General features: G+C 45.7%; 104 protein-coding genes and 2 tRNA genes (1 of these 106 running past the window's edge). 49 read left to right on the forward strand and 57 right to left on the reverse strand.

From position 1 onward, the window contains the following. The 3 genes from HY807_00065 to HY807_00075 form a co-directional block, all read right to left on the reverse strand. Positions 1 to 6,384: hypothetical protein (locus HY807_00065; GenBank protein MBI4824804.1), on the reverse strand; the 6,384-nt coding region annotated here is incomplete at its 3' end. A gap of 40 nt (positions 6,385 to 6,424) precedes the next feature. Next, positions 6,425 to 11,182: an InlB B-repeat-containing protein gene (locus tag HY807_00070; GenBank protein ID MBI4824805.1), complete on the reverse strand. Its 4,758-nt coding sequence runs from the start codon at positions 11,180 to 11,182 to the stop codon at positions 6,425 to 6,427. A 332-nt stretch (positions 11,183 to 11,514) separates the two neighbouring features. Then, a complete protein-coding gene (locus tag HY807_00075; GenBank protein ID MBI4824806.1) occupies positions 11,515 to 16,746 on the reverse strand; it encodes an InlB B-repeat-containing protein in 5,232 nt (1,743 codons plus the stop codon). 278 nt (positions 16,747 to 17,024) lie between these two features. Here HY807_00075 and uvrC point away from each other — a divergent pair, with 278 nt between their 5' ends. The 12 genes from uvrC (at position 17,025) to HY807_00135 (ending at position 28,463) form a co-directional block, all read left to right on the forward strand. Next, positions 17,025 to 18,848 (forward strand): excinuclease ABC subunit UvrC, encoded by a 1,824-nt coding sequence (gene uvrC / locus HY807_00080; GenBank protein ID MBI4824807.1) that lies wholly within the window; start codon positions 17,025 to 17,027, stop codon positions 18,846 to 18,848. A gap of 106 nt (positions 18,849 to 18,954) precedes the next feature. Then, the gene (locus HY807_00085; GenBank protein ID MBI4824808.1) at positions 18,955 to 19,746 is read left to right on the forward strand and encodes a hypothetical protein; all 792 of its coding nucleotides are present in this window, start codon (positions 18,955 to 18,957) and stop codon (positions 19,744 to 19,746) included. After that, on the forward strand, positions 19,746 to 20,174 hold the full coding sequence (locus HY807_00090) for a YkgJ family cysteine cluster protein (protein MBI4824809.1): 429 nt from the start codon (positions 19,746 to 19,748) through the stop codon (positions 20,172 to 20,174). Before HY807_00085 ends, HY807_00090 begins: the two co-directional genes overlap by 1 nt. Positions 20,175 to 20,183: 9 nt before the next feature. Continuing rightward, the gene (locus tag HY807_00095) at positions 20,184 to 20,669 is read left to right on the forward strand and encodes a hypothetical protein (protein MBI4824810.1); all 486 of its coding nucleotides are present in this window, start codon (positions 20,184 to 20,186) and stop codon (positions 20,667 to 20,669) included. Positions 20,670 to 20,701: 32 nt separating this feature from the next. Next, complete coding sequence (locus tag HY807_00100) at positions 20,702 to 21,139, forward strand: hypothetical protein (protein ID MBI4824811.1); 438 nt, start codon at positions 20,702 to 20,704, stop codon at positions 21,137 to 21,139. A 9-nt stretch (positions 21,140 to 21,148) separates the two neighbouring features. Then, complete coding sequence (locus HY807_00105; protein MBI4824812.1) at positions 21,149 to 22,762, forward strand: NAD(P)/FAD-dependent oxidoreductase; 1,614 nt, start codon at positions 21,149 to 21,151, stop codon at positions 22,760 to 22,762. Positions 22,763 to 22,902: 140 nt separating this feature from the next. Further along, on the forward strand, positions 22,903 to 24,480 hold the full coding sequence (locus tag HY807_00110) for a dehydrogenase (GenBank protein MBI4824813.1): 1,578 nt from the start codon (positions 22,903 to 22,905) through the stop codon (positions 24,478 to 24,480). 88 nt (positions 24,481 to 24,568) lie between these two features. Then, positions 24,569 to 24,928, forward strand: coding sequence for a hypothetical protein (locus HY807_00115; GenBank protein ID MBI4824814.1), 360 nt, complete (start codon positions 24,569 to 24,571; stop codon positions 24,926 to 24,928). A 260-nt stretch (positions 24,929 to 25,188) separates the two neighbouring features. After that, positions 25,189 to 25,416: a hypothetical protein gene (locus HY807_00120; GenBank protein ID MBI4824815.1), complete on the forward strand. Its 228-nt coding sequence runs from the start codon at positions 25,189 to 25,191 to the stop codon at positions 25,414 to 25,416. A gap of 39 nt (positions 25,417 to 25,455) precedes the next feature. Beyond that, positions 25,456 to 25,797 (forward strand): alkylphosphonate utilization protein, encoded by a 342-nt coding sequence (locus HY807_00125; protein ID MBI4824816.1) that lies wholly within the window; start codon positions 25,456 to 25,458, stop codon positions 25,795 to 25,797. Positions 25,798 to 25,882: 85 nt separating this feature from the next. Further along, entirely contained in the window at positions 25,883 to 26,485 is a 603-nt protein-coding gene (locus HY807_00130) for a LemA family protein (protein ID MBI4824817.1), read from the forward strand. A gap of 13 nt (positions 26,486 to 26,498) precedes the next feature. Beyond that, positions 26,499 to 28,463: a M48 family metallopeptidase gene (locus HY807_00135; GenBank protein ID MBI4824818.1), complete on the forward strand. Its 1,965-nt coding sequence runs from the start codon at positions 26,499 to 26,501 to the stop codon at positions 28,461 to 28,463. Positions 28,464 to 28,518: 55 nt separating this feature from the next. Here HY807_00135 and HY807_00140 read toward each other — a convergent pair whose 3' ends face one another. Beyond that, the gene (locus HY807_00140; protein MBI4824819.1) at positions 28,519 to 28,662 is read right to left on the reverse strand and encodes a hypothetical protein; all 144 of its coding nucleotides are present in this window, start codon (positions 28,660 to 28,662) and stop codon (positions 28,519 to 28,521) included. A gap of 260 nt (positions 28,663 to 28,922) precedes the next feature. Here HY807_00140 and HY807_00145 point away from each other — a divergent pair, with 260 nt between their 5' ends. From HY807_00145 to HY807_00165, 5 genes are all read left to right on the forward strand, one after another. After that, positions 28,923 to 29,447, forward strand: a complete 525-nt coding sequence (locus HY807_00145) for a hypothetical protein (GenBank protein ID MBI4824820.1) — start codon at positions 28,923 to 28,925, stop codon at positions 29,445 to 29,447. Positions 29,448 to 30,433: 986 nt separating this feature from the next. Further along, a complete protein-coding gene (locus HY807_00150; GenBank protein MBI4824821.1) occupies positions 30,434 to 30,640 on the forward strand; it encodes an AbrB/MazE/SpoVT family DNA-binding domain-containing protein in 207 nt (68 codons plus the stop codon). Further along, entirely contained in the window at positions 30,637 to 31,011 is a 375-nt protein-coding gene (locus HY807_00155) for a type II toxin-antitoxin system VapC family toxin (GenBank protein MBI4824822.1), read from the forward strand. Before HY807_00150 ends, HY807_00155 begins: the two co-directional genes overlap by 4 nt. A gap of 238 nt (positions 31,012 to 31,249) precedes the next feature. Next, entirely contained in the window at positions 31,250 to 31,624 is a 375-nt protein-coding gene (locus HY807_00160; GenBank protein MBI4824823.1) for a hypothetical protein, read from the forward strand. Continuing rightward, a complete protein-coding gene (locus tag HY807_00165; protein MBI4824824.1) occupies positions 31,593 to 32,060 on the forward strand; it encodes a hypothetical protein in 468 nt (155 codons plus the stop codon). The genes HY807_00160 and HY807_00165 overlap by 32 nt, the downstream gene beginning before the upstream one ends. A 34-nt stretch (positions 32,061 to 32,094) precedes the next feature. Here the strand turns inward: HY807_00165 and HY807_00170 are convergent, their stop codons facing one another. The 12 genes from HY807_00170 to HY807_00225 form a co-directional block, all read right to left on the reverse strand. Further along, positions 32,095 to 32,457: a hypothetical protein gene (locus HY807_00170; GenBank protein MBI4824825.1), complete on the reverse strand. Its 363-nt coding sequence runs from the start codon at positions 32,455 to 32,457 to the stop codon at positions 32,095 to 32,097. 35 nt (positions 32,458 to 32,492) lie between these two features. Next, positions 32,493 to 33,170 (reverse strand): DUF1016 domain-containing protein, encoded by a 678-nt coding sequence (locus HY807_00175; protein ID MBI4824826.1) that lies wholly within the window; start codon positions 33,168 to 33,170, stop codon positions 32,493 to 32,495. Positions 33,171 to 33,314: 144 nt separating this feature from the next. Beyond that, positions 33,315 to 35,783: a DNA internalization-related competence protein ComEC/Rec2 gene (locus HY807_00180; protein MBI4824827.1), complete on the reverse strand. Its 2,469-nt coding sequence runs from the start codon at positions 35,781 to 35,783 to the stop codon at positions 33,315 to 33,317. Then, on the reverse strand, positions 35,780 to 37,123 hold the full coding sequence (locus tag HY807_00185) for a phosphoglucosamine mutase (protein ID MBI4824828.1): 1,344 nt from the start codon (positions 37,121 to 37,123) through the stop codon (positions 35,780 to 35,782). The genes HY807_00180 and HY807_00185 overlap by 4 nt, the downstream gene beginning before the upstream one ends. A 32-nt stretch (positions 37,124 to 37,155) precedes the next feature. After that, positions 37,156 to 37,533 (reverse strand): hypothetical protein, encoded by a 378-nt coding sequence (locus tag HY807_00190; GenBank protein MBI4824829.1) that lies wholly within the window; start codon positions 37,531 to 37,533, stop codon positions 37,156 to 37,158. Continuing rightward, entirely contained in the window at positions 37,530 to 38,297 is a 768-nt protein-coding gene (locus tag HY807_00195) for a TIGR00159 family protein (protein ID MBI4824830.1), read from the reverse strand. Before HY807_00195 ends, HY807_00190 begins: the two co-directional genes overlap by 4 nt. Before the next feature lie 66 nt (positions 38,298 to 38,363). Then, on the reverse strand, positions 38,364 to 39,170 hold the full coding sequence (locus HY807_00200) for an energy transducer TonB (GenBank protein ID MBI4824831.1): 807 nt from the start codon (positions 39,168 to 39,170) through the stop codon (positions 38,364 to 38,366). Between the two features lie 115 nt (positions 39,171 to 39,285). Then, positions 39,286 to 39,741 (reverse strand): universal stress protein, encoded by a 456-nt coding sequence (locus tag HY807_00205; GenBank protein ID MBI4824832.1) that lies wholly within the window; start codon positions 39,739 to 39,741, stop codon positions 39,286 to 39,288. 64 nt (positions 39,742 to 39,805) lie between these two features. After that, the gene (locus HY807_00210; protein ID MBI4824833.1) at positions 39,806 to 40,567 is read right to left on the reverse strand and encodes a type III pantothenate kinase; all 762 of its coding nucleotides are present in this window, start codon (positions 40,565 to 40,567) and stop codon (positions 39,806 to 39,808) included. 17 nt (positions 40,568 to 40,584) lie between these two features. Then, positions 40,585 to 41,397 carry a biotin--[acetyl-CoA-carboxylase] ligase gene (locus HY807_00215; GenBank protein MBI4824834.1) on the reverse strand — a complete coding sequence of 271 codons (813 nt, stop codon included), beginning with the start codon at positions 41,395 to 41,397 and terminating at the stop codon, positions 40,585 to 40,587. Positions 41,398 to 41,399: 2 nt separating this feature from the next. Then, positions 41,400 to 42,026 carry an endonuclease III gene (gene nth, locus HY807_00220; GenBank protein ID MBI4824835.1) on the reverse strand — a complete coding sequence of 209 codons (627 nt, stop codon included), beginning with the start codon at positions 42,024 to 42,026 and terminating at the stop codon, positions 41,400 to 41,402. Between the two features lie 3 nt (positions 42,027 to 42,029). Beyond that, positions 42,030 to 42,644 (reverse strand): MBL fold metallo-hydrolase, encoded by a 615-nt coding sequence (locus HY807_00225; GenBank protein MBI4824836.1) that lies wholly within the window; start codon positions 42,642 to 42,644, stop codon positions 42,030 to 42,032. A 281-nt stretch (positions 42,645 to 42,925) separates the two neighbouring features. Between HY807_00225 and HY807_00230 the strand changes: the two genes are divergently transcribed. The 3 genes from HY807_00230 to HY807_00240 are packed head-to-tail and all read left to right on the forward strand — an operon-like array spanning position 42,926 to position 46,297. Next, positions 42,926 to 44,050, forward strand: a complete 1,125-nt coding sequence (locus tag HY807_00230) for a trypsin-like peptidase domain-containing protein (protein ID MBI4824837.1) — start codon at positions 42,926 to 42,928, stop codon at positions 44,048 to 44,050. 17 nt (positions 44,051 to 44,067) lie between these two features. Beyond that, entirely contained in the window at positions 44,068 to 44,781 is a 714-nt protein-coding gene (mqnB, locus tag HY807_00235; protein MBI4824838.1) for a futalosine hydrolase, read from the forward strand. A gap of 19 nt (positions 44,782 to 44,800) precedes the next feature. Then, positions 44,801 to 46,297, forward strand: coding sequence for a hypothetical protein (locus tag HY807_00240; protein MBI4824839.1), 1,497 nt, complete (start codon positions 44,801 to 44,803; stop codon positions 46,295 to 46,297). A gap of 19 nt (positions 46,298 to 46,316) precedes the next feature. Here the strand turns inward: HY807_00240 and moaA are convergent, their stop codons facing one another. From moaA to tolQ, 7 genes are all read right to left on the reverse strand, one after another. Then, complete coding sequence (gene moaA, locus HY807_00245; GenBank protein ID MBI4824840.1) at positions 46,317 to 47,294, reverse strand: GTP 3',8-cyclase MoaA; 978 nt, start codon at positions 47,292 to 47,294, stop codon at positions 46,317 to 46,319. 6 nt (positions 47,295 to 47,300) lie between these two features. Continuing rightward, complete coding sequence (gene ybgF, locus HY807_00250; GenBank protein MBI4824841.1) at positions 47,301 to 48,473, reverse strand: tol-pal system protein YbgF; 1,173 nt, start codon at positions 48,471 to 48,473, stop codon at positions 47,301 to 47,303. Further along, a complete protein-coding gene (gene pal, locus HY807_00255; protein ID MBI4824842.1) occupies positions 48,460 to 49,038 on the reverse strand; it encodes a peptidoglycan-associated lipoprotein Pal in 579 nt (192 codons plus the stop codon). The genes ybgF and pal overlap by 14 nt, the downstream gene beginning before the upstream one ends. Positions 49,039 to 49,116: 78 nt before the next feature. Then, entirely contained in the window at positions 49,117 to 50,334 is a 1,218-nt protein-coding gene (locus tag HY807_00260) for a PD40 domain-containing protein (GenBank protein ID MBI4824843.1), read from the reverse strand. 1 nt (position 50,335) lies between these two features. Continuing rightward, positions 50,336 to 51,046, reverse strand: coding sequence for a TonB C-terminal domain-containing protein (locus HY807_00265; protein MBI4824844.1), 711 nt, complete (start codon positions 51,044 to 51,046; stop codon positions 50,336 to 50,338). Between the two features lie 59 nt (positions 51,047 to 51,105). Continuing rightward, positions 51,106 to 51,498, reverse strand: a complete 393-nt coding sequence (gene tolR / locus HY807_00270) for a protein TolR (protein ID MBI4824845.1) — start codon at positions 51,496 to 51,498, stop codon at positions 51,106 to 51,108. Beyond that, positions 51,461 to 52,117, reverse strand: coding sequence for a protein TolQ (gene tolQ, locus HY807_00275; protein MBI4824846.1), 657 nt, complete (start codon positions 52,115 to 52,117; stop codon positions 51,461 to 51,463). The genes tolR and tolQ overlap by 38 nt, the downstream gene beginning before the upstream one ends. 237 nt (positions 52,118 to 52,354) lie before the next feature. Here tolQ and atpF (HY807_00280) point away from each other — a divergent pair, with 237 nt between their 5' ends. The 12 genes from atpF (HY807_00280) to HY807_00335 all read left to right on the forward strand — a co-directional run bounded on the left by atpF (HY807_00280) (position 52,355) and on the right by HY807_00335 (position 60,699). Next, positions 52,355 to 52,774 carry a F0F1 ATP synthase subunit B gene (gene atpF / locus HY807_00280; GenBank protein MBI4824847.1) on the forward strand — a complete coding sequence of 140 codons (420 nt, stop codon included), beginning with the start codon at positions 52,355 to 52,357 and terminating at the stop codon, positions 52,772 to 52,774. Positions 52,775 to 52,777: 3 nt separating this feature from the next. Beyond that, positions 52,778 to 53,398: a F0F1 ATP synthase subunit B gene (gene atpF / locus HY807_00285; protein MBI4824848.1), complete on the forward strand. Its 621-nt coding sequence runs from the start codon at positions 52,778 to 52,780 to the stop codon at positions 53,396 to 53,398. Continuing rightward, on the forward strand, positions 53,395 to 53,931 hold the full coding sequence (gene atpH / locus HY807_00290) for an ATP synthase F1 subunit delta (GenBank protein ID MBI4824849.1): 537 nt from the start codon (positions 53,395 to 53,397) through the stop codon (positions 53,929 to 53,931). The genes atpF (HY807_00285) and atpH overlap by 4 nt, the downstream gene beginning before the upstream one ends. A 31-nt stretch (positions 53,932 to 53,962) precedes the next feature. Further along, positions 53,963 to 55,480, forward strand: a complete 1,518-nt coding sequence (locus tag HY807_00295; GenBank protein ID MBI4824850.1) for a F0F1 ATP synthase subunit alpha — start codon at positions 53,963 to 53,965, stop codon at positions 55,478 to 55,480. Between the two features lie 16 nt (positions 55,481 to 55,496). Continuing rightward, the gene (gene atpG, locus HY807_00300; protein ID MBI4824851.1) at positions 55,497 to 56,360 is read left to right on the forward strand and encodes an ATP synthase F1 subunit gamma; all 864 of its coding nucleotides are present in this window, start codon (positions 55,497 to 55,499) and stop codon (positions 56,358 to 56,360) included. A gap of 114 nt (positions 56,361 to 56,474) precedes the next feature. Then, positions 56,475 to 57,890 carry a F0F1 ATP synthase subunit beta gene (atpD, locus tag HY807_00305; GenBank protein MBI4824852.1) on the forward strand — a complete coding sequence of 472 codons (1,416 nt, stop codon included), beginning with the start codon at positions 56,475 to 56,477 and terminating at the stop codon, positions 57,888 to 57,890. An 8-nt stretch (positions 57,891 to 57,898) separates the two neighbouring features. Continuing rightward, a complete protein-coding gene (locus HY807_00310; GenBank protein ID MBI4824853.1) occupies positions 57,899 to 58,312 on the forward strand; it encodes a F0F1 ATP synthase subunit epsilon in 414 nt (137 codons plus the stop codon). A 73-nt stretch (positions 58,313 to 58,385) separates the two neighbouring features. Next, positions 58,386 to 59,045, forward strand: a complete 660-nt coding sequence (locus HY807_00315; GenBank protein MBI4824854.1) for an HAD-IA family hydrolase — start codon at positions 58,386 to 58,388, stop codon at positions 59,043 to 59,045. Positions 59,046 to 59,050: 5 nt separating this feature from the next. Beyond that, on the forward strand, positions 59,051 to 59,776 hold the full coding sequence (locus HY807_00320; GenBank protein ID MBI4824855.1) for a tRNA1(Val) (adenine(37)-N6)-methyltransferase: 726 nt from the start codon (positions 59,051 to 59,053) through the stop codon (positions 59,774 to 59,776). A gap of 146 nt (positions 59,777 to 59,922) precedes the next feature. Then, positions 59,923 to 59,998: transfer RNA gene (locus HY807_00325), tRNA-Ala, on the forward strand. A gap of 44 nt (positions 59,999 to 60,042) precedes the next feature. Beyond that, the gene (locus tag HY807_00330; GenBank protein MBI4824856.1) at positions 60,043 to 60,288 is read left to right on the forward strand and encodes a GIY-YIG nuclease family protein; all 246 of its coding nucleotides are present in this window, start codon (positions 60,043 to 60,045) and stop codon (positions 60,286 to 60,288) included. A gap of 210 nt (positions 60,289 to 60,498) precedes the next feature. Next, entirely contained in the window at positions 60,499 to 60,699 is a 201-nt protein-coding gene (locus HY807_00335) for a heavy-metal-associated domain-containing protein (protein ID MBI4824857.1), read from the forward strand. 9 nt (positions 60,700 to 60,708) lie between these two features. Here the strand turns inward: HY807_00335 and HY807_00340 are convergent, their stop codons facing one another. The 13 genes from HY807_00340 to HY807_00400 all read right to left on the reverse strand — a co-directional run bounded on the left by HY807_00340 (position 60,709) and on the right by HY807_00400 (position 73,614). Continuing rightward, complete coding sequence (locus HY807_00340; protein ID MBI4824858.1) at positions 60,709 to 61,872, reverse strand: NAD(P)/FAD-dependent oxidoreductase; 1,164 nt, start codon at positions 61,870 to 61,872, stop codon at positions 60,709 to 60,711. A gap of 1 nt (position 61,873) precedes the next feature. Then, on the reverse strand, positions 61,874 to 63,181 hold the full coding sequence (locus HY807_00345) for a nucleoside transporter (protein MBI4824859.1): 1,308 nt from the start codon (positions 63,179 to 63,181) through the stop codon (positions 61,874 to 61,876). A gap of 35 nt (positions 63,182 to 63,216) precedes the next feature. Continuing rightward, positions 63,217 to 63,301: transfer RNA gene (locus HY807_00350), tRNA-Leu, on the reverse strand. Between the two features lie 128 nt (positions 63,302 to 63,429). Continuing rightward, positions 63,430 to 63,708: an antitoxin gene (locus HY807_00355; protein MBI4824860.1), complete on the reverse strand. Its 279-nt coding sequence runs from the start codon at positions 63,706 to 63,708 to the stop codon at positions 63,430 to 63,432. Then, positions 63,705 to 63,983 (reverse strand): toxin, encoded by a 279-nt coding sequence (locus HY807_00360; protein MBI4824861.1) that lies wholly within the window; start codon positions 63,981 to 63,983, stop codon positions 63,705 to 63,707. Before HY807_00360 ends, HY807_00355 begins: the two co-directional genes overlap by 4 nt. A gap of 98 nt (positions 63,984 to 64,081) precedes the next feature. Continuing rightward, positions 64,082 to 64,558 carry a hypothetical protein gene (locus tag HY807_00365; protein MBI4824862.1) on the reverse strand — a complete coding sequence of 159 codons (477 nt, stop codon included), beginning with the start codon at positions 64,556 to 64,558 and terminating at the stop codon, positions 64,082 to 64,084. Between the two features lie 32 nt (positions 64,559 to 64,590). Beyond that, entirely contained in the window at positions 64,591 to 65,850 is a 1,260-nt protein-coding gene (locus HY807_00370) for a hypothetical protein (protein MBI4824863.1), read from the reverse strand. Next, positions 65,850 to 66,806: a methyltransferase domain-containing protein gene (locus HY807_00375; GenBank protein ID MBI4824864.1), complete on the reverse strand. Its 957-nt coding sequence runs from the start codon at positions 66,804 to 66,806 to the stop codon at positions 65,850 to 65,852. The genes HY807_00370 and HY807_00375 overlap by 1 nt, the downstream gene beginning before the upstream one ends. A gap of 36 nt (positions 66,807 to 66,842) precedes the next feature. Further along, positions 66,843 to 67,361 (reverse strand): hypothetical protein, encoded by a 519-nt coding sequence (locus HY807_00380; protein ID MBI4824865.1) that lies wholly within the window; start codon positions 67,359 to 67,361, stop codon positions 66,843 to 66,845. A 184-nt stretch (positions 67,362 to 67,545) separates the two neighbouring features. Next, positions 67,546 to 67,743 (reverse strand): hypothetical protein, encoded by a 198-nt coding sequence (locus tag HY807_00385; protein ID MBI4824866.1) that lies wholly within the window; start codon positions 67,741 to 67,743, stop codon positions 67,546 to 67,548. Between the two features lie 225 nt (positions 67,744 to 67,968). Beyond that, a complete protein-coding gene (locus HY807_00390; protein ID MBI4824867.1) occupies positions 67,969 to 70,395 on the reverse strand; it encodes a hypothetical protein in 2,427 nt (808 codons plus the stop codon). After that, positions 70,392 to 70,949 (reverse strand): hypothetical protein, encoded by a 558-nt coding sequence (locus HY807_00395; protein MBI4824868.1) that lies wholly within the window; start codon positions 70,947 to 70,949, stop codon positions 70,392 to 70,394. The genes HY807_00390 and HY807_00395 overlap by 4 nt, the downstream gene beginning before the upstream one ends. 13 nt (positions 70,950 to 70,962) lie before the next feature. Next, positions 70,963 to 73,614 (reverse strand): carboxypeptidase regulatory-like domain-containing protein, encoded by a 2,652-nt coding sequence (locus HY807_00400; protein ID MBI4824869.1) that lies wholly within the window; start codon positions 73,612 to 73,614, stop codon positions 70,963 to 70,965. A gap of 204 nt (positions 73,615 to 73,818) precedes the next feature. Here HY807_00400 and msrA point away from each other — a divergent pair, with 204 nt between their 5' ends. Genes msrA through HY807_00415 form a run of 3 tightly spaced genes read left to right on the forward strand, consistent with a single transcriptional unit; the run spans position 73,819 to position 75,574 of the window. Continuing rightward, a complete protein-coding gene (gene msrA / locus HY807_00405; protein ID MBI4824870.1) occupies positions 73,819 to 74,907 on the forward strand; it encodes a peptide-methionine (S)-S-oxide reductase MsrA in 1,089 nt (362 codons plus the stop codon). 50 nt (positions 74,908 to 74,957) lie between these two features. After that, positions 74,958 to 75,236, forward strand: a complete 279-nt coding sequence (locus HY807_00410; protein MBI4824871.1) for a nucleotidyltransferase domain-containing protein — start codon at positions 74,958 to 74,960, stop codon at positions 75,234 to 75,236. Continuing rightward, positions 75,233 to 75,574, forward strand: coding sequence for a DUF86 domain-containing protein (locus HY807_00415; GenBank protein ID MBI4824872.1), 342 nt, complete (start codon positions 75,233 to 75,235; stop codon positions 75,572 to 75,574). Before HY807_00410 ends, HY807_00415 begins: the two co-directional genes overlap by 4 nt. A gap of 27 nt (positions 75,575 to 75,601) precedes the next feature. Here the strand turns inward: HY807_00415 and HY807_00420 are convergent, their stop codons facing one another. The 7 genes from HY807_00420 to HY807_00450 form a co-directional block, all read right to left on the reverse strand. Next, positions 75,602 to 76,018 carry a hypothetical protein gene (locus tag HY807_00420; protein ID MBI4824873.1) on the reverse strand — a complete coding sequence of 139 codons (417 nt, stop codon included), beginning with the start codon at positions 76,016 to 76,018 and terminating at the stop codon, positions 75,602 to 75,604. 35 nt (positions 76,019 to 76,053) lie between these two features. Next, positions 76,054 to 76,914, reverse strand: coding sequence for a DNA damage-inducible protein D (gene dinD, locus HY807_00425; GenBank protein MBI4824874.1), 861 nt, complete (start codon positions 76,912 to 76,914; stop codon positions 76,054 to 76,056). A gap of 57 nt (positions 76,915 to 76,971) precedes the next feature. Further along, positions 76,972 to 77,196: a CopG family transcriptional regulator gene (locus HY807_00430; protein ID MBI4824875.1), complete on the reverse strand. Its 225-nt coding sequence runs from the start codon at positions 77,194 to 77,196 to the stop codon at positions 76,972 to 76,974. Continuing rightward, on the reverse strand, positions 77,186 to 77,455 hold the full coding sequence (locus HY807_00435; GenBank protein MBI4824876.1) for a BrnT family toxin: 270 nt from the start codon (positions 77,453 to 77,455) through the stop codon (positions 77,186 to 77,188). Before HY807_00435 ends, HY807_00430 begins: the two co-directional genes overlap by 11 nt. Before the next feature lie 279 nt (positions 77,456 to 77,734). Further along, complete coding sequence (locus HY807_00440; protein ID MBI4824877.1) at positions 77,735 to 78,931, reverse strand: tetratricopeptide repeat protein; 1,197 nt, start codon at positions 78,929 to 78,931, stop codon at positions 77,735 to 77,737. A gap of 60 nt (positions 78,932 to 78,991) precedes the next feature. Further along, on the reverse strand, positions 78,992 to 79,489 hold the full coding sequence (locus tag HY807_00445) for a hypothetical protein (GenBank protein ID MBI4824878.1): 498 nt from the start codon (positions 79,487 to 79,489) through the stop codon (positions 78,992 to 78,994). 21 nt (positions 79,490 to 79,510) lie between these two features. Continuing rightward, positions 79,511 to 79,942 (reverse strand): hypothetical protein, encoded by a 432-nt coding sequence (locus HY807_00450; protein MBI4824879.1) that lies wholly within the window; start codon positions 79,940 to 79,942, stop codon positions 79,511 to 79,513. 145 nt (positions 79,943 to 80,087) lie between these two features. Here HY807_00450 and HY807_00455 point away from each other — a divergent pair, with 145 nt between their 5' ends. Next, the gene (locus HY807_00455; GenBank protein ID MBI4824880.1) at positions 80,088 to 81,308 is read left to right on the forward strand and encodes a PDZ domain-containing protein; all 1,221 of its coding nucleotides are present in this window, start codon (positions 80,088 to 80,090) and stop codon (positions 81,306 to 81,308) included. Positions 81,309 to 81,314: 6 nt separating this feature from the next. Here the strand turns inward: HY807_00455 and HY807_00460 are convergent, their stop codons facing one another. After that, on the reverse strand, positions 81,315 to 82,988 hold the full coding sequence (locus HY807_00460; GenBank protein MBI4824881.1) for a PAS domain S-box protein: 1,674 nt from the start codon (positions 82,986 to 82,988) through the stop codon (positions 81,315 to 81,317). A gap of 141 nt (positions 82,989 to 83,129) precedes the next feature. Between HY807_00460 and gatA the strand changes: the two genes are divergently transcribed. From gatA to gatB, 5 genes are all read left to right on the forward strand, one after another. Beyond that, complete coding sequence (gene gatA, locus HY807_00465; GenBank protein MBI4824882.1) at positions 83,130 to 84,584, forward strand: Asp-tRNA(Asn)/Glu-tRNA(Gln) amidotransferase subunit GatA; 1,455 nt, start codon at positions 83,130 to 83,132, stop codon at positions 84,582 to 84,584. A 285-nt stretch (positions 84,585 to 84,869) separates the two neighbouring features. Continuing rightward, positions 84,870 to 86,963, forward strand: coding sequence for a hypothetical protein (locus HY807_00470; protein ID MBI4824883.1), 2,094 nt, complete (start codon positions 84,870 to 84,872; stop codon positions 86,961 to 86,963). Positions 86,964 to 86,993: 30 nt separating this feature from the next. Continuing rightward, the gene (locus HY807_00475) at positions 86,994 to 87,311 is read left to right on the forward strand and encodes a nucleotidyltransferase domain-containing protein (protein ID MBI4824884.1); all 318 of its coding nucleotides are present in this window, start codon (positions 86,994 to 86,996) and stop codon (positions 87,309 to 87,311) included. Continuing rightward, entirely contained in the window at positions 87,298 to 87,702 is a 405-nt protein-coding gene (locus tag HY807_00480) for a HEPN domain-containing protein (protein ID MBI4824885.1), read from the forward strand. The genes HY807_00475 and HY807_00480 overlap by 14 nt, the downstream gene beginning before the upstream one ends. Before the next feature lie 15 nt (positions 87,703 to 87,717). Then, the gene (gatB, locus tag HY807_00485) at positions 87,718 to 89,148 is read left to right on the forward strand and encodes an Asp-tRNA(Asn)/Glu-tRNA(Gln) amidotransferase subunit GatB (GenBank protein ID MBI4824886.1); all 1,431 of its coding nucleotides are present in this window, start codon (positions 87,718 to 87,720) and stop codon (positions 89,146 to 89,148) included. Here the strand turns inward: gatB and HY807_00490 are convergent. The 6 genes from HY807_00490 to HY807_00515 are packed head-to-tail and all read right to left on the reverse strand — an operon-like array spanning position 89,145 to position 99,502. Beyond that, positions 89,145 to 91,232 (reverse strand): EAL domain-containing protein, encoded by a 2,088-nt coding sequence (locus HY807_00490; GenBank protein ID MBI4824887.1) that lies wholly within the window; start codon positions 91,230 to 91,232, stop codon positions 89,145 to 89,147. The genes gatB and HY807_00490 overlap by 4 nt on opposite strands. A gap of 44 nt (positions 91,233 to 91,276) precedes the next feature. Then, positions 91,277 to 93,526 carry a GAF domain-containing protein gene (locus tag HY807_00495; GenBank protein ID MBI4824888.1) on the reverse strand — a complete coding sequence of 750 codons (2,250 nt, stop codon included), beginning with the start codon at positions 93,524 to 93,526 and terminating at the stop codon, positions 91,277 to 91,279. Positions 93,527 to 93,582: 56 nt separating this feature from the next. Next, positions 93,583 to 94,503 (reverse strand): hypothetical protein, encoded by a 921-nt coding sequence (locus tag HY807_00500; GenBank protein MBI4824889.1) that lies wholly within the window; start codon positions 94,501 to 94,503, stop codon positions 93,583 to 93,585. A 15-nt stretch (positions 94,504 to 94,518) separates the two neighbouring features. Then, positions 94,519 to 96,579 (reverse strand): TonB-dependent receptor, encoded by a 2,061-nt coding sequence (locus tag HY807_00505; protein MBI4824890.1) that lies wholly within the window; start codon positions 96,577 to 96,579, stop codon positions 94,519 to 94,521. Between the two features lie 15 nt (positions 96,580 to 96,594). Next, entirely contained in the window at positions 96,595 to 98,691 is a 2,097-nt protein-coding gene (locus HY807_00510; GenBank protein ID MBI4824891.1) for a TonB-dependent receptor, read from the reverse strand. Between the two features lie 25 nt (positions 98,692 to 98,716). Continuing rightward, a complete protein-coding gene (locus HY807_00515; protein ID MBI4824892.1) occupies positions 98,717 to 99,502 on the reverse strand; it encodes a response regulator in 786 nt (261 codons plus the stop codon). 207 nt (positions 99,503 to 99,709) lie between these two features. Here HY807_00515 and HY807_00520 point away from each other — a divergent pair, with 207 nt between their 5' ends. From HY807_00520 to moaC, 3 genes are all read left to right on the forward strand, one after another. Then, the gene (locus HY807_00520; GenBank protein MBI4824893.1) at positions 99,710 to 100,909 is read left to right on the forward strand and encodes a DNA helicase UvrD; all 1,200 of its coding nucleotides are present in this window, start codon (positions 99,710 to 99,712) and stop codon (positions 100,907 to 100,909) included. A 133-nt stretch (positions 100,910 to 101,042) separates the two neighbouring features. Continuing rightward, positions 101,043 to 101,474 carry a C_GCAxxG_C_C family protein gene (locus tag HY807_00525; protein MBI4824894.1) on the forward strand — a complete coding sequence of 144 codons (432 nt, stop codon included), beginning with the start codon at positions 101,043 to 101,045 and terminating at the stop codon, positions 101,472 to 101,474. Further along, positions 101,475 to 101,951, forward strand: coding sequence for a cyclic pyranopterin monophosphate synthase MoaC (gene moaC, locus HY807_00530; GenBank protein MBI4824895.1), 477 nt, complete (start codon positions 101,475 to 101,477; stop codon positions 101,949 to 101,951). A 3-nt stretch (positions 101,952 to 101,954) separates the two neighbouring features. Here moaC and amrA read toward each other — a convergent pair whose 3' ends face one another. The 5 genes from amrA to HY807_00555 are packed head-to-tail and all read right to left on the reverse strand — an operon-like array spanning position 101,955 to position 107,048. Beyond that, the gene (amrA, locus tag HY807_00535; GenBank protein ID MBI4824896.1) at positions 101,955 to 102,461 is read right to left on the reverse strand and encodes an AmmeMemoRadiSam system protein A; all 507 of its coding nucleotides are present in this window, start codon (positions 102,459 to 102,461) and stop codon (positions 101,955 to 101,957) included. Beyond that, positions 102,461 to 103,435: a polyprenyl synthetase family protein gene (locus HY807_00540; protein MBI4824897.1), complete on the reverse strand. Its 975-nt coding sequence runs from the start codon at positions 103,433 to 103,435 to the stop codon at positions 102,461 to 102,463. The genes amrA and HY807_00540 overlap by 1 nt, the downstream gene beginning before the upstream one ends. A gap of 4 nt (positions 103,436 to 103,439) precedes the next feature. Beyond that, positions 103,440 to 104,501 carry an S-methyl-5-thioribose-1-phosphate isomerase gene (mtnA, locus tag HY807_00545; GenBank protein ID MBI4824898.1) on the reverse strand — a complete coding sequence of 354 codons (1,062 nt, stop codon included), beginning with the start codon at positions 104,499 to 104,501 and terminating at the stop codon, positions 103,440 to 103,442. Positions 104,502 to 104,556: 55 nt separating this feature from the next. Then, positions 104,557 to 105,753 carry an Nramp family divalent metal transporter gene (locus tag HY807_00550; GenBank protein ID MBI4824899.1) on the reverse strand — a complete coding sequence of 399 codons (1,197 nt, stop codon included), beginning with the start codon at positions 105,751 to 105,753 and terminating at the stop codon, positions 104,557 to 104,559. A 35-nt stretch (positions 105,754 to 105,788) separates the two neighbouring features. After that, complete coding sequence (locus tag HY807_00555; protein ID MBI4824900.1) at positions 105,789 to 107,048, reverse strand: magnesium transporter; 1,260 nt, start codon at positions 107,046 to 107,048, stop codon at positions 105,789 to 105,791. Between the two features lie 388 nt (positions 107,049 to 107,436). Here HY807_00555 and HY807_00560 point away from each other — a divergent pair, with 388 nt between their 5' ends. The 3 genes from HY807_00560 to HY807_00570 all read left to right on the forward strand — a co-directional run bounded on the left by HY807_00560 (position 107,437) and on the right by HY807_00570 (position 109,335). Further along, positions 107,437 to 108,366 (forward strand): DUF2971 domain-containing protein, encoded by a 930-nt coding sequence (locus tag HY807_00560; protein MBI4824901.1) that lies wholly within the window; start codon positions 107,437 to 107,439, stop codon positions 108,364 to 108,366. Between the two features lie 350 nt (positions 108,367 to 108,716). After that, positions 108,717 to 109,001, forward strand: a complete 285-nt coding sequence (locus HY807_00565) for a nucleotidyltransferase family protein (GenBank protein MBI4824902.1) — start codon at positions 108,717 to 108,719, stop codon at positions 108,999 to 109,001. Beyond that, positions 108,994 to 109,335, forward strand: a complete 342-nt coding sequence (locus HY807_00570; protein MBI4824903.1) for a DUF86 domain-containing protein — start codon at positions 108,994 to 108,996, stop codon at positions 109,333 to 109,335. Before HY807_00565 ends, HY807_00570 begins: the two co-directional genes overlap by 8 nt. Positions 109,336 to 109,345: 10 nt before the next feature. Here HY807_00570 and HY807_00575 read toward each other — a convergent pair whose 3' ends face one another. Continuing rightward, entirely contained in the window at positions 109,346 to 110,410 is a 1,065-nt protein-coding gene (locus tag HY807_00575) for an FAD:protein FMN transferase (GenBank protein MBI4824904.1), read from the reverse strand. Then, positions 110,407 to 112,923, reverse strand: a complete 2,517-nt coding sequence (gene uvrA / locus HY807_00580) for an excinuclease ABC subunit UvrA (GenBank protein MBI4824905.1) — start codon at positions 112,921 to 112,923, stop codon at positions 110,407 to 110,409. Before uvrA ends, HY807_00575 begins: the two co-directional genes overlap by 4 nt. A 154-nt stretch (positions 112,924 to 113,077) precedes the next feature. Between uvrA and HY807_00585 the strand changes: the two genes are divergently transcribed. Both HY807_00585 and HY807_00590 read left to right on the forward strand, forming a co-directional pair. Further along, positions 113,078 to 114,238: a methionine adenosyltransferase gene (locus tag HY807_00585; protein MBI4824906.1), complete on the forward strand. Its 1,161-nt coding sequence runs from the start codon at positions 113,078 to 113,080 to the stop codon at positions 114,236 to 114,238. Between the two features lie 19 nt (positions 114,239 to 114,257). After that, positions 114,258 to 115,343, forward strand: the 5' portion of a protein-coding gene (locus tag HY807_00590) for an adenosylhomocysteinase (protein ID MBI4824907.1). The gene runs 345 nt beyond the window's last position; the window shows 1,086 of its 1,431 coding nt (coding positions 1–1,086); it begins with the start codon at positions 114,258 to 114,260; its stop codon lies beyond the right edge, outside the window.

Raw genomic sequence — 115,343 nt, forward strand, 5'->3', positions numbered from 1 at the left:
CTGACAGTCAGGTATGCCGTCGTTATTGCCGTCAAAGTTCATATCGCTGCCGTCAGGCCCCTGCTCCTGTGTGTCGGCAACCCCGTCAGTGTCAAAGGGCGTATCAAAAAGAAGTACAGTTTCGCCGGTAAGGATACACGGCCTTCTCGACCAGTCGCTGTCAGGGCATAGCGTGGCGTCATACTCCCTGCTGTTGTATCTCTTTCTCACACCTATCATTGAATCAGGAGCGGATGTTATGTTTACCGTATCTCTGTTGCCCGTTTCAAGTATAAAGTCATACAGGCCGTTGCCTGTTATCGTATCGTTGTTGAATGTGAAGGTAGAGACTTCAGTGAGGTCAGCATCCGAGTTGATCGTCACTCCCCCTCCGTTAGATACGTTCGGGTATCCGCTGCATATATCCGGAGCTATGTTCCCTGTGATGGTGTTGCCCTGTGAATTGAATATTGTCTGCGCGTTGTAATACGGATTGCCCGGATCACGGGCATGCTCTGTCCCTATGTAGACACCTGCCCCTGCTGCCGCTTCGTTGCCGGATATGGTGTTGTTCAAAAGCGTGATGCTGTTTCTGCTGAAGCCGTTTGTTATGACTCCGATGCCTCCGGCATATGCAGGCCCGCCGAAGTCGTTATTCTGCACGAAACAGCCGTCAGTCTTGTTGTTCGTTATGGCGTTGTTCGATATGGTGGCTATGCTGCCGTTGTCATTCCCGTCGCTATAGAAGAATACACCTGCGCCGAACCTTGCCGTGTTGTCATGGATGTTGTTGCCATTTATTGTTGCGGTAATGGTCGTCCCCCATCCGTACGGCCTGAAGAGGATCGCACCGCTGTCATAGTCTGCATGGTTTCCGTATATCTCGTTATCAGTCAGTATCACCTCGATGTCTTCGTTTTGTGACATTACGACAAGCGCCCCGCCATCTGCGTAATCACCGGCCGCCAGGTTGTTTCTTAATATATTATTATGGAGTGTCAGCTTGATCCTGTTCTGCCTGCTGTCGTTGATTGCGTATATGCCTCCGCCGAAGCCTGATCGTCCGTTTTGAATAGTGATGCCTTGAATGGTAAGATCGAGGCCTGGTGTGGCGACCTGCGGGTTGATATGAAACACCCTGCCTGTATCGCTTCCGTCTATAACAGTAAGTGACGGGTCATCGCTTCTTGTCTCTGAATCAAAGTTCCACCCGCCTTCTAAGGTCAATGCCCCTCCATTAGGAACATTGAGCTGCTCAAAGTATGTCCCCTGTTCTATGAAGATAGAGTCACCGGGATGTGAGGCGTTTATAGCTGACTGTATGGCCTGATATTCATCAGGCACACAGCGGATAGAGGACGGGGTGCATACTGAAGGCAGTTCAACACATGTTGCTGAACAGCTCTTGTCAGCATTCATGGTAACTATCCCGTCAGCACAGTCAGCATCGCCGCTCCAGCCGGATATCAAATATCCCGCATTTGGTGCTGCGTTAAGTGTTACAGCAGTTCCTTCATCATATGCCTCTGAACAGTCTGCTCCGCAGTTGATGCCGGAAGGGGAGCTTGTAACAGTTCCGCATGCTGAAGTGACGGTCAATGTATGATTAGGCATAAATGCGGCGGTTACGGACTTATCTGTGGTCATGGCTACGATGCATGTGCCTGTGCCCGAACACCCGCTGCCGCTCCAGCCTGTGAATGCAGAGCCGGCCGAGGGCGTTGCTGTGAATGTGACAAAGGTCATATAGTTAAGTGTCTCAGTACAGTCGCCTCCGCAGTCAATGCCTGATGGTGAACTTGTAACTGTTCCGCTTCCTGTGCCGGTCTTGGTGACTGTTAAAGAGTAAGTGCTAAGTGGTGTAAATGTGGCTGATACAGATTTATTATCATCAATTAAAACCAGATATGTTTCGACGTTTGTGGAGTTGTTGGTAAGAGTTTTTATGCTGCCGGATCTTCTTGAACCTGGATTAACAAGGTTCTTGATGTTTTCCACCCAGCTTGTAATTTTATTTAAACCTGCACTTACAGGATTCCCGGTGTTCTCCACCCAGCCAGCAAATTTCCATCCCGGCTGCGGCACTGCTGTAAGTGTTACATATGTGTTGCCTGGAAATTGTTCATCGCAGTCACTTGAACATTGAATTTCCGGCAGCTCACCTGTCGCAGTATTATTGCCAACCATTTTCACGGAACCATTGCCAACTATCTCAACACTGAGGGCTTTTGCGAATATAGCTGTAACGATTTTGTCTGAATTCATTGTAATAATACAATTGCCTTTTCCGCTGCAATCGTCAAACCAACGATAAAAAAACCAGTCGTACCAGGGCTCAGCCCATAAAGTGACCACTGTACCTTCAGGATAATCCTCTTCACAATCACCAGCGCCACCGCCGCAATCGATTCCCTCTGGATCACTGATAACCTGGCCGACAACTCCGCGGTATATCTCAAGATGGTAATGCTTCTGCACTTCTGTGAATGTGGCGGTAGCATCAGTATAAGATGAAACAGTTATTATGCAATTGCCTGTGCCTGAACATCCCCCGCCTGACCAGCCATTGAATACAGACCACTTATCCGGAGTTGCCGTAAGTGTGATTGTTGTGCCGTTATTCACTGTTGCCGAACAATCGGAGCCGCAATAGATATCTCCTCCGCTGGCAATGACACCACTGCCGGTGCCGGTTATTTTGACATTTATAGTGCTCATGTCCTTAGAGGAGGAGTTAGTGGAATACTGAAGGTAATCGTATGGAAAAGCCTCATCCCCGCTATAAATAATATGTGCATTATTTGACGAATCAATATTTAATGAGGGGGGAGCAGAATAATAGCCATTAGTTCCGATCTCTTCCGCAACCCAATTTCCGGATAATGTAGAGGCGTACAACGGAACACTAAGGGATCCCACAACCCGATAGCCGGCAGCGTGAAAGCGGTTAAGTGAGTCTATTTTAATGGAACCCCACCACCCTGTAATGCCCGTAGTTTCTTTATGCCACGAGCCGGCGGAATAATACGCGTGGGTTAAAGCATTGGGTTGAGCAGTCCCGGTATAGTAAAAAATGTGCGGCGCATTAAAGGAATCAAGTAACATGAATATCTTCTTTATATTAAGTGTGCTTTCAATAGTAGATGCAGACCAGGTTCCTGATGAATTGGTTGCGTATGTTATGTCTCTCGAATTGTTTACTGAAGCGATGTGAACCTTGCCTAAGGCGTCTACTGCTAATGCTAATGACGTTAAATAATAGGTGCTGTCGCAGATAGTGTTTGTGTTTTCTTTAACTATCGCACCGTTTATCTCTGTAGCATAGACTAAGCAGTAAGGGTATTGTTTGGCAAAATAGAGTATATGCGGCTTATCTGAGGAGTCAATGACAAGCTGGCCGCCTTGATACTCGCCATTTAATGCTATATTTTTGTTAAGCCATCCCCCGGTAGAAGTTTTTTTAATATATCGAAGATCGTAAGATAGATCACTGACAAGAATGCCGGGGGTTTTTAATGAGTCCACTGCTATTACAGGAGCAATCGCGCCACCTCCCCCACCTAAATTTTTTAAACTCCAGGCTCCGGAGGCATTAGTCATATATTTAAGGGCAGGCAAGGGAGAATTTGCGTCGTCTATGTAAACGATGTGTAATTTGTCGGAGGAGTCTATAACACTCTGTGCATAGAAGTGAACTTTAACGCTCGCATCAAGGGTCTCTGTTCTCCAGACAGAGGGCGGAATGAATCTTGCGGTGACATTCTTGTCCTCGTTCATTTGAATACTGCATTCTCCTATATCGCTGCAAGCGCCTCCCCATCCGCTGAATAGCCATCCTGCAGATGGACTTGCCATCAGTTTTACCGTTGTCCCCTCAGCATAGCTCTGGGTACAATCACTGCCGCAATAAATTCCGTTAAAGTTCCAGGCAGCACCTTCTCCAACAGTGTTTACGGTGAGGGTGTGGAATATTTGTGTTGCCGATACAAATGTTGCCTTAACAGACTTTCCGGCATTCATTGTGACCTGACAAGTTCCTGTCCCGCTACAGCCGCTTCCTGACCAGCCTGTAAAAACATAACCTGCGCCGGGTAGGGCAGATAAAGCAACAACGGTGTTTACAGGATAAATCTCAGAACAGTCGGATCCGCAGTCTATGCCATTAGGAATGCTTTTTACAGAGCCTGTCCCTGCAATCCCCACACTCAGTAAATGGTCATTGGATGCCTGAGAAAGAAATGCATATTTTAAAGACATATAATTTCCGTCATAGTAACTTACGTGGATATTATCGGATGAATCCACTGCCATTGATGCTAACTTAAGATAAGACCCTATAATTTTGTCATCAACAACACCTGAAACCCATGCTCCTGTAACATTTGAAATATATTTGATTGACCCTTGTTGATACACAGTTCCATCCTGATATAGGATGTGAACATTATCAGATGGGTCAAGAACAATTTTAGGATGTCTTATATTATCGTTGCTGGATGATGTTTCGGGGAATGTCTCGCTTGTCCAGGCATCATTCTTTTTTACTGTATGCTGAAGGATTTTAGTGGTTATAGATGGAATTCCGCTCTTGAGGTAGACAAAATGAACATTATCATAAGAGTCGAGAGCCATGTCAAACCTGCCCTCATAGCTGTTTCCAACCTGTTCACTTACCCATTCGCCTACGGCATTAGTTATATGCATTATCATGAAGGTGCCGGACGTAGTGGAAATAAAGCCGATATGGACATTATCCAGGCTGTCAATAGCTATCTTGGAACTACCTGCTCCGGAATAAAGTATCTTATGCGTCCAGGCCCCGGTCGCATTTGTCACATAAGCCAGGCATTGAGGAGAGGAGGAAGCTGTGTATTTGCAACTATAGCTGATATGGACTTTGCCGGATGAGTCCAAAGCTATAGATGATTCCCCCGATATTTGTATGGCACTCTCTTTAATATCAACATTTTCAATCACCCATTTTCCATAAGCATTAGTTGCATATTTAGGGATTCTACTTCCTGAATCATAGTAACTGATGTGGACATAACCGTACCTGTCAACGGCAATTGAGGTTGCATCAGGAGAATAAACATGTGACAGGTTATCAATCACCTCTTTCCTCCATGTGCCGGAGGCATTTGAGGCATATGAAAGTTTGCCAAAAGTGGTATTTTTGCCGTCAGCAGAATTTATGTAACTGATATGAACATGTCCAGACGAATCAACAGCTATTGAATTACTGTTTCCGGAGCTGCTTCCGCTGTCAGCAAGCGAACCTGCCCAATTCCCGGAATGATTAGTAAGGTAGTTAAGTTTATTAGTTTCTCCGAACTTTGTTGAAACGTAAGCGGTGTGAACCTTGCCTGAGTTGTCAAGCGTCATTGAACATGAACCATATGGATTTATTGCGCCATTGGCAATAAGTTCAGTTGTCCAGGAACCGGAAGAATTGGTCACGTGTTTAATGGTTCCCGTATCCATTAATAAGAAATGGAGCTTGCCTGAAGGATCAAGACTGTTTCCTGATATATTTACACTGCTGGACTGGCCGGATAATGCATATTCCTTGATCCATGCCCCTGTCCGGTTGTTTGCGTAGACAAAATTTCTGGCCAAACCATCAGTTGTGTCAAGATATATAACGTGAGCCTTGTTTGAGCTGTCAATTGTGATTGACGGACTTCCAACATTGCCGCTGTTGTCTATGGTTGTAATATTCCAAAGGCCGGAGCTGTTAGTGGCATATTTCAGAATATCATCAATGTACATATCCAGATAAGCAATGTGTATCTTACCTGATGAATCAACTGCTATAGAACTCTGCCAGCCTGTCCTGCCGGTGTCAATGGTCTTGAAAACCCATGAGCCTGAGGCATTGGTTGCATACTTGAGATTTAAAGTGTATGAATGGTCACCGTTAATATCCACTGTGTCAATTGTCTCCCTATAGCTGATATGAGCTTTGCCTGCGGAATCGACAGCTATAGAAAGATCATTTCCCGATTTGACAACAGATTCTACTGTCCATGCACCGGATTTATTAGTTGCGTATAAAATCCCTGAGTCACGAGAGGGGAAAACGATGTGGAGATTGTCATCAGCATCCAGCGTAAAAGATATATCCATGGAAGAAGAGTATAGGCCTGCAACAGGATGGTCATAGATAGTTTCATAATGCCACTCATTGCCGTTGAAATAGGCATGATATAGACTATCTGCGCCATAAACAATATGAGGAATGCCATCACTGTCAACAGCGATTGCATGTTTGCTTATGTTCTGGAAAAATCTCGGGTCGTCTACAACTTCTGTTGTCCACGCTGCATCTGAGCGTTGCGGAAGAACAAATACCGCAGCCAACAAAAAGGCCAGAAGCATACTCTGTTTTATGAAATATTTCATTTTTGGTTAGCCTCCGGTAGAAGTTAAGTTTCAGTTCTTTTCATTTATCCTTTTTCCTGTTAAAAAAGATCATCATCGATATAAGACCGACGAATATAATTGATAACTTCGGATACTGCACACCATAAACCACCGGTGTAAGAGCGATCCTTGTGGTCACTCTTAATGAGTCATGCCTGCTGATGTAATCAGCTATCGGCGGGGAATTTTTGTAATAAAAACTTACAAATGCCTTTCCAATATAATTTGTCAAAAGATAACTATCCCTGAAATTCCTGAGAGCCATGACCTCAGGATCAAGATAGCTGCCGTATGCAGCTGTGGCTATGAAACATCCACCGCCGCCTCCGCCACCCGAACTGCTGCCGGATGATCCGCTGTCTGAACTTACACCCGGCCCGCCCTGATCTATTACTGTTCCATCAGCAATGAGGTCGTCATCACCCCTCTGGCCGTCAACAAAGTGTAACGTGATGATATTGCCGTTTATCTCAGCGCCTGTTGTGCCGTCATACATAAACTCATACCAGTGAGGTGAGGTGTTATCAGGTGTCGGGCCGTATTTGAAATATGTATTTACGTCAGCGCTCTCAATATATAAGGTCAATGTTGTAGCTCCGCCCGGTGTCAGGCCGATTATAGTGAAATCAAGGAAGCCGTATGGGAAGTCTGCGTCAGGCGCGTCATCTGGCGATGGATTGCCGTTTGCAGATACGTTGCTCAGAACTATCCCGTCAGGTGTTGCAAGTGTCACATAGTTTTGAGTATCAGCCGTGTAAAGAGACGCGACATTTCCCTGCTCAGAGTCAGGCGTGCCGTCATTGTTCCCGTCAAAGTTCGGATCGTTTGCGTCAGGCCCCTGTTCATTGATGTCAGGCACGCCGTCATCTTCATTGTCGAAATTAGACGGTGTCGCAAGGAATGCATGCCTTTCACCGTTATATGTTCCGTAACCTACGATCTGGCCTTTGTCATTTATTTCATATGCGTCTTCCAATCTCCATGGAGAACCCGCAGGCAAAAAGTAATTGAGCTTCTGCACCCCGTTGTCCTGGCTCCAGACAAATGCATGGTTCTCAAAAGGTATGCATGAACTGCTGCTTCCACTAACTACTATTTCTCCATCACCATTTATTATCCCACCACCAGATTCTAAACAAATACCATCCCCGGTGCTCGCCTGGCCGACTATCTGGCCGATATTATTCAGCCTCCTTATATTTAACGGCTCATTATCAAACAGGACTTCAATGCCAGCTGTTTTCTGCCACGCGAAACTGGTATAAGTTTGATTGGAACTAAAACTAAATATGGACCAGGAAGAAAAGTCATCCCCTACAACCAGGCCGTTATCATTTATATCTTTGGCATTGCTGCTGTTATAACCCTGTAAAGGCTCAAGGTCTGTCATGCCATTTATTTCATCCCACACATAAGCATGACCAGAAAGGTCATTTGCACAGATACAATCAGAGCAGTTAATAGGGCAATTGTACATTGAAGTGAAACCAACAATCTGGCCGGCCTCATTTATCGCCGCAGCTGAAGCTGTATAATTTCCTGCATAAAGAGGAAGCTCCCGCATCCCGTTTATCTCATTCCATATAAATGGATTACCCCATAGTCCGCCGCCTATATCCCCAACTACATGACCTGAATTATTGATGTCATTAGCGCTGCTGCTTACACCCGATGTGCCGATATCCTGCATCCCGTTTATCCTGTCCCATAAGAAAGCATGCCCTGTTGTGCCGCTTATTCTTGAATAACCAACCACCTGACCTGAATCATTAATAGCGTTTGCCTGACTGTATATAACACCAAGGTTCCCGAGATCCTGTATGCCGTTTGTCCTGTCCCATATAAAGGCATGACGCTTTCCGGTATCAGCGCTGTTGTATGATATCCCGACAACCTGCCCCAGCTTATTAACCCCATACGCCTCACTTCTGTTATCACCGGGCAATACGCCTATGTCGGTGATAACATATGATAGAGATGATGTGAAGGTTGCCGTAACATTTCTATCAGCATCCATTACTACTGCGCAATCGCCTGTTCCGGCGCAGTCTCCTGACCATCCGGCAAACTCCCATCCTGTTGCAGCCGCAGCAACCAGTGCAGCAGAATGACCTGCATTCATATCATATGTCTCACTGCAGTCAGCTCCGCAATCAATGCCAGCTTGAACGCTGGTAACTGTACCGCCCCCGACAACCTCAACATCAAGTGTTGCTATCTCAATAAAGATAGCTGTGACATGCCTGTCGGCATCCATTGATAACCCGCAAAAAGGGGTAATGGCGCCTGTGCAGTCACCGCTCCATCCGGCAAACTCCCATCCCGGGTCTGAAATGGCTGATAGAAATTCCAAGTTAATGCCGCCAACCTGACTGAAAATCTCACTGCAGTCATTGCCGCAATCTATTCCAGAACTTGTCACCCTTCCATTGCCGACAACATCAACAGAAAGAGTTACATCAGGCAGTTGTGTGAAATTGGCGGAGACAGACTTATTAGTGGTCATGGCTACGATGCATGTGCCTGTGCCGGAGCAACCGCTTCCGTTCCAGCCTGTGAATGCCGAGCCTGCCGCAGGTGTGGCTGTGAAAGTGACAAACGTCATATAGTTAAGCGTCTCAGAGCAGTCGTTTCCGCAGTTGATGCCAGAGGGGGAACTTGTCACAGTTCCGCTTCCTGTGCCTGATTTTGTGACTGTCAGATCATTTGTGTTAAGCGTAAATGCGGCGGTGACCGATTTTGCAGCGGTTATGCTGACAATGCATGTGCCTGTGCCTGAACATCCGCTCCCGCTCCAGCCCGTGAACGAAGAGCCTGTCAACGGCGTTGCCATGAGTGTGACAGATGTGCCGGAGTTAATAGTTTCAGTGCAGTCGCTTCCGCAGTCAATACCTGATGGGGAACTCGTAACCATGCCACTTCCTGTGCCTGTCTTTGTGACGGTTAAAGCATATATATTAGATCCGCAGGTGGCGGTGACAGACTTGTTAGCAGTCATATTCACCATGCATATACCTGTACCTGTGCATCCACTGCCGCTCCAGCCGGCAAAAGTTGAGCCTGTGTAAGGTGTGAAAGAGAGAGCTACTGTTGTGCCGTAATTATATGTTTGTGGACAGGTATAACCTGCAACAGCTACGCAAGCTTGGCCCTGATTACCCGGCGGATTGTACATTATTGTGCCGCATTGAGAAGAAAGGGTCAGAGTGTATGTGTTAAGTGCGAACGTGGCTGTGACAGATTTTGCAGCATTCATCGTGACAATGCATGTCCCTGTGCCGCTGCATCCGCCTCCGCTCCAGCCTGTGAATGAGTAACCCGTAGAAGTAGTTGCAGTGAGAGTTACCGCTGTGCCGTAATTGAAATTTTCAGGGCAAACAGCGTTCATGCCCGGAGAAGAGCTGCAGTTAATACCCGGCGGATTGCTTGTTATTGTACCTCCTGACGTAGTTTCAACGATCAGGCTATATGTGTTAAGTGCAAATGATGCTGTGACGGATTTATCCGAAGTCATGCTAATTACACATACGCCTGTGCCTGTACATCCTCCGCTCCAGCTTGTGAATGTAGAGCCTGTTGTCGGAGCTGCTACAAGGGTTACATTAGTACCGTTGGGAAATTGTCCGGAGCATGTTGTTGGGCCGCAAATTAAACCGGCAGGAGAACTTCCTACCGTTCCGCTTCCAGAGCCCGCGAGGTTAACTGAAAGAGTGTAAGTGTCCGCACTCTGCCATACAGACGGCCCGCCTGCAAGAGGATTATTTACCCATGGATCAGTGCAGAGAACTCCGGGATTGGTTATTGCAACATCCGCACAGTTCCAAGATTTGGAAGTACTGAAGGGGCCGTCACAATTATAATCACAGTACTCCAGACTGCCGTTATTTTGATGTATGGAAGAATCAGTAATAATCTTCTGGCCCGTACCTTCATCAAGCTTCCAATAGCTTAGCAGACCGGCGTTTCCCATTCCGCACTGACCTGTGCCTGGAACCAGTTCCGCAGTCTTGCAAGCAACAATATCAGCCATTGACCTCGCAGTGCCCCAGAAACGCAGATCATCAATAATAAGCTGGCTTTTAACATTGGGGCTTGGCATACTGGGTATCCCCCACAGAGCCGGCCCGATAGTCGGCGACCTTGCAATCATCTCATATGAATTTCCTAGCGATTCAAGCTGTCTACTTCCTACTGTCCCGCAATCTCCATAAACCCCATTAACATAAATATCCATATGAGGTGACTGTGCCCGGGCACCTATCGAACCCGCAGCAGTACAATCTGCGTGAGCATTAGGGCCGGTTGAATGATCCTCTTTAGTAAATACAGCTGCCATATGTGTCCATATGTTGGGTGCAGCTGCAGTTCCAGCAGGAGCCCTGACCATGTATGCTGTGGCTACGTCTGGGTACTTTACTGCAAAATTTGCTCTTCCTGATGCCCACCAGATATTAAAGCCTACAACGTCTTCTCCGCGGCCAAAAATATTGTGAATTCCAGGTGAATTATTTAATGCAGGGTATAAACCATATATCCAAGCTTCAATCGTAAACTCCATACCAGCCATGCTTGGGATACTTTGGCCAAGAGCCACATAGCCTACCTCAGGTGATGTCCCGGTATTTGGAGGGTTAATACTGAAGTCTGTTGCCCAATCCCCGTTGTCTACGGGTGCTGAAAAGGCGGGCAGGGAAAAGCCGAATAACAGCGCCAATGCGAAGATCGGCAGGATAAAACTCTTCATAAAGAACAGGGTAAATAACTTTTCTCTTTTCACAATGCTCTCCTTATATTTTTATGGTTATATATTTAATTAAACTCTTATAAGGCAGAATCCGTGCCATTATTGAGGCAAACAAAATTTACGCTAATAAATTAAAGGGATATGGAGCCATGCTCCGGCAAATCCCCTTAGGTCAAAGGATGCAAGGTTTCTTTACGGAATCTGGTAAAAAAAGTGCAACAGACTGTAATAAAGCAATTATTCTTAGTTGCAACCATTGTGTTGAAAGCAAGAATCCTTGCATCCCTTATCAGGCTCGTTCTTCTTCAAGCACTTACCCGGCGATTAAATGTAAGAAACACTTTCAGTCAATTCATTACTAACTATTATCTGCTTCTTCTCGTTGTGTAAAAAACTACCGATGCAATAAAAACAAAGAAGATCAACGCTGTCTTCGGATACTTCACCCCATAGACCACCGGAGTGAGAGCGATTCTTGTTGTAACCTTTAAGCCTTCATGCCTGCTGATATAATCAGCTATCGGCGGGGAATTCTTGTAATAGAAACTTACAAACGCATTGCCGATATAATTTGTCAAAAGATAGTTATCCCTGAACTTTCTCAGAACCATGACCTCAGGATCAAGATAACTGCCGTATGCAGCAGTGGCTATGAAACATCCTCCTCCGCTGCTGCCTCCACTACTACTACCTGTCTCCGGACTCGGTTCTTCTACCGGAACTGCCTCTGGAGTCTGTTCTACCCCAGGCCCTCCCTGGTCTATTATTGTTCCATCAGCAATGAGATCATCATCACCCTTTTGCCCGTCAACAAAATGAAGTGTAATAATATTGCCGTTTATCTCAGCGCCTGTTGTGCCGTCATACATAAACTCATACCAGTGAGCTGTATGGTTATCCGGTGTGGGGCCGTACTTGTAATATGTGAGAAGTGTCGGCCCGTCTGTGTAAATGGTCACAGTCACGCTTCCTGAGACATTATCAATCTTAAATTCAAAGAATCCGTACGGGAAGTCATGTGCGGGCGCATCAGCAGGTGAAGGGTTTTCAGTCACCTTAAGGTCTCTCAGCACTGTGCCGGCAGGAGATGCAAAGGTTACATATTTGTAAATATCCTTGTAAATATACAATGACTTGACATTGTCCTGCTGGCAATCAGAGACGCCGTCATTATTGCCGTCAAAGCCCAACGTGCGGATACCCTCTTTCTCTCTAAGAAGGTCTTTACCCGACATCTTTAAGCCCTGAACAAGACCCGGCGCTGTTGTGGCATGCATAAGGGTGGAGTAACATCCCATATTTTTCTTGTAGCTGATATGCACGTCATCGGATGAGTCAATCGCAATCGCCCCACCACCTCCCTGTCCCCAGACATCATCAACTACATCAACAAGCTCTGTGATCCATGAACCTGAGCTGTTTGTGCTATATAACAGATCTGTTTGATTAGTATGATAAATATGGCTATTGCCTGAAGAATCTAAAGCTATTGATGTAAACTGGCCGACGTTTTCATTGCTATCAACCACATTAATCACCCATGAGCCGGAGGTGTTTTTCGCATATTTCAAAATTTTTACCGAAGAACCTGTAACGTACCCCATATAACTAAAATGCACCTTATCCTGTGAATCAATTGCTATCGAGTTATAGGCGCCCGCAGTTACTTCGCTGTCCACTGTCTCTGTCACCCATGTACCAGATGCATTTGATGCATGCTTCAAACCTAACCGCGAGATGCTATAACCTATATGAATCTTATCCAGTGAATCAACAGCTATCGAGACGCTACCTGCTGAACCTGGCTCCTCCAATATCTCTGTCACCCATGAGCCGGTGGCATTCGTCATGTACTTTAAAGATCCCGGACTTTCATAATAAACCACATACGCGTTATCAAGCGAATCTATCGCAATAGCATTAGAGTATCCGGTATTTATATTACCATCCAGCGTCTCAGCAACCCATGAACCCGAGGCATTTGATGCATACTTGAGTGTTCTGCTGGAATAATTCTGGTAAGTGATATGTATCTTGCCTGATGAATCAATTGCCATTGAAGTGTCTGTCGACCAGGTTCCGAGATTACTGTCAACAGTCTCAACAATCCATGCACCTGAAGCGTTTGTCGCATACATAAGTTTCTCGCTCGGATATCCTTTGTAATAGCTGATATGCAGGCTGCCTGATGGATCAATAGCTATTGAATTGAAATCGCCAATGACTGTATCACTGTCAATAGGTTCTGTTATCCACTTGCCGATCGCCTCAAATGTCACAGGTATGGACTCGTCCTGGCTTATGGTCACAGCACAGCTTGACATCCCGCTGCAATGCCCGGCCCAGTCACTCACAAGCACCCATCCGTCAGCAGGTACAGCAGTAAGTGTGACTGTTGTGCCTTTTTCATAACGTTCGCTGCAGTCGCTGCCGCAGTTGATACCTGAGATATTGCTTGTTACAGTGCCATTGCCATTTTTAACCACTTCAAGGTTAGCATCTGTCCTGAGAGAAAAGTTGCCAGTAACATTTGTATCGCTATCCATCGTTACCACACATGTACTTGATGAACCGCTGCATGCCCCGCTCCAGCCAGTAAATATCCAGCCGGGATCATAAGTTGTTGTAGCTGTAAGTGTTACGGCAGTGCCCAGAGCATAAAGCCTGGAACAAGATACTGAACCGCAGTTTATTATTTGTGCAGGATTGGGATTAATATTAATACTGCCTGTGCCGCTTTGAGTGACAGTAAGTAACGCATGTGTATAGGTAAAATCGGCATTGACAGACTTATCTGTGGTCATGGCTACAATGCATGTGCCTGTGCCTGAGCATCCGCTTCCGCTCCAGCCCGTGAATGTCGTGCCTGTTGCAGGAGTTGCCGTGAAAGTGACAAACGTGAGGTAGTTTAGCGCCTCGGTACAGTCGCTTCCGCAATTGATGCCCGAAGGAGAGCTCGTTACTGTTCCGCTTCCGGTGCCTGTCTTACTGACCGTCAAATTATAAAGTGAAGAGGAAAGCGTAAATGTAGCAGTGACAGATTTTGCAGAAGTAATGGCTACAGTGCATGTGCCTGTGCCTGAACATCCGCTCCCGCTCCAGCCCGTGAATGTAGAGCCTGTTACAGGTACTGCTATGAGAGTGACAGATGTGCCTGAGCTGTATGTCTCTGAACAATCTGATCCGCAATTGATTCCAGATGGAGAACTCGTAACTGTTCCGCTTCCTGTGCCTGTCTTGCTGACGGTCAAATTATAAGATGAAGAGATAGATGAAAATGTAGCTGTAACAGATTTTGCAGAAGTCATGGCTAAAGTGCATGTGCCTGTGCCTGAACATCCGCTTCCGCTCCAGCCTGTGAATGTAAAGCCTGTTGCAGGAGTTGCTGTGAGAGTGACAGATGTGCCTGAGCTATATGTCTCTGAACAATCTGATCCACAGTTTATACCTGCTGGATTACTTGTAATACTGCCTGTGCCGTTTTTAGTGACAGTAAGAATTGGAATTTGAAGCTGGGTAAAATTGGCATAAACGACTTTGTCACTATTCATTGTTACGATACATGCCCCTGAACCGCTGCAGTTACCGCTCCAGCCTGTAAATGTAGCGCCTGTCATAGGCGTGGCTGTCAGCGTGACCGCTGTGACCTCAGCATAAAACTCAGAGCAGTCAGCCCCGCAGTCTATACCCGCAGGAACACTTGAAGTACTGCCACTGCCGTAATTTCTGACATTTAATACCGGGATGATCCCTCTGAACCTTACACTGACAGATTTAAATCCATCCATTGTGAGGATACAATCACCTGCGCCAAAGCCATCACAATCACCACCCCAACTAAATGTATAACCAGGATATGGAGTAACAGTTAAAGTAACCTCAGTGCCGTAAGGAAAACCCATACTACAGTCGCCCAGCGGGCAGTTAATACCTGAAGGAGTACTTGTCACTATGCCTTGAATATTATAAATAGAAATAGCAATCTCCTGAAGCTTAATGAAATTGGGAATAACGTTTGTATCGCCATTCATCGTAACGACACAATTACCCGAACCGCTGCATGCCCCGCTCCAATTGCTGAATGACCAACCGGCTTCAGGTGTGGCCATCAGGGTAACCGCTGTGCCCTGAGCATAAAACTCAGAGCAGTCAGCACCGCAGGCTATACCTGCAGGAGTGCTTGCAACACTGCCGAAGCGGTTTTTTGTGACACTGAGGTTCGGATTGATCCCGTTAAAATTGGCAGTAACGCTTATGTCACTATTCATCGTTACAATACATTCACCGGAACCGCTGCAGTCGCCGCTCCAGCCTGTGAATGCCCAGCCTGCACCCGGTGTGGCTGAAAGTGTTACTGTACTGCCTATAGCATAAAATCCATAGCAGTCAGAACCGCAGTCAATACCTGTAGGAGCGCTTGTTACGTTCCCTGTCCCTGTTCTGGTTACCGTCAAGGCAAAGCCGCTTCCACCGGACCTCTCATATGCTCCCATATCCGGCGAAGCGCCATTTACTCTGGGGTTGCCATCTATGTCAGTCAACGGCAATCCGGGTGCGCTGCTGCTGCCTTTATCTATTACAGGAGAACCGTTCTGCAGAGAATATATCCCATAGGTTGGATCGAGAAAGAGCGGGGCTATGTTATTAAGATTGCTCGGTTCAACAGGAGTAGGGACACAACCTGTGCTCCACTCAAAGTCATTGTTGTGGATGTTTGCTACGTTGACATATATATAAAGGTCATTACACTGATAATCAGCACTGTTGTTCCAGATAAGATTATTATAGATATCAGCTGTTCCTATGGTGCCGTAGTATTTGGCAATTTGTACCCCACCGCTTTCATAATCTGCGTAATTACCGGTTATCGTATTATTTATTAAAGTGACTTTTGAAATAGTTCCCCTTACTTCAGAAATGGATATTCCGCCGCCTTCATAACCAGAGGTGTTGTTGCTGATGATATTACTAATAACGTTTACAGTAGAGATAGTCCCAGAAATTAAGATCCCACCGGCATCATAACCAGAGGTATTACTGCTGATGATATTATTGATAACGTTTACAGTAATGATAGTCCCCAAGCCGCTGGAAATTAAGATCCCACCGCCATTATAACCAGCACTGTTATTTATAATTATATTGTTATTCAGAGTAACTGTATTCATACTCGTAGTATCACTAGAAATATACATACCTGCGCCGTCATCATTACCGTTCTGAACAGTAATCCCTTCCACTGTTAGGTCAGTGCTGTTGTTTTTGCCATATAATGTTAGAACTCTCCCGTTATTACCGCCGTCCAGCACTGTATTGGCAGGGCTAATCACCCTTGTGGCGCAGCCGGTGGTATAGCCGCCTTTTATAATAAGGTCATATGCTTCAGTAGAAGCAAATGTAAAATGACCTGCATAATACCCCTGAATGATCTGAACTGTATCGTCCTTACTGTTACTTTGAGCAGCGCTCAGAGCTGCCTGCAATTCTGCAGCAGTGCTTACACACACCACTTGTTCAACTGCATAGGATGTGTTTAACAACAGGCCAAAGAAAATAACAGCAGAAATAGTAACCATCCCTAAAAATTTCTTAAACATGACTCCTCCATAATTCGTTCTTAGTTATTAAATTTTGGTTAACATTGTTTATTTAAAAATGCATTCTAAATGCCTGAGCCATATTCACCGAACGTTCACACATATGATTATTAAAGAAAATTATAGTTTTATTGCCAGATTATTACAAGATAAATATTTGATTAGCATTTAGATAAGTTACTGGCTAATAATGATTATAAATTACCGCCATTGTCGGTTTGAAATTTCATAACCTGAGATGTAAATTTGCTTTTCCTGACATAGGTTATAATTAACCTATGGATTTCACAAACAAACTCCGTCAGGCCCCCACTTCTCCCGGCATCTATATAATGAAAGGGGCGAAGGAGAAGACGATCTATGTCGGAAAGGCGAAGAACCTCAGCAACAGGCTCAGGTCATACTTTCAGAAGTCCGCGGCGCTTGATAACCGCAAGGCTAAGATGGTCGAGGAGATCAGGGACTTTGAATATATCGTTACGGAGAACGAGATAGAGGCGCTTGCGCTTGAGGCAAACTTCATAAAGCAGTTCAAGCCGAAGTTCAACATAATCCTGCGCGACGACAAGAACTACCCGTACCTCAAGCTCACTTTGAACGAGACATGGCCGAGGCTCGAAGTCGTTAGAAAGATAGATAAGGACGGTTCGCTCTATTTCGGCCCGTATGTAGTTTCAGGAATTATGCGGGAGATGCTCAAGTTCATAGAGCACAGCTTTCCGATCAGGCCCTGCAGGTATAATCTTGATAAACCTATGAGGCCATGTGTCCAGCACCAGATGTCCAAATGCCTCGCGCCATGCGACAAGTCAAGGCGCTCAGACAAAGACCATGACCTTTATATGAAGACGGTGAATGAGGTGAAGTTCTTTCTCATGGGCGAGAAGAAGGAGCTCTTATCAAGCCTTCATCACAGGATGGCGTCCCTTTCCGGCGAGCAGAGGTATGAAGAGGCAGCGCAGGTCAGGGATACTTTGAGCAATATAGAAAGGGCATGGGAGTCGCAGCGCGTCATCGCACCGGAGCTTGGAGATATGGACGTCATCGGACTCTTCAAGGAAGATAACGAGGCGCTCGTCTTTATGCTCTTTATAAGGCACGGACAGGTCATAGGGCAGAAAGACTTCTTCCTGAAGAACACAGACGACATTGAGGAGGCCGAACTTATATCAAGCTTCATTGAGCAGTTCTATTCAAAGGAGTTAATCATCCCGCCGAGGATAGTCATTCCAATCAATGCTGACCTTAAGGTTGAGAAAGAGTGGCTTACTAATAAGAGGGGCAAAGCTGTCAGCCTCTCATACGCAAGAGGAGAGCACGAAAAGAAGGTGCTCAATATGGCAAATGAGAACGCACTATTTGCGCTTAGCAAACACAAAGACAGGAAGGTTGACACAACGCTTCTCTCTCTGAAAGAGCTTCTGAAATTAAAGAATCTCCCGCAAAGGATAGAGGCGGTCGATATATCAAACATCTCAGGCTCTGAGGCGGTCGGCGCTTTTGTGGTGTGGGAGGACGGCGAGTTTATCAAAGACGATTACAGGGCCTATAAGATAAGAACTGTGAAAGGCATCGATGACTTTGCGATGATGGAGGAAGTTATCAAAAGGCATATGAAGGCCTTTGCAGAAGAAGACAGAGAGATGCCGCAGCTTATACTTATTGACGGCGGCAAGGGACAGCTTAAGTCTGCGATGAACGCAATGAAAGAGCTTGACGTTTCTTTTGATATAGCCGCAATAGCAAAGGCAAAGACCGTTAAAGATAAACAGGAGCCGGACAGAATATTTTTGCCCGGCAGGAGAGACGCTATCCCATTAGACCCTTTCATGCCGTCAACTCATCTTCTTCAGAGAATACGCGATGAGGTTCACCGTTTTGTAATAACCTTTCATAAGAAACTCCGGACAAAGAGGACGCTCAGATCCCCGCTTGAAGATATAAAGGGCATCGGCAAGACAAGAAGGCTTGCGCTCCTGAGGCATTTCGGCGGCCTTGATGCGATAAGAAAGGCATCGGTTGAAGAGATAGCCGGGCTGAAGGGGATGAACAGGAAGATTGCGGAGCTGATAAAGACATCACTCAAACAATCCCCTCTTTGACAACCAACAGTAGGTGCTTTAAGCAAGAGGGGCAAGGGGAGATTTTACAATTTAAAAATCCCCCTCAATCCCCCTTTGTTTAAGTGGGAAGAAAACCCGACAAGATATGAATATAAACGAGCTGAGAAAGATAGGCAAAAGATTGATAACAGAGATACCGCCGCTTCTTGATGAACTCCGAAAGGGAGAACCCATCGGCAAAGGCGCGGGCGGTGACAAGACCTTTCCGATAGATAAAAAGGCAGAGGACATAATAATCGAAGAGGTTGAGAGATCAAATAAGCCGATAACAATTATATCTGAAGAGTGCGGGGTGAAAGAGATAAACGGCGGCGGGCAGAGGCTGCTCATCGACCCGATAGACGGAAGCAGGAACGCCATAAGCGGGGTTGCGCTATTTTCAACATCTATCGCGCTTGTCCAGGGCGACATGGTTGGAGAAACGTCCATCGGATACATCATAAACCTGACGAGCTGTGACGAGTACTGGGCGATAAAAGGTGAGGGAAGTTTTTTGAACAACCGGCAGATAAGCACACAGCAGGATGATGACATGAAGGCGATCGCCTATGAGACGCAGACTCCAAGAATTGATATACCAAAGATCATGCCTCTGATTTCGCTCTACAACAGGGCAAGATGCTTCGGCTCCACAGCTCTGGACATGGCGTTCCTCGCGCAGGGCGCATTGAGCACATTCATAATCCCGTACCCGACAAGGAGCTTTGATATGGCTGCCGGTTATCTTCTTGTAAAAGAGGCAGGCGGCGTCATAACAGGCCTTGATGGAAATGATATAGGCAAGACTGTCATCGGCGTAAACAGAACCACCCCGCTCCTTGTTTCCGCAAATATGAAACTGCATAATAAGGCGTTAGAAGCATTAAGAAATAAATAATGAGCAAGACAAGGAAAGCAAATAAAACATTCTACAAAGACGGAATCCGCTTTGAATGCCGGGGCTCGGGAAGATGCTGCACATCAAGGGGTGTCTATGGATTTATATATCTCAACCTTGAAGAGAGAAGGCGGCTTGCGGAGCATCTCGGAACCTCCACGCTTCAGTTCACAAAAAGATACTGTGACAAACTGCACGGCTATTTCCATCTCAAAGAGCCGGACAAAGACTGCCGTTTTCTTATAGATAAAAAGTGCACGGTCTATGAGGCGCGGCCGCTTCAGTGCAGAACATGGCCCTTCTGGCCTGAGAATATGAATGCCAAGGCATGGGAGAGTGAGGTAGCGCCGTTCTGCGCCGGGGTTGGAAAGGGAAGGCTTTATACTGCCGAAGAGATCAAAGAGATACTTGATAAACATAAGGAATAGATAATAACGATGAATATGGAAAGTTCACATGAATATATTAATGATTTTATATATCTTGTAATACGGCCTGATAAAAGCAGTGGCGAAAAGACGTTGCTTTATTGTTCGGGTGTTAATTACGACCGTTTTTATCCGATCACAAAAGGCCGCCACCGCGCCTGCGCAAACCCTGCAATGCGCGGGCTTCAGCTTACGAACCTGGAGATCAGCGCGCTCGCGATCTCAAAGGGCGCGACTCCAAAAGCGGTCAAAGAAAATCTCTGCACAGGAACCGCTCCGACAAAAGAGTTCTGGCATACAGAACGCCTGCTGATAGAGAATGCGCCTGAGTCACTGCCCGATGAGATGATAGAATACGGGGTCATCACGCTCATGAAGAAATTCATACATGCCATGCTGCTTGAGGATACCCCGCCTGATAAACTGCTCACACCTGATGAGCTTCAGGTTTTTCTTTATTCCATGTGCGATAAATACGGCACGCAGGGAAGATAAAATAAGAATATGCCAGACAAAAGGAGAAGGTCATGAAATTGCCGGAGTATATAACTGTTAAAGAAGTAAGAAGGGTCTGCAAAAAACTTGGTTTGAGAGACTGGTCAGCACTGACAGAGCCGAATATCACAAAAGCAGAAGCAGCAGTGATACTTAAAGCCGTTAACACTCAAAAGATGGATATCCCTCTTGAGGACTTCATGCAGGGATTGGAAGTCGAACTTGAACACGGCACGAGATATGAAGACGCGAATGTCACCAACAACCATCCTGTCATAACCGGGAAGATAGTTTTAGCACATCTTAAAGAGAGCATGGATTACTACAAAAGGATCGATGTCGCTGAGATAGAGGGCGACCTGTTGCAGGCTATCTTAGCCAAAGACATCAAGAAGATAGAATCTAAATATAAAAAGCTCATCAAAGCGCAAAAAGCGCTGAATCAGGCTGTTGCCAGACAGATGAAGTGAATTAAGACATTGTTAAGACTGACTGAACTCAAACTCCCGTTCGATCATCCTGTAGAAGAGCTAAGAGCTGCTATTATCAGGAGGCTCGGCATCTCTGATGCTGACCTTATTAACTACACTATCTTTCGGCGGGGCGTTGATGCGCGCAAACCGTACGCAATTTTATTCGTATATACGCTGGATATTGAAGTTCGCAATGAAGCAGTGGTGCTTGAGAGGTTCAATAAAGATCCGCATCTCAGGCAAGCTCCGGACATCAGTTATCATTTTGTCGCTCATGCTCCCAAGACACCCTCTTCACGTCCGGTCATAGTCGGCACAGGGCCCGCCGGGCTCTTCGCAGGGCTGATACTCGCGCAGTCAGGTTTTCGTCCGCTGATACTGGAGCGGGGCAAGGCAGTTCGCGAGCGCACTAAAGACACTTTTGAGCTTTGGCGCAAGGGCGTACTTCATCCGGAATCTAATGTGCAGTTTGGCGAAGGCGGGGCAGGGACATTCTCTGACGGCAAGCTGCATACACAGATCAGAGATCCGAAGCATTATGGCAGAAAAGTGTTAGAGGAATTCGTCAAGGCAGGCGCGCCTCCTGAGATACTTTATGTGAGCAAACCCCACATCGGCACATTCCGCCTCGTCGGGATAGTTGAGAAGATGCGGGCGACAATACAATCTCTGGGCGGCGAGATCCGCTTTGAGAGCCGTGTGGACGACATTAAGATCAAGGACGGACAGGTGAGTGGCGTGACACTGGCAGGTGGTGAAGATATCGCAACCGATCATCTCATACTCGCGATCGGGCACAGCGCGCGCGACACCTTTGAGATGATCCATAGAAATGGTATTTATATCGAGCCTAAACCTTTCTCTATCGGATTGCGTATCGAGCATCCGCAGTCGCTCATAGACCAAAACCGCCATGGCAAGAGCGTAAACAACCCTCTTCTCGGGGCAGCAGATTATAAACTGGTTTATCACGCAAGCAACGGCCGTTCGGTCTACACCTTCTGCATGTGCCCCGGAGGAAAGGTAGTTGCGGCAGCCTCTGAACCCGGTCGGGTTGTGACAAACGGCATGAGCCAATATTCGCGCAATGACAGCAACGCAAACAGCGCCATAGTTGTGGGCATCTCACCTGAGGACTATCCGGACGGCCCGCTTGGGGGTATGGAGTTTCAAAGGTTCTGGGAATCGCGCGCATTTGAACTTGGCGGAAGCAATTACCAGGCGCCTGCGCAACTTGTCGGTGATTTTCTGGCCTGCCTACCGGCAGGCAAACCTTCTACCAAATTAGGCACGGTGCAGCCCTCATACGCACCCGGTGTTCATCTCTGCGATCTAAACACAGCCCTGCCGGATTACGCTGTGGCTGCGATACGCGAGGCTTTGCCTGCATTCGCAAAACAGATCAAAGGATTTGATCTTGTAGATGCCGTGCTGACCGGGGTTGAGACGCGAACCTCTTCGCCGATACGTATCAAACGGAATGACGATGACCTGCAAAGCGTAAACACAAAAGGCTTATATCCCGCAGGAGAAGGCGCAGGTTATGCGGGCGGAATACTCTCTTCTGCCGTGGATGGGATCAAGGTTGCGGAGGCAGTTGCCTTGAGCATGATGGGCTGATTTCATTCGAACAAAACCTATGGCCGAACTTACAGAGCGTATATAATATTAAGATTTATTAGTGTCATTCTGGCTTGTCCAGAATCGTTCTAAAAAGATTCTGGACAAGCCAGAATGACAGATACATCAATGGAGACATTTTGGATCTAATAATAAGCAAACTGCGGATACACGTTGAGAAAGACGGGATAGATGAATACATAAAAGCCGCTTCAGAAAAACTTGGGCTAAGTAATGACAGCATAAGGCTCACTAAGATACTGAGCAAGTCACTTAACATAAGCAATAAAGAAGCATTCTACTATGAACTGTCAATTGTTGTAAGTCTTCCTGAAAGCTTCGACAACAAAGCAAACCTTCCCCTATACACTGAGAAGATAACGCCTCACAAAAACCCGATCACCACCAAAGAGAGGCCAATCATAATAGGCTTCGGCCCTGCAGGAATTTTCGCGGCTCTTGAGCTTATCGAACATGGGATAAAACCCTTGATATTTGAAAGAGGCAAAAAAATAGAAGATCGTTCAATTGATGTTCAGAGATTCATTAAAGAGCGGAAGCTTGACCATGAATCCAATATCCAGTTCGGCGAAGGCGGCGCAGGGTCATACTCTGACGGAAAGCTCTTTGCGAGGATAAAGAATTCGTATGCCGCAAACAAAGTACTGGATACATTTATTAAGTTCGGAGCGCCTGAAGAGATCGGCTACATCCGCAAGCCGCACCTTGGGACAGACGTCTTGTGCAGGATCGTGAAGAACATCAGGAACTATATTCTCGATAGAGGCGGTGAGATACACTATGGTTCAAAGATGACCAACCTGATCATTGCAGACGGCAGAGCATCAGGCGTTGTGATAAACGGTGGTACAGAATATCGTTCTTCAATGATATTCATTGCGCTCGGACATTCCGCACGTGATACATTTGAGATGATCTATGGAAAAGGTGTTGCCATGGAGCAGAAGCAGATATTCGTCGGCACAAGAATAGAGCACCCTGTTGAGATCATAAACCTCATGAGATATGAAGATAAATATAAGGACTATCCGAAGATCGGAGCCGCGCTTTATTCCCTTAACTACACCGACAAAAAAACAGGACGAGGTGTCTACACATTCTGCATGTGCCCCGGAGGCGAGGTGGTGAATGCTTCATCTGAAGACGGCATGCTGGTCGTGAACGGCATGAGCTACGCAAGCAGGTCATCGCAATTCTCAAATTCAGCTATCGTCGCAACGTGCCATACGAATGATTACGGATCAACCCATCCTTTGGCAGGCATTGAGTTCCAGAAAGCTATCGAGCGGAAGGCGTTTGATGCAGGAGGTCGAGATTGGAAAGTCCCTGCACAGAACCTGATAGATTTTCTGAACGGGAAGATATCTTCCAACCTGAATAAAAATTCCTACAAGATGGGCGCTGAACCTGTTCCCATGAATACGATTCTCCCGGGCTTCATCAACGAGGCGCTCTTGATCGCGTTCAATCACTGGAGAGAAGATTATCCGTTATTTGTCTCAGAACATGCAATATTGTTGGGCGCTGAAACAAGAACTTCCTCTCCTGTAAGAATTATGCGCAATGAAAAATATGAGTCAGTAAATATAAAGAACCTCTACCCTATCGGCGAAGGCGCAGGCTACGCAGGCGGCATAACGAGTTCAGCCGCTGATGCGATAAAGGCTGTGGAGTGCAGCTTGAAGGCATATTCATAGTTGTATTTGCTTACTCATACAACTATAATTTTCTTATTCCAGAAAATACGGGCGACAGTCTTTTAATTATCAGGCGAAGAATATCACCATGAAAGAATTTCTTGCGGCAGTATTTGGTCCCTCGGTTCAAGGTTTAGTACGCAGCCTCAGATTCTGCGCAGCGGCAGTTGCCCTGCATGGGATGCTCCTTTGGATCTCTACTGCAATTAAGTCTCTTTTCCCCGGCTTATTCGAACTGATAGGAGAAGTTTTTTTCTGGGTCATGGCGGTTCCTGCCTTGATCCTCAGCAGCCCCTTCACCTCTGTTCTTTGGAAGTTCGGGTTAATGAATGCCCCAGGATGGTTCGCATGGCCGAAGCCGATGGGCATTGCCCTCGCATATATGATATGGATTGCTGTTCTTATCGGCCTGGCTCAGGCAGTTCAACTGTGGATAAACAAAAATTAACTTGCCTGACGATGTGAGTTAAAGAGGCAGAGTTGTGCTTGTATTTTCCCATTCACACAACTATACTTTTCTTGTTACAAAAATACTAACAGCTGTCTAATAATTATTGGGCTAAGAAATCAAACATGAAACATTGGCTCATTTTTCGCTTGTCGGCAATGATCAGTATCTGTCTTGCATTGGTATCATTAGCGGGAGCAGAAACTCCTCCCGCCTGCGCTGTCCCAGGGCACGTGATCCGTTGGGAAGCAAGCTACTGTATGTTCCTTTCAGAGACAGACGACCTTGAGTTGGAATCTGTCCAGCAGTGTATGTCGCACTTCTCACTTCCGGGTTATGACGCCGGCATGAGTGAATGCGATCAGAAGACCTTACTGCGAAGAAAGCTCTGTGAACTGTTTATCGCAAGTCAATATTTCGAGGGTTCTCTTGAGGACTGTGAGAAATCCGAGAAAACAATTCCCACATTCGTGAGCAAAGATGATTAACGTTAAGAATACCGGCCAATCAAAAACAGGGGGTACAGTATGAGCAGTTTACCGAAATGTCCTAAATGCAGTTCAGAATACACTTACGAAGACGGAACTTTGTATGTCTGTCCGGAATGCGCACATGAATGGCCGCAAGATCCTATCGCAGAGAGCGCTGATGATAAACTTGTTGTTCATGATGCCTATGGAAATGTACTTCAAGACGGTGACGCCGTTACAGTGATCAAAGATCTGAAAGTAAAGGGGTCTTCATCGGTGGTCAAGGTCGGCACCAAAGTAAAAAGCATCCGCCTCGTCGAAGGCGACCATGATATCGACTGCAAGATCGACGGCATTGGAGCGATGAAGCTGAAATCAGAATTTGTAAAGAAGGCATAATGGTTAATGAATTGGTTTATAATGATCTACGCCGCCTGATATCAGAAAGCCGGCCTATATAAACATTTAAATGCATGGAGGTGTTATGGGAACAGCATCTATTATTTTGCTTATCATTGTGTCAGTCGTCGTACTTCTTGTAATTTATTGTATCGGCCTTTATAACAATCTGATCAAGTTAAGAAACATCTTTAAGAACGCCTTTGCGCAGATCGATGTTCAGCTTAAAAGGCGCTATGACCTGATACCGAATCTTGTAGAGACTGCCAAAGGATATCTGAAACATGAAAGAGAGACCCTCGAAGCTGTCATAGCCGCAAGAAACCAGGCAGCCTCTGCGTCACAAAAAGCCTCTGCTGATCCTGCTGACCCGAATGCCATAGCCGGACTGATGGGAGCTGAAAATATGCTGACCAGCACCCTGAACAAGCTCTTTGCGCTGGTTGAATCGTATCCTGACCTAAAGGCAAACCAGAACATGATGCAGTTGAGCGAAGAACTCACATCTACCGAGAACAAGATCTCATTTGCGCGTCAGGCCTTTAATGATGCAGTGATGCGGTTCAATACCGCCATAGAGGTCTTCCCTGCCGTGATGATTGCAAGTGCTTTCAACTTCATGCCCGCAACACTTCTTGAGATAGAGAAAACTGAGGAACGCCAGGCGCCAAAGGTCTCCTTCAGCTAACACTCCTGATGACATGAAGGATTTTTTCTACAGACAGGATGAGGCAAGAAAGAAGACTGCCAAGCTGATCATTCTCTTTGCGGCATCTATCCTCTTTACCGTCTTCTTCGTTTATATCGCCATAACAGCAGTCCATCAGTTCACATACTATCTTAAACATTATAAGAACATGAGTGATGCCCCGGTATTCTGGAGCACCATCAGGTTTATCACGGTCTCTATAATCACTACAGGCATAATTATCGGCGGGGCTATCTATAAGATAAAGGACCTGAAGAGCGGAGGCCGGAAGGTTGCCGAGATGCTTGGCGGCAGGCGTATAGTACACGGGTCAACAGACCTTATGGAAAAGAAGCTTATAAATGTCGTTGAGGAGATGGCAATAGCATCCGGCATCCCAGTGCCTGATATATATATTATGGATGACGAGGGAGGCATTAACGCCTTTGCATCAGGCTTCAATACTCAAGACGCTGTGATCTGTGTAACAAAAGGCAGCATCACCCTTCTGAGCCGCGACGAGCTTCAGGGAGTAATAGCCCACGAGTTCAGCCATATCTTCAATGGCGACACGCTGATCAATATCCGTTTGATCGGTTTACTGCACGGCATACTTTCCATCAGCTCACTCGGCGAATATATGCTTTCCAGAATCGGCAAAGGCAGCGGGTATCATTCTTATAGAGGCTCTCAGGGAGGCCTGGCCTTCTACGCGCTCGGCATAGCGCTATTTATAATAGGATACATAGGATTTTTTGTAAGCAAGATTATAAAGAGCGCTGTCTCCAGAGAGCGCGAGTATCTGGCAGACGCCTCTGCCGTTCAGTTCACCCGAAACCCGGAAGGCCTAGGCGGCGCGCTCAAAAAGATAGCCGGGCTCCGCCAAGGCTCAAGGATATATAGCCGCCAGGCATCACTTGCAAGCCATATGTACTTCAGTGACGGCCTTGACCAGAGTTTTTTAGCTCTTATGGCCACTCATCCTCCCATTGAAGAACGCATCCAGCGGATAGACCCGTATTTCAACGGAGTGCTGCCTGATATCAAACCTGTTCAAATCCCCAGGCCTGAACCTGTCAAAAAAGCCGAGCCTTTAATAGCGGTTCGGAAAGATGCGGTAAAAGAGGTTACCGGAGCTGCCGCCATTGCGATAATCTCAACTATGGGCGCCCCTATGAAGGAGCATGCTGATAAAGTAAAAGATATGCTCTCCGGCCTGCCTGAACCTGTAAAGGATGCGGCGCGTGACCCTCTCAGTGCGTGTGCCCTCATCTACCTTCTTCTTTCAGATGGGCAAAAAGGGATGAGTGAAAAACAGCTGCAGGCATTGCAAGCCTCAGAGTCAGAAGGCCTTCTGAATGAGGTAACAAGGCTGTCTGAATATTCCTCATCAATCACACCCGGAACCCGCCTGCCGCTTGTTGAGCTCGCGCTTCCAGCTTTAAGGAATCTTTCACCTGAACAATATCTTGTGTTTAAAGATAATGTCAGCCTCCTCACTACCGCTGACCAGAACATCAGTATTTTTGAGTTTATGCTAAAGCATCTTATTTTCCGTCACCTTGCTGCCTACTTTATAAGGACTAAGACAATGGCAGCACAGATTTATTCGGTCCGGGGCGTTTCAGCTGAATGCTCAATCGTTCTTTCCGTCTTGGCACGTTCAGGACATGATGACAACCAAAAAGCAGAAGCCGCCTTTAAAAAAGGCATTCAGACGCTTATACAGCCGGACGTTCAACTGAACTTTCTGCCAGTTGAAGAGTGTACATTCACCGGCCTTGATAATGCGCTCAACAAACTGGACACTACCAGTCCCCTGATAAAGAAGAAGCTGCTGGTCGCCTGCATTGAATGCATGACCTTTGATAAAACCATAAAGGTTGAAGAGTCTGAACTCTTCCGTGCAGTTGCTGATGCCCTTGGATGCCCGGTGCCGCCATGGTTATTGTTTCAGAAACGATATTCAAACTCATAACTCCCGACCGCCGCCACATTATGGCCTCACACATCAAGAGGAGGCCACATTACTTTCATTTACTGATTCTATTAAGGATATGAGCCTTTGCCTTCTCATGCTCAATGCCTTTGCCTTTATCGATCTGCTCCTCAGCTCTTTGAAGATCTTCAAGCAGCCTTTTAACCTGAAACTTCGGAACTACCTTTTTATTAAGCATAATTTGATTTGCCGTATATCATGGGTGTTTTAATATCCATGTTATACGGACGGCTGTATATGCTGGCTATTATGGGGTAAACACCGCCATTCTTCAAGATAAATCATTAACTACACCACTATATTTTGTGCTTGTGTTTTCTTATTCATACAACTATGATATTCATATTCCAGCAAATACGGACGGCAGTCTACTAATTGTTAGGCATCAACATATAGGCAATAACATATAGCCAATTATGGGAGTACAAGGCAAATAAAATGAGTGAGCAGACTGGATCAAATTCTGAAAGGGATACTTTGACACAATTGCAGTCTCTGTCGAATTCTAACAGAGGTATTACAATTGAAGAGATTGCCCCATTTCTTAAAAGTTTACCAGAGAACATATCAATGCCAGTATTGCATGCACTGATTAATTTAGGTTCAAATCAGGTAGGTATTTGGAAGTCTCAGTGGCTCTTCTCTTTTGCTAATTCACCAAATACTACGGCCAAAGCAGAGTCAGAGCGCTGGAGCAACGTGCGGGACAAATGGTTAGATTTGCTTTCGGAGCTGGCTCCTGATTTGAGAGAACTACTCCAGCGTCAAAATAAGTTAACTGAGTTTGGACACCATTTGACTAGGAGTCTAGATTACAACAAAACAAAACCCTTCAAAAGAATTACTTCGAGTATTTTATCGTATCTTTCAATGTTCATGGGTAAACTTGGATTCGACAAAATAGGAGAGAGACTATATGCGCGAGCACTGTTCCCTAAAGGCACAGTTGGCGGAAATTTATAAAATGCCTAACCATGCGCTGCAGATGAACGAGTACCACAGGACACTTTTTGGGGTAGCATTGTTATGAGGACTGCAAATCGGTTTGGACGCATGTTGTTATCTTACGGTGGTACTCGTCACTGAGCTTTACGTTATCCGTCTATAAAGTTATCGTTGGAGCGAGCGGCGGAGTTCCGAGATTTAAGAGCTGGTTGAGCTATCGATTTAAGAAGGTAGACGGAAGGGTTAGGATTTTATTCAAGCGGCTTTGCTGAGTAATTATAGAGTTGGAGTTAGATGGAGACCGCGCTTTTGAGAGGCTTTTTGCTGGAGTATAGCTGTTAAGTAATTATTACTGGTCTTTTGATTGATGACAGTTGATGGTTTTGAGGTAGAAGTCTTTACGGAGCAGTAAGCCGTTGTAAATTATTGGGTCCATCAGTTGTTGAGAGTTTCAGGTTAAGGCAAGGGGCATTTTAGTAATCGAGCAGTTGTAAAGAGCAAGGTTATTGATAGCCAATTTATTTAGTCATTCAGTAATTGAACGATGATAGATTAAAGAGCGGAAGTCTTTACGGGCAGCGAGCCGTTGTAACTTACAAGGCTTAAAAAAGTTCTGGACAAGAGCGGAGCAGATGCAATAGACTATTTGACAAAAGCACGGGGATAATCAAGCAGGGCTCACAGCAGACCATCAAAAAGCACAAACTCCCCAAGTTAAGACACAGGCAATAATAAAGACAATAAAGACAGAAGCTGAACGGATAACAAGGCGCTGCAGTGAAATCGAACCACAGGACACTTTTGGTGCGTGCGTTAGGTTTGAAGTCAGCAAATCAGTTTTTTGCAGTTTGATGAGATTCAGTGGCTCGATTCACTGAGCTTTACGTTCCCCTCACGGCATACCTGAATTGAACTCATAACTTCCGACCGCCGCCTTCTGCATTTTGACAAGATCATATCGATGATGATATCGTAATACTAAACATATCGATGGAGGTATTGGCATGCAATCAGTAACCGTATCACCAAAATATCAGGTCGTTATCCCAAAAACAGTACGGGAAGCATTGAATCTTCGTCCGGGCCAAAAAATGCAGATTGTCGAATATGCCGGGCGCATTGAACTTATACCGGAACGCGATATCAAAGAACTCCGTGGATTCCTTAAGGGCATCAATACGGAATTCAAACGGGAGAAGGACAGAGTATGAATATCGTAGATTCTTCCGGCTGGCTTGCGTATTTCGCGGACGAGCCTAATGCCAAGCATTTCCTTGCCCCGCTGAGTAATTCGGCTTTGCTTGTTGTGCCAACGGTAACGATATACGAGGTATTCAAGGTCATTCTTCGTGAGTCCGGCGAGAATGAAGCACTGCAGGCGGTGGTTGCTATGCAAAAAGGAACGGTTGTGGATCTGAATGCGCCATTGGCAATCGCCGCTTCAAAGCTGAGTTTGGAGCATAATCTTCCAATGGCAGACAGCATTATTCTCGCAACAGCGCAGGCATTCAAAGCCATCCTCTGGACTCAGGACTCAGATTTTAAAAAGATAAGCAATGTGAAGTATTTCCCCAAGAAATAATCTCGCCGCATCCTCTCGCGGCATACTCACATTAAACTCATAACTCCCGACTGCCGCCTTGTCCGCAATACCAACCTTCCACAATAGCTCGATCAGCTTTACCCTGAGGCCTGAAAGCCCCTTTTCCACTCTTCCGCCCTCTCAGGTGTCACTTCTTTTTAGCGCTTGATTGCAAAAAGAGATTATGCAAAACAGCAGCATTGCTATATGTACCATATTACGGTACACTATATTTATTATGAGAATATCTCTCGAAGTAATTAAAGATAAGTGCCGTCAGCAGAATATTACGCTCTCTGAACTGCTTAAACGGGCAGGAGTAAGCCGCAATGCGTTTTATTCATTGGCGCGTGAGGAGTTTGTTCTGCCTAAATCTATCCGGGCTGTTGCGAAGAGCCTGAATGTATCTCCTTCAGAATTTCTTACTGAAGATACCCCGGAGATGGAAAAGATGAAGCTTTTACTGAATAAAGTGGATGAGATAGCCGGGAAATACAAGAATATTGATAGGGACAATATCAGGCATACGTTATTATTAATGCGTGAACCGCCTATTGAATGTTTAAGGAGGGCCTTGACACGTGGCCGAAGACCTCATATTCACCAAAAGTGAAATTCGTTTTCTGCGCGAATTAGTCCGCTGCAAGGTTGACTTCATGATTATCGGACTGTCAGCGGCGGCTTTACAAAGTGCTCCGGTCGTTACTCAGAATATTGATCTTTGGTTTGCAGATTTAACCGACCCGCGCCTGACTAAAGCATTAAAAAAAGTAAAATCCATTTATATCCCTCCTATCGGAAACAACCCACCGATGTTCGCCGGAGACGATGCCGGGCTTTTTGACATTGTAACTCATGTGGATGGGTTAGGCGGATATGCCGAGATCAAGAAAAAGGCTATAAAAATAGCTTTGACTGATTTTAAAGTACAGGTACTGCCGCTTGAGTTGATCATTAAAAGCAAACAGGCAGCCGGCCGTTCCAAAGATAAACTCGTGCTGCCTGTGCTGAAGGATGTATTGAAGATAATTAAATCAGAAAAGAAATAATTCTGATCCTGTCATTGAACTCATACGTAACCCCTCACGGCATACTGACATTAAACTCATAACTCCCGACCGCCGCCTTGTCCGCGATACCAACCTTCCATAAAAGCTCAATAACTTTTGCCTTTGAAGCCTTGGGAACCATCACGATCAGCTTTGCACCGAGGCCTGAAAGCTTCTTCCACTCTTCCGCCTTCTCGGGAGTCACTGTCTTTTCTGTCTCAACCTGCATGATCGCAAGCACCATCCCGTGATTGCCGAGTATCAGATCAGGATACATACCCTTGAACTCGTTCTTCTCACCGCCCTCAAGATTTATCTTTACATCTGTGTAGCTCCTTGAGAGCTTCTGCCTGAGATATGATACAGCCCAGTCATGAAAGAGTTTGTCATTATCCATAGTCATTAACCTCACTTTGACGGATTTTTAAATTCTTAATTCTCCAACTCTGCCTCAATTTCCTCAATCGTAGGCAAATTGCCTTTCAGCTTCTTCGGTAAAGAACGGGTTAATTTTGTCTTCCACTCAGCTACGCCAATAGGTTTTTTAATATCACGCAAAGCATATTCGGCAAGAACCCTGTCTTTTGTAGCGCATAGAATAATCCCGATTGAAGGATTGTCTTCAGGGGCTTTCACAATATCATCGAGAGCCGACAGATAGAAGTTGATCTGCCGGTGATAAAGATCGTTTTCTATTTGCAGGACAAGAACATTCCGTGACCAACCGTTCTCTATGGTTTTCCGAATATACCATTCTCTTTCAGAAGAGTTTTTAACCTTGTCCAGCAGGGTAATATTGTGGTACCAGGTAATTTGTGCAAGCACCTCTTGCACAAATGCCTTATCCTTGTATAAAGCTGCAAAAGCACGCATATACTTTAGATTGCGCGGAGAAAAGCCAGACATATCGAAAAATTCACGTTTGAGGTCGGCAGCAAGGCGATCAATAACCTTTGCACCCCAGTTTTCCTTTGCCTGCCTTGTAAGAATTTCTTGTCCGATCTGCCAGTAAAGCAACACCAGTTCCCGGTTTACCGACAGCGCCGCTTTAAACTGAGCAGAACGTATCCGTTCTTTCAAAGCGCTCAACAGTTCCGCATACCCGGTCATTACCCGTTGTTTCAGAGCTTTATCAGGCCGCTTCTGTAATGTAGCGTCTTTTTGTTTCTCAATCTTCTTTTTCATATGGATGCCTAATTTTAATCAAACTGATTATAAACGGCAAGAAGAAAATATATAAGGACCCTGAAGACATTAGAGCAGAAGCATCAGGTTCCTCACCTCATCTTCCCAACTGCCAGCCTCTTTGAATTCACTATCCGAATATGTCGTTGCCTCATATCCTTCTTCGTTGAATGTAACAATTACCGCACCGTCTCTGTCAGTCCTTAATAACCTTGTCCCTGATTCAATGTATCTTCTGACCGTCTCTTCATGAGGATGATGGAAAGAGTTGTTTCTGCCGACGCTTGCAACTGCAAGCTCAGGCTTAACAGCATTGAGAAGCCCGATTGAGCTTGATGTCCTTCCTCCGTGATGCGGGACCTTGATGATATCACTTTTGAGCCATGCGCCAAGATGTGCGATATTATTTTCTGCTTCCTCCTCTATATCACCTGTAAATAGTACCGCCCCGCTGTCAGACTCTATCTTCAGCACCAACGACCCGCTGTTCTCATCTGAGAATTGCCCTCTTGGAGAGCCTGTATAAAAACCGGCATACGGATGAAGCACATAAATTTTATACCCCTTTCCTTCGAGAAGCTGGCCTCTCTTCAATGTCTTAACAATTATCTTTTTATCTTTGGCATTATCTATCAGGCCCGTTATCACATCTGATCCCCTGCCGCTTGTCCAGACTTCGCCTGCATCAAAGTTGTTGAGCAAACAAGAAATGCCGCCGTAATGGTCAGGATGAGTGTGGCTTATTACAAGGTAGTCTATCTTCCTTATTCCTTTAGACCACAAATAAGGCGCAACGACCATTCGGCCGGAATCAGGAGCAGTCGGCCCGCCGTCAATAAGCATAACTTTTCCATCCGGCAGTTCGATAAGAGAAGAGTCGCCCTGCCCTACATCCAGGAATGTTATCCTGAATCTGGCTTCAGACAAAAGAGGATTTAAGAGGTAAAAGGTTACAACAATAACGAGAGGGAAATATCTCCACCTCACACTGCTTTTAAGTAGAAATACACATGAAAGATAATAAAACATTATCATCAGGAACGACGGATTCGGAACGTGAATATTCGCATAAGGAATATTTGAAAAGATCTCCGTCAGATAGAGAGTAAAGCCGGTTGCAGTATTTAATAGCCAACTCAGCGGCAATGTTTGAAGATCAAACAGGAGAGATGCAAAACCCGTTAGAAATCCAAGCGGCAGTATTATGAAGCAGACGATAGGCGTAATGATCAGGTTTGTCAATGGTGATACCAGAGGGAACTGTTTAAAATATAACGCGATGAGAGGCGCTGTCCCCATGACAGCGGCGATGGTTATTAAGATTGACGACTTCAGGCTCTTCGCAAATTTATCAACGTAGAGAAATACTCTCTCTTTCTTCTCTGTTTTCTGACTATCTGTTGCCTGCTCTGTCTCTTCATTGTTTTCCATGATGAGCCCTAACGAAAGCACAGCGATGAATGAGAGCTGGAATGAAAGGCCAAAGAGTTCATCAGGTTGCCAAAGAAGTATAATGAACGCGGCGATAGAGAGCGAGTTTAGCCACTGCCCGCGCCTGCCGATCAAAAGCGCGAGCATATATATGAATGCCATGATAAAGGAACGGACAGCAGGAGCGCCTGCGCCTGCCAGCAGCATATAGAATACGAGCAGAGGCATCGTCACTATAACAGCCGCCTGAGTCGGCGTAATATATATGGTCATCGCCTTAAAGGCTTTATCAGGCAAAAATCCCGCTGACCTCTTCACAAACTGAAATATGAGAAAGGCGAGAAGGCCGAAGTGTGTGCCTGATATGCTCAGGAGATGCGTAAGCCCTGTGGAGCTGAAGTGGTCGAGCACATCCTGCCCCATCCCGCGCTTAAGCCCTGTGATTATCGCATTGTTAAATGACGCGTTATCATGCGAAAGGCTGGCATTGATAATGCCCCCGAGCCTCTGCCTCATTCTGCCTATCCATGAGAGAAAGCCTTTGCCTCTCCTGACAAGTTTAATTTCTTTGGTATAGCCCGTGCCTAATATACCGTCTTTCCTTGAGTTATATGAATATACACCGGGGTTGTGGAATACAGGGGGTTCTTTGGGTTTCGTAAAAGCCTTTACCACATCGCCGGTGAAGAGATATAAAGCACCCTCGCCCCTGGAGGGAGAGGGCAAGGGTGAGGGGGCTTTATTTATGATTGCCTTAATAATATAAAGCCTGACTTTTCCCATTATGGTTTTTCCGTTGATCGAGACATCATCTAAGGTGATGCGGAGATTATTATCAGATACTTCGGGAAGATCAACTATCGTGCCGCTGACAGATACATTATCCTGAGAGAACTTTATCTCAGGTATCGGGTCATAACGCAGTAATGAATAGAAGATACCGGAAAGAAAAAATAAAGCGGCGAGTAATATGGCCTTCTTATTATTACATCTGAGATAGAGACAACAGCCAGTTATTATAATTAAAGAATTAATTGTGAAAGGGAAGAACGGGAGGAAATGAAAATAGGCAATGCCTAAGATAAAGGCTGTTGCTGAAGATATCAACCCATCTCAGTCTTTATGACCTCTGCAACCTCCTCTGCTATTGTACGGATCTTCTTCATATCATCGCCCTCAACCATCACCCTGATCTTGGGGCCGGTTCCAGAAGGCCTTACCAGAATTCTGCCGCCCTTGAGCTTCTTCTCAGCCGCTTCAACAGCCTTAAGCACATTAGGGAACTTCTCTATCTTCTTTGCCTTCGGCACAGTGACATTTATAAGCACCTGAGGATAAATCGGCACTTGTGACGCAAGTTCTGAAAGAGACTTGCCGGTCTTTATCATAACGGCAAGCACCTGAAGGGCGCATATAGCGCCGTCACCGGTCGTGTTGTAGTCGAGAAATATTATGTGCCCGGACTGTTCTCCGCCGAGGTTATAACCGCCCTTTATCATCTCTTCAACAACATACCTGTCGCCTACCTGCGTCCTTATCAGGTCGATGCCTGATCTTTTCAGGTAAAGCTCAAAACCTAAATTGCTCATGACCGTGGCAACAACGAGGTTCTTCTTAAGCGTCCCTTCTTTCTTCATATCAAGGGCGCAGATCGCCAATATCTTGTCGCCGTCAACTATCTCTCCCTTTTCATCGCAGAGAATGACCCTGTCGCCGTCGCCGTCGTGTGAGATGCCTATATCAGCTTTGTGCTCAATGACCGCCTTCTGTATCACGTCAGGATATGTAGAGCCGCAGTCCGCATTTATATTAAGGCCGTCCGGCCTGTCATGGATCGCTATTACATGCGCTCCGAGTTCGCTCAGCACATGCGGGGTTATCTTGTAGGTTGCTCCATTGGCGCAGTCGACGACTACCTTCATGCCCTCGAGCGTCCTGCCCTTGGGAAAAGATGCCTTCACATATTCAATATACCTTCCTGACGCGTCATCCACCCTGTGCGCCTTGCCTATCCCGTCTCCCTCAGGCCTGATCTTCTTAAGCTCGTCTGAGAAGACCATCTCCTCTATCTCTCTTTCAACGCTGTCAGGGAGCTTGAAGCCGTCTGATGAGAAGAACTTTATCCCGTTATCATCATAGGGATTGTGTGAAGCTGATATGACTATACCCGCGTCCACCCTGAGGCTTCTTGCTACAAAGGCTATGCCGGGCGTGGGCATCGGGCCGACCAGGATAACATCCACTCCCATCGAACATATGCCTGATGTAAGCGCGCTCTCGATCATATAGCCTGAAAGCCTGGTGTCCTTGCCTATGAGTATCATGTCGCGGCCGTGCTTCTTCTTAAGGACATACGCAGCGGCGCGGCCGACCTCAAACGCTATCTCGCCGGTGATAGGAGGATGATTTGCCTTGCCCCTTATGCCGTCAGTTCCGAAAAGCTTCATCCTTTTTCTTCCTTCAGATTCCATGCGGCCTCCTAATTCCGTTCCTGAAGCATCAGGCTGACTGTCTGAGGAGAGATGCTGTTTACTTCAAGATGTCCCGGCAGTTTAACATTCTCTTCTGAAAACGTAAAAACATTCATGCCATTTTTAGATTTACTCATATTCAACTCAAGGGTGATGTCATTCTTTCCAAGCCCGTCAATGATCCTTTCATATCCTTCTATGCCTACACTTACCTTATCAGGCGAAACAGTTAACTCAAGCCCCGGCGGCATGTTAACAAACTGAATCGGCACCTGAACGACCGTCTCGATCTGGCTGCTCGTGATAACAAAGAACCAGAGGCCGACAGCAAAGACGAGCGATACCAGTTTCAGCCATATATTTGTAAAGAAGAATTCCTTTATCATCTCTTTTTAACCTTGGTCGTGCTGAAGCTCTCTGTAAGAAAATCCCTGAGCTTGCCTGAATCCATATTCTTCATTATCTTGCCTCCTATGGCAACAGAGATCGTCCCTGTCTCCTCGGACACTATTACCACAACAGCATCGGTCTCTTCCGTAAGCCCTATGCCGGCCCTGTGCCTTGTGCCGAAAGACTTTGAGAGTTTCGAGCTTAATGTCAGCGGCAGGAAGCACCCGGCGGATATAATGCGGTTGCCCCGTATGACCACCGCGCCGTCGTGAATGGGCGAAGATGTATGAAAGATGCTTAATAGGATCTCCTGCGAGACCTTTGCGTCAAGCTGCGTGCCTATCTCCATTATCTCGTCAAGGCTGTTCTCTCTTTCAATTACCATGAGCGCGCCCATCTCCCGGTTCGCAAGAGATATTGCCGCCTTCACTATCTCTTCACGCGACCTGAGCCCTTCCGCGCTTGAGAATGAAGGCAGGAACTTCGCCTTGCCCATATGCGCCAGCGCCTTCCTGATCTCAGGCTGGAAGAGTATGATGACCGCAAGGACGATCTGCGCCCAGAGCGTCTGGATTATCCAATCCATCGTATAGAGCTTGAGCCGGCCGGAGAAGAGGAATACGGCAAAGATGACCGACAGCCCTATAAGCATATGCGCTGCCCTGGTCCCCTTGATTATCAGAAGGAGACGGTAGAGTATCGCCGCTACAATAATAATATCAAGGATGTCCTGCCATTTTACGAGTTTCAGTATTTCCATAATTAGTGAATATTATAGCAGGTTTTTATTTTGAATTAAGGAAAATATCAGTCGCTAAACCTGCCGCTACCATACATAAGGGCCGCGCATGTCATAAATGAAATGGCCGTCGATCGTATAGTCATCTCCTTCCCAGTCCGGGGGCAATGGCCAAAAAGGGGATGCATCCTTCACAGCCTTCATTGCGGCATTATCAAGCTCGACATAACCTGACGGCCTTACTATCTCCATTTCACCAAGCGTGCCGTCTCTTTTTATAACAAATCTCATATTAAGGTCACCTGCCCTCCCGCGCTTTTTAGCTTCCTCGGGATACTGCCATATACCCTCTATCTTCTCTTTCAAAGACCTCATATAGCCCCTGAACTTGAGGTCTGAAGTGTCAAAAGAGATAACCTTTCTCTCTGAAGATACCCCCTCTCCGCGCTTCTCTATCTTTGCTCTGTCATAGAGCGAGGATTCACCCGCAAGATAGGGGCCTTTTTTCTCAGTTTTTGAAGAAGCGTCAGCAGCAGTTGTTTTGCTTTCAGCCCCTGAATCAGCCTTGTCAACGGCAGCTGATTCAGCAACATCCTCTGAGACCTTTTTTGAATCACCATCACCAAACATCGTCTCAGGCTTGACCGTAGGAATGTACTCGGAAGGTTTTTGTAATTTCAGCGGAGTCTCTTTCCTTGTCTTCTGTATTACACTCTGTGGAATTATGGTTTCAGGAAGGTCCCTGTCAGCCTTAGGCGGGGATACAATATCTACATTGAATACCTGCGTTATCCCCTTCTGTGTAAGGTATGTTTCAGATAATAAGGCAAGAAGGATGAGATGCGCTAAAACAGATATGGCTACAGATATTGCTAAATAACGATAAGGTTTCAATTCTAACGCCCGGTTTGAGCACTCCTTTTTCTCCGGCAATCTCGGCACAGAAGAAAAAGAAAGGCCTGTGAACCCATCATCGGCAAAAAGAGGATCTCACAGGCCTTCACTCTGGTTATAGTTCTCTGTGCTCGGGAACCCTTACGGTAAGCACCGGACATGGGGCCTTTCTTACGACCCTTTCCGCCGTGCTTCCAAAGAGCAGCCTGTCGAGGCCTGTCCTGCCGTATGTGCCCATAACGATCAGATCGATCTTTTCTTCAGCCGCAATTTTGAGCGTCTCCTCATGAGGGATGCCCTTGACGACCCTCTTTTCCACATTGGGCAGCGCCCTGACCTCCTCTATGCAGCAATTCTCGATCTCATCCATTGCCCACTTGTCCAGTTCCCTGTAAAGCTCATCCGCAGAGATATGCGGGACATGCGCATCCGTTGCTTTCATGACATCATAGATGACATGAAGGATATAAAGCTTGGCATTATACTGCTTTGCAAGATCCGCTGCGTAATGCAGCGCGTTGTCAGAGCCTTCAGAAAAATCCGTGGGGAAAAGAATACGTTCGATCTTCATACTTTACACCTCCTGAAATAAATTAATAATTAATGATAAAAATATATAAACAACAGTATCCGGATTATGAATTAAGGTCGTATATTGCCTTGAGCCCTTTAAATGTAAGGCCGGGGTCAATCCTGTTTTTTGACCTGATATACGGCGCTATCATATCAGCGCGCCCTCCGGTCACTATTACAGTATAATCCAAGCCGGTCTCTTTTTCTATATCTGCGATTATCCTGTCAACAGCCCCGGCATGTCCGATGATTATACCTGAAAGTATAGCATCAGTTGTGCTATCCCCCAAAATTTTTTCAGGGGCCTTGATATTTATCTCAGGCAGTTTTGATGTATTGCCGGCAAGCGCCTTTGCCGATATATCAATGCCGGGCATTATAACCCCGCCCGTAAATCCGCCCTCTTCAGTGACGACGCTGAATGTCGTTGCTGTCCCGAAGTCAACGACTATCTTGTTCCCTTTATAAAGCCTGTTGGCCGCCGCCGCATTGGCAAGCCTGTCAGAACCTACTCCCTCAGGATTTTTTATATGCAGTTTCAACCCTGTCATTTTCACATGATCGACAATCACCGGTTCAAGGTTGAATACCTTTCTGACGGCATCGGCCAGCAATGGAGTGACATCTGTAACAACTGAAGATATCACAGCCCCTTCAGGGTTGCCGGCTTTTTGCCGGGCAAAAAAGTCCTTCAGCATCCCGCATAATTCATCAGCCGTGCCCTGTCGCAAACTGACAGTGCTTAACCTTAAAATATCCATGACGCCTTCATCGTAAAAACAGGCCTTAATACTTGTATTCCCTGCGTCTATAAGTAAGAGCATAATTATAATGAAAGACTTTATTCCTTAATTTTTTTCAGCACTGTCACATCTCCGGCATTCACTATTTCATAACCGCCTGAAGGAAGTTTTATGATAAGCGCACCTGTATCATCAATATCCTCTGCGATCCCGGATATGACCTTATCATACATTTTGACAGAAACATTTTGCCCGAGGGTTGAGCTGAACTCGCGCCATTTTTGAAGCATGGAATCCTTACCGCCTGCAAGGACGGCCTTATACCATTTTTCGAGTTCAGCGAGTATCTTGCCGAAAAGTTCCACTCTGTCTATCGTTCTTCCGCACTCTTCGGACAGTGATGTTGAAAAAGGCTTAATATCTTCGGGGAAGATCGACGGATCCATGTTTACATTTATGCCGATGCCTACCGCAACAAATTTTATTTTATCATCATATGTCTTCATATCAAGAAGTATGCCCCCTGTCTTTCTGCCGTCAACAAGAAGGTCGTTAGGCCACTTTATCTCCGCATTCAGGCTGGTGAAGTTTCTGATCGCGGATACACATGCGACCGCAGCTGTCAATGTTAATAACGGCGCTTCAATGGCAGGGAAGCCGGGCTTCAGAAGCGCTGTGAAATAAAGGTTTACGCCGGGAGGAGATATCCAGTTACGACCCATCCTTCCCCTGCCTGCTGTTTGAGAATCAGCAACAACAATGATCCCTTCAGGTCTTTCGTTTTCTTCATCTATCTTCATCACAAGGTCATTCGTTGAGGCGGTTGAACTGACAAATATCACATCCCTTCCCAGTATATCTCCCTTAAATGCAGCCTTGATATCCTCTTCAAACGAATTCGCATATGTCATGTTTATAAAACCTTTTCCTTCCATTCACATTCATCAAACAGAATACATTGGGCGCAGACAGGCCTTCTTGCCTTGCAGGTCTCCCTGCCGTGAAGGATCAGCGCAAGATTAAGCGCTGTCAATTTATTCTTCGGGAACTGCTCTGCAAGCTCATATTCAACCTTCTCAGGATCATTGGAGTGCGCGATCCCCAGCCTGTTCGATACCCTCAAAACATGAGTGTCAACGGCGATGGCTTGTTTGCCGAATGCGCTTCCCAAAACCACATTGGCGGTTTTTCTTCCGACACCCGGCAGGGTGATCAGCTGCTCCATCGTCTCAGGCACCCTGCCGTCAAATTCTCCCATAATCTTTTTACAGCATTCTATGATACTCTTCGCCTTGTTCCTGTAAAAGCCGGTCGGCCTGATATCCTGCTCAAATCTCTTCAGGTCTGCAGAAGCATAATCCGAAGCAGACCTGTATTTTCTGAAGAGGGCCTTCGTAACTTCATTCACCCTTTTGTCAGTGCACTGGGCTGAGAGTATTGTTCCGATGAGGAGTTCCAGCGGAGTTTTAAAATCAAGCGACGTCTTGGGGTCAGGATATTTTTTTATTAAAAGCCTTGCTATCTTCTTCGCGTCAGCCACGTTCTATTCCGCCGGTAATATCCTGACTTCTATTCTGCCCTTCAGCCCCCGGGCAAATCTCTCTGCATCATCAATGCTGCCGACGACTGAACCATAGTGCATGGGAATGGCTACTTTTGGATTAATATCTATAGCTGCTTTAACAGCCTCTTCAGCAGTCATCACATATGTTCCCGATACCGGCAGCAGCGCTATATCAGCTTTAAACCCTTTCATCTCAGAAATATAGTCCGTATCGCCTGCTATATATATACTCTTGCCGTTCAGTGTGAAGATATACCCCACCCAGCTGTTTCCTTTCGGATGGAACTTCTTATTCGTGTTATACGCGGGCACAGCTTCAATGCTGATCCCTTCAACCGTAATCTTGTCACCGGGCTTAATGAACCTTACATCTCCGGAAAGCTTCGCCGCGCAGTCAGGTGTTGCTATTATTACAGTCTTCCTGCCTGAGACCTTCTCAACATCCGCGGCAGAACAGTGGTCACGATGCTCATGGGTAATCAGAATGATATCAGCCGTATCCTTCTTTTTTATCTGGAACGGGTCTGTGTATATCACCTTTTCCCCGACTATCTTAAACGTGTCATGCCCAAGCCAACGTATGTTATCTGTCATCTTATCGCCCTCCTCCCCGCCTGCATTGAGAGATGCGGAAGTTATGAATATGAATAAAAGCAGAATGTGGAAAATATCTCTTTTCTTCACGGCTTTCCTCTTAAAGATTAAAAGATTATATCACATAACATCCTGGATTATAATGGCTCAACAAGACATGCATGGACGATTTTTACATAAGATCATTTATATATAATTCATGATATCTATACATCGCATATGATATCCTATTATCAAATAAGCGATAAAATATTTTTGCTGAATTTATAATGGTGCCCTTAATGTTAAGACATGACCTGACGATAAGAAATATCTTAATTCTTATCATCTCCCTGTTGCTCTTTCCACACACCTCTCTTGCCGATGCCGGAAAGATATTCAAAGATAACAATGATGCCGTGGTAGTTATCAAAACCTATGACAAAAAAAACAATCCGCTGGGCCAGGGAAGCGGATTTATCATAAGCAAGAACGGGGCGATCGTAACAAACCACCATGTAATAGAAGGCGCTGGCAGCATCTACGTAAAGATAGATAACAAGGCGGTAAAGGTCGAAGAGATAATCAGTGACGATAAAGAGAATGACCTTGCTGTTCTTAAGGTAAGGGCCGGCAATTATCCCGTAGTGACACTCGGAAGCATTGATAATATAGCGATTGGTGAGAATGTATATGTGATCGGCAGCCCTCAGGGCCTTGAGAACACTATCTCAGACGGCATACTGAGCGGGATAAGGGAGATGGCACCGGGCAAAAAGGTGCTTCAGATCACCGCCCCTATCTCCCAGGGCAGCAGCGGGGGCCCTGTATTTAACGAGGAAGGCCGGGTCGTCGGGGTTGTGACCTTTCTGCTTATGAAGGCGCAGAACCTCAACTTTGCCATGCCGATAGACCTTGTCAGTTACAGCGCAGGCACAAAAAGGTCCTTGGATATCAATATCCTGAAACCGGATGAGACAGCAGCGAAAAAGACCGAATACACACCTGCCTCTTACGAAAACTCCTCCATGAGGATCACAACATCAGACGATATAAATAAAAAAGCTCCTGCGGAAGAGGCGGAGCACTGGTATAAACTCGGGCTTTCATATGGAAAAACAAAGATGCGTAAAGAGGAGATAACCTCTTATAAAAAAGCTGTCAAACTGAACCCCGAACACGCGATGGCCCATTATAATCTCGGCCTGGCGTACAGCGATCTGGGCATTTATGATGAATCAATAAAAGCCTTTGAAGAGGCGGTAAAGCTCATGCCTGAATATGCAGAGGCCATTTACAATCTCGGCCTTGCCTATCTGAACGTCAACAATAAAGAGTCATCTCTTCTGCAATATAACAAACTGAAAGAGATCGACCCCAAACTCTCAGAAAAACTGATGGAACAGATAAAGAGCCTGTCTCATTGATTTAATACAACATACTTATGACCTATACAGCCCTGCTTTCATCTGTCCCTTTTGAGTCTGAACTCTTGCTGGCAGAACTCAGATCTGTCCTAAAGACAAGCGTTGCCGGCAGAGATGTTTATCAGGGGAAACTCTTCAACAAAGATATCCTGCTGATGAATACCGGGATCGGCAAGGTCAATGCAGCGCTTTCTGCCGCTGCGCTCCTTGAGAATTTTACGATAAAGCTCATTGTCAATACAGGGATAGGAGGCGCGTACCCCAACTCCGGACTTAAGGCAGGAGATATCGCCATTGCCGCAAAAGAGATATACGGCGATGAAGGAGTGATGACATCAAGAGGGAACGAAGGCTTGAAAAAGATCGGCATACCCCTTGTCGAGATCGGGAAGAGGCAATATTTCAATGAATTCCCTCTTAATAAAAATCTCTTCAATACGGCCGCCGGCATGGCATTGCGCATCACGCAAATAAAGACAGGTAATTTTGTGACCGTATCAGCAGCAACAGCCACACATGAATTGGCCCTTCAGCTTGAAAAGAAATTCCATGCTCTCTGTGAGAACATGGAAGGAGCTGCTGTAGCGCACGTCTGTACGGTATACGGAATATCAATGCTTGAACTGAGAGGGATAAGCAATATTGCGGGGATACGCGACAAGAGAAAATGGAATATAAAACTCGCAGCTGAGAACTGTCAGAAGGCTGTGCTTGAGATAATAAAATCTTAATCCAACGCCATAGATCTGCGTGATCAGTCTAAATACAAAAAAACCAGGCATCATTCAGCTTTTACATCAAAATCCTGTGCTTGTTCTGCTTTTCACCCTTAGCCTTATCATAAAGTTAATACCTGTAATATTTTTCGATCCGGCAACCACCAACTCAGATGAGGCAGTCATGGGCCTGATGGGCCTTCACGCTTCACAAGGCAGCTTCCCCCTCTTCTTCTATGGCCAGGCTTACGGCGGCGGGCCTCAGTACCTGCTTGTTATTATTTTATTCAAACTCTTCCCGCCGTCAATTGCGCTCCTTCGCCTTTCAAGCGTTATTCTGCTTTTAGCCACAGAAGTGATTTTCTACAGCCTGCTTAAACATATATACAAAGAAAATGCGAAGAGGTTTTTGGCGCTGGCCGCGTTCATGTTTTCATCAAGTTATTTCACTGTCTTCTTTTCCGGTGTTTATGAAACCCACCTCAATAACGTTTTTTTCTGCGCGGCCCTTGCATACCTTTATTTATCACACGATGAAATCTTCTCACGCCCCATCGCCAAAGGACTTGTCCTTGGAATGGGCTTCTGGGTTTCAGATGTAGTGGTTGTCTTTCTTCTCGCTCTTTTGCCTCCAATGTTCCTGAAACGGCCGGTTCTCAAATTTAAGCCTGCGGAGATTTCAGCTTTTGTTCTATCTTTTATCGCAGGGGCCTTGCCGAAATTATATTACCTTATCAACCCTGAGGCATGGTATGTCTCGGTACGGGCAGGGGCGTTTCATCCGGCAGGGCTTGAACTGTCCTTTGCTAAGTTTTTGGTGCTGGTTTTAAGGTCCCTTCCGCAATATTTTTTCAATGATGTCATCCATCCGTTATCCATCCAATATCTTGCCTACGCCCTCATATGTTTTTCAATCATGGCATCAAGTTACTATTTGTTAAGGTCCGTAATGACACGTGACGACAGCGCCGGGATCCCGCTTTACTTCGGGCTGGTATTTTATTTCATTATGTCAGCGGATATCATCAGCGATAATGACTACGGAACGATCACCCGATACCTCTTTCCATGTCAATTTTTCATCTCTATCTCTATAGCAAACCTTATCGGCGCCCCTTTTGCGCTGAAGAAGGCCGGCTCAGGGATTCGTTACGCGCTTGCGGCGATGGTGCTGATCTCCGGACTTTTCTCAACAGCCGGCGCTTACTATGATTATGCCCTTAAACCGGATAAAAGCATCTATGAAGTTATTGAAGCGCTGGATATAAATAAATGTGAATCCGGATTTGCCGATTACTCGGCAGCCTACAAGATATCTTTTCTTACACAAGAACGGATAAAACTCTCGACACTTCAGAGCGTCAGGATAAAATCATATGATGAAGAGGCTAAAAAAGCAGGGCACAAATGTTATCTTTTTGCAAATAAGAACGATTTTGACAAATGGGAATCATCACGATCTTCAAGCATGAGCAGCATAAACAGCGAAAAAGCAGGAAAGTATCTTATGGTTATTGAAGACAACTTGTAAAAAAGATTATTCCAGAGAGTCAGCCCCCGATCCTTGACATCGGCTTAAGCAGCACTGATCCGTCCCTGCAGGATATATTATGTTTCTCAGGTTTTACCTCGATTGAATGCCTTATCAGCTTTTCAATCTCAGTATCTGACGCCCCGCTTCTGAGCGCTCCCTTCATGTCCACCTCTGTATCGGAAAAGAGGCATGGCCTGAGCTTCCCGTCTGCTGTAAGCCTTAATCGGTTGCAGTCCTTGCAGAATTCATGTGTGACAGCGTTTATAAAGCCTACTACACCGGGGGCTTCATCAAAGCGGAAGTACCTTGCAGGCCCTGACCTCCGCAAACGCACAGGCGTAAGACGCCCGACTTTTTCAACTATCGACTTTATCTCATCGACAGGGATATATTTCTCAGGGCTCCAGTTCTCTCTTGCCCCGATCGGCATGAATTCGATGAACCTTACCTGGTAAGCATTGCTGAGTGTAAGCCTTGCAAAGTCCTCTATCTCGTCATCATTAAACCCCCTGATCGGCACCATGTTGATCTTGACGGGCCTCAGGCCCACACTCTCGGCCTTCCGGATGCCTCTCATGACAGGGTCAAGAGAGCCCCCTCTTGTTATCTCCCTGTATTTTTCAGGGATCATAGAGTCCATGCTTACGTTTACTCTGTCAAGCCCGGCCTCCGCAAGCTCAGCGGCAAATTTTTCGAGCAGCACCCCGTTTGTGGTCAGGCTTAGATTCTCTATGCCTTTGATCTGCCTGAGTGAAGAGATAAGGCCGGCAACACCCTTTCTGGCAAGAGGTTCCCCTCCTGTTATCCTGACCTTTCTGATGCCGATTGGAACAGCCAGCGTAACTATTCTTACAATCTCGTCGTAGCTGAGAATATCACTATGGCTGACATGCTCTACCCCCTCTGAAGGCATGCAGTATATACACCTGAGGTTGCACCTGTCAGTTATCGAGATGCGGAGATAATCAATGGTTCTTCCGTGGGGATCATTCACTTGCGCTTACAGTCGCTCTGGCGCGGCGCCCAGCTTCTTCCTTGCGACGGCTGCCTCTTTAGAATCGGGGAACAAGTCAATGAGGCTCTTTAATATAAGATCTCCTGTCTCACTGTCATTAAGCTCATAAAAGGCAAGGCCCTGTTTTAATCTTGCAGAAGGTATCTTGTCGCTATCAGGGTACTTCTTCAAAAGCTCTTCATAGGCGAGGATGGAATCTTCATACATCTTTTCCTTGAAAAAGCACTCTCCTATCCAGAACTTTGCGTTGTCCGAATATTCATTTTCTTTGAAGTCCTTTATGACGGACATGAACTTGGCTCTTGCATCTTTATATTTTCCTGCCTTGAAAAGTTCCGAAGCGGAATTGTAAACATCCTTTACATCAGCCGGCCCCGCCTCTTTGGTAATGTCAGTCTTTTTTGCATCCGTCTTTATTTTTTCTGTTTTATCTGTTTCCGGCTTTTTTGTATCTGTTTTTTTTACGTCCGGTTTTTTGGTGTCTGTCTTTTGTGTAACATTCTTTTTTGAAGGGATACGCCTTGACTCAGTTGCGGCAACCTTCTCGTTTAAATAGTCCTGCTCTGACCTTAACTTTTCAATTTCTGTTATCATTTCATCAATTTTAATTTCATTTGTTCTTATTTTTTCTATTTCTAACCGTATCTCATCTATTTTTGATCCATCAGTTCTTGTTTTATCCATCTCTGATCTTATTTCATCCATCCCGGCCTTTATCTCATCCAGTTTGGATTTCAGGTCTTCCAGCAGGACTGCCTGGCCGCTTATCTCAGCAGCAAGCAGCTCCCTTTTTTCCGCCTCATCCCTGAGGTCTTTTTCATAGAGATGCTGTGATTCATCAAGCCGGCCTGTTATCTGCTGAACATCGCCGGACAAAGACTGCATCTTCATGAATAGATTTGAGACAGCCCTTGCGGTAGCTTCCTGTGAATCTTTTGTCCCCTCGATCTTTTCACTGAACTGTTTCTCGCTCTTGGGCATCTCGCTCTCAATGATTTGTGACCTTCTGCCCAGCTCCTCAACCTTTTTCTCCAGCTCGCCGACACTGTACTGCATCTTGCCGATATCCTGGGTCGAAGCGCACGCAGAGAGCGTAAAGATAATGATAATGACAAAGGCATTGAGCAAGAAATCAGAAGCTTTTTTATTCGGTGACAACAAAGTGATCTCTCCTGTTAAGCTGCCAGCAGTTTTCATCCTGTACAGTACAGGCAGGTTTTTCCTCGCCGTATGTGATGGCTGTAATGCGTGAGGAAGAGACGCCTACAAGCGCAAGGTACTCGCCTGCTGCCCTCGCCCTCTTCTCGCCCAACGCAAGATTGTATTCATTGGTGCCCCTTTCATCGCAGTGGCCCTCGATTATCAGATTTGTCTTGCTGTGTTTCACAAGCCATGAGGCGATCACATCAAGCTGGGCGCGGCCGTCATCCCTCAAATTATATTGGTCGTAATCAAATAACACATCCTTGAACACAAGGTCTATCTCTTTTCTGACAGCGGCGTCATTGAGGTCGATCTCCTTGATATTATCTTCGCTGATGACCGATTCAGTGATAACATTTTCACCTGTTTCAGCCCCCTTTTTGTCCTTAGTTTCAGTAACAGTGACAGCGGCCTCTTCACATGTCCCGTCTCCGCCGAAAAGATCCTGCGTGCACCTTGCGGCATCATTAAAGGGCCCATCCTTCCGAACCTGCTGTGCACACCCGGCAACCAGAACCATCAGTAAAAGAATCAGAATTTTTTTCATCTCTTTTTATCCTCCATATTTATTGTCAAGTTTGCGTTAAGCTGTCATTTATCAGTTAAGATAAGGCGACCATCGTGGAATAAGCGCCCTCACCTTGTCAGACGTTATCTTCCTCTGGCCTTCTCCGTTTATACGCATTACGTAAATACCACGGCCCTTCTTCCTGTCAGAGTCAAAAGCTATGAAAAGGCCGTTCGGTGAAAATGTGGGGTTCTCATTGTTCCCTTCATAAGTAAGCTGCCTTGAGCCGGTTCCATCAGATTTTATCACGAATATCTGATTTTTACCATCAGTTCTGCTCACAAAAGCTATCCATTTTCCGTCAGGCGACCACGCAGGCGACTGGTTGTAGCTCCCTTCGAATGTAAGCCTCTTCAGGTTTTTCCCGTCAGGATCCATGATGTATATCTGCGGGGTTCTGCCCCTGTCAGAGACAAAGGCTATTTTTGAACCATCCGGAGAAAAAGCGGGAGATATGTCGATGCCGATGGAAGTCGTGATCTTTTTGACATCCCCCCCGCCGGCTCTCATTGTATATATTTCCGGGCTTCCGTCTTTTGAAGATGAGAATGCGACAAGGCCGCCATGCGCGCTGCCCACGAGATTGATCCCGCCTGATGAAAATATCTGATCCCTCACTCCCTGTTTAATGTTAAGCCTTAAGATCCTCCACTGCCTGCTTCTTTCGGCAGAATAATAAATGTAATTGCCATCCTCAGACCAGCTGTGTACAAGCGGGAGTCCCTTTGATTCAATAACGCTTGAATTATATCCGTCCCAGTCCATGAGATGAAGTTCTTTCTCACCTCCTGCGTCAACAATATAGGTGAATTTCGTTCTGAAGCTGCCCGTCTGGCCTGTGATGATCATGAAGACATCATTTGCTATCGAGTGGCCCAGCGCCCTCACGCTGTTCTTTGATGCCTCATACTTTTTATCCATCAGCGTGCCGCCTGCCAGGAGATCCCTGACAACGGCCACGGCTTTGATATTCCCGTCTTCTTCCATGGTTATATCTATCGCCATCTCCGCGCCGCCCAGCTCCGGAGCGACATCAGAGAATATTCCTGTCAGATAGAGGTCGTTCTTTACAACTTCTTCAACGGTTTTGGCATCCGCACTTCCGGTTGAGGTTATTGTGATTGGTATCTCACTCCAAGTGGGGGAAGTTATATCAATATAGACCTTTGCCTCTGATAAAGAGAAAAAGGTAAATACCGATAAAATTACAGAACAAATACAATATATGTATTTTTTATTTTTTTTCATCCTATTCTTCCACCTTAAAAGTAAATACTATGCCTTCCTCAATCACCTCTTCCCTCATATCTGACGGCGGTTCAGGGAAAGGATTTTTTTTCGTTTCTTCACTTGCATCCAACATAGCCTTTTGTGTAGAACGGTCATATACCCAGTTATTGGAAGTCTTAGTAATCTTGAATGCAATTATCTTCCCAGCATTATCTACTCTTATATCAAAAACCGCCTCAAGACCTTCGACATCAATACTTTTTGGTATCTTCCAAAAACTTTGAATATAGTCTTTTACATTACTTTCATATAACAGCCGGGCATCCACATCTCCCAAACCTGCGTAAGGATTTGATGACCCTGAAGCAACTTCAGCCGTTTTCTTAACACGGCCTTTTATATCTGCTGCTAAATCTCTAAGCTTCCGTTTTTTATCTTCTTCCTCTTGTTTCTCCTTGGTCTTCTTATCAATACGCTCACGTAATGTAGGAGTGGGATCCGTTGTCATCTCTACTTTTTTTATTTCTTCCTTTAACTTCTTCTCCGGGATTATCTTTTTCTCTTTCTCAACAACTTTCTTTTCCGCAACAGTAACTTTTCGGGTTGCATCAGGAACCTCAACTTTGCGGATCACTGCCGGATTCACAAGGCTGACATAGTAATTCTTTATCTCCTTCTTTTTGTGAACAAGCGGAATAACTGTTACAGCTATAAATATAAGATGAAGCACAACTGAAGAGATAACTATCTTTTGAAAACTTGGTTCTTTCCCCGGGTTAAAAGGCCGCCTCATCGAATCGTTACTTCAGATTCCGTGATCATGCCCAGCCTCTCTATGCCTGCTTCTCTAAGCTCACCCATGACATTTACTATGACGCCGTACGGCACATCCTTGTCAGCCTTGAGAAAGACATCTTTATCAGCCTTGCCCTCGAACTTTGATCTAATGGTGTTAATGGTCACAGAAGATTTGTCCAGATATATCTTGCCGTCATTCTTTACTGTAATGACTATCCTTTCAGCAGGGGTAAGCTCCTGTCCTTTTGCCTGTGGGAGGTTGACATCTATCCCCTGCTGAAGCAGAGGGGCGGTGACCATAAATATCACCAGAAGGACGAGCATTACATCCACGAACGGGGTTATATTAATCTCTGACAGAGCCTGTCTGCGCCTGGCCATCATTCCTCGAAAAGTGGTCTATCAGTTCCTGGGAAAAGTCTTCCATCATTATTATATTTCTTTGTGCCCTGCTAAGGTAGTAATTGTATGCGATAACAGCGGGTATGGCAGCCACAAGTCCTGCCGCCGTGGCGATGAGGGCCTCTGCTATTCCTGGCGCAACGACCGCAAGCGATGCTGAACCAAGTTTGCCTATGCCTCTGAAAGAGTTCATTATCCCCCAAACGGTTCCGAACAGCCCTATGAAAGGTGTTGTGGAGCCGGTTGTGGCGAGAAAGGTCAGATACTTCTCAAGCCTGGCAGCTTCCGTAGCCTCAACCCTCTTGAGTATCCTCTTTATATCCTCTTTCTTCCTGTCCCCGGCGGAATGGGCGGCCTTGAAAAGGTTTGCCGCCGGGCTCAGTGAAAGGCTTCTTGTGTTTTGATTAAGAGAATCCCAGTCTTTGCTCTGGGTGAAGTTGCGGTAGAATACGCCTGACTCCTTTTCCACTTTAGCAAAAAACCTGTGCTTGTAAATAATGATAGCCCAGGAATAGACCGAGAAGAAGAGGAGTATAAGAAGGACGAGTTTTACTACCGGGCCTGCCTGTAATATAAGGTTAAGTACTGTATCTCCATTCATAGTATATAGAGTGTAAAAGAATGGCCTTTAAAAGTCAAAGCATCCCGGCTTGACTATAATAATGTAAATCAATAAACCAGCCATAATTTGAAAAATACGGCAGTTTGTTTAAAACATAAGTTTCGCAAATAAATTTATAAAGACAGAGTTGTTGACAAAATACTGGTGCTATGTTAAATTTTTCATATTTTTTTCTCGGTAACATATCAAATTCCTTAGTTATAAGGCGGGTTTTTAATGTTAGATATTAACAGATTTTTCTTTTGGCATCTTGCTAATTTTTTAATCCTGATATGGCTCTTGAATATCATCCTCTTCAAGCCCCTCTTCCGCATATTCGATGAAAGGTCCAAACTGATAGACGGTTCACTTGAGAGCGCCAAAGAGCTTGCTAAAGAAAAAGATGATCTTCTGGCCCAGGTCGACGCAAAACTCGCCAAGGCAAAAGAAGAGGCTAAAGCAATAAGTGAAGCATTCAGAAAAGAAGGTTCAGATGTTCATAAGCAAGCCATGGAAGCTGCTCAGAAGGATGCCGAAGAGATGAGTAAAAAGGCAAAAGCAGAGCTTGCTGCATCAGTGCAGAAAGCAAAGGACGGCCTCAAAAATGAGATCGAAGCATTTTCCGGCAAGATAGTCGCGAAGATGCTGGGGGTATAATTAATGACTGAATCAAAAACAACTATCCTGAAGAAGCTGATCTTTTTAATGTTTATCATATCTTCTATCTTCTTTCTGATCTCTCCTGGCCTTGCTTTAGCAAGCAGCGAAGCAGCGGAACATGCCGGAGCCGAACATCACGGCATCGCATGGGCCGAACTGATATGGCCGATCATAAATTTCACATTCCTCGTGGGAATTCTCGTATTCTTTACACGCAAGCCTTTTAAGGAATTCTTCAGGAGCAGGACGGAAAAGATAGAGAGTTCCATTAAAACAGCTACCGAGGCAAAAGAGCTTGCCGAAAAGACGCTAACAGAAGTCCGCGCGAGGCTAAGCGATACCAGGCAGGAGACAGACCTTATAATCGAGGCGGCAAAAAGGACCGGAGAGAAAGAGAAGGCATCTCTTATCGCTGAAGGCGAACATATCAAGCAGAAGATAGTTGAACAGGCAAAGGCAAGCATTGAATTCGAACTTGCAAAGGCAAGGCAGGCGATCAAATCAGAGACTGCGCTTCTGGCGCTTGAAGCAGCTGAAAACGAGATCAAAAAACGGCTTGGCAGTAATGAGCAGGAAAAACTCATTGATGAATATATAAAGAAGATCGAGGTAGCAGGTTGAATAAATCACATATCGCAAAAAAATTCAGTAAGGCGCTTATAAATGCCGTTGATATTTCTATCATTCCTGATTTATTGAAAGAGCTGAATCTGTTCTCAACTCTTATGGATTCCGACAGGAAGATAAGGCTGTTCATCGTCAGCCAGATATTCACTCCTGAAGAAAAAAAGTCAGTCCTGAAAAATATTACATCCCATTTGAAATTTTCGTCACAAACGGAAAAATTCCTTAACCTGCTTTTGGCTGAAGGGGCAATCTCGGTCATAAAAGAGATCATCGCAACATCTGACAGCATGTACCATGAAAAGGTCAGGAAGGTCACCGCAGAGGTATCTGCCCCTGTGGCGCTTGATGAAGCCAGCATAAAAAGGCTTAAATCCGCTCTCGGGTCTCTTACCAATAAAGAAGTTGATATAGAAAGCAGCATTGACCCTTCACTTATAGGCGGATTCATAGTTAAGGTCGGCAGCACCATATATGACAGCAGCATCAAGGGGCAGCTTAAACTTTTAAAGGCTGAGTTAATAAGATAAAACAAATTAGAAGTTAATATAGGGGGTTTCAATGGATATCACAGAACTCAAAGCTGGTGAGATAAGTGAACTGATAAAAAAACAGATAACCGATTTTGAGAAGCGTGTTGACGTGAGCGAAGTCGGCACGGTCGTAAAGGTCGGCGACGGTATCGCAAAGATCTACGGGCTTGACAATTGCATGTCCTCAGAGCTTCTTGAGTTCCCGAACAACATCTTCGGAATGGCGCTCAACCTTGAGACAGACTCTGTCGGCGCGGTTCTCTTTGGTGAAGATACCCTTATCAAGGAAGGCGACCTGGTCAAGCGTACAGGAAAGATCATGTCAGTTCCTGTCGGAGAAGCCCTGCTTGGAAGGGCGGTCAATGCTATCGGGCAGCCGATAGACGGCAAAGGCCCGATCAACACAACCCTGAGCAGGATAGTTGACGTTGTCGCTCCCGGCATCATCGACAGGCAGCCTGTGCGTGAACCTATGCAGACCGGACTGAAGGCAGTTGACGCGATGATCCCGGTTGGAAGGGGACAGAGAGAGCTCATCATCGGCGACCGCCAGACCGGAAAAACAGCGGTCGGAATAGACGCTATCATCAACCAGAAAGGCACCGGCGTGCTTTGTATATATGTCGCAGTCGGACAGAAACGTTCAAACGTCGTCCGTGTGGCCAAGAAGCTTGAGGAAGAAGGCGCGTTGGAGCATACGATCATTGTTTCTGCTACAGCAAGCGAGGCTTCACCGCTTCAATACATCGCCCCATACACAGGCTGCGCCATGGGCGAGTATTTCAGAGATAACGGCAAACACGCCTTAATCGTATATGATGACCTCAGTAAACAGGCAACCGCTTACAGGCAGCTCTCACTGCTCCTGAGGCGCCCGCCCGGACGTGAGGCATTCCCCGGAGACGTATTCTATCTCCATTCAAGACTGCTTGAGAGGTCTGCAAAGCTCTCTGACGCTCTCGGCGGCGGCTCTCTTACCGCGCTTCCTATAATCGAGACGCAGGCTGGTGACGTTTCAGGTTACATCCCGACAAACGTCATATCGATCACAGACGGCCAGATATACCTTGAGCCTGAGCTCTTCTATGCAGGCGTAAGGCCGGCAGTTAACGTCGGGCTCTCGGTCAGCCGTGTTGGAGGCGCCGCACAGACAAAGGCAATGAAACAGGTCGCAGGCACACTGAGGCTTGACCTTGCGCAGTTCAGGGAGATGGCGGCATTCGCTCAGTTCGGCTCTGACCTTGACGCGGCGACACTCGCACAGATCGAGCGAGGCAAGAGAATGGTCGAGCTGCTTAAACAGGATCAGTATGTGCCTATGTCAATGGGAGACCAGGTTATCGTTCTCTTCGCAGGCACACAGGGCTTTCTTGATGATGTACCCGTAGAAGCGATAAAAAAGTTCGAGAAAGAGTTCCTTGCTTACATACGCGGAACCAAAGATGAACTCAGGGCCGAGCTCGCTGATAAAAAAGCGATTGACGACACGCTCAAAGAGAAACTGAAAGCCGCGATCGCAGAATTCAAGAAAGGATTTTCAGCATAGCAACTGACAGCTAACCATGGCGACATTAAGAGATATAAAAAGAAGAATAACAGCGGTCAAGAGCACAAAGCAGATCACAAAGGCCATGAAGATGGTCGCCGCCGCCAAGCTGAGGCGGGCACAGAACAGGATGATCGACATGCGGCCGTATGCTGACAAGATGAATTCCGTCATCGCAAGCATGACCGGAGGCGAAGCTGCCCACCCCCTGCTTGTAAAGAGGCCGAGAAAGACCGTGGAGATACTGGTGCTTTCGAGCGACCGGGGCCTGTGCGGCGCTTATAATACCAATATCATCAAGGCTGCCGAAAAGTTAATAGCAACGCGGCACGATGAAAAATTCAATGTAAGCATAAGCATTGTCGGAAAGAAGGCGGCTGATTATTATAAAAGGCGCGATATTACGATCAGAAATTCATGGGTAGGATTATCAGGAAAACTCACTTACACCGATGCCCAGAAGATAGGAAGCGATATCGTTGAAAATTACGTCAATGAAACTATTGATGAGGTTTATATCATTTACAATAAATTCGTAACTGTAATGAATCAGGAGGTCACGGTAAAGAAACTTATGCCTGTGTCAGCGGAAAGTGAGGCCGGGGCAGAAGAACCGTCTACTGTATTCATTTATGAGCCTTCGCAGAAAGAGATACTCAACCAGTTACTGCCGAAAAATATTGAGGTGCAGATATACAGGGCGCTACTTGAATCACAGGCTTCAGAAGAGGCGGCAAGAATGACCGCCATGGAGAACGCCACACAGAACGCGGACGAAATGATAGGCAGCCTGACTCTTCAGTACAACAAGGCGAGGCAGGCTACCATCACCAAGGAGCTTATGGATATCGTCGGCGGCGTTGAGGCGCTGAAAGATTAATTTATATGTCATTCCCGTGAAAACGGGAATCCAGTTCCATATTTTCCGGATTCCTGCTTGTTCAGGAATGACAGATTGATATTTGATTTTTTTAATTTATGGAGGACATAGATCATGAATGAAGGTAAAGTTGCACAGGTCATCGGCGCTGTTGTTGATGTCGAATTTGAAGATAAAATGCCTGCGATATTGAGCGCTCTGAAAGTGGAGCAGGCCGGAGACTCTGCAAAAGGGATTCCGGATATAAACCTGACGCTTGAGGTGGCGAGCCATCTCGGCGACAACATGGTAAGAACCATCGCCATGACAACTACTGACGGCCTTGTCAGGGGCATGAAGGCTGTTGACACAGGGATGCCGATAACTGTCCCGGTCGGCGAGAAGACCCTCGGAAGGATAATGAACGTCATAGGCGAGCCTGTCGACCAGAAAGGCCCTATTGATTCGAAGACCAGGCTTCCTATACACAGAGAAGCCCCTGAATTCACACATCAGGACACCTCAACACAGGTCTTTGAGACCGGCGTTAAGGTCTTTGACCTGCTCGTCCCGTTCGTCAAAGGCGGCAAGATGGGCATGTTCGGCGGCGCAGGCGTAGGCAAGACCGTTGTTATCATGGAGATGATCCATAACATAGCAATGGTTCACGGCGGCGTTTCAGTCTTTGCAGGCGTCGGAGAGAGAACAAGAGAGGGTAATGACCTTTATCTTGAAATGAAAGAGTCCGGGGTTCTCAGCAAGACCGCCCTGGTCTACGGCCAGATGAATGAGCCGCCCGGAGCAAGGGCAAGGGTTGCGCTTTCAGCGCTTACCTGCGCTGAGTACTTCAGAGACGAGGGGCAGGACGTTCTTATCTTCCTTGATAACATCTTCAGATATACACTTGCGGGCGCGGAACTCTCAGCGCTTCTTGGAAGAATGCCTTCAGCCGTCGGATACCAGCCCACACTTGGAACAGATATGGGTGTGCTTCAGGAAAGGATAACATCAACAAACAAAGGCGCCATCACATCGATGCAGGCGATATATGTTCCTGCTGACGACCTTACAGACCCTGCCGTTGCTACGGCATTTACTCATCTTGACGGAACGGTCGTTCTCTCAAGGCAGATATCAGAGCTCGGCATCTACCCTGCCGTTGACCCGCTTGATTCAACATCACGTATCCTTGACCCGCTCATCCTTGGTGAAGAGCACTACGCTGTTGCAAGAAAGGTGCAGATCATTCTGCAGAGGTACAAGGAACTTCAGGACATCATCGCAATCCTTGGAATGGAAGAGCTTTCAGAAGACGATAAGCTGACGGTCAGCAGGGCAAGAAAGCTTCAGAGGTTCCTGAGCCAGCCGTTCCACGTTGCTGAAACATTTACAGGCACCCCGGGCAAATACGTAAAGCTTGCTGACAGCATCAAAGGGTTCAAAGCGATAGCAGAAGGAAAATATGACACCGCCCCTGAGCAGGCCTTCTACATGGTGGGAGCCATTGAAGAGGCTGAGGCAAAGGCAAGGGGCCTCGGCTGGAACGGATAAGGATTTAAATGGCAGATAAAAAACTTACATTGGATATTGTCACGCCTTACGGCCATGTCTTTACCGGCGAAGTGGATGAGGTCATAGCAGCAGGAAGCGAAGGCGAGTTCGGCATCCTGCCTGACCATATACCTTTCCTCACAACTCTTAAGATCGGCATGCTGACATATAAGAACGGCTCTGAAACAGGATACTTCTTTGTTAACTGGGGATATGCCGAGGTGGGGCTGGACAAGGTCACCATACTTGCAGACAGCGCTGAAAAGGCTGAAGATATTGATATCGAAAGAGCCAAAAGATCCAAACAGCTCGCTGAAGAAAAGCTTAAACATGACCAGAGAGTTGAGGATGCTCACGCGGATGCGGCAATTGAACGCGCATTAGCAAGAATACAGGTAGCAGAAAAACGTCATACAAAATAATTATTCGAAAAGAGGTGAGGAGATTTGGATATTCCTCACTTCTTTTTTTTATCTCATTTTCCGGTTATAAATCATGTTGAAACTCCTGATCTTCGACCTCGACGGCACACTTGCAGACACCAGTCTCGATTTAACTTCCGCTATTAATTATGCTGTTGAGCCTTTCGGAACCGGGCCGTATTCCGTTGAAGAGACCAAGATGATGGTCGGCTCAGGCATAACAAAACTCCTGCACTCATTAATACCTGAGAAAGCCCTTTCCAAATACGACCCAAAGGCTGATCCGTTCGAAGAGGTCAGTACGAGGTTCCTCAGTTACTACTCAGCGCATCTCCTTGATGATACGACAGCGTATCCGAATGTAAAAGAGACGCTCTCGAAACTCAAGTCATACAAGAAGGTTGTGCTGACAAACAAGAGAGAAGGTTTTTCTAAAGAGATACTCAAAGGGATCGGCCTGCTCGATCTCTTTGATACTGTGCTTGGAAGCGACAGCGTGGCTGAGAAGAAGCCCTCGCCTGTCCCGATATTGAATATCATTGAGCATTACGGCGTATCAAAAGATGAAACCATCATCATCGGCGACAGCAATTTTGATATAAGCGCAGGCAAGGCTGCCGGGATACGGACTATTGCAGTCACCTATGGTTTCCGCCCTGTTGAGATGCTGAAAGACGCTGACTTTATTATTGATAATTTCGCGGATATCCTGCCTATTCTGCAGAAGATATAAACGATATGAAACCAAAATCCGGCGAGACTTTAGACAGCATCAAGGACGTCAAGATACTCCAGTCTGAAAAAGGCTACCGCTTCAGCATAGACGCAGTCATACTCGAAGACTTCATATCAGCAAAAAAGCATGACCATGGCATTGAACTCGGAGCCGGTTCCGGTGTGATCTCCATATTGCTTGCCAAAAGGTTCAGCAGCATTAAATTGACGGGTGTCGAGATACAGAAGACGCTTGCCGTACGTGCTGAGAAAAATGTGAAGCTGAACAGCCTTGAAGACAGGGTAACCATACTTAGATCAGACATTAACAAATTGAAAAATATATTCCCTGCAAATAAAGCTGACCTTGTATTTTCAAACCCGCCGTTCAGAAAGACAGAGACCGGGCTGATCAGCAATGATGAGGAAAGAGCAGCTGCAAGGCATGAGATAAAGATGACGCTCTCCGGCCTTATAGAGACCGCCTCATACCTTCTTAAGGACAGGGGAAGGCTGTACATGATCTATCATCCCTTCAGGCTGATCGAGCTCATAAGCCAGATGCAGAGATCCAACATTGAGCCTAAGAGGATGAAGTTCGTCCATTCCCGGCAGGGTGAAGAGGCAAAGATGGTGCTGATAGAGGCTGTCAAAGGCTCAGGCAAATGGCTTAAAGTTCTCCCTCCTCTTTACATACATAATGGAGGCAATGAGTACACTGGAGAGATAAAAAAGATGCTTGGGAAATGATCTGCTCCTTTATTTTTTCACAGGATATTTATGTTAATATAATCACCATGGGGCTGTAGCTCAGACCCATAGAAGAGAGCGGTCGATTCGACAGGCCGACGGTTTATAAGAAGTGCAAAATTATTACATTAGATAATCAATCATATGGGGCTGTAGCTCAGCTGGGAGAGCGCTTGACTGGCAGTCAAGAGGTCGACGGTTCGATCCCGTTCAGCTCCACCATGCAAACCATAGGGGGCTGTAACTGACAGCCCCTTTTTTTATTTATGGCCTATTATGTATACCTGCTAAAAAGTAAAAGCAAGGGCGCTTCATATGTTGGCCATACTCAGAATCTAGATATCAGACTTGCCGAGCATAATAGCGGTAAAAGCAAATCAACACGTTACAGCCGTCCATGGGAACTGGTTTATAGTGAAGAAGTTCAGACACGTTCTGAAGCAGTTAAACGGGAACAATACTTTAAATCTCAAATTGGCAGGCTTGAATTAAAGTCCAGAGGATTACTCTGAGAACGCAATGATGTTTTCAGTTTATGAGAGCGGTCGATTCGACAGGTCGTCCCGACGAGTCGGGATCAGCTCCACCAATGAAAACCATAGGGGGCTGTAACTAACAGCCCCTTTTTTTTATTTTCCTTCAGGCTGCAACCCCTGTATTTTGCTTTTGCATATTTCATGTTAAGATTATTCATGCGTTATTAAATTTTAGAGGAGGCGGTTATGGCTGAAATAAATTTAAAAATAGAGGGCATGAGCTGCGGGCACTGTGTAATGGCGGTAAAGAAGGCTCTTGATAATCTCGCCGGCGTGACTTCATCAGAAGTAGCGATCGGCTCTGCAAAGGTCGCATACGACGGGACGAAGACAGACAGAGAAAAGATTGAGGATGCGGTCAGAAAGGCAGGATATCAGATAGTTTAAGAAAGAGCATCATATCGTCTCACCTTCTGTCAGTTTCCTGAGGCCCCTGTGGCTTCTGATCCCGTGCACCGTCTCAGAGGCGCTCTTCCCAAACTTGCTGAAGACGATCTTCAGGAACCGCTTCTGCTGCCTGTTATAAAAGAACCAGCGGTGCCTCTTTGCCGATATCATTTCAGGCAGGATATGTTTTTGCAGCAACGCATGATAAGCGTTCCCGGCGTCTATATTTTCATTTACTGATTTTATAATAGCCCCGGCAGCAAGCTCGCCGCTTCTATGGGCATAAAATATCCCCTCGCCGAATATAGGGTCTGCAAATCCTGCAGCATCGCCTGCGAGAAGAGTGCTGCCGAAGAACGGCTTCATCAGAAAATTGCCGAAAGGAAGAGGATACCCTCTCACACTTTCTTTTTTTAGTTCATCCAACCTAATTTCAGACAGGAAATCATGGAAAGAATCCACAAAACCCTTCTTCTTATTCTTCCTGTTAAGGCCGCATATGCCGATCACCAGCCTCTCGCTGTTGGGAAATATCCATGCGTACCCGTAATCCGCAAAACCGAAAAAGACCATGGGATGATCCACCTCAAAGTTTACATCTGCCCGGGCAGCGGTTATCTCTATCGCTGTACCAAGGTCATATTGCCATGAATCTCTGTTAAACCTTTCAGACGGAAATCCCTTTCTAACTGAACTGTGCACACCGTCAGCGCCGATGATGAACTTAGCCTTAAGCACCCTGCCTGAATCTGTCATGACTGCATTTAAAGAGAGATCGCAATTAGTGACACTCTCCCCTTCGGCTGTCACCACGCCTGCGCCTTTTGCCTTGTTCAATAAAAAGTCGTCATAAACATATCGTTCTACAAAATAATAAGGAACGGCAAACCTGTTCTTCGCAAGGCTCTCATTTCTGTGAAGGATCTCATATCTGTCAGATTCAAAATTGATCGCACCGATCTCTTTCAGAGAGCCTGTCGTCTCATTGAATACTCGTTTTAAAAGCCTGACTGTCTTGTGAGTGATGAGCCCTGCGCAGAGCTTCTTTCTGGGGAAACTGCTCTTGTCGATTATCAGGACACTCAGGCCTGCTTTGGCAAGAATATAACCGGCAGTGGAACCGGCCGGCCCGCCGCCTGCGATTATTACATCGTACTTTATCGGCTCAGACATATTACCGCCCCAGTAATATGGAGCCTCCGCTATAAAAAGTCCCTGCGACCGCTGCCGTCATGAGACAGGCAAGGGTTGCGGCAAGCAATGCCCTCGGCCCTACCGCTGAAAGGTCCTTTATCCTTTCAGGAGCAAGCGCAGCGGTGCCGCCGACAAAAATAGCGAGAGAAGCTATATGGGCAAAACCACACAACGCGTACGTGGCAAGAAATGCCGAACGCGGGTCATGAAGAGCGTCTTTTGATAAAAGCGCGGAAAGGTCTATGTATGATTTCGTCTCAGTAAGCACAGCCCTTTCGCCGATAAGCTTTGCTATCTCAAATGCGTCAGACGCAGGGACGCCTATTATCAGTGTGAACGGATAGAAAATATATCCAAGAAGGCCTGTAAGCGACCAGTCAATGCTAATGCCTGCAAAGCTGTTTATGTTACCGCCTGCCGAACCCAGCATAAGGTCAGTAAGGGCGGCAAGCCCGAGAAAAGATATAAGAAGCGCGCCTACCCCGGCGGCAAGCTTCAGCCCTGCATTAGCGCCGTTTATCGTAGCCTCAATTATGGAAGACTCTTTTTCATAATAAGGCGCGACATCAACTCCGAGTGTCACGGGCTTTTCGGTCTCAGGCATAAGGAGCTTCGACATTATCACAGCCGCCGGCGCTGAAAGTATTGATGCGGATATGAGATGCCCCGCTATCGTAGGGAACTTGTTATGAAGTATGAGGACATAAAGAGCGAATACCGTTGATGCAATCGTAGCCATTCCGGCCGTAAGTATGGTGCAGAGTTCCGAGCGTGTCATCTTCTGGAGATAGGGGCGTATGGTTGTCATAGCCTCAATGCCCACGAAGATATTGCTTGATGTGCAGAGCGCCTCGGCACCGCTTATCTTCATCAGCTTTGTGAATGTCCTGGAGAATATCTTTATGAACCACGGCATGATGCCTATGTAATAGAGTATGTTCATAAGGCTCGCGAAAAATATTATCGTAGGGAGAGCCTGAAAGACGAAGATAAAGCCCAGGGACTGCTCGCCGTTCGGCCCTGTCGTGCCCGGCGGGTAGGCGAGAACGCCAAAGAGAAACTTTGCCCCTTCGTTCGCGACAGAAAGCACGCTTACAACCGAATCGTTCAAAAAGAGAAAGACCTGCGCGCCTGCAGGGATGATGAAGATAAAGAGCGAAAATATAAGCTGAAGCGCGATGCCCCAGATGATGACCCTCCAGTTTATCAGCTTCCTGTCAGTTGACAGGCTCCACGCAAAGGCCATCAGTATAAATATGCCGGCAAAGCTTACAAGGTTATAATTCATGGGTTCCTCCGAACTGAATTATTTGTTGTCTTAAATGGTGCGAGAGGGGGGACTCGAACCCCCAAACCTTGCGGCACCAGATCCTAAGTCTGGCGTGTCTGCCAATTTCACCACTCTCGCTGTTAACTCTTTTATTTGCCTGCCGACAGGCAGGTCTGCTCCCGATAAATCGGGACAGGCAATTTCACCACTCTCGCGTGATTGATTTTAATGAATTCATGAACCGTAATCAACTGTTTATTGATCCGTTATCGGTTAATTAATACTTTGCCCTCATTATATTTATGAATCAGCATAGTAATTAAAGATTGATATGGAATGCCCTCTTCGATCGCCTTTGCCCTGATCTTCTTTAAATCCCTCTCACTCATTCTAATATTGATCCGTTTTTGTTTATTGAGGCTATAGCGTGCATGTTCCTCGTATTGTTTCTTTTCCTTCTTGGTTAGGTCGGAAAGCCACTCCTCTTTTTCAAGTGATATTGCCAATTCCTTTTCGTCTTTATCTAAGTATGCTGCCTTATTCATCTTTTGCCTCCAAAATACTTTTTTGTTGCTTTGCTGTTTGGTATTATTGTTTTCAGGAATATTTTTTCATTATCCTCAACGTATGGCACAGAATATATATAATCTTCGATCTTTACAAGAAAGACTTCCTGATTTGGATATTTTTCCGAATTAGGATGTCTTACCCTGTCTATCAGATCACCCAATGCTATCGCCAATTCAACCTGCTCAAAAGACACATCTCGTGTTTTTTTAAGCATCTCATTTTTCTCATCATTCCAGTCAAAATATTTCATAAGTGTGTGCCTATTGTATTCGTGTTATAGAATAACAATGATTTATGTTTGTGTCAAATCATTAAAAGTGGAATAATCAAACAGGATAGAGAATAATGCTACTCAGTCACAAGAAGTATCAGCCCGCATTCCGGGCACTCGGCAGTGTCGCTTTCCACAGGGGTAGAACATGCCGGGCATCTGCCCTGACTTAGCATCTCTTTTGAATGCAGGAACTCCGGATCGATCTCTGCATAGTAATCAGCTATCCGCTCCCCTGCCCTCTCAGCATCTTCAGATGAGACCATAAGCTGAAACTTTTCTCCGCAGCATCCTTTTTTACACCCTGCCTCTGAGTTAACAAGGCACGGTATCCCTGAGCGGACAAGAACATCAGAAAGCTCGTTCATCCACCTCAGCTCGCCATCCTTTACCACAATCGGATCCGCGATCATCTCCACCGCGCACCTCTCACGATCCTGATACACCCTCTCAAGTTCCTCAGGATGCACAAGCACCGCCCCGCAATCAGCGCACTTCTCGATGTGCGGGTTATACTCAGTTTTGCAATCTGGACATATTTTTATCTGTGTCATATATATAGCATTTTGTCTCAGTCTATTGAGTTCTATTTGTTCATTTCTTTAATTTGTGTCCAATAAGCACTTGTTTCAAGCTGCGTTTGAAATTCCTGCATAAACTCTTTTTTACCTGCAATGTCAGGCAACCAGGCTTTATCAAAGAATTGCCAGGCGACGTTAGCATTGCCTGAATATATAAGTTCGAGCATATAACTCCAAAGCTCTACAGGCGGATTCCCATTTTTCCATGAATAATTCTCCCGTATCATTTTTACCTTATCAGCCAACGTTTCTTGTGTCGGAGGTTGCTTGAGCATTAGATCGGTAGCTAATATATATTTACCGTTCTTAAACTCAAGAATGATATCGGGTGCAGGCGACCCCGCGAAACTTGTGTTCCAATAAGCAAATGTCCAATCATTTGTAACAAAGACCAGTTTTTTGTCCCCTCTTAAATCTTCAAAATGTGATAGACCATTATGACCAGCATCCAACGTTGCAATTTTTTTGAATTTCTGGCCAATCTCAAAAACATGAAAGGTATAACAGCAATGTGCGCCACCAGACCATTCATTAATAACCAGATTAGGCTCTCCCCTGCCTGTAATATCCTTTCCTATGACTATAACCCCAAATTTCTTCATTACATCATCCGTATATACATGATCAAATCTAAACTTATACCCATCTTGCTTAAAGACTGTTTTTTCATTCTGAATTATTTCCAAATAACCTTTCTCGTCTTCGTCATCAATGAATATCTTAAATGTATAATTGTTGTACGATAGCTTCCCGCGCAAACGTAAGATCGGCTTTGGAAGATTGCCAAGCTGTATTTCAGCTACTTCGGTTTCGAATTTATATTCTTGAGTTTCAGATACCTTTATTGTCAGCCTATTTATTTTAATGATGTCGGGATCAATAAGTTCAAAGTGAGGGGCAGAAGCATATTCTGGCAGCTGCCAGAATTCGTTTAAGATACTATCATAATAATATATAGGGAAGATTTTGGGATTATCTAAATCTGAGTTGCTAATAATTAAGTATTGAGAATTGGCTGTCCAAGCGACTTCCTCAGTTCTTAACTCTCCCCCAGAATAAGATCTAAAGTCATTTTTTGATATAATCTCTCCATTGATTTTCTTAATTTCAACGTGAATTCCATTATTCTTCTCGGCAAATGAAATAACGGTGGCTTTAAGATGACCATCAGGCGAAACATATTCTGTTGCTTGTTGTGCCATTACCGATAAAGGGCTCGATATAAACACAACAGATAGAACCATAAAATATAGAAGTTTAATCATCAGTCTTTTCTCCCCTCAATACAAACCGTCTCAGGTGTATTCTTCACAGCTATCTTTTTATACCCTGTTTCAGAAAGCCAATGTTTGATCTCTTTGGTAGTGTAGCAACGACCGTTTGGCGTACCCATGAGCATGTTCACTGAGAATAGAGCGCTGTGCGGCGGGGCTGTGCGGGCTTCGTTGATTGGGAATTCCTGCACGACCACTCTGCCTCCGGAATTGAGGGCTGACATGCACTTTCTCAAAAGCGCGATATTCTCCTCAATTGAAAAAGCATGAAGTATCTGGCTTAAGAGGATGAGGTCATAGCCTGAGCCTATACTGTCCACATGGAAGTCTCCGGAAATGAAAGTAATGCCCTTGATGCCATTGCGGTGCGCAACTTTTTTGGCGATCGCGATCGTCGCAGGCAGGTCGAAGATCGTTGCCTTAACTCCCTTCTTTGCCATCGCCATCGCGTTGGTGCCCGGCCCGCCTCCGAGGTCGAGCATCGTCTTTACATCTTTAAGACCTATCGCTTTGATAAGGCTGTCTGTGCGGAGGATCGTGAGGTTATGCATGCCCATGATAAACGACTCATGGTCGCGCCTGCGCTCTGCCGCTCTGCCGGTCTTTACCACTTCATCAAGATGAGAGAAGCCTTCCCACATGCCTGATGCGTGCCTTACGATATCACCCTGATAGAGGCGAGCGCCCTTGACAAGATAGCGTGTGCTAACCGGCGCATTGCGATATTTCCCGTCCCTTGCCTTTATCACCAGCCCTATGCCTGTAAGCGCGTCAAGCAGTATCTCCATGGCGCGCGCATCGGCCTTTAACTTTTTTGAGACCGCTGCCGCTGTTGTGGCTTTTTTCAGATGGTCAAATACCCCGAGGTTATTCGCCGTCAGCACAACCCTTGAAGCCATAAATCCTGCATAGAGCCTTCGTAATCCTATGAGATCTTCATCTGCCATATCCTTGCCTCTCTTGTGTAATTGATTTTAGTAGATCTATGAACCTTCTTTTTTGTCCGGCTTGATACTGTCCATCATGACCTTCATTCCTTCTTTGCCGTCATTATCATAGCAGCTGCAGCTTGATTCACCTGAATCTCTCGGAGGCATGCCGCTCGCTGAATATCCTTTTTCACTGCAGAATTCAGAGCATAGCCTGCCATCGTCTTTCGGCCCTATATTGCCGATAAGATACTGATGAAGAACTATCACAATGACCAGTCCGAAGATTGCGGCGGCAGATATCACAATATGTTTCGAATCCAGATCAGGTTCATCTTCACGATCTTCCCCGGTCTTGTACCCGATGACTATCGAAGCTGTCCACAGCGCCAGGAAACCAAGGATTAACAGAATAGAGAGCAGCTTTTCAGCATATGCCGGCCAGGGATCGTCACCAAAAATAAAGATCCAGAAAATGCCGGCCGCTCCTCCGAAGACAATAGTTGAAACGATCAGAGAAACAAAAAACCCGGGCACCCCGAATAACAAAGCATATATATATCTTTTCTTCATTTTAAAAAACCTGTCAATCAGTCTCTTATTCCAGGAATAAATATGCGTATGTCTTATTTTTTCGGATTTAAATAATTATATTGGTTAGCTGTAAATGTTACAAGAGAAAAATATAGTGATGTGGTTAAGGAGTTACCGCAAAGAATGAAACTGTGTTACCGGATGTATCGCTGAGTAATTATTGTCAGCAGCTATCGCCTTTCGTCTGGCTATGAGAACTACAGGGTTTATCCTGCTCATAGATGTCATGGAATAGTTTATTTACGTCGGCAGTTGCAGATATATTTTCTGATTCGCTCGAATAATCTCTGACTTCAAGAGATGCGCAGCCGACAAGGGCAAAGCTCAACAACAAAGCGGATATGATCATTGTTATTCTCATTTCTTCTCCTCCCGTGATGTCAATTTTTTATCCCTGAAAATCAATACGGTATGGCTGATTTCGTAAATTGAGGTAATTATAGTGCTACGGATAATAAATATGCAAGCAAAAAATGCAGTAGTGTCAAGCCAATTTAGAAATGTCCTATTTTTACCAAAATAGAAATGTCCGGTTTTTACTATTGCCTCCAAAGGAGTTTTTGTACCTCACCCAACCTTATCACCTTCAAAACGGCTCAGGCGGGTACATCGGAGCATGAGCTGAATACAGTTCAACCCAGTCGGCGTTATTCTCCTCAGTTGACAGTGCTCTCCAGACATCGTTGCCATCAAAGGTGATATATCTTGAGAACCAGGGATTAGACATATTGCCTAAATAAATTTCTCCCGGAAATGCGTTATAAGTACTATCGCCTGTAAATTCAGGATTGCGTGCTGCACCTCCATAAGCCTCTCCCGGATAGCCGAATATATGTATTGCGTTCCCACTGCTGCCCGTCAGATACCAGAAGGCCTGCATAAATATAATTGAACTATCACACAATCCTGCCGTGGCATCAAAACCATCATTCCAATATGTGTCATGCAATGGGTCATCTGTATGATAAACATATGGGGGCTTGCTATAAGAAGAATCATATGGATGAGTGACTAAATCAGCCCAAGTAGTTCTCTCCATCCTGTTGACAGTGAAGGGATGGCCATCCACATTTATCACCGCCTTATGGTATAAACGCCTGTCCCCGGGTTCTGTTCCCTGCTGAACAAGCTTTGCCTGCCCGGGAACCTGTTCAACTTTCCAATAATACTGAATGTTATTATCATAACCCCAATCTTCCGGCACAGTCCTTGTCGCAGCTGTCAACATTAAAATACTTTGAGTATCATAGTACCCGCTCCTGTCGTCACCTGATTCCTCATATGTTGATCCTGCGAATGGCCAATCTATAGACGCAGGGTATTTATATTGGCCTGTTAGATTGTCTCTTATCTTGCTGTCGCGATCCCTAAAGACTATAAAATGCGCTCTTATCAGATTCATACCAGGCATGGCAACAACTTTTCCGGCCACCGCGTCATATTCACTGCCAATCCTTCCATTGAAGACAAGGACGTATTTATCCTGTTCCTTCGGAGAAGCCGGAGAGTCGAAGTTTATAGTTGAGCTTTTGTTATTCCCACGTACAAAAAGATCACCGTACCACAAGCGATGTCTCTGATTACTCGCATCATCATAATAAATCTCAAACATCCCTTTCATCTCTTCATTAGTGTTGTTTACGATCACATATCCATAACCTGCGTCAGAATCAAATTCTAAAGTTATATCTCCCCTGAAGAAGTAATTCAGCAGCCCTGCGGAGTAGCCGACTGCGCGGGGGAGCAATAGTTTTGCATACTCTTCATAAACAGCTTCATCTTGATAAAAATCCAGTTCATGAACCTCCCCACCAATATAATCCAGTCTTGAAGTTGTTGTGTATTTCGGCTTAACAAAGTGGTCAATAATTTCACCGTCTTTTTCCTTTTTGATATAAAGGGTGGGCTGTTGAACTCCGTCTTCTGTAGTTACTGTCTCAGGAAGTATGTTCTTACTAATCAACTCCTGCAGGTTTGTGCTTAATTTATTTGGATATGGGAAATAGTGGGGATCAGTTTGTGCAAGGTCTTCTTTGAAAATAGTATCGGGACTTGCAAAATTCGAATTTGTGTATTCTGCAAGCCCTATTGATTGACTCGTTGCTAAACTGTTTCTAAAAAACTGAGATGGATCATCGGCATTGTATTGGTCAGTATCAATAAAGAGGGCTGAAGGCGTAAGGTTACTGTCGTAATACGCTTGGTCTAATGTTAATGTCGAAGGCGCAGGTAATGCCGGAAATTTAATGTTCGTTTCAGGTATAAAGACTTTAAGTGCCTCTAATTTAAAATACTTCTCTGCTGCCCACACTTCAATATTTAAACGACCATCTTTATTTATATTAAAAGGATGTGCGTCATTTCTAACATGGTCAGGCTGAGCAGCGTCCTGTATGAGATGCATCTGCTGTCCTAATCCTCTGAATGTTTTCGCAAAATACATATCCCTTTCTGCTTTTGTTGTTGCAACTTTCACACCTGCAAAGTTCTTTCCTGTCAACGCAACATAAAAATCTTCTCTTGTTTTTTGCCATGACCAGTCTCCGCCAAGAGAGTTCTCTTGCTTAATGCTATTCTGTGCCCAAAGAAGAGAAGAGTCACCAGAGTAAGGGATAAACAGAACCGTGTCATCTAACCCTGCTTCCGTCCACGTTTTTAATGGATTGTGAAAATGATTATTAAATCGCGCCTTACCTGTGACTGCTTCCCACTTTGAGCCATCATCTTCAAGCTCTGCTCCTTCTTGAATCCAGTTTTCAATTTTCCCTTGCTTAATCGTTGAACTTCCATCCCATACAAGGATGTCTAATAACCCCTGATCAAATCCAAGTTTCTTTAAATAATCGCAAGTTATATCTTGCACATTGTTACAGAGACGTAACACGGAAGAATCTGCTGCATATTTCGAAAGAAGCTTATGCGTAACTTTATCATCCCAGGCTAACCCATTTTCATTCACGGTAAAGATAAAGAGAAATAATAGGATAAACTTTACAGCATAACACCTTCTCATCTCTTATCCCTCCAAATGTCTATAATGCCAATTCCCAGATCTTTACTATTCTTGTTAGATTCATCCAACATTAGCTTTACTTTTTCATACGGAGCTTCACCCGGTGGAAGCGGTGGCATATCTCTTTTTCTTTCCTCCATTGTCAACTTTTTTAAAGGAATAATCGCTTTATTACCTTCCCATTTGATATAAGTTGCATACTTCTTGAGACTATTCCAAGAACCACTTTCATAGCTATACCCTGCTTTGAATATCAGAATATCCATAGGATTAACATTGCTGAGCATGCTGATTCCCTGCCCCGAAAGTGAAAACTCTCCATCCTGGTCAGTCAATGTCTCGCTTGCGTCATAGAATTTATGAATTGCTCCTGCTACCGTTGCATACTCCTTGTACCAGGTGCCTAAAACTACCGCCTTCTCAATCGGCTTTCCAGTATCCGCATCTATAACTTTCCCTTTAAATGATCCTTCATAGTTTGCCAAGCTTGTGGCGCAACCTGTCGACATTACAAATAACAGACTAAATAAGAATAAAAGTTTTATTGATCTCATACTGTCTCCTCTCTTAAAAGATATCTATTTTCCAGATGCCATTCTCATCAAGAACAAAATAGATAAAATATGCTATTTCGTATGACTGTCCGGCATATACTTCATTTTTTCTGATTCGATATTTGGCAATATTGTTTTTGGCATAAATAAGCTCAATATCCTGCATATCTTGCACAAACTGGGGCAAGAAGGCATCAATATCATTAAAGAGTTGTGTATAGTGTGCTTGCTTGTCATCTGTGAAAGCATTTACCGCAGTAGTTATATTATGATTCCCCAGCGCCGCCTTCATCCCCTCCCACTTCCCCTGTAACAGCGCATCCAGTTCAACTCTATCCTGAACAACTACCGCAATGGTATCTGTATATCCATTGCCTGCTGAGTCAGTGGCCAGTATCATTGGATAGTAGATGCCTTCGTATGCATAAGTAAATGATACATCATCAAAAACAGCGCCTGTGTAGTCAAGATCAAAGCTGCCCTCATAATTCCCGTCCATCTGATAGGTTGATACAGAATCCGGCAACGATGTATCAACTGAAAAATACGCATCAAACGTTGCAATACCTGATTCGATATTTGAGTTCAGTTTCACATACGGTTTTGTGGTATCTGCAAAAACAGTTATTGAGGTTACAGAGCTATTGCCTGATGTATCAACTGCATTAACCGTAATTATGTTTTCACCTTCAACCAATGGCAGATGATTCACAAAGAACTGTCCATTATAAACAACCGCAACTACACCATTTACAGTCACACCGGTCTCATTTCCCGTGGCATTCACTATCGTCCCGCTGGCCATTGTATCAGCCCTTGATAATGCCGCGCCGTCAGCCGGATAGGTTATGTTTATATTTATGGCAGGAGGAGGATCCAGAGTTGTAAAGGAACCGGCATCTGATGATGAAGAGAAACCATAATTGTTTGTAGATGTTATTTTGATGTGATATGTTGTGGCCGGTTTCAGCCCGGCTAATGTCATATTGTGAACCAAAGCCATCTCAGTATCAGAGAGAGAATTACCATATGATACGGTTTCACCATACTCTACGACACTGTCGGCAGGCAAGTCTGTTGACCATGAGACCATTGCTGAACTTGATGTAATGTCAGTTACCGCCTCATTAGATATTTTAGGCAAGATCGGGCTTAATGCAGCATTAATGGTTAAAGCCTGGTTCCAGGATACATTGCCTGAAATGTCATAAACCGTATATCCATCTTTTGTAATGCTGCCTGTAAAATCACCGGATTCGATACTACTTATATTGTATATGCCGTCAGCAGCCGTTGATACAGTATAAATATTATTTACAGAATCTGTAATAGAAATATTCGCCGACAAAAGAGGTAAACCCGTTAATACATCAGTTACTCTTCCAGATATGCTTCCTTTAACAGCCCTTGTCAGGTTAATGCTGCGGGATGCAACCCTGCCGGCCTCATCAGTTGCCGTTACTGTTATCGTGTTAATACCGATTGCCAGCGGAATGACAGCGGTAAACGCATTGCCTGATATTGCTGCTTCAACTCCGTTCACGTTGACTGAGACAACCGGATATGGCGAGATTACCATGCCTTGAACATCAGCTGAAGGAGCGATTGTCATTTCACCATCTAAAGGTGTCTGAATTGAAACTTCGAGAGGGTCTTCTCCCTCCAATACCCTTATCCCGTCCTTAAAGCTCACAAGACAGTAACTGTCCGTATAAGCAATATGTTTTGCTTTCTTGCCGATATAATCCTCTTTTAATATTTCACCTGTTGCCGGATCAATGGTTATCAAATTACCGCTTTCCTTGTCAGTAACTAATAAGCTCTCTCCTTTAAGTTCAATGTCCCCCGGCAAATATTGCAAAGCAGTTAAGGGAGTCAATACCTGTGTTTCAATATCGAGTATGTATACATGGCCGTCATCTGTTAGTATGGCTGCCTCAGCATTATTACTATCTATAGAAACATCCCTGATTCCCTTATCAAAAGCATGGCCGGCTATTTTTTCACCGTTTTCAGTAAATATGTTTAGCCTGCCCTTATCACTGTTATGATCTTTTTCACTTTCTTCATCATCGTCTTCGTTGTCATCTTCTTTATTCACAGCACCTGCCGCTGCAAGCAGCAATCCCTTTTCAGAATAGCACCATAAGCCGGAGATATTTTCTTTCAGCTTTATCTTCTTTGCCACTGTCATATTTGAAAGGTTTATTATTTCGATGATCCCTTTTCCCTGCAATTTAACAGCCGCAATATTTCTCACGGCGTCAATACAGAACGCCTCCGGCTTCTCTTCAGCCTTAATTTTCTTGAGGACTATCCCTGTTTCAAGGTTGAGAATTAATATATCTTTCTCATTCTCCAGCGAGACAAGAAGCCTGGATCCTGTGTCATCAATAGAGACCGCTTTGACCTCTTTATTAAATTCAGCGAGAACCCTGAATGTTGCTGAATCAGGGTCAATGGATATAATGGACTTCTCCATGACAGCCACCGCTTTGTTCCCTGCGGCTTCCATGCTCTTTATCCTTTTTTCTATATTAATAACCGCTTGGCCGGTGAGGGCATGAGATGGAGACAACAGAGCAGATGCGATGATAATAGCGATAAAAAGAATTATGCAGGCAGCAGTTACCAGTCTCTTATTCAATCTAAAAGCAATCTTCATGGCACTCCTTATTCCGCTTCTTAATTAGTGATTGGTTATAATCGTAAAGATACAATATGCTAATGTTTTAACAAATAATTCTTTTTTTGTCAATAGTTGTTAATTGCCGGGATTTCAGAATGTTTTTCATTTATTATCCGTACGGATATTGTTGACTAATCCCCTCTTCACAATCCTTTCACTCAGAAGAGGTATCTTAAATACATGAAGAAAGCGCTCATAATTTTATCCCTTACAATATTATCAGGAGTGACAGCCATGACTATGATCAAAGGCAGTGATAAAGAAAATGCCCAGGCGTCTTCTGCGAAACTTGAGAAGGCCACCTTTGCCGGAGGCTGTTTCTGGTGCATGCAGCCGCCTTACGACAAGCTCAAAGGTGTCATCTCTACAAGGGCAGGCTACACCGGCGGCCATAAAATAAACCCGACATATGAGGAGGTCAGCACCGGCACAACCGGGCACGCCGAAGCGGTTGAGATAATGTTCGATCCGGCCCTGACCGGTTACGATGAACTGCTTGATGTCTTCTGGCACAGCATCGACCCGACGACCACGAATAAACAGTTCGCTGACAACGGCACTCAGTACAGGACAGTTATCTTCTATCACAACGAGGAGCAGAAGAGGTTCGCCCTCGCCTCAAAGGATGCGCTCGAAAGATCGGGCAAGTTCTCAAAGCCTATCGTGACCGAGATAGTCCCTGCTTCGGAATTCTATGCCGCGGAGGATTACCACCAGAAGTTCTATGAGAAAGAGCCGGAGCATTATAAAATGTATAAGACAGGCTCAGGCAGAGAGGACTTTCTTGAGAAAACATGGGGAGAATCAGACAAGATGAAAGATGAAAAGCAAAAATACATTAAACCCTCGGACGATGAACTAAAGAAAAGGCTCACCCCGCTTCAGTACAAAGTCACGCAGGAAGAGGCCACAGAGAGGGCGTTCGATAATGAGTACTGGAACAATCACCGCGCTGGCATTTATGTGGATATCGTAAGCGGCGAACCGCTCTTCAGTTCCGCTGACAAGTATGAGTCAGGCACCGGCTGGCCGAGCTTTGCAAAACCGCTTGAGCCTGCCAATATCAAAGAGTACAAAGACACGAGCCTTGCCGCGAACAGAACAGAGGTCAGAAGCAGGCACGGCGGCTCCCACCTCGGGCATGTCTTTAACGACGGGCCTGAACCGACAGGCCTCCGCTATTGCCTGAACTCAGCATCCCTCAGGTTTATCCCGAAAGAGGATCTGGAGAAAGAAGGTTACGGGGAATATAAGAAGCTGTTTGAGTAGCACACTCATAAGAATATGATATAATCTGAATCAACCAAGGAAACAGTATTATGAAGCGCGAGATCATCATAGAAAAAATAAAAGAGACCCTTCTGAAGCAGGGGATACAAAAGGCATATCTATTCGGGAGTTTTGCAAGGAAAGAGAGAATATATCACGATATTGATATAGCAATAGAGCCCCCCGAGGATTTCTCTTTGCTTGACCTCGTGCATGTTGAAAATCTTCTGAAGAAAAAGATAAAGAAGGATTTTGATGTTATTACCATGAATTCCATCAGCCCGCATCTCAAGCCCTATATTCAGCCGAACCTCGTTGAACTGATATGAAGAAAGAGGATTCCGTCTATCTCAAGCATATCCTGGATGCTGTAAATGATATTGATGAATTTGTCAAAGATATGGATAAGAAAAGCTTTCTCAGCAACAAAGCTATTAAATACGCCGTGGTAAGGAGCATTGAGATAATCGGCGAGGCAAGCAAACATCTTTCAAAAAAGTTTAGAGATCAGCATAAAGATATTCGATGGGAAGATATTTGCGGGATGAGAGACAAGCTCATACATGACTATATCGGGGTGGACTACTCAATCGTATGGAATGTAATCGAAAGAGACATTCCATCCCTGAAGAAGAAGCTCCATGAAGTATTAGATCCCCAGAATTAATGAAATGCAAAATCAGATTTCAAAAACCTAATATTCAACATTAACAGAACCGTACTGCGGATAATCCCATCCAAAGCCCCATCTGAAAGAAGTCGGAAGCCACCATACCCCTCCCATTCGTGTGCCCATGTACATGAGATTAGCGACAACAGGATGGCCGGTTTCAGATACACATGCTTTTAAATTCGCATCAGCGGTCTGCCTCTCAGAGTGAGAACCGCCCTGCCAATAAACCAGGTCATGCCTTATGCAGCATTCGCCCCAATCACCATCAGGCCAATAGGAGCAGCCATCGGACTTGAATTCATGAGGAGGCAAAGGCGCTTGCAGATTCGCCTGCAGATAGATAGTTTGCGCGAGTGCATTGATCTCTTTGTTCTGATTCGCACAGCCGATAAATATTAAGCAGATCAATATTGATGAGTATGCAATTGTTTTAAACATGTTGATTATGTGAATGCGGCATTAGAAAGCAAGAGTCAGCCTGATTCCTTTTCCCTAACTTTTTTCTTCTTTATATCTTTGAGTAATTTTCTTTCATCGCCGTCCAATTTACGCTGAACCTTTTTTACATCTTCCGCAGGCGGCAGCGCTTCAGGTTTTACTCCACGCTTAATCAACATTTTATGAACTGCAACATTATTTTCTATATGCTCATTGGATATCTGGTTTGCACCGGATAAATCCTTTTCTATTACATTATGACTGGTAAGTTCAGTAGCAAAATCTTTAGCTTTTATCGTGAGCGTCGGCAAAAAATCTGCTAATGGCCTGCCAGCAGGAATCATAAGCTTGCGCTTCATGTCGTTTGTAGAAAAACCGCCGAATAACGCTTGATCCCCTTTTGAACGAATAAGGGCAAAACCCTTATCATCAACACCGCGCTCGTAAATTATCCCGGATAGCTTCTTCTCGGATTTTGTCAGTTTATCACGGGCGATCACACGGTCGACATCTAAAAGCCGCTGCTCTATGATTTCCTGTTTCCTGGTCTGAACCGCAAAGTAGGTCTGAGCAAAAGAAATTTCACTTTTTACAGGGTCGCCGTTTTGAGCAATCAGATAACAAGCGTAGCGGGTCAAGGCTATATCATCTACTTCGCGCTGGCCGCCTTTGCCAATTTCGATCATCTTGTTGACATCAACAAAATGATCCGCCACCTTAACACCGGCATTTTTACACGCGGTCTTTGCCTTTTCTATTACTTTAAGAAAATTCCGCCATTCGGTATATCCCAACATCACCTGCAATTCACGAGCGCTCCAGCATTCCAGATTGTTGAAAAGATAACAGGCTCCTTCAAATTTCTCAAACAGATCAATGATGAGTTCTTTTTTCATAGAGTCATCCCAATATCTTGCTTAATAGATTTTGCTTTCTGCCAAGATCATCTATCGTCAGATTACCTTCTCAAGACGTTCTGCTACCCAGACCTTGATAATGGATTGACGTGGCACACCCAAGCGCCTTGCTTCTTTATCCAATAACTGAATCATCCATAAAGGGAAATCTACGTTCACCCTTTTTTGTTCATGCTCAGGCCTTCTCACTTTTGACAAATCGAGATGTTTGGTAATATCCTCGCCTTTATCAAATTTCTTTTCAATCTCTTTAGCCTTGATAGCTTTCATATATCTCAACCTCCTCTTTTCTCGACCGGCGCACTGAAATAATTCGTGTCTTGCCGTTCCTGAAAGTTTTGATTCCGGACCAATGTTTTCCTGATATCTTTCCTATTACCAGAAATCTTGGTTCATCGCTTGTTTTCAAAGGCACCTCGATTAAATCAGGATCATCCCAGAGAACTTGTGCCTCATTGAAATCAATACCATGCTTTGATTTATTGATGACACTCTTCCTAAAGTCAAACTCAAAATCCATGGTATACTTATTATACCTTATTTATACAGTTTGCAATAGTTAAAAAACTGGATAGGAGCAGCCATCGGACTTGAATTCATGAGGAGGCAAAGGCGCTTGCAGATCCGCCTGCAGATAGATAGCCTGCGCACGTTCATTGATCTCTTTATTCTGATTCGCACAGCCTGTAAATAATAAGCAGATCAATATTGATGAATATGCGATTGGTTTCAACATATGATCTTTATGTGAATGCGGTATTTTGATTTTTAGGAAGTTGGCATTAAAAAGCAAGCCCTTTTAGAGTAAATTTGAATAAATCAAATTGCGAAGCTTATTTGCCAATTCTGCATCAAGATTTTTTAATTTATTATATTCATCTATTGCAGCATTCTTATTTTGTAATGATGCGTAAATGGAACCAAGGTAATAATGAGCAGATGCATTATTGGGTTGGATATCTATCACATGCTTAAATATTCTAATAGCATCTTCTCTTAATTCAAGAAACATATAACCAATGCCAAGATCAATAAATGCTTGTATAAAGTCAGGGTTAATTCGAGTGGCTTTTTCGAGGAAGTCGACAGCTATTTGATAATTACCTAAATAACTATTCGTAATACCAAGTTGATAATATATTTGTGCATTTAACAAACGTTTCTCATCAGATGTGGAATTTATTTTTAATGCATGCTCAAAAGATTCTATTGCTGCAATATAGTTACCTGCTTTTTGATAAGCAAGCCCAAGTGAACAATAAGACATTACATCATCAGGGTTTCGAGTTATAGCTTTGTTATAAGACTTGATCGCTTCTTCAAAATTACCCAATGAATAATATGCGTCGCCAAGAAGAAAATAGGTTTTATAATAAGAAGAGTCGATTGCAATGGCACGGTTATAAGTATTAATAGCTTCTTCATATTTCTCTAAATTTGAATATGAAAGGCCAAGATTGTAGTAGGCTGGCATGAAGTCAGGCCTTATCTCAATGGCCTGCTTAAATGTCTTAATAGCTGCCTCATAGTTTTTTGCATCAAAGTGAGAAAGCCCAACTTTATTAACTTCTAAAACTTCTTTACTGGCTCCTTCTGGTAGTTTTTCAGAATCAGATAAGATTTTATAAGTCTGTAATTCATAGTCCGATATCGGCCTGTTCTTTCTTTGATACAATGAATCTGGCCATTTACCATCCGCCTTAAATTCATAAACCGTATTTGATTCAATATAGTAAATGTAGATAATGTGATCGTTGCCTTCGTAATCTTCATAAATTAGATCGGGTAATCCTTTGTCGTTTATGAAATTGTTCAGAGGGTTATAATAAGAAGAATTGTATTGCACTCTTCTATATCCCAAACTATTGCTGTCTTTATTTACTATCATATGCCTGCCTATAGCATCACTTTGAGTCCAACCATGCATAGTGGCACCACAGCCAAACAGGGAGAGAAGAAGAAATCCCAACAATAATTTTTCTAATATATTTTTCATGCGATTCATTAGAAGTAATCTACATTTTTAAGTATAGTGTCAACACCTTGCTATCTGTTCCTACTTTCTTCTCATTAAATCAGCTCTAAGTTTCATATTGGTATCTGTATATTCAAAAAATGCTGTCAGCATATCTTTATCTTTTGACATGGAGATAGTTAACTTGCAAGGACACTGATAAGATGCTTCCGGATCCTTGGGTTGTTTTTCATCATCACGCCACTCAAGTATCGGACCGGGTAAAACTGATGCTATGAAACGTGCATAAGCATTTTCCTGCTTAAAACCTACATCTCTACCATTTTCCCCTTTACTCCAAATGATATAAGCTTTTTGATTATCAATCTTTTCAATAACAATAACAGTGTCTTGATTCATACTCCATTTGCCTTCCCAGACTCCGGCAAATGCTGCTATCTCAGGGAGGACATCAGAAGACGGAGGAATTAATTTTAAATCCTCCGGAAGTGGAGGAGGAGTAGTTACGCATCCAATTAAAGAGAACATGACAAATGATATAAGAATAAGAAATATGTTTTTTTTAATATCATTAAACATAAATCCTCCCTGTGTTTAATATTATTTTGTTTTGCGGGATAAATATGCTCGATGAGGCGCTTTTGTCTCTTCCTCAAAAAAAATCCTATTCATTTTAGTCAGGCTTTTATCTAATGTGAAGATATATTTATCACCATCAGGTTCAGTAAATTCTATCGAAGGAATGGATGTAACATCGGCAGTATAATAGTAATAACTAGGTGCGTAACCGCCGAAGGCTCCATAGCTGATAATAATTTCAGCTTTTTTGTTATCAATTTTTTCTACAACTAAGATGGTGTCAATACCATTTCGCAATGAACCTTCCCACACTCCCGAGAAAGCTGCGATCTCTTTCGGAACATCCGGCGATGGCGGAACAATATTCAGAGTGGCCGGCAACGGAGCTGTTGAAGCACATCCTATAAGCATCATTACAAATAAACCTAAAAACATGTAATAGTATCTCAGCATACTCATAACCTCCTTATGGATTTAAACAATTGTATTCGTTCGGTAAAAATATTACAAGAAAAAAATATATGCTGCCGGAGGATGCCTTTGTGTATAATATCCACATCCTCTCATGTCACACATATATAAAGGAAGGAACCTTATTATGAAAAAAATAATTAATACACTTCTAACATTCATTCTTATATTCGCTGCTTCATCGGCTTATGCCGAGGACAATACGAAGCTGGAACCATTGTTCCCTGTCGCGCTTGAGCACAAATTTCCTGATTCAAAAGATACTTTCGAAGAGGTGAAGAAGCTTATCCTTGAAAACTATTACAGCGACGAGATAAGCGAGGACGCTCTCTACTGGGCGGCGATTGAGGGAATGCTGCGCCGCATCTCTCCGCCTGAGAACAAGGAGCTCGCAAAGATATGGACGCCTGAAGAGTATGCAAAGATCCTTGACGGCCTCAAGGGCGAGCAGGTCTCTATAGGAATAAAGACCTCATTCAATGCAGGCGACGGCAGCCTGACCGTCAATGAGATACTGCCGGGTTCGCCGGCAGAGAATATCCTGATGCAGTATGACAGGATACTCAAGGTCGGCTCCGAGCTTATCAAGGGCAAGCCTGTGAGCGAGATAAGCAAACTCCTTGACGGCGACGAGGGCACTGAGGTCACGCTGAAGGTGAACAGGGGGACTGAGATATTCGATGTCACCATCAAGCGGAGAAAGTTTGAGACAGAGAATCTGATAGTTACAAAACTTTCAGACGGGATAGCGCTTATAGAGATCAAGAGGTTCACAGAAGGCATGTATGAGAAGCTCAAAGATGAACTCGTCAGACTGGATAATGAAAAGTTCAAGAGGCTGGTGATAGACCTGAGGAATGATCCGGGCGGCGTATTCATGGAGCCGCTTAAGATAGTGGAGATATTTCTGCCTGAAAAAGGTATTCTGCTGAGGACGTTCACCAGGGATAAGAAGAACCAGAACTATGTGTCTACTAACAAAGAGCCTTTAAATTTTGATATGGCGGTTCTGGTGAACGGGAATACGGCGTCGTCATCTGAGATACTTGCCGGCTCGCTCAGGGACCATCAGAAGGCGATGATAATCGGCACAAAAACTTACGGCAAAGGCGTGTTCGAAAAGACCTTCACCATAAAGAATGACTACAGGGTCAAGTTCATTACCGGCGTCATGTACACGCCCAAAGGCCAGCCCTGGCAGGGCAAGGGGCTGCTTCCCGACTTTGTAGTTGATCAGGATGACAAGACGGTTGAGGCGCTGCTTAAACTTGATGTCAATGAGAGATTGAAAAAAGATATCGGTTTGATAACAGCGGTGAAGCTGTTGAAGCTGCAGGAAGTGAAGTAAGGGGAATTATTGCCCGCCTTTTCTCTTGTGCTTGTCACGTTTATGCTCGTACATCAGCTTATCAGCCTGGGTAAGCAGAGCCTCTATCGTATCCGGGCAGTCTTCTTTGTAATGTACGATCCCGATGCTTATTGAAAGCATATACGGCTGGTTTCTCTTTTCATTGAAATCCTTGAGGCACTCCTCAAAACGGCTTCGTATTGTATCTACGCTGGTATCGGTCGTCTGAATGGAGAAGATGACAAACTCATCTCCGCCTATGCGGGCGATTATGTCAGACTCGCGGAATAGCTCCTGAAGGAAGCGTGCCGTGTCCTTCAGCATATTATCGCCCTCAATATGGCCGAATCCGTCATTTATCACCTTGAGGTCATCGAGGTCGGCGTATAGAAGTATCACGCCCCTCTTCATGCGGTGGGCGATCCTGAGCTCCTGTTCCGCAAGTGTCATGAACCCGCGCCTGTTGTACAGGCCTGTAAGCTCATCCGACAACGACAGCCCTCTAAGCTCCTCCTCCATCCTCTTACGGTTCGATATATCCATGCCTGTGCCGAGAAGATATGTCTTCCCCTCTATCTCGGTTCGCAGGCCTGTGAAATAATACGGAATCCTCTTCTCATTCTTTAAAACGAGGTTTGCCTCAACAGTTGACCTGCCCTTCTCAAAGACCTCTCTGACCTTTTCGTATATCAGCTTCTTCTCCTTGCCGGTGAAGAAGTCAAAGGCATTCATCTTTGATATCTCATCGGATGAATAACCTGAGACCTTCTCATAGTTCTCATTCCACAGGAGGAATTTTCCCGCGGCGTCAAAGCAGTAGAATATATCCGGCAGGCTGTTTATTATTGATTTTGAAAAGTTGCGCTCCGCTATCAGCGCATCTTTGACCTTCTTGCGCTGGGTGATGTCCATAAGGGTGGTCATCACATGTGAGTTATTGCCGTAAGGATCCCTCAAAGTTGTTACGTTGACAAGTCCCCATATGATCTCCCCGCCCTTCTTAAAGTACCGCTTCTCCATCTGATAGCTGCTGCGCCTGCCGCAAAGCAGGTCATTCATAAGCCCGGCATTATCGATCATGTCATCAGGGTGGGAGATATCTTCAACAGACTTCCCTTCTATCTCAGCCCTTGTATAGCCGAAGAAGTCGTGGAATGCGGTGTTGAAGTCCGCGAACCTCAGTTGTTCATTAAGAGGGTCCTTCACGATCGGATAAATGATTATGCCTGTGGTAGACCTGTCAAAAAATGCCCTGAACATCATCTCGCTGTTCCTCAGCCTGTCTTCAACCTCTCTTCTCGCTGATATGTCACGGATAACGCCGTGGATCAGGATATTGCCGTCAACATTTAACAGGCCTGAAGAGACCTCTGCCGGAAATAATCCGCCGTCTTTCTTTATAAAGTCTATGACAAGTGTTGCGGAACCGTCACGATAGATCGTCTTTAACGCGGACTTTAAAAGATGAAGCGACTCCGCGGGATGAAGGCTTGAAATGTTAAGGGACAGGATATCCTGCCTTGAGTATCCGAGCTGGCCAGCCGCCTTCAGGTTAACATCTAAAACATTGCCCTCAAGGTCATGTATGAAGATGCCGTCGTTTGCACAGTGAAAGAGGTTTCTGTATAGCTCATGGCCCTCTTTTGCCGGCTCTTTTTTTGTACCGTTGTCGTCTTTCATACGGGACAGCTCCCTGGATGCTTGGTGGATATTTATACATGATAGTGATTATTGACTTTTTTGGCAATAGAAAACTTTCTTTATAAAGCGGGGAAGTAGTAAAATAACAGGCAGTTTTTAACTTTTAACTATGGGGACAACTTGGAACTTCACAGCCTTACAATAGAAGAAGCGCGCGATGCCATTCACAAAGGCGGCCTGAGCCCGGTCGAGCTCGCAGAGGCGCTGCTGAAGCGCATAGATGAGGTTGACGGAGAGACAAGGGCGTATGTCACTGTCACAAAAGATGCCGCAATAGAACAGGCAGCACAGGCTTTGGAGCTTATCAAAAAAGGCGATAAACACGCCTTGACAGGCATACCTTTGTCCATCAAGGACAACATGTGCACCGAGGGCGTCAGAACCACATGCTCGTCAAAGATACTTCACAACTTCATCCCGCCGTATGAAAGCACAGCCACGCAGAAACTCAAGGATGAAGGTTACGTGCTACTCGGCAAGACAAACCTTGATGAGTTTGCCATGGGCTCGTCAACTGAAAACTCAGCCTTCGGCCATACAAGAAATCCGTGGGATACGGCAAGGATACCCGGCGGTTCCAGCGGCGGCTCTGCGGCAGCGGTTGCGGCAGGCGAATGCCTTGCATCCCTCGGCTCAGATACCGGCGGTTCCATAAGGCAGCCCGCATCGCTCTGCGGTGTTGTCGGGCTGAAGCCGACATATGGAAGGGTCTCGCGTTACGGACTTATTGCATTTGCGTCATCGCTTGACCAGATAGGGCCGATCACAAAGACGGTGAAGGATTCCGCCATACTGCTGAATATCATAAGCGGGCATGACCGCAGGGATTCAACATCTGCCAACATTAACGTGCCTGACTTCACCTCAGCACTCGGCAGGGATATCAAAGGCATGAAGATCGGGATACCGAAAGAGTTCTCAGTCGCGGGACTTGATAAAGATGTGGATATCGCTATCAAAAATGCCATTAAACAGCTTGAGTCGCTTGGAGCTGTGCCGGTCGAGATCTCGCTTCCGCACACAGGTTATGCTGTTGCTACATATTATATACTCGCGACTTCAGAAGCATCTTCCAACCTCGCAAGGTATGACGGCGTCAGGTACGGCCTCAGGGCTGAAGGCGAAGACCTCATAGATACATACATAAAGACACGGTCAGAGGGCTTCGGCTCAGAGGTGAAGAGGAGGATAATCCTCGGCACATACGCCCTCTCATCGGGATATTACGATGCATACTATAAAAAGGCTCAGCAGGTAAGGACGCTGATAAAGGGAGATTTTGACAGAGCATATGAATCAGTTGATGTGATAGTGACGCCGACTACGCCGACTACCGCTTTCAGGGCGGGTGAGAAGATGGAAGACCCGCTGCAGATGTATCTCTCGGATATCTTCACAATATCAGCCAACCTCGCAGGCGGCCCCGGCATCTCCATCCCATGCGGCTTTGATTCAAACAACCTGCCGATCGGGCTTCAGTTAATGGGCAAACACTTTGATGAAGAATCAGTACTGAAGATAGCATACGCGTATGAGCAGTCAACAGAGTGGCATAAGAGAAGGCCAAAGATATAAATAAATACTCCCATCTTAAATAAAGAGGGGCAAGGGGAGATTTTACAATTAAAAAATCCCTATCTATCCTTTTTGCTATATTATGAAAACCATTAAATTTCTATGGCCAAAATAATTCCTTTCAAACAAAACCAATCCTCTGAAGAGAAGGCTCTCCGCAAAAAGCTTCAAACAAATCCTGACGATCTTGAGACATGGGGCAAGCTGCTTATACTGAAAATCCAGCAAGGCAAGTTTGATCCTAACAACGATTATGCAAAAGCTATTCTACGTTGCATTGAGACAGTGGATGTTGAACAGATAAATCAATTTCTATACTCCATAACTCCGATAGTGGAGAATATTGGTTGGTATGAGCCATCGAGGCATAATCCGGCTAAGGCTAAACTGATTTCTAACTTGATCCTTCCATATCGTCAAAAGAGACAACTAATCAAAATATATGAGACTTATTTTACTGGTGACTTGTTTTTTGACAGTGTGCAGACGCTGGCTCCTGATATTTCTTATATAAAAGAAGAAGAGCAATCATTACTTGGCAAGACAAAGAAATCGCACCCTCCTCTCAAGAATTATTTCATAACCTGTCTAAAAGCAACTGTTGAAAAATATGGATTCATATCTCCAATTATTAGCTTGATAGTCTTTAGCAGTTGCCCTTTGGAAAAAGAATTCTCAGAAAAAGATATAAGAAGATTGTTAGGGAAATATTCTTCAATGGCATCAAAAAATACTAAGATATATCATGTCTTCGAAAAAGTTGAATATGTTCTATTGTCTTCTAAATTAAAGGATAAAAAGTTAAGCTTTGGTGATTTGTGTAAACTTCTACATCTCAGATACGATCTCGGCGGGCCTTTTTCAGATGTCTGTAATGCGATACTTGATGCCATACCTAAAACTAATATAGACGAAATAACTAAAGGCGTTGAGTTTGATGATGTACTTTTTTCTGAGTGTGGTGATATTAAGTATAAGCCGTTGGGAAGTAAAAGCAACTCTGTTTTCCTTAAAGACTTCTATAATAAGTTGCATGAAAACAACAAGATTAATAATAAACTGGCCCTTCAAGCGTTTTTATTCTTCATGCGTGATTTAAAAAGCTGCCCGCTGAAATATTTAGTTCTTGCTTCTTTATATAACATGAACGATGGTGATCCATTGTCTGCTGCCGAAGGTTTTTATCACGCAGGGGTAAAATATTACGATATCAGTTATTACCACGAATCCATGGACTGCTTAAAGAACTCTCTTTTTAATGCTGCATTTATATTTGAAAATCCGCTCGATTTCATTGACATGGATACATTTATTCAGGTTGCAAATAAACTGAACTCATACGAGGACAGCATCAATTTTCTCTCAAAGTTCAAGTTGCTTCAAGAGCATGGTTTATCAATTCATCAGGGGTTTCTTAATGAGATTGAATCAACGAAGACAACACTTGAATATAGGCACAATGCACTGACGTATCATAAGATAGATGGGTTTTATGAATTGGTTGCTCAGGAAAACTTTCCGGAAATTCAATCTCATATCGTGAAAAAGGGTAAGGGTGCATTTACCCTTACCGGAGAACAACTGCAAATTCTGCTTAGAAAGATTCAAGAGAAATCAGACATCATCCGAGGCATTAAAAGCATCAGCGCAAAGTGCGACATGCTGATGTATATGCACAGGGAGATTTATGACAAGCAGGCGGCGTTCTTTGAAGTTATGAAGGAGAATCATGGCTCGATTGAGAATTTAATTAGCCAGAATACCGAAAAGATAATCGAGAGCATCCATAAGAAAAATGAAACATTCATATCTCAAATCAACATCAAGACCGCGCAGGATTTTTACCACGATGTGCTTGGCGTGCGTTTATGGAAAAGCCTTGATGAAGCCACAAGAACCTTCCTCATGCTCGCACGGCATCTTGACACGACAAACCAGTTTTCACCGTCTGATGAATTCGGCTTTGTGGCAATAGAATACGCAAAGGCGATTGAGAACGAATTCAAAAAGAAAATCATTGACGGCTGCCTTTCAAAAGAACCGCATATCAAATATCGAGGCCCTGAAAGAGTCATTATAATTACACAGGACACAGTCATCACCATGGGGAGTATCTGTTCCCTGATTGATAAAACAAAAAAGGTCAAAGGCAAGGAAGACTTATTATGGCAATTGCACAGCTTTATCATCAATCATACAAACGGCAGGCAAAAGTTATTTGACTTAAAGAATGCGCTCTTTGATATAAAAGACAAATACCGCAATCCCGCTGCACATCCGGTAAATTACTCGAGAGAACGGCTGGATTCGTTTAAAAGCCTGCTCTTTCAGAAAGCCTTTTTGAAGGATTATCTTTCATGTATGCAAATGGAGAAATAAGGTAAAATAGGCAAACCACGGAGAACGCTCATGGACATAGAATATTATTTAAAAGAAGCTGTAAAAAGAATTATTGACAACTTCCATCCTGACAAGATCATTCTCTTCGGCTCTTATGCCTATGGAAAGCCGACTAAAGACAGCGATATTGACCTCATGGTTGTAATGGATACCGATATGCAGCCTTATGAGAGAGCCGTCCCGATAAGAAAGGCTCTAAGAGACCTCGGAATGCCTAAAGATATAATCGTGAGAACACCTAATGAGTTTGAAAGCTTCAAAGATATTATAGGCACCATGATTTATACCGCTGCACATAAAGGCAGAGTTATCTATGCAAGACAATAAATCAGACGTAGTAAGAGCTTGGTTCAAGAAGGCGGAGAACGATCTCAGAACGGCTGAACACATTATTAAGATGGAGGATCCGCCATATGATACCGCATGTTTCCATACTCAACAGTGCGCTGAGAAATACTTGAAGGGGTTCCTGTTATTTCATGAGATAGACTTCCCAAAAACGCACTCGATAGAGGATCTGGTTTTACAGTGCAAAAAAGTTGCACCATCTCTGGAATCAGAAATAGGGGATATTGAGATTTTATCAATCTATGCTGTAGAGACGAGATATCCGGGTGAATTGTATTATGACATCCCTGAAGAAAGGGCACAGGAAGCGATTGCTCTGGCAAAAAATGTTAAAGCAGTAGTCCTGAAATCATTAGAAGGGAAGATATAGAAAGTGACGGAGCAAATGCAATACGAAGCGGTAATCGGGCTTGAGATACATGCCCAGCTTTTAACAAACACAAAGATATTCTGCGGCTGCCCTGCGTCATTCGGAGATGAGCCGAATACCAATACATGCCCTGTCTGCACAGGCATGCCTGGCGTTCTTCCTGTGATGAACAAGAAGGCTGTCGAGTATGTGATAAAGACAGGCCTCGCCTTAAATTGCAGCATATCCCCTTACAGCAGGTTTGCAAGAAAGAACTACTTTTATCCCGACCTGCCTAAGGGCTATCAGATAAGCCAGTTCGAGCTTCCGCTGTGTGAAGGCGGGCATGTTGAGATAACTGTAAACGGCGCATCAAGAAAGATACCTCTGACCAGAATACATCTTGAGGAGGATGCCGGAAAGAATATACATGAAGGCTCCTCAGGCCACAGCCTCGTTGACCTCAACAGGGCAGGCACACCATTGATGGAGATCGTCTCCGAGCCTGACATCCGCACTCCGCAGGAGGCGGCAGAGTTTGTGAAGAAGTTAAGGGAGCTTGTCAGATGGATCGGGGTGTGCGACGGCAATATGGATCAGGGTTCTCTGAGGTGCGACGCAAATGTATCTGTTCGGCCTGTCGGACAGAAAGAGCTCGGAACAAAGGCTGAGATAAAGAACATGAACTCATTCAGGTTCATCGAGAAGGCGATAGATTACGAGATAAAGCGCCAGATAAAGATGGCGAAGAATGGTGAGAGGATCATGCAGGAGACAAGGCTCTGGGACTCAGACAAGGGCATAACCGAATCCATGCGCTCAAAAGAGGGCTCGCATGATTACAGGTACTTCCCCGAACCCGACCTTGTTCCGGTAGAAGTAAGTGAATCATGGATAAGCGGGATAAAGGCAGGGATAACAGAACTCCCCGGACTCAGGCGCGCAAGGTTCACTGAAGATTTCAACCTGCCTGAGGACGATGCCGCGCTTCTCACATCAGAGAGATCAATAGCAGAGTGGTTTGAAGATGCTGTTAAACTCGGCGGAGATCCAAAAATGGTATCGAACTGGATGATGGGCGAGCTTATGCGTCTGCTGAATGAAGAGAACAGAGAGATAAACGAATCACCGTTAAAACCACCACACCTTATCGCAATGCTCAAGCTTATTGAAAAAGGCACGATAAGCGGAAAGATCGCCAAGGCCGTATTTGAAGAGATGTATAAGACAGGGAAGGACGCGGAGGCGATAGTCAAAGATAAGGGACTTGTCCAGATAAGCGATACAGGCGAGATAGAATCCATAGTTGACGGCATTATCGCCAACAGCCCCAAAGAGGTTGAGAGGTTCAGGGCCGGAGACATGAAGCTCATGGGATTCTTTGTGGGCGAGGTGATGAAGGCGACCAAAGGCAAGGCAAACCCGGGGATCGTGAATGCCTTGATAAAAAAGAAACTGGCCCCTTAACCCTCTTTCTGCTGTTTGATCAAGAGTTGTTTGAACCCGTCGGCAGGCAGAGCCTTACTGAATAGATACCCCTGCATTTCGTCACAGCCTATGGAACGCAGAAACTCAACCTGATCCGGAGTTTCCACGCCTTCGGCTATCACCTTCAATTTCAGGCTGTGCGCCATGGCGATGATCGCGCTGATGATGGCCTTGCTGTCGGTATCCAGTGCGATGTCATGAACAAATGATTTATCGATCTTCAGTTTATGGATGGGGAATCTCTTGAGGCAGCTTAAAGATGAGTATCCAGTTCCGAAGTCGTCAATAAAGAAGTTGATACCCAGGCCTTTCAATCTGGAGAGATTCGGTATTGTAAGTTCAATATCCCTCATCGCGACATTTTCCGTGATCTCAACACAGATATTTCCGGGATCAAGGCTGCTCTCGCCCAACGCGTGCGATATTATCTCTGCAAAGTCTGTATGCTGAAACTGCATCGCGGAAAAGTTCACTGAGATGCATATGGGCGGCAGGCCTGACCGCTCCCATTCCTTGCTCTGGGCGCAGACCGTGCTGAGCACCCAGATATCAATAAGTTTAATGAACCCGGTCTCTTCAGCTATCGGAAGGAACTGCAGCGGAAGGAGCAGCCCCAATTCAGGGTGCTGCCAGCGTACAAGCGCCTCCGCGCCGATTATCCGGTTCATCGCGATGTCCACCAGCGGCTGATAGTGCACAACCAGTTCGCCAAGCTCGATGGCCTGGCGCATCCTGTTCTCCAGCGTTATCCGCTCCAGTGTCCGGATGTTCACTGAAGGGTCGTAGAATTGATAGTTGTTCCTGCCCCTCTCTTTCGCGTGATACATGGCGATATCGGCGTTCTTCATCAGGTCCTCATAATATTTGCAGTCATCAGGATAAATGCTTATGCCCAGGCTGATGGAGACATTCAGTTCGCGCCCATTTATCATGTATGGTTTTTTGAATGCCGCCACGATCTTCCCCGCAATGACTGCCACATCCCTGGCATCGTTGATATCCGGCAGCAATATGCCGAATTCGTCGCCGCCGATACGCGCAATGGTATCGGTTCCGCGGACACACTCCCTGACCCTGACCCCGACTTCCTTAAGAAGCATGTCGCCGATGGAATGCCCGAGCGTTTCATTTATCGTCTTGAAACGGTCGATATCAAAAAACATCAAAGCCACTTTCTTGTTATCATGCGCCGCTGCCAGTTCAGAGGTAAGATGTTCGATCAGCAGGGCCTTGTTAGGCAGGCCGGTAAGAATGTCATGATATTCCTGGTATTTAATGGTGCTTTCCAGTTTTTTGCGTTCAGTAATATCACGAAAGGCTACAACGATACCCGAGATATTGTTTTCGTCCTCCCTTATGGGCGCGATACTGTCGGAGATCGGCACCTCTTTCCTGTCTCTGGTAATAAGCACCCTGTCTTCCATCAGGTTGAGAATGATGCCTTCTTTTAAGACCTTCTCCAACAAAAGGCTTTCGACGGCGTGTGAATCCTCGCTATTCCCGTTTTTGATATTGAATATCTCAGCCAGTTCTTTCCCCATCGCGTCTTCATGCTTCCACCCGGTTATCTCTTCGGCCACTTTATTCATAAAGGTCACGCGCATATCCTTATCTGTCGCTATTACCCCGTCTCCGATGCTCTTCAGCGTGATGGAAAGCCAGCGTTCCATCTTTTTCAGCCTGGTCTCCATCTCATGCTTGTACAGGGCGATCTCAATTGCCGTGCGTAATTCCCTCTCGTTGAAAGGCTTGAGTATATAACCCAGAGGTTCGGTCAGCTTGGCACGCTGCAGGATGGCGTCGTCCGCGTAGGCGGTTAAATATATGACCGGGATATTAAAACGGCTGTGGATAATTTCAGATGCTTTTATTCCGTCCATCTCGCCTTTTAATACAATATCCATCAATATCAGGTCAGGCTGGAATTCTTCAGCTTTCTTTACAGCTTCTTCTCCTGACGCGACAACCGCCGGAACGGCATACCCCAATTTCTTGAGGCTGTCCTCGATATGCATCGCGACAACACTTTCATCTTCAACTACGAGAACTTTCTTGCTCGTCATGGCAACAGCTCCTTGTCATATGTAAAATTCAGGCTTCTATTTTATCATCTGGGCTTATACTTAATCTCCGGGAACGTAATTTTAAAAGTTGTTCCCGCGTCCCTGACAACTTCAACACTCCCGTCCAGCTGGCCTGCCAGGGCGCTTACCAATTTCAGGCCGAGGGTATCGGTTTTTTTGAAATCGAGCCCTTCCGGCAGCCCGATCCCGTTATCGCTCACCGTCAGAGTGAATTTGCCTTCTCCTGCAGGATAGATGCTTACCGTGATCCCTCCTGTTCTTCCATTTGGGAAAGCATGTTTAAAACAGTTCGAGACCAGTTCATTTATTATCAGGCCGCAGGGGATGGCTGTATTAATATCAAAAGAGATGCCTTCGGCATGTATCTCAGGCCTGATAGTATCGGTGTTCACTCCGTAGGTAATGCACAGGCTTGTCACCAATTCATCAATATATTCCTGAAAATCAATTCTCGCCATGCTTTTCGACTGATACAGTTTTTCGTGGATCAGCGCCATCATGTCTATGCGGTTCTTGCTCTCACGCAGGGTCGCGAGCGATTGTTCATCCCTGATGTATCCGGACTGAAGATGGAGCATGCTGGATACGATCTGAAGGTTGTTCTTTACCCTGTGATGGATCTCCCTCAAAAGAACCTCTTTCTCCGCAAGAGACGCCTTGATCTTCTCTTCATCTCTCTTCCGGTCGGTTATGTCGATGGTATACTCTATCACCTGTGTGATATTGCCATTTCTGTCGAAAATAGGATATCCGTGAACCTCATGGATCCTGGGGTTCCCCTCATTGTCATAATGAATATGCTCGAGTGTCACGTCCTTCCCCGTCTTCCTGATCTGCTTGATCACGCACGGATGTTCCACATCTTCACACGGCCTGTCGCTCCGGTGCGTCAGCGCGTAACAGGTCGCTTCCCCGGTCACGGCGCCGAAGCCGGCAGCGGAATTAGACAGTGTTATGGTGTAATTATCGGCGTTGATGACATAAAATGGATGAGAAAGCGAGTTCAGTATATTGTTCATGAGTTCATTCTGCTGAACGATCTTTTCCTCAACCTGCTTGCGCTGAATCCCGATGGCGATCTCGTCAGATACTGAATCCAGCGTATTAAATACATCGTAGGAGAAGTGCTTTCCCGCAAATATCTCCATTATTCCAACCAGCCCTCCCTCAACGATCAGCGGGTAGCAGGCAAAGGACTCGATCCCTTTTTGCCTGGCCCATTCCCTGTCTTTGGTATTCAGATCGTCAAGCATGTTGCTGCAATGCGGGTGAAGATTATGGGCTAATACGCCTGCTTCGAACTCTCCTGCTGACATGCAGGCATGCGGGCTGTCGGCAAGGCCGTATATCCCTGAGCTCGCCTGGAGTTCAAGCGCATTTTTGCCTGCGTTGAAAGTCCATATACGCGCAAGTGACGCGTCAAGCTGAGAGACTATGTTGTCAGCGCAGCGCTGAAGCGTAGTTTGCAGCAGGTTGCTCTCTGTGAGAACAAAGCCGATCTCGGAAACAAACGCCGAGAGCCGCGCGCGGGCAAGAAGCATCTCCTCCCTTTCGCCTATGATCCGGCTCATCCTGTTAAATTCAGATGTGAGCAGGCCTATTTCATCACCGGAGCTGACAGGTATCTCAGGATATTTGCCCTTGCTGATGCTCTTTACAGCGTTGGAAAGCGCAGTAAGCGGCCTTGTGGCGATGGTGAACAATTTAATTATTATGATAATGTTAATTACGGTAAAGACGAAAGCTGTGGCCAGCCCCTTGAAAATGATCCTGTTTGCCGCTTCCTTCATGGAGGCCTTGGAAAAGCCTATTCTTACCCATCCCACATTTTCTTTTATCTCTTTGCCGGCTGCGGCTTCATGAAAAACATCGATATCCTCCACGGCCTTGACGGTAAAGACAGGGGCGCAAAGATCGAAATAGTCATCTTCTTCAACAATTGACGTCTTCCCGCTGCCGGCGCATTCAAGGCTGTGACGCGGAACATCCCCTTCTTTCTCAAGCAGCGCCATATTATTGTCATAGAACGCGATAAAGGATATCTCGGAAACATTCTTCAAAGATATCATGGCTTTTTTCATAAGCTCGGGATTGCCTGAAATAAGAGGAAGCTCGCCTAATTTAGAAGCAAGCTCTGTCACGAGCTCGGCCTTTTTTATTATTTCGCTTCTCATTATGGCGTTTTCAGTCCTTACTGCCTCGAAGGTGAAGACAAACGACGCGAGCGTAAGGCCCAGCACGGCCGAGAGAATAATTTTATTTCTGAAGGTCATGTTCCTTAACAGATCAGCAAATGTTTTCCAGGGAATAAAATTCGATAAGGATCTCATTAATAGGCCCTCTCAACTGTTTCAAGCAGCTTCTCGGGGATCGTTATTTTCATCGCCGCCGCCGTATGTTTATTTATATAAAGCTTGAACCTGTCCGGAGGCATCGGCGGCATCCCTGCCGCGCTTCCCTTCATGAGCACATCCATGGCAAGGCGGCCTATCTGCCTGCCTATAGCGGCTTCGTCAAAGACAAGCGAAAAAAGCGAGCCTGTCTTCACGTATTTTTCCGAGATCCCGATCACGGGTATTTTATTGATGAATGAGAAAAGAAAGATGTCTTCAATTGCCTTGCTTGAGATGAGATCTTTTTCCGGAAGGAGGAGGATGGCATCCACCTTCCCTTTAAAAGAGGCGATCCCTTCTATGAATTCATATGAGTTTCTCGCGGTGCGGATCTCCAGCCACGACGTGTCTACGGAAGACCTGACAGACTCCACGCATTCAGGCAGGCATGTAATGCCCACCTTCTTTATATTGGGGAAGTATTTGCTGAAAAATGATACGTATTCGCTCACCGGGGTTTCCATATAGACTCCTGTGATATTTCTCCTGTTTGTTTCCGGCGGTGCGATTATCAGGCCGTAGATCACCGGAACCGACTCGGGAAGCGTGAAGGCGATATCTATCGCGTCCCTGCCGAGCGCTATCACCACCTTCGCTTTCTCTTTCCGGACAATATTATTAAGGTCATTATTGATATCTTTTACTGATCTGACAGCAGAGTTATTGCCCATGACCCCGTCTATTGCGGTTATTACATCGGATACCGGCTGCAGCCCGGTATCGCCGATGATAAGCACGTCAGCGGAATACGCAGCGGGCACAAAACAGAAGCATATTATTGCGACAGTCAGTATGAAAAGCTGTTTTTTTAATCTTATCTTCATTAGAATGAATGCCGTCAATAAAACCTGTATCAATACGTTATCCTCTCATTAATATTTATAGCTTGCGGTTATCATTCCTGAAATCCCTTCCCTCGGAAAATCTCCGGGAATAAACTGTGATGCACCTGATGTGTCAGGGTCTTCATATTCTTCGTCAAACAGATTATGAACTGTTCCCTGTATCTCAAGAGTTCTGTAAAAGTTCTTCAAGGTCAATGAAAGATCAACAGTTGCATATGAAGCTGCAGGGCCTCTTGTGTCTCCTGAAGCTCTCGATCTTTCGCCTGTCCATAATACATCGGCATGCCCGTTCAGATATTCCGTCAGCCCGTAATTTATGCTTCCGGAAGCGCGGTGTAAAGGAACATACGGCAGCCTTTCATTTGTTATGGAGTTTCTCGGATCCTGATAAGTATAAGACAGTTTCCAGTAATTGTCGGGTGAGTACCGGCCGGCCAGCACAAGCTCGACGCCGTCAATTTGGGCTTCTCCCGCATTCACATGGAGCGCGGGAGATGTTGATGTGTCCCAGGCTATCAGGTCTTCGATCTGGCTGTAGAAATAATTCAGGTCAACAGTAAATGACGGGGCCAGCCTGATCCCAAGGCCCGCTTCATATGTTTTGATCTTTTCAGGATCGAGATCGGGGTTTCCTATATTCACAGGATTATTGCGATTGTACAACTCAACAAAGTTCGGCGCCCTGAATGCCTGGCCGTATAGCAGCTTCAGATCAGCATTTTTTAAAAAGCCCCATACAAGCCCGGCCCTGGGGTTGGTTGTATCACCCGAATCGCTGTAATGGTCATGCCGTATCCCTGCTGTAAGATTGAGGCTGTCTGTTATTTCCCATTCGTCCTGGATATATACCGCCCATATCTCTCTTTTTGCATCCTTGTTCCAGTTTGCCACCTCCTGTACCGGGCCGAGGTCAACGGGAACCGGCGGGAATACCGTGGGATCAAAATTCGCAAATTGTTTAACGTCGAATTGCTGGATCTTTTCGTAGACAGCGCCGCCTGTTATGTGATTACTGCCGGAAACAGCATAGTCAAACTGAAGTTCACCGCCAAAGCTCCTGTCCTTGAGTTTCGGTTCTCCAATCATGCCGTCCGGGAAAGCCCCGGCAAATCCCTCGGGCATCACTTCAACATGTGAATCCTGTTCATAGTAGTTGTAATAGGCCTTTATCGTTGTCAAAAGATGTTCGGTGATATCGCGGGTGTAACTTAACTCCCCCCAATAGTATTCAATAGGATTAACAGAGCCATCTGTCAGGGCATAGGCGAAACCGATATAGTCGCCTTTTCTTTTCTTTGTCAAATAGTGGCCGCGGAAGGCCAGATCGCCATATGATGCCTTGAGAAACAGATCGGCCTTCTCGACTTGCAAAAAACCATTGCCCGGAGTGGCCGTGTAAGGAGTTCCTGACAGAGCATCTCGTTCTATCATGAACTTTTCGCCGTTAGTCCTGAAATAATCGATGCTGCCTGATACCTTCAGGCTGTTCTGGAAAGATCTGCCGCCGGTAAGATTTATCTTCCCTGAATGGAAACTTCCGTATGAGCCTTTAGCATCGATGCCGTCTATCTTGTCCGCATCCCTTGTAATAATATTGATGACAGATACAAAGGCATTTGCGCCGTACAGTGCTGAACCAGGGCCTCTTACTATCTCGATCTGCTTTATATTTTCAACAGGGAGGTCGTCGGCAATGAAATATAAAGCGCTTCCGGTGAAAGGAATATTCAGAGGGTGGCCGTCAATCATGACAAGGACCTTTTCAGACAACGTGGTCCGTATCCCCCTGACCTCAAGCATGACAGCGCCGAACTCATTGATTGACATCCCGAAACCCGGGACTCTCTTCAGAACATCCGAAAGATCCCTTGCGCCCATGTCCCTAATCTCTTTTGCTGTGATGACCGTTGCTATCGCGGGCGCCTTTCTGACGGGAGTCGCATATCTTGTGGCTATCACAAGCTCCTCCTTTTCGAAGAACATGAGAAGCTCCTCCGCTGTCTCGGTCCGGAGCGCCGCAACCTCGTAGGCAAAGGAGTTTGATATGAACGCCGTTAGAATGAATACTGTCAGGAAAACCTGTATCAATACGTTATCCTCTCATCAATATTTATAGCTTGCGGTTATCATTCCTGAAATCCCTTCCCTCGGAAAATCGCCGGGGACAAGCTGTGATGCACCTGATGTGTCAGGGTCTTCATATTCTTCGTCAAACAGATTATGAACTGTTCCCTGTATCTCAAGTGTCCTGTAGAAATTCTTTAAGGTAAGCGCAAGGTCAACTGTCGTGTAAGTAGCTACAGGGCCTCTCGTGTCGCCTTCAGGCCTTGACCGTTCGCCGGTCCACAATACATCTGTGTGCAGATTCAGATATTCCGTAAGCCCGTAATTCAAGCTTCCCGATGCGCGATGCATGGGCACATCGGGCAGTCTGTCGCCTGTGCCGGAGTCCGCCGGATTCTGATAGGTGTAAGACAGGTTCCAGTAATTGTCCGCAGTATACCGGCCTCTCAATACAAGCTCAACCCCTTCAACCTCGGCGCCCCCTCCATTTGTAAATAGATAGGGCATGTTGGACTTGTCCAGAACTATCAGATCTTTAATCTCGTTATGAAAATAATTCAGGTCAATATCGAGAGTGTGCGCGGGCCTGAAACTCAAACCTGCTTCATAGGTCTGTATCGTTTCAGGGTCCAGGTCTGTACTGCCTGTGGCAGCTATATTATTTTCAGTATAAAGTTCGCCGAAATCCGGGGCCCTGAATGCCCGGCCGTAGAGCAGCTTCAAATCAGCATTATTTAAAAAGGCCCACACAATCCCGATCCTCGGGTTTGTAGTGCCGCCTATCTCGCTGTAATGATCATGACGCACACCCGTCGTTAAGTTCAGATCATCTGTTATTTCCCATTCGTCCTGAATATAAAAGGCCCATATTTCACGCTTCGCATCCCTGTTCCAGTTTATCCCTGCTGTAGACGACGTGTCCTGCACCCCTCCCGGCAGGGGAGTGGGCACAGGAACGATAAGGGTCGCAGGCGCGTAATTGGAGATCCGCTTGACGTCGTACTGCCTCATTCTTTCGTACAGCGCGCCGGCTATGAGGTGATTATTATCGAACATATCGTAATCCAGCATGGCCTCGCCTCCCCATGTGCCGTTCTTCAGGTTAGGGCCGCCGATCAGCCCGTCAGGAAATCCTCCCGGTATTACACCGACAAGAAATCCCTCGGGCATCAGCTCAATCGTTCCCTTCTGTTCGTAGTGATCAAAAAACACTTTAATATTAAGGGAAAGATTTTCCGTGACCGGAGCGCCATAGCTTAACTCATGCCAGTAGTTTTCAATTTCAAAATCGTTGTCATCTGTGAGAGCGGAAGCAAAACCGATATAGAAGTCCTTTTTCTTGGCCATATAGTGTCCCCTGTATAAGAGATCGCCATATGATGCTTTGAGGAAGAAGTCTGTTTTATCAAGCCCCAGTTCTGTGTCTCCGGGAGATGCTGCCCATGGTGTTCCAAAGGTGCTGTCCTTTTCTATCCTCAGTTCAGCTCCGTCGGTTCTGTAATAATCGAGGCTTCCTGAGACCTTGAGATCCTTTGTTAATGACTTTCCGCCGAGCAGATTGTATTGTTCCGTGCCAAAACTGCCGCTCTTGGCGGTCAACTGAAGGCCGTCTATGTTCTCTGCATCTTTTGTGATGATGTTTATGACCGACACAAAGGCATTTGCTCCATAAAGCGCTGAACTCGGGCCTCTGACGATCTCGATCTGTTTGATGTTCTCAACCGGAAGGTCTTCAAAATGATGACGGAAGGAAGAGCCGACAAAGTTTTTGTTGAGAGAGTGCCCGTCTATCATCATAAGGACTTTTTCGGATAATGAAGACCTGATGCCCCTTACCTCAAGCATATATGAACCCTGCTCACTTATTGATATCCCGAAACCCGGGACCGTCTTTAATACATCCATTAAATTCCTTGCGCCCATATCCCGTATCTCTTTCGCTGTGATGACAGTTGCTATCGCGGGCGCCTTTCGAACCGGGGTTTCATGCCTTGTGGCGATAACAAGCTCTTCTTCTTCAAAGAACATCAGCAGTTCTTCCGCAGTTTCTGTTTTGAGCGCCGCAACTTCAAAGGCAAAGGAAGTTGAACAGATAAACAAGGCTGTCAATAAAACAAAACCGGCTCTAATAAACATCCTTTCTCCTTTTACTTCAGGCAATTCAACACTTCTTGCTGCTGCCGGTCATGTCACGGAAGACTATGACGATGCCGGGGATACGGTCTTCTTCCCTGATGGGCGCAATGCTGTCTGAGACGGATATCTCTCTTCTGTCTTTGGTAAAAAGTATGTTGTCTTCCATAAAGTTCATAATGATGCCTTCTTTTAATACCTTCTCCATCAAAAGCCTTTCAACCGCTTCCTTCTCATTGATCTCCTTGCCACGTACGCTGAATATTTCAGCCAGTTTTTTCCCGATAACATCTTCCTGCTTCCATCCTGTCATGTCCTCGGCAACTTTGTTAATGAATGTGACGCGCATTTCATGGTCAGTGGCTATGACGCCGTCGCCTATGCTCCGCAGCGTGACAGAGAGCCAGCGCTCCATCTTTCTTAATTTGGTCTCCATCTCATTCTTGTAAAGTGCGATCTCGATGGCTGATCTCAATTCCCTCTCAGTAAATGGTTTGATTATATAACCTAAAGGCTCGGTCAGCTTCGCCCTGCCCAGTATAGCGTCATCAGCGTAGGCGGTCAGATAAATTACAGGGATATTGAATTTTTCCCGTATCTGTTTTGCTGCCTCTACCCCGTCCATATCACCTTTTAACACGATGTCCATCAATATCAGGTCCGGCCGCGTTTCTTCGGCTTTTATTATAGCCTGTTCGCCTGACGCTACAACTGCGACAGGTTCATATCCCAATTTCTCAAGACTGTTTGCTATATGCATTGCAACTACGCTTTCGTCTTCAACAACAAGGATCTTGGTTTTCGCCCCGCTCATTCCGCCTCCATTGACCTTCAGGCATCATATAAATTGTCACTCTCAATATGCCTGATATTATATAAGTTATTTATCATTCAATATACATAAAGTCAAGAATCTGCCTGCCTGGATTGAACATTCAGGATGAAGAAAATGAATAACAATATGATCACAGTTTATAGCTCTGAATTTGTTAGAACTGCGATTCAAGTATAATATCTCACTATGCCGAAAATCATCGCCGACCTTCATGTTCATTCCGGCTACAGCCGCGCCACGAGCAGGGATATGAACGCCAACCTTATGGCTCTCTGGGCAAAGAAGAAAGGGATAAACCTGCTTGCTACAGGTGATTTCACACATCCTGAATATCTCAAGGAACTGAAGAAAGACCTGAAGCCGCTCGGCAACGGTTTATACGCGACAGAAAAAGAGCCGTCAGTGAACTTCATGCTCACCGCAGAGATAAGCAGCATCTACAAGCAGGGAGGAAAGGTAAGGAAGATCCACAACCTTGTCTTCGCACCGGGCATCGAAGTGGTTGAAAAGATAAACAGCGTATTGGATAAACGAGGCAACATCAAGTCAGACGGAAGGCCGATACTCGGCATATCAGCCAAAGAACTGCTGAAGATGATCCTCGACATATCTGAAGACTGCCTCTTTGTGCCTGCGCACGCATGGACGCCGTGGTTCTCCATCTTCGGCAGCAAGTCAGGCTTTGACTCGATAGAAGAGTGTTTTGAAGAATACTCGAAATACATCTATGCGATCGAGACAGGGCTCTCCTCAGACCCTGAGATGAACTGGAGGCTATCTGCGCTTGATAATATTACTCTCTTATCAAATTCAGATGCGCATTCACCAGCCAAATTAGGAAGAGAGGCGAACGTCTTTGACTGCAATATGGATTATTACGATGTCATTGATACGATAAAGAAAAAAGACCGGAATCGTTTTCTCTATACAGTTGAGTTCTTCCCTGAAGAGGGCAAGTACCACTATGACGGACACAGAATATGCGGAATATCATTCTCACCGGCTGAGACAAAGAAGCATAAAGGCATCTGCCCTGTCTGCAAAAAGCCTCTTGTCATAGGCGTAACCAACAGGGTTGACGAACTTGCCGACAGGGACGAGGGTTTTGTGCCTAATAATGCGATACCTTCAAAACACCTTGTACCTCTTGTCGAGATCATAGCCGGGGCGTTTGGACAGGGAGTGAATACAAAAAAGGTTAAAGCCGAATATGAAAGGCTCGTCTCTATACATACTGAATTCGATATCCTTCTTGAGCTTGGAGAAGATGAGATAGGCGTTATCGCGGATGGAAAAATAGCAGAAGGTATAAAGAGAGTGAGGAGCGGTGATATCAAGGTCGTGCCGGGATTTGATGGTGAGTATGGCAAGGTATCGATATTTTAGTAACTCCCCCTGCCCCCTGCTTAAGGGCACCTACTGTTGGTCTTAGGTTAAGAGGGGGTGGCGAAGCCGGGGGCGTTAATATAATCATCCTTTCCCACTCGAAATTTTTACTTCAAACGTTTATCATAAACCCATGAACAGAACAGATACCGCTACATCGCTTTTCAAAAAAGGTTATGACTGTTCCCAGTCGGTTTTAGCGGCATTCGATGATGTTACGGGGATTGACCGTGATACATCGCTTAAGCTCGGGAGCCCGTTTGCCGGAGGCATGGGCAAGATGGGGGATACCTGCGGCGCTGTCACTGGCGCGTTAATGGTCATCGGTCTGAAGCACGGCGCAACTGATCCTGCGGATAAAAAGACGAAGGAGAAGGTTCACGGGCTTGTAAATGAGTTTGTCGAAAAGTTCCGGTCGCTCAGCAGCTCTACTATTTGCAGGGATATTATCGGTCTTGATATAAAGACCATAGGCAGGCTCTCATCCGGTGAGCGCAAGGATGTGCATACAAAATGCCTTAAGTGCGTTCAGGATGCCGTTGAAATTCTTGAGGAGATTTTATAGATGAAGAAACTTACTCATATAGACGAAGAAGGCAGGATGAAGATGGTCGATGTTTCAGGAAAAAATATAACTCTCAGAGAAGCGGTTGCGTCCGGCGCTGTAAATATGAAGAAAGAGACGCTTAAGCTGGTCACCGACGGAAAGATAACAAAGGGTAATGTGCTTGAGGCTGCGAGGCTTGCCGGTATCATGGCTGCCAAAAAGACATGCGATATCATCCCTCTCTGCCATCAGATAAACCTCAGCACTGTCAGCGTTGATTTTAAGATCGACAAGAAGAAGAACCGTATAAATATCGAGGCAAAGGCAAAGTGCAAGGGAGAGACAGGCGTTGAGATGGAAGCTCTTGTTGCGGCCTCAACCGCTGCTCTTACAATTTATGATATGTGCAAGGCGGTTGATAAGGGAATGGTGATCTCAGACATCATGCTCATGAAAAAGAGCGGCGGCAAGAGCGGGAAGTGGGAAAGAGAGTAATTGCTATTTATACCTCTTGACTTCAAACCTGTAAATCTCGATCTCCTCACCCTTGGATATACCGGCCTTCCTGCAAGCTATATCTAACTGTTCCTCAACCGTATCAACACCCTCAAGATCAGGAAGCAGAAGCCCGCGACGGTTTCCGCGCTTTACGATAACTCCGTATCTTTTAGCATCAAGGTCTTTTCTGTTTTTTACAATCTCAGGCGCTGAGAGCACGTCAACTGAATAAACTATCTCATCGAGTTCTGAGGGATCTACCGGCGGAAACCTCGGATCCTGCGTTGCGGCGCTTATCGCATTCTGGATTATCTCTTTGGCGACATTCTCAGTTGTGGGAGAGAATGTGCCTATGCAGCCTCTCAGTTCACCGTGCATCTTGAGGGAGACAAAGACGCCTGCCTTATCTTTCATCTCAAGGGGAGGTTCTACAGGAGGGGCGATAATCTCCCTGTCTATGACATACTTCGCAATCGTCTCTTTTGCGAGCTTCACAAGCGGATGCACTATTTTTCTCTCTTTAACGCGTACTCAGCTATGGTTATCAGCGAGGTCTTCTCCATCGAGTCATCAAAGATATCAAGCTCTGCCTTTGCCTCGTTGATTATGCTGTTTGCCTTTTCATATGACTTCTCAATGCATTTATACTTCTCAAGCAGCCCGGTTATATAGGAAAGGTCTGACCTGAACATCTTCTCAGCCCTTATGATGGACTTCACCTTTTCAGCCTCTTCATCGGTCGAGCTTTTGAGCAGATAGATGAGCGGAAGCGTTATCTTGCCCTCTTCAAGGTCTTTGCCGAGGCTCTTCCCGAGCGCCTTCTCCTCCGCCATGTAATCAAGGACATCGTCAGCGATCTGAAACGCCAGCCCGAGTTTCAGGCCGTATCCTGCCATGGCATCCTCCTGCTTCTTTGATGCTTTGCCGAGGATGGCCCCGCTCAGGCATATGGAAGATATGAGTATCGCGGTCTTGTCCTTTATTATCTCCATATACTCCGACTCTGAAATATCAAAATCACCTTTGATGCCGAGCTGCAGCACCTCGCCCTCTGACATCTTGGCTGTGGCGCCTGAGAGCGCGTCCATTATCCTCTGGTTGCCGAGCGAGCTTGCGACCCTCATGGCGTTGGTATAAAGATAATCGCCCACAAGTATGGTGAGCTTGTCTCCCCAGACAGAGTGTGCGGGCGGCCTCCCCCTTCTTACGCTCGCGTCATCAACTATGTCATCATGCAGCAGTGACGCGGTATGTATAGACTCAACGCTGCACGCAAGGACATAGGCCTTCTCCCCGTGGTAATTAAATATCCTTGAGCTGAGTATCGCCAGTAAGGGCCTGATGCGCTTTCCGCCTCCGGTAAGCATATATTGCCCTATCTCTGATATGGCAGGCGCAACAGCCATGAACATCCCGTTGATAGAATCTTCGGCAGAATCCAGGTCTTTTTTATAGTATGCGCAGACTTCCTTGATCTTCATATGGTTAGGGTTTGAACCTGAATTTATCCAGGTCGGTTCCGGGTTCATTTATCATGTGAAGGTTCTCAGGCCTGAAGACCCCCTTCTCCGTGATTATGGCTGTTATATATTTGGCAGGCGTCACATCAAATGCTATATTCCTGACCCTTACGCCTTCAGGGGCTATCCTGCATCCGAATATATTCGTCACCTCTTCAGAGCCGCGTTCCTCGATAGGTATCTCCGCTCCGGTTGCCATGGAAAAATCAATGCTGCTTGTAGGCGCTGCTACATAGAACGGTATGCCGTGCTCTTTGCATAACACCGCCAGTGAGTATGTCCCTATCTTGTTGGCAACGTCCCCGTTTGCCGCGGTGCGGTCGGTGCCGACTATCGCAAGGTCTATCTCGCCCCTCTGCATGATGGCTCCGGCTGTGTTGTCGCTGATAAGCGTCACCGGGATATTATCCTGCATCAGCTCCCATGCAGTAAGCCGGGCGCCCTGAAGCACAGGCCTTGTCTCATCTGCAATGACCTGTATCTTTTTTCCGGATTCATGCGCGACGCGTATCGGCCCGGTAGCGGTGCCGTAACCGCCGGTCGCAAGCGACCCTGCGTTGCAATGCGTGATTATCGTATCGCCGTCCTTTATGAATTGATTGCCGTATCTGCCTATCGTCTTGTTTATCTCAATATCCTCTTCAAGCACCTTGTTCGCCTCTGCGACCAGCAGCTCTTTAAGCTCATCAACCGGCCTTTTCTTGTTCTCATTCAAAAGCCTCTTCACCCTCTCGACAGACCAGTGAATATTGACGGCCGTCGGCCTTGTGGCAAGGAGCGTATCAAAGACCGTCTGCAGCTCTTTCATGAAATCATCAAAACCGGCCGCCTTTATCTCACGCGCGCCCTGTGCTATCCCCATGGCAGCTGCTATCCCTATCGCCGGGGCTCCGCGTATCCAGAGCTTCTTGATGCCTTCCGCCACCATCATGTAGTCAGTGCATCTTATATAACTGACCTCGTGCGGCAGTATGCTCTGGTCAAGCATCATGACTACACCGTCAACCATCTCTATCGTTTTTACCATGTTATCTCCTATAGTTTCAATTATAAACCAAAGAACATATCAGATTCCCGGCCTGCTACACATTGAGCGGCATTATTGTTGTTATAACAAGAAACGATGTCAATCCTATTATCGTTATGACAGTTGCCCATGAGATGTAATTCCAGGCCCTGGAATTACTGTATTCGCCCATGAGCTTCTTGTTGTTCACAAGCAGCAGGGCAAAGACCAGCACAAACGGAAGCAGTAGCCCGTTAAGCACAGCTGAGAGCACCATGAGAAGGACAAGCGGCGCACCCGGGATCATGATAACAAGCGATGCCAGGGCTATGGTCATCGTATATATCCACATGAACTGCGGCGCCTCGCTGAACGTCTTGTTGACGCCTGCCTCCCATCCCATCGCCTCGCAGACATAGTAAGCCGTGGCAAGAGGCACTATGATCGCGCCGAGCAGAGAGGCGTTCGCAAGGCATAAGGCGAAGATCAGGTACGCGTACTCTCCGGCAAGCGGCTTCAGCGCGAGCGCGGCCTCTGACGCCTCGGTGACCCGTATGCCGTGCGGAAAGAGCAATGCCCCGCATGTAACGATAATAAAGAAGCTGATGATATCCGTTATGGAGCATCCGATGATGACATCAAGCCGCATCGCCTTGTACTGTCTTTTCTTGATGCCCTTCTCAGCTATCGAAGACTGGAGATAGAACTGCATCCAGGGCGTGATAGTGGTTCCGATGATGGCGATGCTGAGCATGATGTATTCCGAATCCCACCGCATCTGGGGAATGACGGCGCTCTTCAGCACCGGCCCCCATTCAGGCTGTGCCATAAAGCCGGAAACAACATATCCGAAATAAATAAGGCAGGCAAAAAGAAGTATCTTCTCGACCAGCCGGTAGCTCCCCTTGGTGACGAGTATCCAGATCGAGAGCGCCCCGACAGGCACCATGATGAATTTGCTGAAACCGAGGATCTCCATGCTGGCTGCCCAGCCCGCAAGATTAGCGACGGTATTGCCGAAGTTCGCGACAAAAAGGCCTAACATCATATAAAAAGCCGCCTTGACCCCGAAGTTCTCACGGATCAGGTCGGAAAGCCCTTTGCCTGTCACAACGCCCATGCGCGCTATCGTCTCCTGTATCACCACGAGAGCGACTGTCGTGGGCAGCAGCGTCCAGAGCAGGGCGTATCCGAAACGCGCGCCTGCCACCGAATAAGTGGTTATGCCGCTGGCGTCATTGTCAATGTTAGCGGTGATGATGCCCGGCCCCATGACGCTCAGAAAAAAGAGGATGTTCCTGCGGATCTTCAAACTCTCCGCCTCTTCTTCTTCGAAGCCGGCGGCAGAAGGATGTCAACTATGTCGTCAACCGTGATAATGCCGTGCATATATCCGTTCTCATCCACAACGGGCAGGGCGAGCAGGTTATATTTCGAGATGATCTCGGCGACGGCCATCTCATCCTCGCCGGGCGCGACGGTCTTGAGATTGGTCTCCATAATGTCCGCAAGATAAGAGTCATTGTCAGCGATGAGCACCTCCCTCAGAGATGCAACGCCCTGCAGCTTTTCCTCTTTGTCAACGATGTAGAGATAATATACATTCTCAGCCTCCTGCGCCTCGGTCCTGAACCGTTCGGTCGCCTCCCGGACCGTTATATCCGGGGGATAGGAGATAAAGTCGTTTGTCATGAGCCCGCCGGCGGTGTCCTCTTCATGCATGAGCAGTTCCTGAATATCTTCAGCCTCTTCTTTCTCAACATGTTCGAGTATCTCATCGGCCCTCTCCTTGGGCAGGTCGCTCAGGACGTCGGCAGCTTCGTCAGGCGGCATCTCTTCGATAATGTCAGCGGCCTTCTCAGTGTCCATGGAGTTGATGATATCCGCCTGCATCTCAGGCTGAAGCTCCGCGAGCGCCTCAGCAGCGGTCTCTATGTCAAGGTCATTGAAAAAGCTCGCCCCGTCCTTCTGTGAAATGCTGTTGATGATATCGGCGATATCAGCAGGATGAAGTTCTGAAAGCATCTGGCGCGGCACTGTCAGAGATATCTTGGTAAGCCTCGGCTCAAGCGGCTGTAAATATCCCCAGCCTATGAGGTTTTGCGAAAGCGTCTTCCCGAAGAGCCTGTAGATGCTCTCGCTCCTCCGCTCTATCCCGAGGCGCCTCAGTATCCCGCTCATCCCCACATCAACAGCGGCAAGCCATGCCATATAATGCTTTCCTTCAAGCTTGACGTCATTGACCCTCACGACCTTGGCCCCGTCAGCGTCAACTATCTGCTTGTCAAATATGTCCCGCACGATAAGCAGGTCGTCCTCTGACGATACATAAGATTTTACATGGGGGGAATATATCTTTGAAGATATTACGCTCTTGTTGAATATGCTCAGCTCATCCCATTCGAGGCGGAGCTTGTCCTTCTTGTTGAGTATGAGGGCTGATACCTTGGGGAGATGCTCCCCCTTTATCACGACAAAGTCAGAGACCCTGCCGAGTTCGTCCCCTTTTGGGTCAAGAACCGGTTTATTCAATAACTCGCTGATAAAGAGTTCGCCAAAAAGGGACATCGATGATTCTCCTGTATATGGATAGGGCCTTTTACATGATTGTAATCCTGACCATGAAGTATACCTAAGAAAAAAGGTTTTGGGCAAGGTGAATGAAGCAGGTTTTGTGGCAAAGCGGAGCTTTCTCTTTACTTGTAAATAACCCCTCTTGTGCTTGGAAGCAAGAAGTCCTGAAACTCTGAACCTATCTGATTATTGATGATTTATGGCAGGTCTTATTCTTTGGATATTAAATAACATGTTATTACAGACCAAAAAGGACATTTTTCAAGATAACTGATTAACACAATCACTATATTTTGTGCTTGTATTTTCATGTTTATACAACTATGATATTCATATTCCAGCAAATACGGACGGCAGTATATTAATTGTTAGGTGATTAACAATGAAACTCTACAAATACATTGGTCCTGAGATACTTTCAATCGCATTCAGCAAAGAGGGTTATGTTGGATTGAAGTGCTCATATCCAAAAGATTACAATGATCCATTCGAACTTTTTTTGACACTGGACTCGTATGAAGCCGAGGCTGAAATCATTGCTTACTACCATGAAATTCTTGGCGAAGTCCCTCAACTTCCAACTACTTGTTTTTCCAAACGACCAGACGTGATCCCAATGTGGGCTCATTACGCTCACCAATCAAGAGGCTTTGTAATTGAAATTGATGAGAGCCGCATGACGAAGCGATTTCCCGACACTTCAATTGATGATGTTGACTACAAGGACAATCCTCACGCAGTAGAGCTTGAGGCTGTGATCCTTGCTTACACAACTACAAAACCTCGGCATACATATCTTTTACAGAGAGCAGCATTTGGAAATGCATATTTTACTAAGAGTTCCTGTTGGAGTTATGAAAGTGAAAGAAGAGTTATTTTGAAGCAATCAGACGTATCAACTACTGATTCAAATATGATTTTATATGTGCCGATAGACTGTGTGTCATCTGTAATTGCAGCACCTTTCTCAATTGATGAGCACGTTGACTATTGCAAGAAACTAACCGAGCGTATATCGTGTGATTATTATGAAATGAAAATAGGAAGAAGCTCTATAACTCCTTATTTTCTAAATAAGGAAAATGACTCCTTTCAGTTTGATGGTGAAAAGCTTGATTCCGTAGATAATTATTGTGGGAAGTGTGGAGAACCTATTATTGGAGAAGAGGAGTATTGCCATTGGTGTTCAACCTCTGAAGACGACAAATATGACGCAGCGTTCAGGAATCCTATGAAGCGCCTATCAAAGTTGGGGTTATTAGAAGGTTATCTAAAGGGTAGCGCTGAAATTGATAAAAAATGCCGCACTTAACCACACGCTACACATGAACGAGTGCCATAGGACGCTTTTTTAGCAAGTATTGTCTTAAGACATGCAAATTGGTTTTCAGCAAGTTGTTATTGTACAGTGGTACTCGTCACTAAGATTAGCGGAGGATATCCATATCAGAATCAACAGCTCCCTGCCTCATTGTAGATGATATCCATAATATGAGAGAGCCGCAGAATATCTTTGTATCTTACTTTGACCTGAAAGCCCCAAACGTGATTGACAACATCATAAGCACAGTGAAGGAGATAAAGAAATACCGGAAGCTGTAATTCTATCCAACAATAACGCCTCATGTGGTAAAATACTGCAAAAGACAGGAGAGGTTAACAATGAATGCTATAGACATATTAAAGAACCAGGAAGGATTGATAAAACAGAAATATAGCGTTAAGCGAATTGGCATATTCGGGTCTTTTGCAAGGGAAGAACAGAGGCCAGACAGCGATATTGATGTTCTTGTGGATTTTGAGGAAGGTGCTAAGACCTTTGATAACTTCATGGAGCTGAAGTTTTTTCTTGAAGACCTGTTTCATAGAAAAGTGGACTTGGTGACAGTCAAGGCATTAAGGCCACAGATTAAAGAGGGCATTCTTAAAGAAGTAACCTATGCGTAGAAATTATCTGCTATATCTTGAAGACATCTTCACTTCCGCAAGCAAAATTCTGAATTACGCAGGGGATATGCCATATGAAGGCCTCATAATAGATGCAATGCGTCTTGAAGCGATCGTCAGGAACTTCGAGATTATTGGTGAGGCGGCAAGCAAACTACCACAAGATATAAAGGATAAATATCCGTTTATAGAATGGCGCAAAATATCTGATTTCAGAAATGTCCTTGCACATGAGTATTTTGGAATAGACTATGAAATGATGTGGGAGATCATTAAAGACAAGCTCCCGGCTCTTCTTGACAGTATGAAAACCATCATCGAAAAAGAAAAATAACCATGCCTTCCTACATCCCCGGAATCTCCACCTTGCCTTTCAATCCTTTTGTTATGAAGACCTTCATATCGGCATCAACGATTATTCCCTCAAGCCCCATTGATTCAAGAAGGGCTATTCCCTTTTGCGAGCCGAGGACAAATACGCCGGTGGATATGCCGTCAGAAATATAGCCTTGAGGCGCTATGACAGAAACACTGATAGCCTGTGATTCAGAAGGAAAGCCTGTCTTCGGGTCTATTATATGATGATAGCGCTTGCCGTCCTGTGTAAAAAACCTCTCGTAGTCGCCTGAGGTTGATACTGCCTGGTCAGTGAGATATAGAGCGGTAAGGATATCGTCATCAAATCCCCCCTCGCCCCCCTTTGTTAAAGTGGGGGACTTTTTATCAGTTTTAGGACGAGGGTTCTGCACACCTACTCTCCATGACTGGCCGTCAGGCCTCCGTCCATAACCTTTAATATCGCCTGCTATCGCCACAAGCGCAGCCGTTATGCCTTTTGCTTTGATCACCTCTATCGCCTTATCTGCACCATAGCCCTTTGCGATGCCGCCGAGGTCAAGCTCCATGCCCGCATCTTCGAGATAGACTTCTGATGTTGCCTCATTTATCTTCACTTTTTTGTAATCAATAAGCCTTAACGCATTACTGACAGCATCTTTATCAGGGACAAAACGCTTGGACGGGTCCTTTGAAAACCCCCAGAGCTTTATGACAGGGCCGATGGCAGGATCGAACGCTCCGGCTGTTACATCTGATATGTGTATCGCCTTCATAATGTTGTCGAGAGTGTCTTTGCTGACCTTTACAGGATTCTTTCCTGCTGCCCTGTTTATCGCGGTGAGCTCACTGTCTGGAGAATAATAGTTTATAAGCTCGCCTATTCTCTTTATCTCGGCAAAGCCGGCATCGATCGCCTCTTCAGCCTTTTTATCAGAATCACTCACAACCGTTATCGTGACGGTCGTGAACATCTCGGTCCGGGTCTTCTTGAATACCCTCTCCTCTTTTGTGCAGCCTGTAAGAAGGAGGATAGAGAATACAACAAACATGAATGCTTTGCCTTTGTTCACGATGATGTCTCCTTATTAACAAAAAGTTTATCTTTCAAATAAACGCCGGTATGTGATTTAGGATTATTTGCAACCTCTTCAGGCGTTCCTTTTGCAACCACCCTGCCGCCCTCTTTACCGCCTTCAGGCCCGAGATCTATTATATGGTCTGCGCTCTTTATCACTTCAAGATTATGCTCAATCACGATCACCGTATTGCCGGCATCCACAAGGTCTCTGAGGACTTCAAGAAGTTTATGTATGTCGACAAAATGAAGCCCTGTCGTAGGTTCATCGAGAATGTAGAGCGTCTTTCCTGTTGCCCTCCTGCTGAGTTCCTTTGAGAGCTTGATCCTCTGCGCCTCGCCGCCGGAGAGCGTTGTCGCGGACTGCCCGAGCGCGATATATCCAAGCCCGACCTTTTCTATCGTTGCCAGTTTGCTCTTTAATTGAGGTATGGCTCCGAAGAAGTCGAGCGCCTGAGACACCGTCATATCCAGCACCTCGGAAATATTCCTGCCCTTGTACTTTATATCAAGCGTCTCTTTGTTATACCTCGCTCCCTTGCATGCTTCGCATAGAACATATACATCAGGAAGAAAGTGCATCGTCACCTTCATAAGGCCGTCGCCCTTGCATGCCTCGCACCTGCCGCCCGTGACATTGAAGCTGAACCTGTTCGGTTTGTATCCTCTGACCTTTGAGTCAATCGCCTGTGAAAAGAGGTGCCTGATAAGGGTGAAGATGCCTGTGTATGTCGCAGGGTTTGACCGCGGGCTCCTGCCTAACGGGGACTGGTCTATATTAATAACCTTGTCTATCAGGTCTATCCCTTCTATGCTCTTGTGCATTCCCGGCCTCTCTTTGGAAGAGTAAAGCCGTTTGGCAAGCGCGTTATACAGGATATCAAGCACAAGCGTGCTCTTGCCTGAACCTGACACGCCGGTCACGCAGTTGAAGATGCCGAGAGGAAATTCAACATCTATCTTCTTCAGATTGAATTCGCTTGCGCCTTTGACCTTGATGGATTTATTGCTCTTCCTTCTCTCAGTTGGCACAGGGATAGACATCTTCCCCCTGAGATAAAGCCCGGTCAGCGATTGCTCGTTTGCGGTAATATCCTTAAGATCACCTTCTGCCACGACATATCCGCCATGAATACCGGCGCCCGGCCCCATATCAATTACATGATCCGCGCTCCGCATGGTGTCTTCATCATGTTCGACCACTATTACGGTATTGCCGAGGTCTCTTAACTTCAGCAGGCTCTGGATCAACCTGCCGCAGTCTCTTGGGTGAAGCCCGATGCTCGGCTCATCAAAGATATAGAGTACGCCCGAAAGCGAGGAGCCTATCTGAGTCGCAAGCCTTATCCTCTGTATCTCGCCGCCGGACAAGGTTAGCGCAGGCCTGTTAAGTGATATATATCCCAGCCCGACCTTGTCAAGAAAGTCGAGCCTCTCTTTTATCTCTTTGATGACCTTTGATATGATCGCCTCTTCCATATTGGTAAGCTTAAGCTTTGCCATGAAGAGGCTTATCTCACTGATCGGCTTGGAGACGAGTTCGCCGATATTCAGCCCGTTAAGTGTGACGCCAAGCGCCTCCTGCCTGAGCCTCATGCCTTTGCATTGAGGGCATATATTCAGCCTTCCGGTATCATCGTCCTCTTCCCCGGCATCCATATATCCGAGCCCCCTGCACTCCGGGCATGCGCCGAAGGGGCTGTTAAATGAAAAGAAGCGGGGCGTGATCTCAGGATAGTTTATGCCGCATTTCGGGCATGCAAGCTTCATGCTGAAGAAGAGGTCATTGTTATCGTCCGTGTTATTAATGATCACGACATCCTTCAGTTCGACGGCATGTGAGATGGCGGTTGATAAATGCCTCTCAATGCCGGGCTTGATTATGAGCCTGTCAATGACAATATCTATGTTGTGCCTTTTGTGCTTTCCAAGCTTCAGGTCCTTTGTAATATCAACTATCTCGCCGTCTATCCTTGCCCTTATAAAACCCATCTTCCTCGCATCGATCAGCTCCTTTTTGTGCTCCCCCTTGCGGCCTATGACAACAGGCGACAGGACCTGGATGCGCGTGCCTTTGGGCAGGGCTGCTATGGATTCGACTATCTTGGAGACACCCTGTGTTGCGATAGGGCTTCCGCACTTGTAACAGTTAAGTTGGCCGATGCGCGTATAGGCCACCTTCAGATAATCATATATCTTTGTGATAGTCCCGACTGTGGAACGCAGGTTCTTTGCAACTGTCTTCTGCTCGACAGCTATTGACGGGGAGAGACCCTCTATGGAATCCACATCAGGCTTCTGAAGCTGCTCAAGGAATTGTCTTGCATAAGCTGAGAGGCTCTCAACATAACGCCTCTGTCCCTCTGCATAGATGGTATCAAATGCCAGCGACGACTTTCCTGAACCGGAAGGGCCTGTGATAACGGTAAACCGGTCACGGGGAATGCTGAGGTCTATGTTTTTAAGATTATGGACCCTTGCTTTCCTGATAGTTATATTTTTCAGCATAATTATCGCTCTTGAGAGTGATGGATTTTTAATATAGCTCATTAATATTGCCGTAATCAAATTAAAGAAAATATAATTAAAAAACCCTCATTTGCCTTGACAATAATCAAATAAAAATTATTTAATAGGTAATCCCACTCAACTGGAGGTTTTCATGAAGAAAAAGAGTCACTTATTCACATCCGAGTCCGTATCAGAGGGACATCCCGATAAAGTCGCTGATCAGATCTCAGACGCAATCCTTGACGCGATATTTGAGCAGGACCCGGCTGCCCGCGTAGCTTGCGAAACCCTTGTCAACACAGGCATGGTGATCATCTCGGGTGAGATCACTACCAAGGCATGGGTAGACATGCAGAGCGTAGTGCGCCAGACAGTAAAACGTATCGGCTACAACAGTTCGGACATGGGTTTTGACTGGGAGTCATGCGCGGTTCTGACATCCATTGACAAACAGTCCGCTGACATAGCCGTCGGAGTTGATGAGACCAATGATCATGAGCAGGGCGCCGGCGATCAGGGCATAATGTTCGGCTATGCTACAAATGAGACAGACGTCCTCATGCCTGCGCCTATAACCTACGCGCATCGGCTTATGCGCCGCCAGTCCGAAGTCCGCAAGAACGGCACACTGCCGTGGCTGCGTCCGGATGCCAAGAGCCAGGTAACATTCCGTTATGAGGATAATGTGCCTGTCGGCATTGACGCTGTAGTTCTCTCGACCCAGCATTCACCTGAAATAGATTACAAAACCCTTAAAGAGGCTGTTATGGATGAGATCATCCTGCCGGTCCTTCCTGCGGATTTTATCAGCACCAATACAAAATTTCATATAAACCCCACCGGCCGTTTCGTCATCGGGGGCCCGGTCGGCGACTGCGGAGTCACAGGCCGCAAGATAATCGTTGATACTTACGGCGGCGCTGCGCGCCACGGCGGCGGAGCCTTCTCAGGCAAAGACCCTTCCAAGGTTGACCGCTCTGCAGCTTATGCAACCCGTTATGTGGCAAAAAATATCGTTGCCGCAGGCCTTGCTGACCGCTGCGAGATACAGGTCTCTTACGCTATCGGCGTTGCAGAACCAATATCCATCAGCATTGAGACCTTCGGCACAGGCAAGGTTTCTGAGGATAAACTTATAGCTCTTGTGAGAGAGCACTTTGACCTCAGGCCGCGCGGCCTCATCACGATGCTCAACCTCTTGAGGCCTATATACAGCCCGACCGCTGCTTACGGGCACTTCGGCAGGGAAGGCGAAGGCTTCACATGGGAAAAGACAGATCTGGCAGAGACGCTTAAAAAGGAAGCAAAATAATCTAACTAATGAGGTCATTATGATAAAAGCCGCATCAAGATCCAAAGCAGCAGATTACAAAGTCGCAGACATGAGCCTCGCGGAATGGGGCAGGAAAGAGATAGAGATAGCCGAGAAAGAGATGCCCGGCCTTATGTCCATCAGGGAAAAACATTCACGCAAAAAACCTCTGAAAGGCGTCAGGATATCAGGCTCGCTTCATATGACGATCCAGACCGCTGTGCTTATCGAGACGCTTGCAGCATTGGGCGCGAACGTCAGATGGGCAAGCTGCAATATCTTCTCAACGCAGGACCATGCCGCAGCGGCGATTGCAGCGGCTGGCATCCCGGTATTCGCGTGGAAGGGCGAAACGCTTGAAGAATACTGGTGGTGCACTGAAAAGGCTTTGAACTTCCCGGGCGGGCTCGGGCCTCAGCTTATAGTAGATGACGGAGGAGACGCGACCTTATTCATCCACCGCGGATATCAGGCGGAAGACAAAGCCTCCATCCTTGACAAGAAGACAGACAATCAAGAATTAAAGATCATTAACAACTTGCTCAAATCGATCCTTAAGCAAGACCCGAAGAGATGGCACAGGGTCGTAAAAGACTGGCACGGGGTCAGTGAAGAGACGACCACAGGCGTACACAGGCTCTACGAGATGATGAAGGACGGCACGCTGCTCGTCCCTGCGATAAACGTGAATGACTCTGTCACAAAATCCAAATTCGACAACCTCTACGGATGCAGAGAGTCTCTTGCCGACGGCATCAAGAGAGCAACCGATGTCATGCTTGCAGGCAAGGTCTCTGTTGTCTGCGGCTACGGTGATGTAGGCAAGGGATGCGCAAAGTCGCTGAAGGAATACGGCTCAAGGGTCATTGTTACCGAGATCGACCCTATCTGCGCGCTTCAGGCAGCCATGGAAGGGTATGAGGTCGCCACTGTTGAAGATACCCTCGGCGAGGGAGACATATATGTTACAACTACCGGCAACGTGGACATTATAAAGATAGAGCATATGAACAAGATGAAAGACCAGGCCATCGTCTGCAACATCGGACACTTTGACAATGAGATACAGGTGAACAAGCTTAACGCGTACAAAGGCATCAAGAAG

The organism is Nitrospirota bacterium, from assembly GCA_016207885.1.
Lineage (GTDB): Bacteria > Nitrospirota > Thermodesulfovibrionia > UBA6902 > UBA6902 > JACQZG01.

What these genes read in the sequence shown, in the direction of transcription:
- HY807_00475 (MBI4824884.1), top strand. Translation starts at nt 86,994, where the DNA reads ATGGACATAGAATATTATTTAAAAGAAGCTGTAAAAAGAATTATTGAC.
- atpG (MBI4824851.1), top strand. Translation starts at nt 55,497, where the DNA reads ATGGCGACATTAAGAGATATAAAAAGAAGAATAACAGCGGTCAAGAGC.
- HY807_00495 (MBI4824888.1), bottom strand. Translation starts at nt 93,526, where the DNA reads ATGACCTTCAGAAATAAAATTATTCTCTCGGCCGTGCTGGGCCTTACG.
- HY807_00210 (MBI4824833.1), bottom strand. Translation starts at nt 40,567, where the DNA reads ATGCTCTTACTTATAGACGCAGGGAATACAAGTATTAAGGCCTGTTTT.
- HY807_00125 (MBI4824816.1), top strand. Translation starts at nt 25,456, where the DNA reads ATGAGCAGTTTACCGAAATGTCCTAAATGCAGTTCAGAATACACTTAC.
- HY807_00520 (MBI4824893.1), top strand. Translation starts at nt 99,710, where the DNA reads ATGCCGAAAATCATCGCCGACCTTCATGTTCATTCCGGCTACAGCCGC.
- atpF (MBI4824848.1), top strand. Translation starts at nt 52,778, where the DNA reads ATGACTGAATCAAAAACAACTATCCTGAAGAAGCTGATCTTTTTAATG.
- HY807_00225 (MBI4824836.1), bottom strand. Translation starts at nt 42,644, where the DNA reads ATGACAGATAACATACGTTGGCTTGGGCATGACACGTTTAAGATAGTC.
- HY807_00555 (MBI4824900.1), bottom strand. Translation starts at nt 107,048, where the DNA reads ATGTCCCTTTTTGGCGAACTCTTTATCAGCGAGTTATTGAATAAACCG.
- tolQ (MBI4824846.1), bottom strand. Translation starts at nt 52,117, where the DNA reads ATGAATGGAGATACAGTACTTAACCTTATATTACAGGCAGGCCCGGTA.
- HY807_00120 (MBI4824815.1), top strand. Translation starts at nt 25,189, where the DNA reads ATGTTCCTTTCAGAGACAGACGACCTTGAGTTGGAATCTGTCCAGCAG.
- HY807_00315 (MBI4824854.1), top strand. Translation starts at nt 58,386, where the DNA reads ATGTTGAAACTCCTGATCTTCGACCTCGACGGCACACTTGCAGACACC.
- HY807_00345 (MBI4824859.1), bottom strand. Translation starts at nt 63,181, where the DNA reads ATGAATTATAACCTTGTAAGCTTTGCCGGCATATTTATACTGATGGCC.
- HY807_00260 (MBI4824843.1), bottom strand. Translation starts at nt 50,334, where the DNA reads ATGAAAAAAAATAAAAAATACATATATTGTATTTGTTCTGTAATTTTA.
- atpF (MBI4824847.1), top strand. Translation starts at nt 52,355, where the DNA reads ATGTTAGATATTAACAGATTTTTCTTTTGGCATCTTGCTAATTTTTTA.
- HY807_00085 (MBI4824808.1), top strand. Translation starts at nt 18,955, where the DNA reads ATGAATATAAACGAGCTGAGAAAGATAGGCAAAAGATTGATAACAGAG.
- HY807_00525 (MBI4824894.1), top strand. Translation starts at nt 101,043, where the DNA reads ATGAACAGAACAGATACCGCTACATCGCTTTTCAAAAAAGGTTATGAC.
- HY807_00420 (MBI4824873.1), bottom strand. Translation starts at nt 76,018, where the DNA reads ATGTTTAAAACAATTGCATACTCATCAATATTGATCTGCTTAATATTT.
- tolR (MBI4824845.1), bottom strand. Translation starts at nt 51,498, where the DNA reads ATGATGGCCAGGCGCAGACAGGCTCTGTCAGAGATTAATATAACCCCG.
- HY807_00455 (MBI4824880.1), top strand. Translation starts at nt 80,088, where the DNA reads ATGAAAAAAATAATTAATACACTTCTAACATTCATTCTTATATTCGCT.
- HY807_00565 (MBI4824902.1), top strand. Translation starts at nt 108,717, where the DNA reads ATGAATGCTATAGACATATTAAAGAACCAGGAAGGATTGATAAAACAG.
- HY807_00095 (MBI4824810.1), top strand. Translation starts at nt 20,184, where the DNA reads ATGAATATGGAAAGTTCACATGAATATATTAATGATTTTATATATCTT.
- HY807_00365 (MBI4824862.1), bottom strand. Translation starts at nt 64,558, where the DNA reads ATGACACAGATAAAAATATGTCCAGATTGCAAAACTGAGTATAACCCG.
- HY807_00400 (MBI4824869.1), bottom strand. Translation starts at nt 73,614, where the DNA reads ATGAAGATTGCTTTTAGATTGAATAAGAGACTGGTAACTGCTGCCTGC.
- HY807_00585 (MBI4824906.1), top strand. Translation starts at nt 113,078, where the DNA reads ATGAAGAAAAAGAGTCACTTATTCACATCCGAGTCCGTATCAGAGGGA.
- HY807_00440 (MBI4824877.1), bottom strand. Translation starts at nt 78,931, where the DNA reads ATGAAAAATATATTAGAAAAATTATTGTTGGGATTTCTTCTTCTCTCC.
- HY807_00445 (MBI4824878.1), bottom strand. Translation starts at nt 79,489, where the DNA reads ATGTTTAATGATATTAAAAAAAACATATTTCTTATTCTTATATCATTT.
- HY807_00490 (MBI4824887.1), bottom strand. Translation starts at nt 91,232, where the DNA reads ATGACGAGCAAGAAAGTTCTCGTAGTTGAAGATGAAAGTGTTGTCGCG.
- pal (MBI4824842.1), bottom strand. Translation starts at nt 49,038, where the DNA reads ATGGTTCTGGTTGCCGGGTGTGCACAGCAGGTTCGGAAGGATGGGCCC.
- gatB (MBI4824886.1), top strand. Translation starts at nt 87,718, where the DNA reads ATGCAATACGAAGCGGTAATCGGGCTTGAGATACATGCCCAGCTTTTA.
- HY807_00170 (MBI4824825.1), bottom strand. Translation starts at nt 32,457, where the DNA reads ATGGATAATGACAAACTCTTTCATGACTGGGCTGTATCATATCTCAGG.
- uvrC (MBI4824807.1), top strand. Translation starts at nt 17,025, where the DNA reads ATGGATTTCACAAACAAACTCCGTCAGGCCCCCACTTCTCCCGGCATC.
- HY807_00390 (MBI4824867.1), bottom strand. Translation starts at nt 70,395, where the DNA reads ATGAGAAGGTGTTATGCTGTAAAGTTTATCCTATTATTTCTCTTTATC.
- HY807_00175 (MBI4824826.1), bottom strand. Translation starts at nt 33,170, where the DNA reads ATGACCGGGTATGCGGAACTGTTGAGCGCTTTGAAAGAACGGATACGT.
- HY807_00330 (MBI4824856.1), top strand. Translation starts at nt 60,043, where the DNA reads ATGGCCTATTATGTATACCTGCTAAAAAGTAAAAGCAAGGGCGCTTCA.
- HY807_00135 (MBI4824818.1), top strand. Translation starts at nt 26,499, where the DNA reads ATGAAGGATTTTTTCTACAGACAGGATGAGGCAAGAAAGAAGACTGCC.
- HY807_00515 (MBI4824892.1), bottom strand. Translation starts at nt 99,502, where the DNA reads ATGAGCGGGGCGAAAACCAAGATCCTTGTTGTTGAAGACGAAAGCGTA.
- dinD (MBI4824874.1), bottom strand. Translation starts at nt 76,914, where the DNA reads ATGAAAAAAGAACTCATCATTGATCTGTTTGAGAAATTTGAAGGAGCC.
- HY807_00155 (MBI4824822.1), top strand. Translation starts at nt 30,637, where the DNA reads ATGAATATCGTAGATTCTTCCGGCTGGCTTGCGTATTTCGCGGACGAG.
- HY807_00185 (MBI4824828.1), bottom strand. Translation starts at nt 37,123, where the DNA reads ATGAAGCTTTTCGGAACTGACGGCATAAGGGGCAAGGCAAATCATCCT.
- mqnB (MBI4824838.1), top strand. Translation starts at nt 44,068, where the DNA reads ATGACCTATACAGCCCTGCTTTCATCTGTCCCTTTTGAGTCTGAACTC.
- HY807_00340 (MBI4824858.1), bottom strand. Translation starts at nt 61,872, where the DNA reads ATGTCTGAGCCGATAAAGTACGATGTAATAATCGCAGGCGGCGGGCCG.
- HY807_00540 (MBI4824897.1), bottom strand. Translation starts at nt 103,435, where the DNA reads ATGAAGATCAAGGAAGTCTGCGCATACTATAAAAAAGACCTGGATTCT.
- HY807_00335 (MBI4824857.1), top strand. Translation starts at nt 60,499, where the DNA reads ATGGCTGAAATAAATTTAAAAATAGAGGGCATGAGCTGCGGGCACTGT.
- HY807_00215 (MBI4824834.1), bottom strand. Translation starts at nt 41,397, where the DNA reads ATGACATATGCGAATTCGTTTGAAGAGGATATCAAGGCTGCATTTAAG.
- HY807_00090 (MBI4824809.1), top strand. Translation starts at nt 19,746, where the DNA reads ATGAGCAAGACAAGGAAAGCAAATAAAACATTCTACAAAGACGGAATC.
- HY807_00320 (MBI4824855.1), top strand. Translation starts at nt 59,051, where the DNA reads ATGAAACCAAAATCCGGCGAGACTTTAGACAGCATCAAGGACGTCAAG.
- HY807_00550 (MBI4824899.1), bottom strand. Translation starts at nt 105,753, where the DNA reads ATGGGGCCGGGCATCATCACCGCTAACATTGACAATGACGCCAGCGGC.
- HY807_00450 (MBI4824879.1), bottom strand. Translation starts at nt 79,942, where the DNA reads ATGCTGAGATACTATTACATGTTTTTAGGTTTATTTGTAATGATGCTT.
- moaC (MBI4824895.1), top strand. Translation starts at nt 101,475, where the DNA reads ATGAAGAAACTTACTCATATAGACGAAGAAGGCAGGATGAAGATGGTC.
- HY807_00075 (MBI4824806.1), bottom strand. Translation starts at nt 16,746, where the DNA reads ATGTTTAAGAAATTTTTAGGGATGGTTACTATTTCTGCTGTTATTTTC.
- HY807_00145 (MBI4824820.1), top strand. Translation starts at nt 28,923, where the DNA reads ATGAGTGAGCAGACTGGATCAAATTCTGAAAGGGATACTTTGACACAA.
- HY807_00480 (MBI4824885.1), top strand. Translation starts at nt 87,298, where the DNA reads ATGCAAGACAATAAATCAGACGTAGTAAGAGCTTGGTTCAAGAAGGCG.
- HY807_00380 (MBI4824865.1), bottom strand. Translation starts at nt 67,361, where the DNA reads ATGAAGAAAAGATATATATATGCTTTGTTATTCGGGGTGCCCGGGTTT.
- HY807_00370 (MBI4824863.1), bottom strand. Translation starts at nt 65,850, where the DNA reads ATGATTAAACTTCTATATTTTATGGTTCTATCTGTTGTGTTTATATCG.
- HY807_00415 (MBI4824872.1), top strand. Translation starts at nt 75,233, where the DNA reads ATGAAGAAAGAGGATTCCGTCTATCTCAAGCATATCCTGGATGCTGTA.
- HY807_00410 (MBI4824871.1), top strand. Translation starts at nt 74,958, where the DNA reads ATGAAGCGCGAGATCATCATAGAAAAAATAAAAGAGACCCTTCTGAAG.
- HY807_00560 (MBI4824901.1), top strand. Translation starts at nt 107,437, where the DNA reads ATGAAACTCTACAAATACATTGGTCCTGAGATACTTTCAATCGCATTC.
- HY807_00435 (MBI4824876.1), bottom strand. Translation starts at nt 77,455, where the DNA reads ATGGATTTTGAGTTTGACTTTAGGAAGAGTGTCATCAATAAATCAAAG.
- HY807_00230 (MBI4824837.1), top strand. Translation starts at nt 42,926, where the DNA reads ATGTTAAGACATGACCTGACGATAAGAAATATCTTAATTCTTATCATC.
- HY807_00100 (MBI4824811.1), top strand. Translation starts at nt 20,702, where the DNA reads ATGAAATTGCCGGAGTATATAACTGTTAAAGAAGTAAGAAGGGTCTGC.
- HY807_00510 (MBI4824891.1), bottom strand. Translation starts at nt 98,691, where the DNA reads ATGTTTATTAGAGCCGGTTTTGTTTTATTGACAGCCTTGTTTATCTGT.
- HY807_00140 (MBI4824819.1), bottom strand. Translation starts at nt 28,662, where the DNA reads ATGCTTAATAAAAAGGTAGTTCCGAAGTTTCAGGTTAAAAGGCTGCTT.
- HY807_00190 (MBI4824829.1), bottom strand. Translation starts at nt 37,533, where the DNA reads ATGATAAAGGAATTCTTCTTTACAAATATATGGCTGAAACTGGTATCG.
- HY807_00295 (MBI4824850.1), top strand. Translation starts at nt 53,963, where the DNA reads ATGGATATCACAGAACTCAAAGCTGGTGAGATAAGTGAACTGATAAAA.
- HY807_00205 (MBI4824832.1), bottom strand. Translation starts at nt 39,741, where the DNA reads ATGAAGATCGAACGTATTCTTTTCCCCACGGATTTTTCTGAAGGCTCT.
- atpD (MBI4824852.1), top strand. Translation starts at nt 56,475, where the DNA reads ATGAATGAAGGTAAAGTTGCACAGGTCATCGGCGCTGTTGTTGATGTC.
- HY807_00195 (MBI4824830.1), bottom strand. Translation starts at nt 38,297, where the DNA reads ATGGAAATACTGAAACTCGTAAAATGGCAGGACATCCTTGATATTATT.
- msrA (MBI4824870.1), top strand. Translation starts at nt 73,819, where the DNA reads ATGAAGAAAGCGCTCATAATTTTATCCCTTACAATATTATCAGGAGTG.
- uvrA (MBI4824905.1), bottom strand. Translation starts at nt 112,923, where the DNA reads ATGCTGAAAAATATAACTATCAGGAAAGCAAGGGTCCATAATCTTAAA.
- HY807_00385 (MBI4824866.1), bottom strand. Translation starts at nt 67,743, where the DNA reads ATGAGAATAACAATGATCATATCCGCTTTGTTGTTGAGCTTTGCCCTT.
- HY807_00355 (MBI4824860.1), bottom strand. Translation starts at nt 63,708, where the DNA reads ATGAATAAGGCAGCATACTTAGATAAAGACGAAAAGGAATTGGCAATA.
- HY807_00395 (MBI4824868.1), bottom strand. Translation starts at nt 70,949, where the DNA reads ATGAGATCAATAAAACTTTTATTCTTATTTAGTCTGTTATTTGTAATG.
- HY807_00570 (MBI4824903.1), top strand. Translation starts at nt 108,994, where the DNA reads ATGCGTAGAAATTATCTGCTATATCTTGAAGACATCTTCACTTCCGCA.
- HY807_00360 (MBI4824861.1), bottom strand. Translation starts at nt 63,983, where the DNA reads ATGAAATATTTTGACTGGAATGATGAGAAAAATGAGATGCTTAAAAAA.
- HY807_00160 (MBI4824823.1), top strand. Translation starts at nt 31,250, where the DNA reads ATGAGAATATCTCTCGAAGTAATTAAAGATAAGTGCCGTCAGCAGAAT.
- HY807_00150 (MBI4824821.1), top strand. Translation starts at nt 30,434, where the DNA reads ATGCAATCAGTAACCGTATCACCAAAATATCAGGTCGTTATCCCAAAA.
- HY807_00460 (MBI4824881.1), bottom strand. Translation starts at nt 82,988, where the DNA reads ATGAAAGACGACAACGGTACAAAAAAAGAGCCGGCAAAAGAGGGCCAT.
- mtnA (MBI4824898.1), bottom strand. Translation starts at nt 104,501, where the DNA reads ATGGTAAAAACGATAGAGATGGTTGACGGTGTAGTCATGATGCTTGAC.
- HY807_00310 (MBI4824853.1), top strand. Translation starts at nt 57,899, where the DNA reads ATGGCAGATAAAAAACTTACATTGGATATTGTCACGCCTTACGGCCAT.
- HY807_00115 (MBI4824814.1), top strand. Translation starts at nt 24,569, where the DNA reads ATGAAAGAATTTCTTGCGGCAGTATTTGGTCCCTCGGTTCAAGGTTTA.
- HY807_00375 (MBI4824864.1), bottom strand. Translation starts at nt 66,806, where the DNA reads ATGGCAGATGAAGATCTCATAGGATTACGAAGGCTCTATGCAGGATTT.
- HY807_00130 (MBI4824817.1), top strand. Translation starts at nt 25,883, where the DNA reads ATGGGAACAGCATCTATTATTTTGCTTATCATTGTGTCAGTCGTCGTA.